Source organism: Acetobacter sp. AC2005, assembly GCF_037901235.1.
Classification (GTDB): Bacteria; Pseudomonadota; Alphaproteobacteria; order Acetobacterales; family Acetobacteraceae; genus Acetobacter; species Acetobacter oryzoeni.
The window spans coordinates 858,983-968,466 of record NZ_CP149625.1; the positions used below are offsets into that span (position 1 = coordinate 858,983).

129 protein-coding genes, 1 tRNA gene and 3 pseudogenes (2 of these 133 running past the window's edge) are annotated in these 109,484 nt (G+C 52.5%); 46 read left to right on the forward strand and 87 right to left on the reverse strand.

From position 1 onward, the window contains the following. Positions 1–232 carry the start of an acetolactate decarboxylase gene (gene budA, locus QQM41_RS04105; RefSeq protein WP_003624984.1) on the reverse strand. 575 nt of this gene lie to the left of the window's left edge, so 232 of the gene's 807 nt are visible here — the first part of the coding sequence; its start codon is at positions 230–232; its stop codon lies beyond the left edge, outside the window. 96 nt (positions 233–328) lie between these two features. Here budA and QQM41_RS04110 point away from each other — a divergent pair, with 96 nt between their 5' ends. Further along, positions 329–1,270, forward strand: coding sequence for a LysR family transcriptional regulator (locus QQM41_RS04110; RefSeq protein WP_035365910.1), 942 nt, complete (start codon positions 329–331; stop codon positions 1,268–1,270). A 5-nt stretch (positions 1,271–1,275) separates the two neighbouring features. Here the strand turns inward: QQM41_RS04110 and QQM41_RS04115 are convergent, their stop codons facing one another. From QQM41_RS04115 to QQM41_RS04150, 8 genes are all read right to left on the reverse strand, one after another. Beyond that, positions 1,276–2,154: a sulfurtransferase gene (locus QQM41_RS04115; RefSeq protein WP_339077782.1), complete on the reverse strand. Its 879-nt coding sequence runs from the start codon at positions 2,152–2,154 to the stop codon at positions 1,276–1,278. A 111-nt stretch (positions 2,155–2,265) separates the two neighbouring features. Continuing rightward, positions 2,266–2,721 carry a 23S rRNA (pseudouridine(1915)-N(3))-methyltransferase RlmH gene (locus tag QQM41_RS04120; protein WP_128104892.1) on the reverse strand — a complete coding sequence of 152 codons (456 nt, stop codon included), beginning with the start codon at positions 2,719–2,721 and terminating at the stop codon, positions 2,266–2,268. A gap of 55 nt (positions 2,722–2,776) precedes the next feature. Further along, the gene (gene rsfS, locus QQM41_RS04125; protein ID WP_042787045.1) at positions 2,777–3,199 is read right to left on the reverse strand and encodes a ribosome silencing factor; all 423 of its coding nucleotides are present in this window, start codon (positions 3,197–3,199) and stop codon (positions 2,777–2,779) included. Positions 3,200–3,333: 134 nt separating this feature from the next. Then, positions 3,334–4,026: a nicotinate-nucleotide adenylyltransferase gene (locus QQM41_RS04130; RefSeq protein ID WP_339077783.1), complete on the reverse strand. Its 693-nt coding sequence runs from the start codon at positions 4,024–4,026 to the stop codon at positions 3,334–3,336. Between the two features lie 40 nt (positions 4,027–4,066). Next, entirely contained in the window at positions 4,067–5,392 is a 1,326-nt protein-coding gene (locus tag QQM41_RS04135; protein WP_050819186.1) for a glutamate-5-semialdehyde dehydrogenase, read from the reverse strand. Positions 5,393–5,476: 84 nt separating this feature from the next. Further along, positions 5,477–6,571 (reverse strand): redox-regulated ATPase YchF, encoded by a 1,095-nt coding sequence (gene ychF, locus QQM41_RS04140; protein ID WP_339077784.1) that lies wholly within the window; start codon positions 6,569–6,571, stop codon positions 5,477–5,479. Beyond that, positions 6,571–7,152, reverse strand: coding sequence for an aminoacyl-tRNA hydrolase (pth, locus tag QQM41_RS04145; RefSeq protein ID WP_003625001.1), 582 nt, complete (start codon positions 7,150–7,152; stop codon positions 6,571–6,573). Before pth ends, ychF begins: the two co-directional genes overlap by 1 nt. A 96-nt stretch (positions 7,153–7,248) precedes the next feature. Beyond that, the gene (locus QQM41_RS04150) at positions 7,249–7,863 is read right to left on the reverse strand and encodes a 50S ribosomal protein L25/general stress protein Ctc (RefSeq protein WP_050819184.1); all 615 of its coding nucleotides are present in this window, start codon (positions 7,861–7,863) and stop codon (positions 7,249–7,251) included. 160 nt (positions 7,864–8,023) lie between these two features. Between QQM41_RS04150 and QQM41_RS04155 the strand changes: the two genes are divergently transcribed. The 3 genes from QQM41_RS04155 (at position 8,024) to QQM41_RS04165 (ending at position 12,111) form a co-directional block, all read left to right on the forward strand. Further along, on the forward strand, positions 8,024–9,091 hold the full coding sequence (locus QQM41_RS04155) for a low specificity L-threonine aldolase (RefSeq protein WP_339078056.1): 1,068 nt from the start codon (positions 8,024–8,026) through the stop codon (positions 9,089–9,091). A gap of 122 nt (positions 9,092–9,213) precedes the next feature. Further along, positions 9,214–11,001: an aspartate--tRNA ligase gene (gene aspS / locus QQM41_RS04160; RefSeq protein ID WP_050819183.1), complete on the forward strand. Its 1,788-nt coding sequence runs from the start codon at positions 9,214–9,216 to the stop codon at positions 10,999–11,001. Between the two features lie 96 nt (positions 11,002–11,097). Further along, positions 11,098–12,111 carry a cell envelope integrity EipB family protein gene (locus QQM41_RS04165; protein ID WP_339077785.1) on the forward strand — a complete coding sequence of 338 codons (1,014 nt, stop codon included), beginning with the start codon at positions 11,098–11,100 and terminating at the stop codon, positions 12,109–12,111. A 68-nt stretch (positions 12,112–12,179) separates the two neighbouring features. Here the strand turns inward: QQM41_RS04165 and QQM41_RS04170 are convergent, their stop codons facing one another. The 9 genes from QQM41_RS04170 to QQM41_RS04210 all read right to left on the reverse strand — a co-directional run bounded on the left by QQM41_RS04170 (position 12,180) and on the right by QQM41_RS04210 (position 23,242). Further along, positions 12,180–12,728, reverse strand: coding sequence for a hypothetical protein (locus QQM41_RS04170; protein ID WP_339077786.1), 549 nt, complete (start codon positions 12,726–12,728; stop codon positions 12,180–12,182). Beyond that, positions 12,725–14,017, reverse strand: coding sequence for an aminopeptidase (locus QQM41_RS04175; RefSeq protein ID WP_339078057.1), 1,293 nt, complete (start codon positions 14,015–14,017; stop codon positions 12,725–12,727). The genes QQM41_RS04170 and QQM41_RS04175 overlap by 4 nt, the downstream gene beginning before the upstream one ends. A gap of 150 nt (positions 14,018–14,167) precedes the next feature. Further along, positions 14,168–14,734: a DUF1643 domain-containing protein gene (locus QQM41_RS04180; protein ID WP_087651749.1), complete on the reverse strand. Its 567-nt coding sequence runs from the start codon at positions 14,732–14,734 to the stop codon at positions 14,168–14,170. 96 nt (positions 14,735–14,830) lie between these two features. Then, positions 14,831–15,949, reverse strand: coding sequence for a thylakoid lumen protein (locus tag QQM41_RS04185; RefSeq protein WP_128106175.1), 1,119 nt, complete (start codon positions 15,947–15,949; stop codon positions 14,831–14,833). 70 nt (positions 15,950–16,019) lie between these two features. Continuing rightward, positions 16,020–17,282, reverse strand: coding sequence for an MFS transporter (locus tag QQM41_RS04190; protein WP_339077787.1), 1,263 nt, complete (start codon positions 17,280–17,282; stop codon positions 16,020–16,022). A gap of 225 nt (positions 17,283–17,507) precedes the next feature. Then, entirely contained in the window at positions 17,508–19,496 is a 1,989-nt protein-coding gene (acs, locus tag QQM41_RS04195; protein ID WP_339077788.1) for an acetate--CoA ligase, read from the reverse strand. Between the two features lie 55 nt (positions 19,497–19,551). After that, a complete protein-coding gene (gene prpB, locus QQM41_RS04200) occupies positions 19,552–20,484 on the reverse strand; it encodes a methylisocitrate lyase (protein ID WP_339077789.1) in 933 nt (310 codons plus the stop codon). Continuing rightward, positions 20,481–21,647 (reverse strand): 2-methylcitrate synthase, encoded by a 1,167-nt coding sequence (gene prpC / locus QQM41_RS04205; RefSeq protein ID WP_050819175.1) that lies wholly within the window; start codon positions 21,645–21,647, stop codon positions 20,481–20,483. Before prpC ends, prpB begins: the two co-directional genes overlap by 4 nt. Positions 21,648–21,679: 32 nt before the next feature. After that, positions 21,680–23,242, reverse strand: coding sequence for an MmgE/PrpD family protein (locus QQM41_RS04210; protein WP_339077790.1), 1,563 nt, complete (start codon positions 23,240–23,242; stop codon positions 21,680–21,682). 131 nt (positions 23,243–23,373) lie between these two features. Here QQM41_RS04210 and QQM41_RS04215 point away from each other — a divergent pair, with 131 nt between their 5' ends. Next, positions 23,374–24,789 carry a short-chain fatty acyl-CoA regulator family protein gene (locus QQM41_RS04215; protein ID WP_087651747.1) on the forward strand — a complete coding sequence of 472 codons (1,416 nt, stop codon included), beginning with the start codon at positions 23,374–23,376 and terminating at the stop codon, positions 24,787–24,789. Between the two features lie 288 nt (positions 24,790–25,077). Here the strand turns inward: QQM41_RS04215 and QQM41_RS04220 are convergent, their stop codons facing one another. Then, on the reverse strand, positions 25,078–25,758 hold the full coding sequence (locus tag QQM41_RS04220) for a YfdX family protein (RefSeq protein ID WP_339077791.1): 681 nt from the start codon (positions 25,756–25,758) through the stop codon (positions 25,078–25,080). Positions 25,759–25,907: 149 nt separating this feature from the next. Here QQM41_RS04220 and QQM41_RS04225 point away from each other — a divergent pair, with 149 nt between their 5' ends. Beyond that, entirely contained in the window at positions 25,908–26,255 is a 348-nt protein-coding gene (locus tag QQM41_RS04225; protein ID WP_339077792.1) for a DUF3147 family protein, read from the forward strand. A gap of 114 nt (positions 26,256–26,369) precedes the next feature. On the opposite strand, the gene QQM41_RS04230 is transcribed toward QQM41_RS04225, so the two are convergent. Further along, on the reverse strand, positions 26,370–27,155 hold the full coding sequence (locus QQM41_RS04230; protein ID WP_339077793.1) for a DNA/RNA non-specific endonuclease: 786 nt from the start codon (positions 27,153–27,155) through the stop codon (positions 26,370–26,372). Positions 27,156–27,299: 144 nt separating this feature from the next. Here QQM41_RS04230 and QQM41_RS04235 point away from each other — a divergent pair, with 144 nt between their 5' ends. Beyond that, positions 27,300–27,692: a hypothetical protein gene (locus QQM41_RS04235; protein WP_339077794.1), complete on the forward strand. Its 393-nt coding sequence runs from the start codon at positions 27,300–27,302 to the stop codon at positions 27,690–27,692. 326 nt (positions 27,693–28,018) lie between these two features. On the opposite strand, the gene QQM41_RS04240 is transcribed toward QQM41_RS04235, so the two are convergent. After that, positions 28,019–28,231, reverse strand: coding sequence for a hypothetical protein (locus QQM41_RS04240; protein WP_339077795.1), 213 nt, complete (start codon positions 28,229–28,231; stop codon positions 28,019–28,021). 153 nt (positions 28,232–28,384) lie between these two features. Further along, complete coding sequence (locus QQM41_RS04245) at positions 28,385–29,149, reverse strand: glycosyltransferase (protein WP_339077796.1); 765 nt, start codon at positions 29,147–29,149, stop codon at positions 28,385–28,387. 272 nt (positions 29,150–29,421) lie between these two features. Here QQM41_RS04245 and QQM41_RS04250 point away from each other — a divergent pair, with 272 nt between their 5' ends. Beyond that, complete coding sequence (locus QQM41_RS04250) at positions 29,422–30,150, forward strand: DUF1796 family putative cysteine peptidase (RefSeq protein ID WP_339077797.1); 729 nt, start codon at positions 29,422–29,424, stop codon at positions 30,148–30,150. Positions 30,151–30,236: 86 nt separating this feature from the next. On the opposite strand, the gene QQM41_RS04255 is transcribed toward QQM41_RS04250, so the two are convergent. The 10 genes from QQM41_RS04255 to QQM41_RS04300 form a co-directional block, all read right to left on the reverse strand. Next, positions 30,237–30,359: a hypothetical protein gene (locus QQM41_RS04255; protein WP_339077798.1), complete on the reverse strand. Its 123-nt coding sequence runs from the start codon at positions 30,357–30,359 to the stop codon at positions 30,237–30,239. After that, on the reverse strand, positions 30,356–30,556 hold the full coding sequence (locus tag QQM41_RS04260; RefSeq protein ID WP_339077799.1) for a hypothetical protein: 201 nt from the start codon (positions 30,554–30,556) through the stop codon (positions 30,356–30,358). Before QQM41_RS04260 ends, QQM41_RS04255 begins: the two co-directional genes overlap by 4 nt. A 1-nt stretch (position 30,557) precedes the next feature. Further along, complete coding sequence (locus tag QQM41_RS04265; RefSeq protein ID WP_339077800.1) at positions 30,558–30,938, reverse strand: hypothetical protein; 381 nt, start codon at positions 30,936–30,938, stop codon at positions 30,558–30,560. Further along, positions 30,935–31,285, reverse strand: coding sequence for a hypothetical protein (locus QQM41_RS04270; RefSeq protein WP_339077801.1), 351 nt, complete (start codon positions 31,283–31,285; stop codon positions 30,935–30,937). The genes QQM41_RS04265 and QQM41_RS04270 overlap by 4 nt, the downstream gene beginning before the upstream one ends. Positions 31,286–31,347: 62 nt before the next feature. Then, positions 31,348–31,821 carry a hypothetical protein gene (locus tag QQM41_RS04275; RefSeq protein WP_339077802.1) on the reverse strand — a complete coding sequence of 158 codons (474 nt, stop codon included), beginning with the start codon at positions 31,819–31,821 and terminating at the stop codon, positions 31,348–31,350. After that, positions 31,818–32,324 carry a hypothetical protein gene (locus tag QQM41_RS04280; protein WP_339077803.1) on the reverse strand — a complete coding sequence of 169 codons (507 nt, stop codon included), beginning with the start codon at positions 32,322–32,324 and terminating at the stop codon, positions 31,818–31,820. Before QQM41_RS04280 ends, QQM41_RS04275 begins: the two co-directional genes overlap by 4 nt. Positions 32,325–32,372: 48 nt before the next feature. Next, on the reverse strand, positions 32,373–33,758 hold the full coding sequence (locus tag QQM41_RS04285; protein WP_339077804.1) for a CotH kinase family protein: 1,386 nt from the start codon (positions 33,756–33,758) through the stop codon (positions 32,373–32,375). After that, positions 33,751–34,161 carry a hypothetical protein gene (locus tag QQM41_RS04290; protein WP_339077805.1) on the reverse strand — a complete coding sequence of 137 codons (411 nt, stop codon included), beginning with the start codon at positions 34,159–34,161 and terminating at the stop codon, positions 33,751–33,753. Before QQM41_RS04290 ends, QQM41_RS04285 begins: the two co-directional genes overlap by 8 nt. Continuing rightward, positions 34,161–35,237, reverse strand: coding sequence for a tail fiber domain-containing protein (locus QQM41_RS04295; RefSeq protein WP_339077806.1), 1,077 nt, complete (start codon positions 35,235–35,237; stop codon positions 34,161–34,163). The genes QQM41_RS04290 and QQM41_RS04295 overlap by 1 nt, the downstream gene beginning before the upstream one ends. A 7-nt stretch (positions 35,238–35,244) precedes the next feature. Then, positions 35,245–35,970, reverse strand: a complete 726-nt coding sequence (locus QQM41_RS04300) for a hypothetical protein (RefSeq protein WP_339077807.1) — start codon at positions 35,968–35,970, stop codon at positions 35,245–35,247. A 369-nt stretch (positions 35,971–36,339) separates the two neighbouring features. Here QQM41_RS04300 and QQM41_RS04305 point away from each other — a divergent pair, with 369 nt between their 5' ends. Both QQM41_RS04305 and QQM41_RS04310 read left to right on the forward strand, forming a co-directional pair. After that, the gene (locus tag QQM41_RS04305) at positions 36,340–36,747 is read left to right on the forward strand and encodes a hypothetical protein (protein WP_339077808.1); all 408 of its coding nucleotides are present in this window, start codon (positions 36,340–36,342) and stop codon (positions 36,745–36,747) included. A gap of 39 nt (positions 36,748–36,786) precedes the next feature. Then, positions 36,787–37,338, forward strand: a complete 552-nt coding sequence (locus QQM41_RS04310; protein WP_408874574.1) for a peptidoglycan-binding domain-containing protein — start codon at positions 36,787–36,789, stop codon at positions 37,336–37,338. A 387-nt stretch (positions 37,339–37,725) separates the two neighbouring features. Here QQM41_RS04310 and QQM41_RS04315 read toward each other — a convergent pair whose 3' ends face one another. Then, complete coding sequence (locus QQM41_RS04315) at positions 37,726–37,863, reverse strand: hypothetical protein (protein ID WP_339077809.1); 138 nt, start codon at positions 37,861–37,863, stop codon at positions 37,726–37,728. Between the two features lie 477 nt (positions 37,864–38,340). Between QQM41_RS04315 and QQM41_RS04320 the strand changes: the two are divergent. Continuing rightward, positions 38,341–38,451 (forward strand): annotated as a pseudogene (locus QQM41_RS04320) (IS5/IS1182 family transposase); the annotation flags it as partial. A gap of 6 nt (positions 38,452–38,457) precedes the next feature. Here the strand turns inward: QQM41_RS04320 and QQM41_RS04325 are convergent. Together QQM41_RS04325 and QQM41_RS04330 are read right to left on the reverse strand one after the other, a co-directional pair. Next, positions 38,458–38,628, reverse strand: a pseudogene (locus QQM41_RS04325) (transposase); the annotation flags it as partial. A gap of 320 nt (positions 38,629–38,948) precedes the next feature. After that, positions 38,949–40,994: an HAD-IIIC family phosphatase gene (locus QQM41_RS04330; RefSeq protein ID WP_339077810.1), complete on the reverse strand. Its 2,046-nt coding sequence runs from the start codon at positions 40,992–40,994 to the stop codon at positions 38,949–38,951. 73 nt (positions 40,995–41,067) lie between these two features. On the opposite strand from QQM41_RS04330, the gene QQM41_RS15695 reads away from it, so the two are divergent. The 3 genes and pseudogenes from QQM41_RS15695 to QQM41_RS04340 form a co-directional block, all read left to right on the forward strand. Next, positions 41,068–41,268 (forward strand): transposase, encoded by a 201-nt coding sequence (locus tag QQM41_RS15695; protein ID WP_408874580.1) that lies wholly within the window; start codon positions 41,068–41,070, stop codon positions 41,266–41,268. A gap of 157 nt (positions 41,269–41,425) precedes the next feature. Then, complete coding sequence (locus QQM41_RS15700; RefSeq protein WP_408874581.1) at positions 41,426–41,539, forward strand: hypothetical protein; 114 nt, start codon at positions 41,426–41,428, stop codon at positions 41,537–41,539. Further along, positions 41,493–41,717 (forward strand): annotated as a pseudogene (locus QQM41_RS04340) (transposase); the annotation flags it as partial. The gene QQM41_RS15700 and the pseudogene QQM41_RS04340, both read left to right, overlap by 47 nt. Before the next feature lie 144 nt (positions 41,718–41,861). Here QQM41_RS04340 and QQM41_RS04345 read toward each other — a convergent pair. The 4 genes from QQM41_RS04345 to QQM41_RS04365 form a co-directional block, all read right to left on the reverse strand. Continuing rightward, positions 41,862–42,113: a hypothetical protein gene (locus tag QQM41_RS04345; protein WP_339077811.1), complete on the reverse strand. Its 252-nt coding sequence runs from the start codon at positions 42,111–42,113 to the stop codon at positions 41,862–41,864. A gap of 65 nt (positions 42,114–42,178) precedes the next feature. Then, positions 42,179–43,159 carry a hypothetical protein gene (locus QQM41_RS04350; protein ID WP_339077812.1) on the reverse strand — a complete coding sequence of 327 codons (981 nt, stop codon included), beginning with the start codon at positions 43,157–43,159 and terminating at the stop codon, positions 42,179–42,181. A 1,198-nt stretch (positions 43,160–44,357) separates the two neighbouring features. After that, a complete protein-coding gene (locus tag QQM41_RS04360; protein WP_339077814.1) occupies positions 44,358–45,170 on the reverse strand; it encodes a KilA-N domain-containing protein in 813 nt (270 codons plus the stop codon). Beyond that, complete coding sequence (locus QQM41_RS04365; RefSeq protein ID WP_339077815.1) at positions 45,157–45,429, reverse strand: hypothetical protein; 273 nt, start codon at positions 45,427–45,429, stop codon at positions 45,157–45,159. Before QQM41_RS04365 ends, QQM41_RS04360 begins: the two co-directional genes overlap by 14 nt. Positions 45,430–45,561: 132 nt before the next feature. On the opposite strand from QQM41_RS04365, the gene QQM41_RS04370 reads away from it, so the two are divergent. Continuing rightward, entirely contained in the window at positions 45,562–46,098 is a 537-nt protein-coding gene (locus QQM41_RS04370) for a hypothetical protein (protein WP_339077816.1), read from the forward strand. Between the two features lie 52 nt (positions 46,099–46,150). On the opposite strand, the gene QQM41_RS04375 is transcribed toward QQM41_RS04370, so the two are convergent. The 8 genes from QQM41_RS04375 to QQM41_RS04410 are packed head-to-tail and all read right to left on the reverse strand — an operon-like array spanning position 46,151 to position 49,249. Beyond that, positions 46,151–46,282 carry a hypothetical protein gene (locus tag QQM41_RS04375; protein ID WP_339077817.1) on the reverse strand — a complete coding sequence of 44 codons (132 nt, stop codon included), beginning with the start codon at positions 46,280–46,282 and terminating at the stop codon, positions 46,151–46,153. After that, positions 46,279–46,479, reverse strand: a complete 201-nt coding sequence (locus tag QQM41_RS04380) for a hypothetical protein (protein ID WP_339077818.1) — start codon at positions 46,477–46,479, stop codon at positions 46,279–46,281. The genes QQM41_RS04375 and QQM41_RS04380 overlap by 4 nt, the downstream gene beginning before the upstream one ends. A 1-nt stretch (position 46,480) precedes the next feature. Further along, positions 46,481–46,861, reverse strand: a complete 381-nt coding sequence (locus tag QQM41_RS04385; protein WP_339077819.1) for a hypothetical protein — start codon at positions 46,859–46,861, stop codon at positions 46,481–46,483. Then, entirely contained in the window at positions 46,858–47,208 is a 351-nt protein-coding gene (locus QQM41_RS04390) for a hypothetical protein (RefSeq protein ID WP_339077820.1), read from the reverse strand. Before QQM41_RS04390 ends, QQM41_RS04385 begins: the two co-directional genes overlap by 4 nt. Before the next feature lie 4 nt (positions 47,209–47,212). Beyond that, positions 47,213–47,644: a cell wall hydrolase gene (locus QQM41_RS04395; protein ID WP_339077821.1), complete on the reverse strand. Its 432-nt coding sequence runs from the start codon at positions 47,642–47,644 to the stop codon at positions 47,213–47,215. Next, positions 47,641–48,138: a hypothetical protein gene (locus QQM41_RS04400; protein ID WP_339077822.1), complete on the reverse strand. Its 498-nt coding sequence runs from the start codon at positions 48,136–48,138 to the stop codon at positions 47,641–47,643. Before QQM41_RS04400 ends, QQM41_RS04395 begins: the two co-directional genes overlap by 4 nt. Next, complete coding sequence (locus QQM41_RS04405; RefSeq protein WP_339077823.1) at positions 48,138–48,788, reverse strand: hypothetical protein; 651 nt, start codon at positions 48,786–48,788, stop codon at positions 48,138–48,140. The genes QQM41_RS04400 and QQM41_RS04405 overlap by 1 nt, the downstream gene beginning before the upstream one ends. Before the next feature lie 2 nt (positions 48,789–48,790). Beyond that, positions 48,791–49,249, reverse strand: a complete 459-nt coding sequence (locus QQM41_RS04410; protein WP_339077824.1) for a hypothetical protein — start codon at positions 49,247–49,249, stop codon at positions 48,791–48,793. A gap of 275 nt (positions 49,250–49,524) precedes the next feature. On the opposite strand from QQM41_RS04410, the gene QQM41_RS04415 reads away from it, so the two are divergent. After that, on the forward strand, positions 49,525–49,809 hold the full coding sequence (locus QQM41_RS04415; protein WP_339077825.1) for a hypothetical protein: 285 nt from the start codon (positions 49,525–49,527) through the stop codon (positions 49,807–49,809). Here QQM41_RS04415 and QQM41_RS04420 read toward each other — a convergent pair. The 24 genes from QQM41_RS04420 to QQM41_RS04535 form a co-directional block, all read right to left on the reverse strand. Beyond that, complete coding sequence (locus tag QQM41_RS04420) at positions 49,796–52,183, reverse strand: lytic transglycosylase domain-containing protein (RefSeq protein WP_339077826.1); 2,388 nt, start codon at positions 52,181–52,183, stop codon at positions 49,796–49,798. The genes QQM41_RS04415 and QQM41_RS04420 overlap by 14 nt on opposite strands. Continuing rightward, positions 52,173–53,717, reverse strand: coding sequence for a hypothetical protein (locus QQM41_RS04425; protein ID WP_339077827.1), 1,545 nt, complete (start codon positions 53,715–53,717; stop codon positions 52,173–52,175). Before QQM41_RS04425 ends, QQM41_RS04420 begins: the two co-directional genes overlap by 11 nt. After that, positions 53,717–54,547 (reverse strand): hypothetical protein, encoded by an 831-nt coding sequence (locus QQM41_RS04430; RefSeq protein ID WP_339077828.1) that lies wholly within the window; start codon positions 54,545–54,547, stop codon positions 53,717–53,719. Before QQM41_RS04430 ends, QQM41_RS04425 begins: the two co-directional genes overlap by 1 nt. Then, entirely contained in the window at positions 54,544–54,975 is a 432-nt protein-coding gene (locus QQM41_RS04435; RefSeq protein WP_339077829.1) for a hypothetical protein, read from the reverse strand. Before QQM41_RS04435 ends, QQM41_RS04430 begins: the two co-directional genes overlap by 4 nt. Beyond that, on the reverse strand, positions 54,972–55,289 hold the full coding sequence (locus tag QQM41_RS04440; RefSeq protein ID WP_339077830.1) for a hypothetical protein: 318 nt from the start codon (positions 55,287–55,289) through the stop codon (positions 54,972–54,974). Before QQM41_RS04440 ends, QQM41_RS04435 begins: the two co-directional genes overlap by 4 nt. Next, positions 55,253–55,744 carry a hypothetical protein gene (locus QQM41_RS04445; protein ID WP_339077831.1) on the reverse strand — a complete coding sequence of 164 codons (492 nt, stop codon included), beginning with the start codon at positions 55,742–55,744 and terminating at the stop codon, positions 55,253–55,255. Before QQM41_RS04445 ends, QQM41_RS04440 begins: the two co-directional genes overlap by 37 nt. Next, positions 55,741–57,069: a packaged DNA stabilization protein gene (locus QQM41_RS04450; RefSeq protein WP_339077832.1), complete on the reverse strand. Its 1,329-nt coding sequence runs from the start codon at positions 57,067–57,069 to the stop codon at positions 55,741–55,743. Before QQM41_RS04450 ends, QQM41_RS04445 begins: the two co-directional genes overlap by 4 nt. Before the next feature lie 113 nt (positions 57,070–57,182). After that, complete coding sequence (locus QQM41_RS04455; protein WP_339077833.1) at positions 57,183–58,778, reverse strand: glycosyl hydrolase family 28-related protein; 1,596 nt, start codon at positions 58,776–58,778, stop codon at positions 57,183–57,185. Continuing rightward, entirely contained in the window at positions 58,775–59,626 is an 852-nt protein-coding gene (locus QQM41_RS04460) for a hypothetical protein (RefSeq protein WP_339077834.1), read from the reverse strand. Before QQM41_RS04460 ends, QQM41_RS04455 begins: the two co-directional genes overlap by 4 nt. A 168-nt stretch (positions 59,627–59,794) precedes the next feature. Then, positions 59,795–61,084, reverse strand: a complete 1,290-nt coding sequence (locus QQM41_RS04465) for a P22 phage major capsid protein family protein (RefSeq protein ID WP_339077835.1) — start codon at positions 61,082–61,084, stop codon at positions 59,795–59,797. Positions 61,085–61,227: 143 nt separating this feature from the next. Beyond that, positions 61,228–62,055: a hypothetical protein gene (locus tag QQM41_RS04470; protein WP_339077836.1), complete on the reverse strand. Its 828-nt coding sequence runs from the start codon at positions 62,053–62,055 to the stop codon at positions 61,228–61,230. Then, entirely contained in the window at positions 62,052–64,274 is a 2,223-nt protein-coding gene (locus QQM41_RS04475; protein WP_339077837.1) for a portal protein, read from the reverse strand. Before QQM41_RS04475 ends, QQM41_RS04470 begins: the two co-directional genes overlap by 4 nt. A gap of 55 nt (positions 64,275–64,329) precedes the next feature. Then, the gene (locus QQM41_RS04480; protein ID WP_339077838.1) at positions 64,330–65,604 is read right to left on the reverse strand and encodes a PBSX family phage terminase large subunit; all 1,275 of its coding nucleotides are present in this window, start codon (positions 65,602–65,604) and stop codon (positions 64,330–64,332) included. Beyond that, entirely contained in the window at positions 65,597–65,905 is a 309-nt protein-coding gene (locus QQM41_RS04485) for a DUF5681 domain-containing protein (protein ID WP_339077839.1), read from the reverse strand. The genes QQM41_RS04480 and QQM41_RS04485 overlap by 8 nt, the downstream gene beginning before the upstream one ends. A gap of 182 nt (positions 65,906–66,087) precedes the next feature. Further along, positions 66,088–66,291: a hypothetical protein gene (locus tag QQM41_RS04490; protein ID WP_339077840.1), complete on the reverse strand. Its 204-nt coding sequence runs from the start codon at positions 66,289–66,291 to the stop codon at positions 66,088–66,090. A gap of 398 nt (positions 66,292–66,689) precedes the next feature. Further along, entirely contained in the window at positions 66,690–66,875 is a 186-nt protein-coding gene (locus QQM41_RS04495; protein WP_339077225.1) for a hypothetical protein, read from the reverse strand. A gap of 108 nt (positions 66,876–66,983) precedes the next feature. Continuing rightward, positions 66,984–68,483 carry a replicative DNA helicase gene (locus QQM41_RS04500; RefSeq protein WP_339077841.1) on the reverse strand — a complete coding sequence of 500 codons (1,500 nt, stop codon included), beginning with the start codon at positions 68,481–68,483 and terminating at the stop codon, positions 66,984–66,986. Further along, positions 68,480–69,307, reverse strand: a complete 828-nt coding sequence (locus QQM41_RS04505) for a hypothetical protein (RefSeq protein ID WP_339077842.1) — start codon at positions 69,305–69,307, stop codon at positions 68,480–68,482. Before QQM41_RS04505 ends, QQM41_RS04500 begins: the two co-directional genes overlap by 4 nt. A 110-nt stretch (positions 69,308–69,417) precedes the next feature. Continuing rightward, complete coding sequence (locus QQM41_RS04510; RefSeq protein WP_339077843.1) at positions 69,418–69,645, reverse strand: hypothetical protein; 228 nt, start codon at positions 69,643–69,645, stop codon at positions 69,418–69,420. 123 nt (positions 69,646–69,768) lie between these two features. Beyond that, entirely contained in the window at positions 69,769–70,191 is a 423-nt protein-coding gene (locus QQM41_RS04515) for a hypothetical protein (protein ID WP_070323762.1), read from the reverse strand. Further along, the gene (locus QQM41_RS04520; RefSeq protein ID WP_088364744.1) at positions 70,188–70,391 is read right to left on the reverse strand and encodes a hypothetical protein; all 204 of its coding nucleotides are present in this window, start codon (positions 70,389–70,391) and stop codon (positions 70,188–70,190) included. Before QQM41_RS04520 ends, QQM41_RS04515 begins: the two co-directional genes overlap by 4 nt. A gap of 3 nt (positions 70,392–70,394) precedes the next feature. Beyond that, the gene (locus QQM41_RS04525) at positions 70,395–70,673 is read right to left on the reverse strand and encodes a DUF2312 domain-containing protein (protein WP_339077844.1); all 279 of its coding nucleotides are present in this window, start codon (positions 70,671–70,673) and stop codon (positions 70,395–70,397) included. Further along, on the reverse strand, positions 70,670–70,888 hold the full coding sequence (locus QQM41_RS04530; RefSeq protein WP_339077845.1) for a hypothetical protein: 219 nt from the start codon (positions 70,886–70,888) through the stop codon (positions 70,670–70,672). Before QQM41_RS04530 ends, QQM41_RS04525 begins: the two co-directional genes overlap by 4 nt. An 88-nt stretch (positions 70,889–70,976) precedes the next feature. Beyond that, entirely contained in the window at positions 70,977–71,267 is a 291-nt protein-coding gene (locus tag QQM41_RS04535; RefSeq protein ID WP_157668576.1) for a hypothetical protein, read from the reverse strand. A 156-nt stretch (positions 71,268–71,423) separates the two neighbouring features. Between QQM41_RS04535 and QQM41_RS04540 the strand changes: the two genes are divergently transcribed. Continuing rightward, on the forward strand, positions 71,424–71,663 hold the full coding sequence (locus tag QQM41_RS04540) for a hypothetical protein (protein ID WP_128105844.1): 240 nt from the start codon (positions 71,424–71,426) through the stop codon (positions 71,661–71,663). A 2-nt stretch (positions 71,664–71,665) separates the two neighbouring features. On the opposite strand, the gene ssb is transcribed toward QQM41_RS04540, so the two are convergent. After that, on the reverse strand, positions 71,666–72,130 hold the full coding sequence (gene ssb, locus QQM41_RS04545) for a single-stranded DNA-binding protein (protein ID WP_339077846.1): 465 nt from the start codon (positions 72,128–72,130) through the stop codon (positions 71,666–71,668). Between the two features lie 519 nt (positions 72,131–72,649). On the opposite strand from ssb, the gene QQM41_RS04550 reads away from it, so the two are divergent. Further along, positions 72,650–72,925 (forward strand): hypothetical protein, encoded by a 276-nt coding sequence (locus QQM41_RS04550; protein WP_339077847.1) that lies wholly within the window; start codon positions 72,650–72,652, stop codon positions 72,923–72,925. 63 nt (positions 72,926–72,988) lie between these two features. Here the strand turns inward: QQM41_RS04550 and QQM41_RS04555 are convergent, their stop codons facing one another. Further along, a complete protein-coding gene (locus QQM41_RS04555) occupies positions 72,989–73,159 on the reverse strand; it encodes a hypothetical protein (RefSeq protein ID WP_339077848.1) in 171 nt (56 codons plus the stop codon). Positions 73,160–73,475: 316 nt separating this feature from the next. On the opposite strand from QQM41_RS04555, the gene QQM41_RS04560 reads away from it, so the two are divergent. From QQM41_RS04560 to QQM41_RS04630, 15 genes are all read left to right on the forward strand, one after another. Continuing rightward, positions 73,476–74,228, forward strand: coding sequence for a S24 family peptidase (locus QQM41_RS04560; protein WP_019089161.1), 753 nt, complete (start codon positions 73,476–73,478; stop codon positions 74,226–74,228). Between the two features lie 109 nt (positions 74,229–74,337). After that, positions 74,338–75,054, forward strand: coding sequence for a KilA-N domain-containing protein (locus QQM41_RS04565; RefSeq protein ID WP_339077849.1), 717 nt, complete (start codon positions 74,338–74,340; stop codon positions 75,052–75,054). 11 nt (positions 75,055–75,065) lie between these two features. Then, positions 75,066–75,377: a hypothetical protein gene (locus QQM41_RS04570; protein WP_339077850.1), complete on the forward strand. Its 312-nt coding sequence runs from the start codon at positions 75,066–75,068 to the stop codon at positions 75,375–75,377. Continuing rightward, complete coding sequence (locus QQM41_RS04575; RefSeq protein ID WP_339077851.1) at positions 75,374–75,664, forward strand: hypothetical protein; 291 nt, start codon at positions 75,374–75,376, stop codon at positions 75,662–75,664. The genes QQM41_RS04570 and QQM41_RS04575 overlap by 4 nt, the downstream gene beginning before the upstream one ends. Beyond that, positions 75,664–75,900, forward strand: a complete 237-nt coding sequence (locus QQM41_RS04580) for a hypothetical protein (RefSeq protein ID WP_339077852.1) — start codon at positions 75,664–75,666, stop codon at positions 75,898–75,900. The genes QQM41_RS04575 and QQM41_RS04580 overlap by 1 nt, the downstream gene beginning before the upstream one ends. A gap of 77 nt (positions 75,901–75,977) precedes the next feature. Beyond that, positions 75,978–76,298 carry a hypothetical protein gene (locus QQM41_RS04585; RefSeq protein ID WP_339077853.1) on the forward strand — a complete coding sequence of 107 codons (321 nt, stop codon included), beginning with the start codon at positions 75,978–75,980 and terminating at the stop codon, positions 76,296–76,298. Next, on the forward strand, positions 76,295–76,489 hold the full coding sequence (locus QQM41_RS04590) for a hypothetical protein (protein WP_339077854.1): 195 nt from the start codon (positions 76,295–76,297) through the stop codon (positions 76,487–76,489). The genes QQM41_RS04585 and QQM41_RS04590 overlap by 4 nt, the downstream gene beginning before the upstream one ends. Beyond that, positions 76,489–76,947 carry a hypothetical protein gene (locus QQM41_RS04595; RefSeq protein ID WP_339077855.1) on the forward strand — a complete coding sequence of 153 codons (459 nt, stop codon included), beginning with the start codon at positions 76,489–76,491 and terminating at the stop codon, positions 76,945–76,947. The genes QQM41_RS04590 and QQM41_RS04595 overlap by 1 nt, the downstream gene beginning before the upstream one ends. A 1-nt stretch (position 76,948) precedes the next feature. Beyond that, positions 76,949–77,830: a phage recombination protein Bet gene (gene bet, locus QQM41_RS04600; RefSeq protein ID WP_339077856.1), complete on the forward strand. Its 882-nt coding sequence runs from the start codon at positions 76,949–76,951 to the stop codon at positions 77,828–77,830. Next, positions 77,827–78,123: a hypothetical protein gene (locus tag QQM41_RS04605; RefSeq protein WP_339077857.1), complete on the forward strand. Its 297-nt coding sequence runs from the start codon at positions 77,827–77,829 to the stop codon at positions 78,121–78,123. The genes bet and QQM41_RS04605 overlap by 4 nt, the downstream gene beginning before the upstream one ends. Before the next feature lie 229 nt (positions 78,124–78,352). Then, positions 78,353–78,643, forward strand: a complete 291-nt coding sequence (locus QQM41_RS04610) for a hypothetical protein (protein WP_339077858.1) — start codon at positions 78,353–78,355, stop codon at positions 78,641–78,643. Next, complete coding sequence (locus tag QQM41_RS04615; protein WP_339077859.1) at positions 78,640–78,822, forward strand: Lar family restriction alleviation protein; 183 nt, start codon at positions 78,640–78,642, stop codon at positions 78,820–78,822. The genes QQM41_RS04610 and QQM41_RS04615 overlap by 4 nt, the downstream gene beginning before the upstream one ends. Further along, positions 78,819–79,121: a hypothetical protein gene (locus QQM41_RS04620; RefSeq protein WP_339077860.1), complete on the forward strand. Its 303-nt coding sequence runs from the start codon at positions 78,819–78,821 to the stop codon at positions 79,119–79,121. Before QQM41_RS04615 ends, QQM41_RS04620 begins: the two co-directional genes overlap by 4 nt. Beyond that, positions 79,118–79,435, forward strand: coding sequence for a DUF551 domain-containing protein (locus QQM41_RS04625; protein WP_339077861.1), 318 nt, complete (start codon positions 79,118–79,120; stop codon positions 79,433–79,435). Before QQM41_RS04620 ends, QQM41_RS04625 begins: the two co-directional genes overlap by 4 nt. After that, positions 79,432–79,878 (forward strand): DUF3310 domain-containing protein, encoded by a 447-nt coding sequence (locus tag QQM41_RS04630; RefSeq protein ID WP_339077862.1) that lies wholly within the window; start codon positions 79,432–79,434, stop codon positions 79,876–79,878. The genes QQM41_RS04625 and QQM41_RS04630 overlap by 4 nt, the downstream gene beginning before the upstream one ends. A gap of 159 nt (positions 79,879–80,037) precedes the next feature. Here QQM41_RS04630 and QQM41_RS04635 read toward each other — a convergent pair whose 3' ends face one another. Next, entirely contained in the window at positions 80,038–80,331 is a 294-nt protein-coding gene (locus QQM41_RS04635; protein WP_339078149.1) for a hypothetical protein, read from the reverse strand. A gap of 240 nt (positions 80,332–80,571) precedes the next feature. Here QQM41_RS04635 and QQM41_RS04640 point away from each other — a divergent pair, with 240 nt between their 5' ends. Beyond that, positions 80,572–81,174, forward strand: a complete 603-nt coding sequence (locus QQM41_RS04640; RefSeq protein ID WP_408874582.1) for a tyrosine-type recombinase/integrase — start codon at positions 80,572–80,574, stop codon at positions 81,172–81,174. Between the two features lie 130 nt (positions 81,175–81,304). Here QQM41_RS04640 and QQM41_RS04645 read toward each other — a convergent pair. Beyond that, positions 81,305–81,379: transfer RNA gene (locus tag QQM41_RS04645), tRNA-Val, on the reverse strand. A 68-nt stretch (positions 81,380–81,447) separates the two neighbouring features. Here QQM41_RS04645 and QQM41_RS04650 point away from each other — a divergent pair. The 3 genes from QQM41_RS04650 (at position 81,448) to QQM41_RS04660 (ending at position 85,142) form a co-directional block, all read left to right on the forward strand. Next, positions 81,448–82,374 carry an N-formylglutamate amidohydrolase gene (locus QQM41_RS04650; protein WP_339077863.1) on the forward strand — a complete coding sequence of 309 codons (927 nt, stop codon included), beginning with the start codon at positions 81,448–81,450 and terminating at the stop codon, positions 82,372–82,374. A 105-nt stretch (positions 82,375–82,479) separates the two neighbouring features. Continuing rightward, positions 82,480–84,357, forward strand: coding sequence for a molecular chaperone HtpG (htpG, locus tag QQM41_RS04655; protein ID WP_339077864.1), 1,878 nt, complete (start codon positions 82,480–82,482; stop codon positions 84,355–84,357). A 257-nt stretch (positions 84,358–84,614) separates the two neighbouring features. After that, positions 84,615–85,142 (forward strand): DUF2501 domain-containing protein, encoded by a 528-nt coding sequence (locus QQM41_RS04660; protein ID WP_339077865.1) that lies wholly within the window; start codon positions 84,615–84,617, stop codon positions 85,140–85,142. A 73-nt stretch (positions 85,143–85,215) separates the two neighbouring features. Here QQM41_RS04660 and mazG read toward each other — a convergent pair whose 3' ends face one another. Beyond that, on the reverse strand, positions 85,216–86,193 hold the full coding sequence (mazG, locus tag QQM41_RS04665; RefSeq protein ID WP_339077866.1) for a nucleoside triphosphate pyrophosphohydrolase: 978 nt from the start codon (positions 86,191–86,193) through the stop codon (positions 85,216–85,218). A 72-nt stretch (positions 86,194–86,265) separates the two neighbouring features. Here mazG and argC point away from each other — a divergent pair, with 72 nt between their 5' ends. Beyond that, entirely contained in the window at positions 86,266–87,186 is a 921-nt protein-coding gene (argC, locus tag QQM41_RS04670; protein ID WP_339077867.1) for an N-acetyl-gamma-glutamyl-phosphate reductase, read from the forward strand. Positions 87,187–87,228: 42 nt separating this feature from the next. Continuing rightward, positions 87,229–87,960 carry an SDR family NAD(P)-dependent oxidoreductase gene (locus QQM41_RS04675; protein WP_301824035.1) on the forward strand — a complete coding sequence of 244 codons (732 nt, stop codon included), beginning with the start codon at positions 87,229–87,231 and terminating at the stop codon, positions 87,958–87,960. Positions 87,961–88,057: 97 nt separating this feature from the next. Here QQM41_RS04675 and QQM41_RS04680 read toward each other — a convergent pair whose 3' ends face one another. Then, complete coding sequence (locus QQM41_RS04680; RefSeq protein WP_339078060.1) at positions 88,058–89,482, reverse strand: Hint domain-containing protein; 1,425 nt, start codon at positions 89,480–89,482, stop codon at positions 88,058–88,060. A gap of 257 nt (positions 89,483–89,739) precedes the next feature. Between QQM41_RS04680 and QQM41_RS04685 the strand changes: the two genes are divergently transcribed. From QQM41_RS04685 to QQM41_RS04700, 4 genes are all read left to right on the forward strand, one after another. Next, positions 89,740–90,000 carry a hypothetical protein gene (locus QQM41_RS04685; protein ID WP_339077868.1) on the forward strand — a complete coding sequence of 87 codons (261 nt, stop codon included), beginning with the start codon at positions 89,740–89,742 and terminating at the stop codon, positions 89,998–90,000. 157 nt (positions 90,001–90,157) lie between these two features. Beyond that, positions 90,158–90,912, forward strand: a protein-coding gene (locus QQM41_RS04690) for an IS5 family transposase (RefSeq protein ID WP_088365012.1) whose coding sequence is annotated in 2 segments (ribosomal slippage) — positions 90,158–90,488 and positions 90,488–90,912 — 756 coding nt in all. Because the reading frame shifts where the segments join, the coding sequence is not laid out codon by codon here. Between the two features lie 48 nt (positions 90,913–90,960). Further along, the gene (locus QQM41_RS04695) at positions 90,961–92,265 is read left to right on the forward strand and encodes an HlyD family efflux transporter periplasmic adaptor subunit (RefSeq protein ID WP_339077869.1); all 1,305 of its coding nucleotides are present in this window, start codon (positions 90,961–90,963) and stop codon (positions 92,263–92,265) included. Further along, complete coding sequence (locus QQM41_RS04700; protein ID WP_339077870.1) at positions 92,265–94,421, forward strand: peptidase domain-containing ABC transporter; 2,157 nt, start codon at positions 92,265–92,267, stop codon at positions 94,419–94,421. The genes QQM41_RS04695 and QQM41_RS04700 overlap by 1 nt, the downstream gene beginning before the upstream one ends. A 9-nt stretch (positions 94,422–94,430) precedes the next feature. Here the strand turns inward: QQM41_RS04700 and QQM41_RS04705 are convergent, their stop codons facing one another. Then, positions 94,431–95,411: an MDR family oxidoreductase gene (locus QQM41_RS04705; protein WP_339077871.1), complete on the reverse strand. Its 981-nt coding sequence runs from the start codon at positions 95,409–95,411 to the stop codon at positions 94,431–94,433. 225 nt (positions 95,412–95,636) lie between these two features. Between QQM41_RS04705 and QQM41_RS04710 the strand changes: the two genes are divergently transcribed. Beyond that, positions 95,637–96,959 (forward strand): hemolysin family protein, encoded by a 1,323-nt coding sequence (locus QQM41_RS04710; RefSeq protein WP_050819136.1) that lies wholly within the window; start codon positions 95,637–95,639, stop codon positions 96,957–96,959. Next, positions 96,956–98,251 carry a histidine-type phosphatase gene (locus QQM41_RS04715; protein WP_339077872.1) on the forward strand — a complete coding sequence of 432 codons (1,296 nt, stop codon included), beginning with the start codon at positions 96,956–96,958 and terminating at the stop codon, positions 98,249–98,251. The genes QQM41_RS04710 and QQM41_RS04715 overlap by 4 nt, the downstream gene beginning before the upstream one ends. A gap of 48 nt (positions 98,252–98,299) precedes the next feature. Here QQM41_RS04715 and QQM41_RS04720 read toward each other — a convergent pair whose 3' ends face one another. Next, positions 98,300–99,166 (reverse strand): glycosyl transferase, encoded by an 867-nt coding sequence (locus tag QQM41_RS04720; RefSeq protein ID WP_339077873.1) that lies wholly within the window; start codon positions 99,164–99,166, stop codon positions 98,300–98,302. Positions 99,167–99,385: 219 nt separating this feature from the next. Here QQM41_RS04720 and QQM41_RS04725 point away from each other — a divergent pair, with 219 nt between their 5' ends. Further along, positions 99,386–99,829, forward strand: coding sequence for a glycine zipper family protein (locus QQM41_RS04725; protein ID WP_339077874.1), 444 nt, complete (start codon positions 99,386–99,388; stop codon positions 99,827–99,829). 102 nt (positions 99,830–99,931) lie between these two features. On the opposite strand, the gene QQM41_RS04730 is transcribed toward QQM41_RS04725, so the two are convergent. The 8 genes from QQM41_RS04730 to QQM41_RS04765 form a co-directional block, all read right to left on the reverse strand. Next, positions 99,932–101,599: an OprO/OprP family phosphate-selective porin gene (locus QQM41_RS04730; RefSeq protein ID WP_050819133.1), complete on the reverse strand. Its 1,668-nt coding sequence runs from the start codon at positions 101,597–101,599 to the stop codon at positions 99,932–99,934. A gap of 164 nt (positions 101,600–101,763) precedes the next feature. Beyond that, positions 101,764–102,798, reverse strand: a complete 1,035-nt coding sequence (pstS, locus tag QQM41_RS04735; protein WP_003623764.1) for a phosphate ABC transporter substrate-binding protein PstS — start codon at positions 102,796–102,798, stop codon at positions 101,764–101,766. 73 nt (positions 102,799–102,871) lie between these two features. Then, positions 102,872–104,179 (reverse strand): ATP-binding protein, encoded by a 1,308-nt coding sequence (locus QQM41_RS04740; protein WP_339077875.1) that lies wholly within the window; start codon positions 104,177–104,179, stop codon positions 102,872–102,874. A gap of 19 nt (positions 104,180–104,198) precedes the next feature. After that, positions 104,199–104,888: a phosphate regulon transcriptional regulator PhoB gene (gene phoB / locus QQM41_RS04745; RefSeq protein ID WP_019088766.1), complete on the reverse strand. Its 690-nt coding sequence runs from the start codon at positions 104,886–104,888 to the stop codon at positions 104,199–104,201. A gap of 222 nt (positions 104,889–105,110) precedes the next feature. Next, the gene (locus QQM41_RS04750) at positions 105,111–106,400 is read right to left on the reverse strand and encodes an adenylosuccinate synthase (protein ID WP_339077876.1); all 1,290 of its coding nucleotides are present in this window, start codon (positions 106,398–106,400) and stop codon (positions 105,111–105,113) included. 64 nt (positions 106,401–106,464) lie between these two features. Next, positions 106,465–107,649 carry an ATP phosphoribosyltransferase regulatory subunit gene (locus QQM41_RS04755; RefSeq protein ID WP_339077877.1) on the reverse strand — a complete coding sequence of 395 codons (1,185 nt, stop codon included), beginning with the start codon at positions 107,647–107,649 and terminating at the stop codon, positions 106,465–106,467. A gap of 52 nt (positions 107,650–107,701) precedes the next feature. Further along, a complete protein-coding gene (locus QQM41_RS04760) occupies positions 107,702–109,180 on the reverse strand; it encodes an ATP-binding protein (RefSeq protein WP_339077878.1) in 1,479 nt (492 codons plus the stop codon). Beyond that, positions 109,177–109,484: the final stretch of a TIGR03862 family flavoprotein gene (locus tag QQM41_RS04765; RefSeq protein WP_339077879.1), read on the reverse strand. Its footprint extends 946 nt past the window's final position; 308 of the gene's 1,254 nt are visible here — the last part of the coding sequence; its start codon lies off the right edge, out of view; the stop codon is at positions 109,177–109,179. Before QQM41_RS04765 ends, QQM41_RS04760 begins: the two co-directional genes overlap by 4 nt.

Consider the following 109,484-nt stretch of genomic DNA (forward strand, 5'->3'; position numbering starts at 1 on the left):
TTTCGCCATCAAGGGCGTTGAATGTGCCTAGGCCGAAGTTACCGTGCTGGAGCAGTTCATCCAGCGTGGTTTCACCATCGTACACCGCATCCAGCAGGGCAGCCATGGTGGAGGTCTGGTACAAACGGTTTGCAACAGGCTTTTTCAGCACGCCGTTGCCAAGGGCAGAAGAGCGGACATCCATGTCCATCACCGACTGTTTTTTCATGCTGCAATACTCCCACAAACGCATGGTGGTTTAAGTTCGTTTCGCCCGCACGTTATAACAGTGGAAGCCAGTCTTCCAATATATATTGAACACGTTATCCATATGTATTACATATACCATATGGATATCAGGCACCTGCGCTACTTCGTAACCGTTGCCGAGCATGGCAGCATTACCCATGCCGCAGAGGCACTGGGTATTGAGCAACCCCCACTCAGCCAGCAAATCCGCCAGCTTGAGCGCAATCTGGGCGTAACGCTGTTTGAACGGCAGACTCGGGGCATGAAGCTGACAGAAATTGGCGAAGTGCTTTTGCCCCGCGCCCGCACCATTCTGGATTTGCAGGCGCAATTCCTTTCCACGGCAGAAGGTCTGGCGCGGGGGGAAAGAGGGCATATTCGCGTAGGGTTGGCCGGGGCTGTGCCGCTGTTGCCGGTTATTCCGCTTACCATTCGCCGGTTTCGGGAAATGGCGCCCGATGTCACGCTCTCTTTGGAAGAAAGCAACACCCCTGCCCTGTGTGCGGCATTGCACGAACCCAGCGTGGATATTGCCATTATCCGCCCGCCGTTTACCGATCCCTCACGCCTCTCGGTTTTTCACCTGCTGGATGAACCCACGGTTATCGCCCTGCCCCGTGGCCACAGGCTGGCCAAGGAACCGGTGATCAGTTTGGATATGGTGGCAGATGACCCGCTGATTATCTTCCCGCGTGAGTTGGGCCCGGGCTTTCATGATGCCATTCTGTCGGCCTATCAGCTTGCGGGCGTTACCCCTACAATGGGCCAGCAGGCCCCGCAAATTGCGGGCACCGTGCCTTTGGTGGCGGCGGGGCTTGGGGTTTCTGTTGTGCCGCGTTCACTCAGCCAGATTCATGCTGGCGGGGTCACGTTTCATGCCATTAGTGAACCCGCACCCCGCGCCACATTGGCTGTTGCCATCCGCACCGGGCAGAACATGCCGCTGGTTACGCGGTTTGTAACGGTGTTGCGCACCGCCTGCCGCAAGTGGGAGCAGCGCCAGCATGACACCGCCCCCTTTGCAGATTCGGAAAACCTCTAACTGCCTCAGCCCCGCTGCGGGCGATACGGCACAGAAGCCCGTGGCACGCCATCTTCTATGGGCATATCCGCATGGCGAGACCACTCGTTCCATGATCCCATATAGATGCGCAGCTTGGTAAACCCGGCAGAAGCCAGCGCCACATAGGTGTTGGCTGCACGTGCGCCCTTGAAGCAGTAGATAATGATATCATCATCCGGGCACAGGTTGCGCGTGGCGGCCAGAGCCCGAATTTCTTCCGGTGTTTTAAAGCGTGCTTCCTGATCCTGCGTATGCATGAAGCTATACCACTCAATCCACACAGCACCGGGAATACGCCCTTTGCGCGGCGCAAAATCCACCCCGTAAGGTGATGAGCTTTCACCCAGCCATTCCACCTTGTCGCGGTTATCCAGCAGCTTGATGGACGGGTTGGTAAGGGCCGCAAACACATCTTCCCGCGTGGCCATCAGCGCGTGGTTGATAGAAAGCGGAAACTGCGTGGGTGCTGGGTGCGTGACATCCTGCGTCAACGTACCACCAGAGGCCTGCCACGCCCGCAACCCGCCATCCAGAATACCCACCTTGGGGTAACCCAGATACTGCAATATCCAGTATCCACGGCAGGACGCGCCATAACGTGTATGCAGGGCATCTTCATACACAACCGCTGTTTTGCTGCCATCCAGACCGTATTGCGCAAACAGCGATGAAAACTTCTGTTGCAAGCTGGCCAGCCCGCTTTCTGATGTTTCTGCCAGATAGGTAAAAATATCCGGCATGTTCACGGCACCGGGAATATGCCCTTTGGCAAAATCTTCTTCCGAACGCACATCTATCAGAACGGCGTTGCCTGTGTACTGCAACTGCCGCAGGGCATCCGGAGTGTAGAGAACGTCTGTCATGTATCTTCAGTCCGGTCTGTTCAGGAAAGGCCGGACGCTATCAGGTCTGCCCCCATGCAGGCAGACCCCGTGGTTCACTGCCGCCATGCCATAAAAGCAGCCAGCAGCCCCTTATGGCCGCCCGGAACGATGATACGGATGCCCCGCCGCAATAGCCTGCGCGCGGTAAATTTGTTCCACCAGCATAATCCGCACCAACATATGCGGCCATGTAAGTGTGCCAAAGGACATGGACGCATCGGCCCGCTGGATAACCGAGGCATCCAGCCCCTCCGCCCCGCCAATAACAAAGCAGGGGGTACGGCCAGCCGTTAGCCAGCCTTGCACGGCATTGGAAAAATCCGGGCTGCTGAAATTGCGCCCGGCTTCATCCAGCACCACAACGTGGCTTTGCGCGGGGCAAGCGGCCAGAATGGCCTGTGCCTCGCGCCGTTTGATTTCATCCGGGCTGCCGCGCCCATCTGGCAGTTCTATAATCTCCAGCTTGGGGCGCAGGCGCTTAAGGTACCGTTCCACCAGCGCCCGCTCGGATTTATCCTTCATACGCCCAATGGCCACCAGCCTCATGCCGGTGCACCCATACGCACTGAAAAATCAGAGAACAACATCATGAACTAGGCGATTACAGGCGGGTCACGTTGCCTTCTGCGCCTTCATCCAGTTCCTTGCCCCACATTTTTTCCAGCCCATACAGGGTGCGTGCTTCTGGCTTGAACAGATGCACCACAATATCGCCCGTATCCAGCAGCACCCAGTCAGACCCGTTGGCGCCTTCCACCATCACGCGCTTGATGCCGATATCACGCAGCTTGCGTTCAATATGCTGCGCCATGGCGGAAATCTGACGGTCTGCCAGACCTGTGGCAATCACCATCCGGTCTGCAAAGGAGGCACGGCCTGCAAGGTCGATCACCACAATATCTTCGGCCTTGTCATCTTCAAGGCTGGCGGTGATGAGCGCCAGAGATTGCTCCAGCATATCCGGGGCCACGGCTTCGCGCTTGGTGGTGGCCTTGGGGCCAGCCGCAGCGGCTTTTTTACGCACGGAACCGGGCGCAGCAGCGCCAGCTGTGGTGGCACGTGCAGGTGCGGCACGCCCTTTGGCGGACGTGGTGGCCGTGCGGGAACGAGCTGATGTTTCGGCGGGGGGCTTGGTAGGAATGACCGTTCTCCTGATCTTTAAAGCGTATCGGGGGTATGGGGTTGGCCTGCAGCGACATTGAATCCGCCCTGCTGACGAATAGCTGTTGCAGATATACTGTTTTGTGCCCCCGGAAGAAAAGCCCACACGGGGGGAGAAAGTTCCGCAAGGGCATGTGCACGCCATGCAGGCACCCGCCAGCGGGCCAGATACCGCCCGGCAAGCCCATGCAAGGCCCGCGCATTTTGCCCCGGACGAGGGAAAACTGCCACTGGCACGCTATGCACAAGCTGCCGCCAGTTTTTCCAGCGCGGCAAGGTGGCCAGACCATCTGCGCCCATCAGCCACACAAACCGCGCACGCGGAAAGCGCGTTTGCAGCACCCGCACTGTATCCACCGTATAACGTGTGCCGATTCGGCTTTCGATATCCGTGGCAATAATGCGCCGCCCATCTGCCAGTTGGCGCGCCGTGGCCAAGCGTGCAGGCAAGGCCGCCATATCTGAGCGCCCGGCTTTAAGCGGGTTACCGGGTGAAACCATAAGCCACACCTGGTCTAACCCCAGCACCGCTAGCGCACGCCGCGCAATGGCCTGATGCCCTTTGTGGCCGGGATTGAAAGACCCACCCAAAAGCCCAATACGCAGGCATCTGTTATCCCCCCAAGTGGGAATAACAGTGCCACGTGCACAAGGCTTTGCAGCCGGATGTGGTTGGAAAGTTACCGGCACCTGTGCGCGCCCCGTGCAGTTGGCCGCATGGCCGAAAAAATCAGGGGCGCACCTGCCCGGTGCCAATCACTTCGTAACGGAAGGTTGTCAGCTGCTCCACACCCACCGGGCCACGGGCATGGAAGCGGCCAGTGGCAATGCCAATTTCCGCACCAAAGCCAAACTCACCCCCATCACAGAACTGGGTGGAGGCATTCCACATCACCACAGCGCTGGAAACACCGTTCATGAACCGTATGGCCATGTTTTCATCCGCTGTCACAATGGCTTCTGTGTGGGAAGATCCATACTGCGCAATATGGTCCAGCGCTTCATCCACACCATCCACCACGGCAATGTTCAGAACCGCATCCAGCCATTCTGTTGCAAAGTCTTTTTCCGTTGCAGCGGGCAGATCGGGCATAATGGCGCGGGCTTCGGCATCCGCCTTAAAGGTGCAGCCTTTTTCTGCCAGATCTGCCACAATCTGCGGCAACAACGCTGGCGCAATGGCCGCATCTATCAACAGGGTTTCTGTTGAGCCACAAATGCCGGTGCGACGCATTTTGGCGTTGAGCACAATGCGGCGCGCCATGGCAAAATCTGCAGCAGAATGAATATAGGTGTGGCACAGCCCTTCAGCATGGGCCAGCACAGGCACGCGGGCCTCACGCTGCACACGTTCGACCAATGAACGTCCACCACGCGGAATAATCAGGTCAATCAGGCCAGAAGCCGTGAGCATTTCCGCCACATGGGCGCGGTTGGCATCTGGGGCAATCAGCACGGCATCTTCCGGCAAACCGGCGGAGCGTAACCCGGCCTGCATGGCGGCATGAATGGCGCGTGCGCTGTTCAGGCTTTCCGATCCCCCACGCAGCAGCACGGCATTGCCGGATTTAATGCACAGCCCAGAGGCATCTGCCCCCACATTGGGCCGGCTTTCATAAATCATGCCAATCACACCCACAGGGGTGGCAACGCGGCGGATGCGCAGGCCGTTGGGGCGTGTCCATTCCTCCAGCACACGGCCTACGGGGTCTGGCAGATCTGCAATTTCTTCCAGACCACGGGCCATGGCTTCCACCCGTTCGGGCGTGAGGGTAAGCCGATCACGAAACGCATCATTAGCGGTGGAAGCGGCAAGATCCTGCGCGTTGGCTTCCAGAATGGCGGGAGCAGCCTCACGCAAAGCCGCCGCAGCGGCCCACAGGGCTTTATCCCGCGTGGCGGAAGAACTTTGCGCCAGTGTGCGGGCCGCCAGCCGAGCACGATGGGCCAAGGCAGCCATTGGCCCCAGCCCTTGTGCCTGCGCTGGAACATCCTGCACGGGATTGGCCGCAGCCGTTGTAACCCCTTGCAGCTTACTCTCACCCTCCGCGTTCATAACGGCGTTCCTATCTCCATCTTTCTATCTGGCCTGCCGGTGGTGGCAGGCCATCAAGCTGTCATTTGTAGTTGTGCGTGGCTGTTAAACGTTAAAGCGGAACAGCAGCACATCGCCATCCTGCACCACGTAATCTCGCCCTTCAATACGCAGGCGTCCGGCTTCCTTTGCGCCAGCTTCCCCACCATACTGAACGTAATCATCATACGCGACAGTTTCACATGCAATGAAGCCGCGTTCAAAATCATTGTGAATAACGGCGGCAGCCTGCGGGGCCTTGGTGCCTGCGGTAATTGTCCAGGCACGGGCTTCCTTGGGGCCTACGGTAAAGTAGGTGCACAGGCCCAGCAGCTTGTAGCCAGCGGCAATAACCCTATCCAGCCCGCTATCCTGAAGGCCCAGACCTTCCAGAAACTCGCGCCGTTCTTCATTTTCAAGCTGGCTGACTTCGGCTTCAATCGCGGCAGACACAATAACGGCAGCAGCACCTTCCGCCGCAGCCTTGGCCTGCACCTGTTCTGAGAACTTGTTGCCAGTTGCAGCCGAGTCTTCATCCACGTTGCACACATACAGCACCGGCTTGGTGGTGAGCAGCTGCAGGCGGCGCACGGCTTCTTCTTCCCCTGCCGGAATGGCGGTGCGGGCCGGGCGGCCTTCACGCAGCGCTTCCATCAGCGGTGCCATGACGGCAAGCTGGGCTGTGGCTTCGGTATCCCGGTTGCGGGCGCGCTTTTCCAGATTGGGCAGACGTTTTTCCAGCGAATCCAGATCCGCCAGCATCAGCTCCGTTTCAATAATGTCGGCATCACGCACGGGGTCCACGCCGCCTTCAACGTGGGTGATGTCATCATCTTCAAAGCAGCGCAGCACATGGATAATGGCGTCTACTTCACGGATGTTGGCCAAAAACTGGTTGCCCAGCCCTTCACCCTTGGAGGCGCCGCGCACAAGGCCGGCAATATCTACAAACTCAAGGCTGGTGGGCACTTCGCGCTGTGATTTGCCAATTTCCACCAGCTTGTCCAGCCGGGGGTCTGGCACAGCCACGCGGCCTGTATTGGGCTCGATCGTGCAGAAAGGATAATTGGCTGCCTGCGCCGTGGCCGTGGCCGTAAGCGCGTTGAACAGCGTGGATTTACCCACATTGGGTAGCCCGACAATACCGCAGTTAAAACCCATCAGCCCTTGCTCCCTTCCGGCAGTGCAACCTTTGTCATGAACTGGTCTGCCCGCCCATCTGCCAACAGGGGGGCGGCATCGGCCATGCGATCAAGCAGCCGTTCCAGCCATTCCTGCCGGTCTGTTTCCGTAAAATTGCCCAGCACCCAGCCGTGCACCCGTTCCTTGGCGCCGGGGTGGCCAATGCCTATGCGCACACGCCAATATTCTGGCGTGCCCAACATTTTATCTGTAGAGCGCAAACCGTTATGCCCCGCAGCCCCTCCCCCACGCTTTATGCGCAGGCGGCCCGGTGCCAGATCCAGCTCATCATGAAAAACGGTAATATTTTCGGGTGCAATTTTGTAAAAAGCGGCGGCTTCCTGCACGCTTTCACCCGATTTGTTCATGTAGGTCATGGGCAGCAGCAGCAGAACTTTCTGCCCGCCTATGCGGCCTTCTGCAACCTCGCCCTTAAAGCGGTTGCGCCATGGCGTGAACCCGTACTTACGGGCAATGGCTTCCACCGCCATAAAGCCAACATTATGCCGGTGCCGACGCATGGAGGATTCGGGATTGCCCAACCCGACCCAGAGCAGCATTGCTGATTCCACCTAACGTTATGAACAGCACAGGGGGCACGCGCATCTGCACGCACCCCCATGCCTAATAAACAACCCGAATAAACCGGCTTCCGATCAGGAAGCGGCTTCTTCCGTAGCAGCTTCTGCACCTTCGGTGGTGTCCACGCTCGGAGCGGCAATGGAAGCCACAACAAAGTTTTCTTCGTGGGTCAGCGGGGTTACGCCTTCGGTGCCCTGCACATCTTCCCAACGCACGTTGTCCGCAATGTCCAGCTTGGACAGGTCAACCGTGAAGAATTCGGGAATGTTGTCTGCCGGCACGTCCACTTCAATGGTGTGGCGCACAACGTTCAGCACACCGCCGCGCTTGATGCCGGGGCATGCTTCTTCGTTTTCGAAGTGAACAGACACTTCAACATGCACGCGAGAACCAGCGGCCAGACGCAGGAAGTCAACGTGAACAGGGGAATCCTTCACCGGGTGCAGCTGCACGTCACGCACCAGAGCGCGTTCTGCCTTGCCATCAACCTTGATTTCATACACGCGAGAGCGCCAGCCAGATGCCTGAATGCCCTTGATGATAATGCGTGGGTCGATAGCAATAAGGGTGGGTTCCTGCTTGCCGCCGTAGATAACGCCGGGAACAAGCCCTGCACGCCTCGTTGCCCGCGCTGCCCCCTTACCAGCCTTCGCGCGCGCCGAAGCTTCGATAGATGTAATCTTGGACACGTTGACTTCTCCATAAAAAACTTAATCACGCAGGCCTCCAGGGGTGCCCACGCAGTGGCAGCGCCTTACAGCAAAAGCTGTGCAGGAGCAAGGTATAGCTTGTGCTATAGGGCAGGCTTTGGCACCTGTTGCCCCACAGCCCTTGCCGGAGAAGCCGCTTATGCCCCTGCCGCAAACCACCACGCCCCCACAACAGTTTGGCAGTGATAATTATGCAGGCCTGTGCCCACAGGCGCTGGAAGCCATAAGCCGCGCGGCCAAGGGCTCCACCCCCGCATATGGGGATGATGCCTGGACACGCCTTGCCGCCAAAGCGGTGGCGGATGTGTTTGAAGCGCCTGAAGCCGCAGTGTTTTTTGTGCTCACCGGCACGGCAGCCAATGCGCTGGCACTGGCAACATTGTGCCCGCCCTATTGCAGCATTATTGCCTCGGAAGTGGCACATGCCGAAACCTCCGAACGCGGTGCGCCAGAGTTTTTTACCGGTGGCGCCAAACTGATAACGCCCCCCACCCCAGACGGTAAGCTGACACCTGAAGCCATAAAACTGGCCGCCCGCCGCGCCAGCGATCCGCACTCTTCCACCCCCGCAGTGGTAACCATTACGCAACCCACAGAAAACGGGCTTGTGTATTCGGTGGATGAGATTCGGGCCATTGCCAATGCCTGCCATGATCACGGCTTGCGGCTGCACATGGATGGTGCGCGTTTTGCCAATGCCGTTGCCATGCTGGGCTGCACACCTGCGGCCATGACATGGCAATCCGGCGTGGATGCCCTAAGCTTTGGTGGCACCAAAAACGGCATGGCCATGGGGGAAGCCGTAGTGTTTTTTAAACGCAGCATGGCCCATGGCTTTGCCGAGCGCGCCAAGCAGAGCGGGCAAACAGCCTCTAAAATGCGCTTTCTGTCTGCCCCGTGGCTGGCCATGATCCATAGTGGCGCATGGCTGGATAACGCACGCCACGCCAATGCCAGCGCACGCCAGTTTGCACAGGCGGTAGAGGATATTCCCTCCATCAAACTGGCATGGCCCGTGCAATCCAACGCCGTATTTTTGCTGATGCCCGAACCTGTGATGAACGAACTGCGGGCCCGTGGCTGGCGCTTTTACACGTTTTTTGGGGGCATCTGCCGCTTTATGTTTGCGTGGGACGCACGGCCAGAAGCCATTGCCGCGCTGGCAGCAGATTTACGCAGCTGCGTGCGCGGGCAAGGTGCCTTATAAGACGCAAGATATACAGTGCGGCCTTGACATAAGCGCTGCTCCACTGCTTCCTCCGGGCACAACGGAATCATTGCCAAAAACCACCCCTGCTGCAACGCCGGGCCAGATTTCAGGACAAGACCATGCATCCTTACCGTTCCCACAGCTGTTCGGCCCTTCGCGCCAGCGATGCCGGCACCACCGCGCGCCTGTCCGGCTGGGTGCATAGCAAGCGGGACCACGGCGGGCTGCTGTTTATTGACCTGCGCGATGAAACAGGCCTGACGCAGATTGTTATTCCCGCTGGTTCCCCCGTTATGGAAACGGCCGAGCACCTGCGCGTGGAAAGCGTGATAACCGTAACGGGTGACGTGGTGCTGCGTGATGAAACCACCCGCAACCCAGACCTTGCCACGGGTGATATTGAGCTGCGTGCGCGTGAGCTGATTGTACAGTCCTCCGCCGCTGTGCTGCCGCTACAGGTTGCCGGGCAGGAACATTATTCTGACGAGTTGCGCCTGCGTTACCGCTATATTGATCTGCGGCGCGAGCAGGTGCACGCCAACATCCGCCTACGTTCCGCCATTATTGCCAGCATGCGCCGCCGCATGACGGATCTGGGCTTTACCGAGTTCCAGACCCCCATCCTAACAGCATCCTCCCCCGAAGGTGCGCGTGACTTTTTGGTGCCCTCCCGCACCCATGCCGGCAAGTTTTACGCCCTGCCGCAGGCCCCGCAGCAGTTCAAGCAGCTTGCAATGGTGGCCGGGTTTGACCGCTACTTCCAGATTGCTCCGTGCTTCCGTGATGAAGCCTCCCGCGCGGATCGCTCCCCCGGTGAGTTTTACCAGCTCGACTTTGAAATGGCCTTTGCCACGCAGGACGAAATCTTTGCCGTTCTGGAAGAAGTGATGTCTGGCCTGTTTACAGAGTTCGGCAAGGGCCGCGCCGTAAGCACCGCACCGTTTGAGCGTATTCCCTACGCCCGCGCCATGAAGGTGTATGGTTCTGATAAGCCAGACCTGCGCAACCCGCTGCTGATTACCGATGTAACGGAAGATTTTGCCGGTTCCGGCTTTGGCCTGTTTGCCCGCATTGCAGCCGATGGTGGTGAAGTGCGCGCCATTCCGGCCCCCGGCGCTGGTGGCCGCCCCCGCTCCTTCTATGACAAGCTGAACGCCTGGGCGCGTGAAAACGGGGCTGGCGGCCTAGGTTACATCACCTTTGCAGAAGAAGGCGGCCAGGGCCCGATTGCCAAGAACCTTGAAGCCGACCGCGTAGAAGCCATTCGCACCAAGCTGGGGCTGAACCCCGGTGATGCCGTGTTCTTTGCAGCTGGCAAGGGGCATGATGTGGCCAAGTTCTCTGGCCTTGTGCGCACACGCATTGCTGAAGAACTGGATCTGATTGAAAAGGATGCCTTCCGTTTCTGCTGGATCACGGACTTCCCGATGTATGAGCTGAATGAAGAAACGGGGCTGATTGACTTCTCGCACAACCCGTTCTCCATGCCGCAGGGTGGTCTGGAAGCACTGAACACCAAAGACCCGCTGGATATTCTGGCTTACCAGTATGACATTGTGTGTAACGGCATTGAGCTTTCCTCCGGCGCTATCCGTAACCACCTGCCGGATGTGATGATCCGCGCCTTTGAAATTGCTGGTTACCCGGAAAGCGAAGTAGAAGCCCGCTTTGGCGGTATGCTCAATGCCTTCCGCTACGGTGCGCCGCCGCATGGTGGGTCTGCCCCCGGTGTGGACCGTATTGTGATGCTGCTGGCTGATGAGCCGAACATCCGTGAAGTCATTCTGTTCCCGCTGAACCAGCAGGGCGAAGACCTGATGATGGGTGCTCCGGCCCCCGTTCCGCCGGAACGCCTGAAGGAACTCTCCCTCGCGTTGAACCTGAAGCCCGCTGTCAAGAAAGACTGATCGGGCTTTCACATATGCATGTAAAAGGGCCACACCCCGGCCCTTTTGGCATCCGGGTGGTTGCAAGACCGCGCCGGATGTTTTTTTGTACCGGGTATGAGACGTTCACGCCGCCTGCCACTTCCCCTACCCCTTGCCCAAGGTTTTTGCTTTACGCCGGGGCATAATGCCCGTGCGGTACGCAAGGCCGTTGCATCTGTGCTGCTGGGTGGCGTGGTCGCCCTGCCTTTGCACATGGCGCATGCACAAACAGCCGGTGCTGTGGTGCCTTCGGGCACTGTTTCACAAAATGCCCCACCGGCTGAAGCACGCCCCAGTACTACGCCCAACACTGCACATTCTTTTTCCGATTCAGATATCAACCAGATTGCCTCGCAACGCGCGGTGTATGATCTCACACTCACAGAAGCCTCTGGCGGCAAAACATTATCGGCCACGGGCACCATGCTTTACAGCGTGCGGCATGGGTGCAGCGGATGGTCCACCCAACAGCGGCTGGATATTCAAAGCGTAACCCGCCAGAACGGCGTAGAGCATCTGGTATCTGACTATTCCACGTTTGAAAGTGCAGATGGGCGCAACCTGATCTTTCGCACCATGGAAACATCTAACGGCAAATTGCTGCAAAACCTGCGGGGGGAAGCCACACTGCACCCGGATGGTTCTGGCACAGCGCATTACGAAAAACCTTTAGCCAAAACACTCCCGCTTCCGGCTGGCACGTTGTTCCCCATCCAGCATACCGTTTCCATTCTGGATGCCGCCCGAAGCGGAAAAACCGAGATTTCAGCCCCTATCTTTGATGGCACATCACCAGATGGCGCGGCAGATACGTACATAACCCTTTTAGGCTGGGCCAATACAACACCCCCCACGGATTTTACTGCCCTGAACGCCTTGCAATCTGGCCGTGTGCATGTGGCCTTTTTTTCACGCACGCCACCAAACATGATGCCGGAATATGAAATTGGCATGCGGTATTTTGCCAATGGTGTTTCTGACAATTTGACGCTGGATTTTGGAGATTTCCGTATGAAGGGTACATTGCATGTGCTGGATTTACCCAAGCCGGAAACATGCCATGCCAAGCCACATCAGAAGAAAAACTAAACCATCACACATAAAAAATGGCAGGAAAAACCTGCCATTTTCTTACACACCAATATGTATGTGTGAAATTAGTGCGAAAGCGCACCACCAGACTGATGGGCCGAACGCAGAACCGTAACCAGATTTTGCAAATCCTGCGGGTTGGATTTGAGAATAGCCACATTAGCAGGTTCAGGCTGCGGCATCTTGGTGTTGCTGGGGTTGGCAGGCACGTTCATCAGGCTGCCCGTTAGGCCCACACAGGTAAGGCTCATAACAAAATCATGTGCTGAAAAGCCATTTTTTTGCAAAATCGGATCCAAACCCGGCACCTGCTGCACAAGGGCAATCTGCTGGTCCAGAGACATGCCAAAGCGTGAGGGCGGCTGAATACCGGCGGCCTGAATTTCCTTCAGCGTTGTGGTCAGGCGCGGCAGCACGTTTGGGGCCAGATGGTAATGCAGCGCGGTATCCATATCATGCTGCAAAGTGGCAACCTGCTCTGGCGTTAAATTGGGCGCGCCATTGCCACCGGTAGAAACCGTTTGCGCCTGTGCCGCTGTGCCAACCACAAGCGCTGCAGCGCCCATAACGCCCAGCAGAGCAGAGCGGAAGGAAAGTTTTAGAGTATGTCTCATGCTTCTATCACCCATTCACCTTTGCGCATCAATGCCACGCGTTCACCTTTGGCATATATGCCGTCCACATCAATGTCCCCAGAACCAATCATCCAGTCTATATGGATCATGCTGCTATTAGCCCCGCGGGCGGCCAATGCGGCCTCATCCTGCCCAGCCGTATCGCGCATACATTTGGTGTAAGATTGCCCCAATGCGATATGGCTGGCGGCGTTTTCATCAAACAATGTGTTCTGGAACAAAATACCGCTGCGCGAAATGGGGGAGGAATTGGGCACAAGCGCCACTTCCCCCAAACGGCGTGCGCCTTCATCCGTATCCAGCACGCGGGCCAGCACATCTTCGCCTTTGCTGGCGTGCATTTCCACAATGCGTCCGCCTTCAAACCTTACGCGAATATCCTCAATCAACGTGCCTTGATGAGAAAGCGGCTTGGTGGCTGCCACCGTGCCATCTACCTTGAGGCGATGCGGTGTTGTAAACACTTCCTCGGTTGGAATGTTGGGGTTGCACACAATGCCGTTTCCGGCTTTTTCCGCACCGGCTGCCCATTCGTGCCCATCTGCCAGCCCTACCATCAGGTCTGTGCCGGGGCCTTTAAAATGTAGCGCGCTGTAACGGGCATCATTCAAAAATGCGGCGCGGCGATGCAGAACGGCATTATGGGCCTCCCAATCCGCTACCGGGTTTTCACCCGTAATGCGCGAGACAGAAAAAATGGCCTGCCACAGTTTTTCTACCGCCTGATCAACCGGCAGATCAGGAAACACCTGTGCTGCCCAAGCTGGGGAAGCGGCCGCCACGATGCACCAGTTCACATCAAAATTGGTGATAATTTCCATGGCAGGCCGGTTCACGCGGGAATTGGCCCTGCTGGCGCGGGAAATACGTTCCGGGTTCTGCCCCGCCAGCAATGCCGGGTTAGAGCCCGTAATGGCCATACGCGCGGCACCGTTACGGAAGGCTTCCGTCATCCCTCCGGCAAGCCAGCCTGCTGCGGTATCAAACGTATCTTCCGCCGCGTATTTGTAACGGGCCAGCGTGGTTTCCTCATCCGAATAAAACGTGCTGACGAGTGAGGCCCCGGCCTTGTACGCGTGCTCCGTAATGCGGCGCACCAGCGGCACGGCGTGGAGGGGTGCCGTAATAATGACCTGCTGGCCGTGGGCCACGTTCAGGCCCGTACGTGCTGCCACTTCACCCAGCCTGTCCAGCATGGTGGCAAATTCGGCAGATGCCAGATAACCGCCTGCGGCACCCTGCGTGTTCTGTAAGGCCATAATATGCATATTTCCCTTAACTTTGCTGCACAGCACGCCTTATTTTGCAATGTGGCAGGCATGATGTGCAGAACTCAAACACCTTTATGTGTATCGGATACCGAACGGGGCTTGGCGTCAATACACATGGGCAGAAAGCTGCTTTCCGTTATGTGCCTGTTAGCTTTGCACCAGGTTGGTTGGCAAAGGCTCGGGCAGCAGACTTGCTGGCAAATAGAGCGGATGGCACGGGCGGCCTGTTTTGCTTAACCGCAACGCATCCACCGTAATACCGTGTTGCTGGAGCATATGCACCACATCCGGCCCACGGGCCAGCAGGGCCTTGTGGTGTGGCGTGCCATAGGCTGCAATCACCTTATTGGCTTCCTGCGCCATTTCCAGCAGGGCTTTATCATTTTCCGGCCCTATCGGATCTGGCGTTTCCAGCAACCGAAGCTGATCTGTGCACCGATACGCAAATGTATTGCCCACCAGAATACCACCATACCCCCATGCACGGGCATAGCGCTGGCATTTGGCCACGGTGCGGTCATCCCCATATTCTGTGGCGACGGATGGGTTCATCATCAGCCACATCACCAGTGGGCGTGATGGGTCCCACACCCGTTTCAGCTTATAACGGTAGCATTTGTCTGGGCCGCCATAGGTGGCGGTGCTCACAACATCTTCTGAAAGTTTCAGAGGGCGGGCGGTGCCCACATTATGCCCTTCAAACAGATCTTCCATTACACTCCCGCTGGCAGAACATGGCAAAACAAGCCCAAGTTTTAGGCTGTGTTGTGTTCTGGCACAAATCTGCCTGCCAGCAGGGCTGTAATCTGCCTAATGTGCAGCACGCCATGCCTTGGTAGTGGTGGCAATAACCTGCTGCTGGTTCTGCTTTATTTTCTCTACATCATAGCCAAGAGCAGCACTCTGCTGGGGTGTGATGTACCCCCACTGCACCAGAGATTGCGCCAGAGTTTGCGGAAACGGCACGGTTTTTACAAACTGCTTGGGGCAGGATGCACCATCCTTGTTCTGGGGCCATGCGGCTTTATCCAGCGCGCACCATGTTTCTGCAAAATCAGAGTGCGTATCATACCGCGCCATCATGTAGCGCCAGCCTGCGTTCAGTTCCCCAATATTTGCGCTGGTGGCCACATACGCGGCCAGATAGCCGTTTACCTCCGTTACCCCCGTTTTGCGCCACTGTGCGGAATCCTGCGCAAGCTGGTTGCGCAAATAGGCTGCAAACCGCGGCTGCGCCGTAACATTCTGCAACTGGCCATCCTGATACTGATACAGCACCACCGGCATGGCCGACCCTGCGTGAGAGGCAAAGGCGTAATCAAACCGCTCATCCGTATATACAAGCTGGCGGGTGCCATCTCGCGCAATATCCTGCACAACGGGTTCCCCTCCGCCATTTTGTGCGGGAAGAGAGAGCACACGCCACTGGCCTTGCGGGGCGGCCTCTACAATAGCGGCGGCCTGGCAACAATGCGCCCCACCTGTGTAGCCCGAAACCATAACCTGCGGCAGAGCATTCTTCTGCCCGTTTGGCGCAAGCTGGTACAGGGAAATATGCAAATCCATCAGCCCGGGACTATCTTCCGCCATCAGGCTGCCTAGGGTCTGGATAAATACGGGGTGTTCTGGTGCGTTCACTTCCAAAGTGGCCACGCGGCATGTTTGCCCGGCTGTTGGGTTTTCATCTTTCCCCAAAAGCAGGCTGTTGGCAGGGCATGGCTGTTTGTCCGCCACTTTTACAGCCGCCTGCAGGCCCAAAGCAGATAGATTTACCGGTTGTGCCTTTGCGTGCAGATCATCCCCCTGCACCTGCGCGGTAGCCAGTGGGGGCACCGGGCGCGGCTGCGCATTGCGCGTGATAATCCGCTGTTCTGCCGGTGTTGCGGCGTGTGCCTGCGCATATGGCAGCCCAGTGCTCGCCAACACCATACATGCGCCCAGATACCTTATAAAAGCCAAACCGTTTTTCCTTCCTGCGTGTTGCCACCTACCTGCCGTTTTATATCCGTTGTGGATACAGCCGGGCATTCAGGAGTGTAAGCACCAGCACAACCACTGCACCACCCCCAACAGCCAACATAAGCGCAGGTGCCAGCCCCATACCCAATTGGGTGGCAAACCATGTTTGAAGCAAAGCGTTACTGGCGGCAATAAGGTTCCCGCACTGATAGGCAAGGCCGGGGAACGTGGCCCGCACAGAAGGTGGAGAAAGCTCGCTTAAATAAGCCGGCACCACACCCCATGCACCCTGAATGCAGAACTGGATACACACAGCCCCCAACCCCAGCCAAAGCAGAGAATGTGGAAGTGTCCATAACGGTAGCAAAGGCAACGTTAAGGCCGCAGCAAGAATAATGGCATATTGCCGCCCGATTTTTTGCGACAGAAACCCAAAGAACAACCCACCCGCAATGGCGGCCAGATTATACAGCACCACAACAGTTGTAATGGACGTAGGCGGCACATGCCGTTCCAGCGCCAGAAACACCTTGGGGTAGAGATCCTGAGAACCGTGGCTCATGAAATTGAAAGCCGCCATCAGCACCACAGCAAAAACACATAATGCCGCATTGCCTTTTATAATGGCCAACAAACCAAGCTGTTCTTCTGCTTTTCCGTGTTGTGTATCGGCCTTCTGCCGGGCCAGCCAATCTGGGCTTTCTGGCACACGCAGCCAGATATACAGGGCAGAAAAAATAGCGCCACTGCCCAGCACAAACAGCCCACGCCACCCCAAAACCGGCAATAGCAAAAATACCAGAGATGCCAGCAAATACCCTGCAGGATACCCCGCCTGCAAAATGCCAGAAGCCGTGCCGCGCCAGCTTTTGGGCACGCTTTCCATAATCAGGGATGTACCCACCCCCCACTCGCCCCCAAGGGCAATGCCAAACAGGGTGCGCAGTGCCAAAAATATAACAAGCGTTGGCGCAAAGGCTGATGCCAATTCTATAAGAGAATAAATAATAATTGTTAAAATCAGCACGGGCTTGCGGCCATATTTATCTGCCGCGCGCCCACATAAAAAGGCCCCTAGTGGCCGTGTCATCAACGTAAGGGTGGGGGCAAGCAGCACACTTTGCAGGGAAACGTTAAAACTTTTTGCCACATCATCAAGTGTAAACAACACAATAAAAAAATCACACGCATCCAACATCCAGGCCAGAAAGGATGCCAGCACAACATGGCGAGCTGTTGCTTTATCTACCGATTGATCGGGCAAAGCAGATGGCGTTATGGATGAAAAAGAAGGCTCGGTCATTCACAGCTCCGGTTCTACAACCTGTTTTTACCGTGATGGTGCCACGCAAGCCCCTTAACCAACCAGTGAATCTCAGATCACGACCCCGCCAGTGCGCCCATTTTTGCGTGATAAGCCAACATCAACCCGTTTGTTAGGAACAGAACACACAACAGGGCCGAGGGGTTCCCCCGGCCCTGAAGCATCTTGCCGCGCGAAGCAAACTTGTAACATCTCGTTGTCAGATCAGGCCCTTGCCTGTGTGCGAGGTGTTGCCCCCTCATCAAAAGCCATGTGGCTCCATACCCTGTCACACAGCATACGCACGATGGAAGGATCATTCAGAGATGAAAGATCTCCCAAATTATCCACTTCTCCACTGGCAATTTTGCGGAGCAGGCGGCGTACAATCTTGCCAGAACGCGTGCGAGGCAAATCTGGCACCAGATAAACGGCCTCTGGCGTGGCATAACGCCCCAGCATACCGGAGATAAGGCGGCTTATGCCTTTTTCCGTTAGTTCCGTAGCCACATTCTGACGCTGGATAACAAATACCGCCAGCGCCTGCCCCTTTACCGGGTGCGGGATGCCCACTGCAGCAGATTCCACAATACGATGATCTGCTGCCAACGCATCTTCCACTTCTGCTGTACCCAAACGGTGCCCTGCAATATTGATAACATCGTCCATGCGCCCCGTAATCCAGTAATAGCCATCGGCATCTCGCCGTGCGCCATCACCCGTGAAATAATGCCCCGGAACCATACCAAAATATGTCTGGCAGAAGCGAGCATGATCTTTCCAGATTGTGCGGGCCTGCCCCGGCCATGAACGCGCAATGCACAGGCTACCTTCTGCAGGCCCCTGCACCGGCCTGCCCTGTGTATCGGCTATGACCATTTCCAACCCCGGCAACGGCGTGCTGGCAGAGCCGGGTTTAAGCGGTTGCACACCCGGCACTGGCCCCAGCACAATGCCGGCGGTTTCTGTCTGCCACCATGTATCCACCACGGGGCAACGCTTTTTGCCCACGACATCGTGATACCATAGCCACGCATCCGGGCTTATGGGTTCCCCCGCAACACCCAGCAAACGCAGAGACTCCAGATTACGCGCATTCACCACATCATCACCATCGGCCATCATGGCGCGCACGGCTGTGGGGGCAGTAAACAGCATGGTCACCTTATGCTCATCCACCAGATCCAGCCATCTGCCCGGAGCAGGGTATGAAGGCAGGCTATCGGAAATCATGGTGGTGCCGCCATTGGCCAGCGGGCCATATACAACGGATGTATGCCCCGTTATCCATGCCACATCTGCCGTGCACCACAGCACATCGCCGGGTTGATGATGGTACACCATGCCCATGGTGTAAGCCGCCCACACCATGTACCCACCGGTGGCATGCACAACCGCTTTGGGCTTGCCCGTGCTGCCAGATGTGTAGAGCATAAACAGGGGTGCTTCTGCCCGCATGACAACGGGCACAAAATCTGCCTCAAACGAATCTACAAAATCATGAAAATCATAATCTCTCCCGGGCAGCATTGGCACGGGTGCATCAGACGTGCGCACAACCAGCACAGAACGCACGCCACTTTCTGCACCTGCCTTGCACAGGGCTTCATCCATAATCGCTTTAAACGGCACAATCTTGTTGCCGCGCATGCTTTCGCTGGCGGTAATAACCGCAACTGCACCGCTATCTATAATGCGTTCTGCAATACCTTCTGCCGAAAAACCACCAAACAATACCACATGCACAGCCCCAATGCGTGCACAGGCCAGCATGGCCACCACAGCTTCTGAAATCATGGGCAGGCAAATGGCAACGCGGTGCCCTTCTTCCACCCCCAAATGCACCAGCGCGTTAGACAGGCGGCAAACCCGTTCATGCAGCATGGCATATGTAATTTTTTCTGCCTCGGCCCGGCCTTCACGGTGGCTGATAAGGGCAACCTGATCGGCCTTGTCTGTCAGATGCTTATCAATACAGCACACGGATGCATTGATAAGGCCATCTTCAAACCAGCTTATGGATACATCACCCGTAAAGCTGCCCGTAAAACCATGTTTGGGTTTACGGTGCCAATATACGCGCTTGGCCTGTTGCAGCCAAAAACCATCCGGGTCTCGCCGTGCATAGCGCTGCATGGCGGCCAGTTCCGCAGGTGGCATCAGGGCCGGGTAATCTGCATACTGTGCAGGCGGGATAGTGATGTTTTCCGACATTGTTCCGTCTCCCTTACTTTTTTGTTTTTTGTTGTTCGGGAAAGAAAGAGAATGTTCAGGCGGCGTTGCGATCGGCCTGGCCGATGTGCGGCAGAACCGTGGCCACAATGCCTGCGTCCAATGATTCATAATCGTAATACCGGATTGTCTTGTACAATTCCTCTCGCGTTTGCATGCGGGGGAGCATCTCCTGCGTGCTGCCTGTGCGCGCAATGGTTTTGTACAAATCCTCCTGCGCCTTATTGGCCGCCCGCAAGGAACTGACAGGCCAGATAACCATACGGTATCCCATATCTTCAAACTGGGAAGCCGTGAAATAAGGCGAACGACCAAATTCCGTCATGTTGGCAAGCAGGGGCACATCGGGCATACGGCGCACAAACTCCCTGAACATTTCTTCAGAAATCAGTGCTTCAGGGAAAATGGCGTCTGCTCCGGCCTCGTAATACAAACGGGCGCGGGCCACGGCACCATCCAGCCCTTCTGAGCTGGCGGCATCTGTGCGGGCAATAATCACCATATCACGCCGGGCCTTGGCGGCGGCTGCCACCTTTTGGGCCATCTCCTGCGGGGTGGCCAGCTTTTTGTTATTCAGGTGGCCACATTTTTTGGGCAGGATCTGGTCTTCAATATGCACGGCGGCGGCTCCGGCATCTTCAAAAGCCCTGACCATGTGCATCACGTTCAGAACTTCACCATATCCGGTGTCCCCATCCACCAAAAGCGGCAGGCCAGAGGCCCGTGCAATCTGGCGGATGAAGAAACACGCATCCTCAATGGTGATAATGCCCAAATCCGGCAGCCCCATGCTGGCAGACATGGCCGCACCTGAAAGATAAAGAGCCTGAAAGCCATTATCCTTGGCCTGCAATGCCGCCTGCCCGTTATGCGCACCGGGAATTTGCATAATGCCCGGTTTGTTCAGCAAGGCGCGAAACCGCTGCCCGGCTGGTGTTTGCGGCAGATCCTTGCCAACCAGATATGTCATGCTGCATGCTCCAGACCATCGCGTTCACGCAGGGGTACAAAAGGCCGATTATCCGGCCCCACATAATTGGCAGACGGACGAATGATTTTTCCATCCTGCCGCTGTTCCATAATATGGGCGCACCACCCTGTTACGCGGGCAATTACAAAAATAGGTGTAAACATGGCCGTGGGAATACCCATGGCGTTGTAGGAAACCGCGCTAAACCAATCCAGATTAGGGAACATCTTTTTCTGTTCATCCATAATCCGCTCAATCCGCTCGGCCACATGATACAAACGCATATTGCCGTTACGGCGCGAAAGGTTGCGCGCTGTTTCCTTGATAATCTCGTTGCGCGGATCTGCTATTGTATAAACCGGATGCCCAAACCCGATGATAACTTCACGGTTTTCCAGACGCCTGAGAATATCCACCTCGGCTTCATCCGCTGTGCGGTAGCGCTGCTGAATATCCAGTGCAACTTCATTGGCGCCCCCATGCTTGGGCCCACGCAGGGCACCTATGGCAGCTGTTACGGCGGAATACATATCCGAACCCGTGCCCGCCACTACTCTGGCTGTAAATGTGGACGCATTGAATTCATGCTCCGCATACAGAATAAGGGAGGTGTGCATGGCCTGCACCCAGTCCTCTGCTGGCGCTTTGCCATGCAGAAGGTGCAAAAAGTGACCGCCTACACTTTCATCATCCGTATTGGTATCTATCCGCCGGCCGTGGTTGGAAAAATGATACCAATACAGCAGCATGGAGCCTAACGAGGCCACAAGCCTGTCTGCAATATCCCGCGCACCTGCGGTGGGGCAATCGCTCCGTTCTGGCAGCGCACAGCCCAGAACGGAAACGGCCGTGCGCAAAACATCCATAGGATGTGTGGCGGCTGGCAGACGTTCCAGAGCAGCACGCACAATGGCAGGAATATCCCGCATACTGGCCAGATGCCGCCTGTAGGCTTCCAGCTCCGCACTATTGGGCAGATAACCGTGGATAAGGAGATGCGCGACCTCCTCAAACGTGCTGGCGCGCGCAAGATCTTTGATATCATACCCACGATAATGCAGATCATTCCCGCTCTGCCCCACAGTGCTGAGCGCCGTGTTGCCCGCAACCGTGCCTGACAGCGCAACAGATTTTTTTGGTTTTCTGTGCAGATGCGTTGTCATTTTTCCATTCCTTCCTGTGCGTTATCGCCTGTTTAGGAAGCCAGAGCTGTAGAGGTAGCAGCCGTAACCGCAGCGGGCTTGGCCTGCCCGAAATTGAAAATACCTTCCGCAGTGTTCTGGCGAATATCACGCTCGGGAATGGCAATTTCCAACATATGCAGGTCTCCGGCTTTCAGATTGGGCAGGTTTTGCACAATCTCCAAAAACCTTTCGGCTTCCTGATGCGGCACAATGCCTTCTGAAAGTGTTTGGAACTTACGGATATAATCAGCACGCTGCCATGGTGTAGCCCCCAGTGTATGGGCATTGGCAACAGCCAGCTCATCCGCAATAACCGCACCATCTTTCATGCGGATAACAATACGGCCACCAAAAGCTTTTTTATCCGGGTCTGTTTCATGATACCGTTGTGTCCACTCAGGTTTTTCTATTGTGTGGATCTTGCGCCAGAGCCGTACGGTATCTGGCCTGCGGGCGCGTTCTGGCGCGTAGGAATGCACATGGTGCCAGCTACCATCCTGCAAAGCCACAGCCACAATATACATGATGGAATGATCCAGCGTTTCCCGCGAGGCTTGCGGATCAAACTTTTGCGGATCATTCGAGCCCGTGCCAATAACGTAATGCGTGTGATGGCTGGTTTCTATCAGCACATCTTCAACATCATCCCAGTTTTTGATTTTCTGGCCCATACGAAAGGCAAGATCAATAAGCGCCTGACTTTGATATTCTGCCGAATGCTCCTTGGTGAAGGAGGACAGAATGGCACGTTTTGGCTCACCCATTTCTGGTAATGGCACACGGTAATGCGCATTTTTACCATCCAGCATCCAGGCAATAACGCCATCTTCCCCCTCATAAATCGGGGTTGGAGATGTTTCGCCCATCATGGCGCGGTCAACGGCCTCTACCGCCATTTTGCTGGCATGGGCGGGGGCATAGGCTTTCCATGATGAAATCTCGCCCTTGCGGCTCTGGCGCGTGGCGGTGGTAACATGCAAGGCCTGCCCAATGGCCTGATAGATAACCGCTGGCGGCAGGCGCATAAGCGTGCCAATACCTGCGGCCACAGATGGGCCAAGATGCGCTACATGATCTATCTTGTGTTTGTGCAAACAAATGGCACGCGCAAGGTCTATCTGAATTTCATACCCCGTGGCGGCACCACGGATTAAATCTGCACCGCTGCGGCGGCACTGCTGGGCAACAGCCAGAATGCCGGGAATATTATCACCCGGATGAGAATATTCTGCTGCTAAAAATGTATCGTGAAAATCCAGCTCACGCACGGCTGTGCCATTGGCCCATGCAGCCCATTCTGCATGCACACGCACATTTGGCCCCATGCCAAACACCGTGGCGCCACCTTCCCGCCGATGCGCCAGAGCCTCGGCCCGCGCACTCATGACGGAATGACGGTTTACAGATGCCATGGCCACAGATGCGTTATCTATCAGCCGGTTGATAATCATATCCGTAACTGCGGCCTCCACCGGCACCGGATCTGCCGCCACCTGCGCAATTTTCCACGCAAGCTGTTCGGGCCGTGGCAGACGGTCGCTTTCTGGATGAACACGCACATCATGATACTGCATTGCTTTAACCTCATGATCGGAATTTGATCGTGAGGGGAGTGTTGCAGAGTGTTGTTTTGAGCGGCAGAGAGATAAGAGTAAAAAGAGGCGAAGGGAATGTTCCCGTTTGCGAAGTTTGCGAAGTTCGTACCATGCCACAAACCAGAACCAAGCTTTTTGCTGGCCCGCGCTTGCGGCAGTTGCGCCAACGCGAAACCCTAACCCAAGCCAACTTGGCAGACATGCTTGACATATCACCAAGTTATCTTAACCAGTTAGAACGTAACCACCGGCCTGTTCCGCACCATCTATTACAAAAGCTGTGTGAACGCTTTAATCTAACCCCCGCATGGTTCAGCAACACCAAAGAAGCCCATACCGTGCAGGCCATGCGCGAAACCATGGCTGACCCTGTATTTAAAAATGCATCCTTACCTTTGGCCAAAATGGCAGATGCCGTACATGCCAACCCGGATTTATGCGCTGCATTTTTAACCCTTTACCGCGCCTATAAATTTGAGCAGGAGCGTGAAAGCGATACTCTTTCCCCCTCTCCTCCTCTGGAGCCGTATGAAACGGTAGGAGACTGGGTGCAGCAACACCGAAACTATTTTCATGAACTCGATTGTGCTGCCGAAAAGTTTTACGAAAACCTTAACCTCCAAAACGGCTTGGCCGAAGCCTTAAAAACCTATCTGCTTGATCAGCATGGATTGCACACGCAACAAGACCCGGCGCTGGAAGAAGGCGGGTTGGTGTGGCGAATAGACCGGCACCGCCGCACCATTCTTTTACCTCCAGACCAACCGCCAGAAAGCACGCTGTTCTATCTGGCGCAGATTATTGGCCAACGAGACCATACCCGCCTGATAAGCAGCATTTTACGGCGTGAAGGCCCCAAAGAGAAAAATGCGCTGGAACTCGGCCGCGTTTATTTGGGCAACTACTTTGCCGGGGCCTTGCTGTTGCCCTATACGCGCTTCCTGCACGCAGCACAGACCATGCGCTATGATATCGAGCGCCTACGCCGCCATTTTGGCACCAGTTTTGAACAGATAAGCCACAGATTAAGCACGTTGCAGCGCCCCGGTATGGAGGGTATTCCCTTTTATTTTCTCAAATTGGATATTGCGGGCAATATTCTTAAAAGTTTTTCTGCCAACCGTTTTTCTCAGGCACGTTTTGGTGGCCCCTGCCCGTTGTGGAACATCTTTCGGGCTTTTGCCACACCGGGGCAGGTGCAGGTGCAGCTTTCTCAAACTACGGATGATTCCATTTATCTCAACGTTGCCCGCACAGTGGGGCATGAGGGTGTTACCTATACAGACCGCCCACGGCAGATTGCCATTGTGCTAGGCTGCACCATAAGCGATGCCGCAAAAACCGTTTATGCAGATGGTTTAAACCTGAATGACCACAGATTGGTGGTGCCCATTGGCCCCGGCTGCCGCGCCTGTGTGCGGGATAATTGCAGCCACAGGTCTTTGCCTGTTTCGGGCCGGATGCTGGATACGGGAAGTGATGCCAGAGGCGTTGTGCCCTACCGGGCACTACCTGAAAAACCCTGATATTTTATAGGGAAGAAGATAGTCTGGTGGGGCAAGGGGAACTTAAAAGACCTATCTGGAATGACTGGGGATGCAAAAACATTCCAGATAGGAACCGGGGATTGAACGGGATAAATCAAGACGAACCAAGAGTTGTCGCGACGATGCCCCTTGCCCCACCAGCAGAAACGCCTTCATCGCCGCGACAGGATTGATAATAAGAACCATTCTTAATAAACGCAACATAAAAAAGCAGGGGTGGAGAACTTTTTTGCTCCCCACCCCTGCCTTGCAACACAGCGTGTTGTTTTAGTTCGCTTTTTTAGCCGGTGTGGAGGGAGCCACTTTTTCCACCACATCGTCAGAAACAAAAACAATGCCATCCAGCAGCTGGTTAAGTGCTTCTACAGCCTGCTGCGGCTGGCGGCCTTCTGTAAACACTTTTGCGCGGTACAGGGCACCTTCGCTCTGTTCCAGCGGGGCAAGGGCCAGAATGAAGTCTGCATCTTCACCCACAACCTGCAGGCTCTGCTGTGCCTGCTGGGTTTGCCCGGCCTGGAACTGCTTGTTGGCGTTAGCTAGTGCTGCCTGTTTTTCTGGGGCCAGTGTTTCGCTTACAATAAACTCACCACCAACTGGCACCCATGTTGTGGGGTTGGCAACCGGCGTATGGGTTGCAGAAGCCGGATGCTGCGGAGCTGGCTGAAGCTGGCTTTCTGCCGCAAAGAACTTCTTGTTATCTGCACTGGCAGCCTTAAAACGCTTTTGCGCATCATACAGCGGCGGAATGGCGGCATCGGTTTTGCCCTGAGCCAGCAGATCACGCGCCTGAAACACATCCATCATGGCTTTCTGGCCATCAACGGAAAGACGATGCATGGCATGGCCAGCCTTGAACTTTTCCCACGTGGTGTGCACGGTGCCTGCCTGTGCCACAGAAAAACTGGTGAGCAATACAGCAGATGCTGCAAAAAGAGCTTTTAAACGCATAAAAACTAATCCAGACTGATTTAAATTTTCAAAAGATAACGGATGATATCCTGAAAATTAATTTAATGCGCCGGGTGGGGTGATACAATTCATCTATATTAAAAAATATATTATAGTCAGGCGTTTTTTATTTATTGTCTGATACCTGAATGTTTTTTCTTCTCAAAACTCTGCTTTCAGCTCTGATTATTGCTCTGGTTTCCACTTTGGCACGCCGTTACCCCGGATTTGGCGCGCTGGTTGCCGCCCTGCCCCTTGTTTCCGTATTTGGCATGATCTGGCTTTGGCTGGAAACGCATGATCCTGCACGGATGGAAGCCCATGTCAGCGCCACGTTCTGGTATGTGCTGCCTTCCCTGCCCATGTTTTTGTTCATGCCGTGGCTGATGCGGTGTGGCATGCATTTCTGGCCCGCACTGGCCAGTGGGTGCGGCTTAACCGTTGTTTTATACCTGCTGATGATCTGGGCTGGCCCGTGGCTTGGCATTAGCCAATAAACCACTTGCCAATAGAGTCGCCCACAGTTTCTGCGGATGCTCCGGTGGGTAAGCCTGTGGATAACGTGTACAACCGCCGTGAAAATTGTGGCTTGTACCGTTTCCGGTCCACGCTTACCGCCGTATTTTGCGTGGTGACGGCAAGCGCCAGAAACTCTGCTTAATGGTGTCCGCCACCGCCGGAAATGGATCTACCCCTGTATTGCGAATAAGGGTTGCCACAGTCACCTGATCGCAATGTGGAGAACGTTGCACGTTCTTGCAGACATACACCCCCGCAGCCTGACGACGTGTGGAATACACAGCCTTCCATGTAGAAGATGGCACAAACACGTGGTCGGGCCCAATGGTTGGAATGGGATGACCATGAAACGCAGGGCCGGTGACCACATATAAGTCCCCTTCCTGCACAGCCAGCTCCCGCACCGTGTATTCAATACGTGCCCAAATACCCTGATTAAGCGCAATGGATTGCGGCACCATGTTGGAATACGCAAAAGTTTCAAATTGTGCTGTTGGCGTTGGCTGATCCGCACTGGGGGCCATGTGCCCCCTGCTGTAACCGGATTTTTTGTAATCCTGATCTCGGCTGCCATCTGGCCACCGGGAATCTGCATAAAAAGTGCCTGCACGCATCAAACGTTCTGCAAGGCGCACATTATTGGCCTGCAAATGCTCCGCCGCCCACAAAGGTGTGTGCGTAACAGATGAAACCAGAGCAGCATAGCCCGTGTTACACAGCAGTTCTGTCTGCTTCAGCATGAAAGGCCGCGTTATTGCGGGTAATTTGTTTTCTGGCCCAAAAGCCTGACATGCTGCGTTTTCCTGCGCCCAAGCGGCCGAAACTGGCAGGCAGGCCACAACCATGCCCAAGCATATTTTTGCAACACGCACACTCATTGCACGAATACCAGCGTGAAGCCCTGTTTTGAATACACAATGCTGCCTTTGTTAAATGCCATACAATACGAAATGCCTTTATAGAAAAGATAACGCCCAAACAAAGGCACATAAAACCAAATCAGCCACAGTTATGGAGCAGAAATGGAGCAGCCCTCACCTTCCAGCACCACTACGCCAGAAACCCTGCGTGAACGCCGCACACAAATGATAACGGCACAACTGCCGGCCAAAATGCGCCGCGCCATACAATGGCTACGCAAGCCCAAGCAAAAATGGGTGCGCCTGCCTTCTGGGCTGCTGTTAATTTTGGGTGGACTGCTTTCCTTTTTACCCGTTTTGGGTGTGTGGATGCTGCCTTTGGGTATTTTGCTGCTGGCAGAGGATATTCCACTCTTTCAGAGCGTGAGCGGCAAGATGTTGGGGTGGATTGCCCGGCGCAAGCCCACATGGTTGGGCATTGCTGAAAACGAAACGGAAGAAGAAGCCTTCCTGCGCGTTCAAACCTTTCTGGAGCAGGATTTATACCATCCCTAAAGTTTTTATCCGCAGCTATCTTGACTGCCAAGCTTAGTGGCCTTGTCCACAGATTCTGCGGATGCTCCGGTGGGTAAGCCTGTGGATAACGGGCACAACCCATGTGAGTCACGCTGATGATTTACCCCATACCCTGTATAAATCCGGGCACCTGACTAAATGCTTTTGCCCCCAGCATAGCCATTATTTTTGCCATGCTTTCCCATTTCCTGATTGACCATTTTATAGAAAGAGGTGAGGCCTAAAACTCACTTTGAAATAACCACAAAAAAACCGCCAAAAGGCGGTTTTTTCTTACCCAATTTTTAGAATATATCTCTTAGGCTTCAAACAGATTCCGACATTTCATACGGTATGTTGGCTTTTGTCAGTTCTGCCAGAAAATCTCTATCTACTACAGCATCCTTATAGTTTTCATCTTCCACACATTCCTGCCAGGAAAGCTCGGATGCAGAGGGTTTGGCTGCTTTCCAGGTTTGATGCAAAGCGGATGCCTTGGAAACAAACTCTTTCAGAACAGAAATTGTAACAGTGGTCATAGCGTAAACTTTCTCTTCAATCTTACATACTTGTTTCTATGTGGCCTTAGCAGATAAGCACTGCAAGGTATTCATTCACACTTTCCACAAGGTTGTACACAGGCAGAAAAACCCTACACCAAACCCTGTGGAAAGAGACACAGATATGGCGCTTTATTTCTGACGGTGAGGTGGCCTTGCCTTGCGCCAATTGCCTTCAGCCGATGCCTTGTAAGCAAGCTCATCATGCCAATAGCTCGCGCCAGCACGGCTATGGTGCCCAAGCAAAAAACCACTTCCATTGGCATGGGGTGCTGATTGCGGGGTGACATCAAAAAGGTACTTTATAGCCCCAATTGTTGTTGTACCCGGCCCCGTATTCACCCAGATGTTCTCAAAGCTATTGGGGTTATTTTTATAACGGGTCAGAGAATCACAAAGGGCATGAATAATGGCTTCAATAACAGGGTGCTTTTTTCTGGAGATGATCAACCCGTTTTCAATGCACCATGGGCTGCCAACGGCGTACAGGAGGAAGCATTCATAAGACGCATGACCGGTGATGTGAACGAGTGGAGCATGCATGGAAATATCGACGTCAACGTAAATACCACCATGCACATACATGTCACACATACGCCACAGATCAGACCGCATGGCAGGGTGGAAACACACATCAAAAAGCGCCACCATATCTGGCCCGAAATGCGTATGCAGAAAAGCCCGCGCAGATTCATCATGCGTGAGAGCCATCTCAAAATCCGGGTTGTTGTTTTTTACTTTTTCAATAGAACACGCTACGTCATCCGGCAGTGTTTCACTATGCCAGTATTGAGAAATTCTTTTCGGGATAGTTGGTGGCAGAACGCTGTTATCTGGTGGATCAACATCCGCCTGACCAAGCGTTGGAAGCCAGCCACTTTCCACGCCTTTTTCCAAACAACGAAAAAAATCCATTTTGACATGGGGCGGATTGGGGCGCCTAGATTGCGTGCTCATATTTCTCGTCATAAATATTATTTTTCATAACCACAAAATATTAACATGAAAAAATATATAAACAAAAAGGTCCCTTACCTATGGGGGCGGACATAATACTATCACACAGACCCGTCCTGAGAACGGTGTTGAAAGAAAAGTTAAAATATTCCAATATCAGAATATACATACATCCATATAAGTATCAGTTACACCCATTTCCGAGAGCGCTTATGGACAGTCTGAAAAAAGCCAAACAGTCTGTAAAAGACCTGCTCTCTTTACTCGTATATTACCGTCATTTCAGACGTATTGCGCAGGCTGTTCAGGATATAGAAATTGTATCTGTAGGAGACCATTGCCTTACAGCCTCAGTGCTCAAAAATTTGGGACTTAAAAAGAAATCTTATCCGTTTGATTGGATATTTAGTGATATCCGTATGGTAAATCATTGTATTCAGGATAATTTTTTAACATTCCTGGATAGATCACAACATATGAAAATTTCTGAAGATGAAAAACTTTCACCAGATACTAATTTTTGTGATCACATATATTACAAAACACACTATGGCGTTCTCTTTACATTCAATCACTATGATATATCGGATGATAAGATTTACAGATACTACGAGCGCTGTGTTGAAAGATTTATAAATCTATTACACTCAGATAAAAAGGTTATATTTTTATGTATTTCTCAAAGAATCAATCAAAACGACTTTTATGAACTTTCAAAAACCTTATCACTTTATAACAATAAATACCTTCTCGCTCTAAACTTCATACAGCGCAAAGATCAACTTTATACATGCAGCATCTCCCTAGAAACAGAGAATGCGCTTTTATATTCCATTTCACGCAAAGAAAGTATTGACGGCACGGATTTTCAAACCACACAGGATTTCATGAGCTTTATGACCGTTTTCTCTGCGTTTCTTGCCTCCCAGAAAGGGCAATAGAAACACAAGGCATCAAATTTTTGCCTTATATCAGTGGCATAAAACAACCAGCCAAGAGCCTGTCCGCTACCTATGGCGGCTCTTGGTCAATTTCCACGCCAAAAATCCGACCGCACCACCAGCAACCGCCAGCCTACAGCCAAGATGATGGTGGCAAAAAACACTCCCCCACCACCAACAATCATCCCGCACTCAAAATCCGGCGTCATGCAGACTGGATGGCCGTATTATCCACCTGGCATTTGGCAAAGATGGCCTGAATATCCGCTACACTCGGCCCAGTCTTGCTCTTGGATTGTTCCAGAGCTTCCTTGACCGTTTCATAAACTTCCGGCCCGTATTTTTCGGCCAGACCGGCCACTGTGCCCACTACGCCAAGAATGGCGCTGATTTCTGCTGCGTTCATGTTACTTGCTCCCGCCAAGTGCTGCACAGGCATCTGGCGTGGTACCGGTTTTCAGGCCTGCCCAGCAGGTTTGAAAAGATGCGAAGTCTGTTTGCAAAGCGGATACTGCCGTTTCAGTAATACTGTTGCCAGCCTCGATAGAGGTTTCCAGAGATTGGATCTCATTGAACACAGACTGGCTGGCACGTTTGGCAATATCTTTCTGCGTATCGGTCAACGCTACGCCGGGCATCTTGCCTGCCATTACATCCGGCATCGGGTTGGCCAACGCATGGTAGGCGCTGTCCGCATCAAAAACCGCCTGACGTAGTTTTCCCTGCGCGGTATCGGCACAGGCAGCAAAAAGGGGCAGCAACCCCAAAGCAAGAAATACTTTCTTCATTTCGTATCGTCTTTCGGAATAGCCACAACAGAACCGGGGCCAGCTTGGGGCAGTTCGGCTTGTGATGAAGCTGCACCACGCAAAAGAAGCGCAGCGTTAGCGGCCTGTTTCCAGTTGAGAGCAAGAAAGTTGATAATCCGGTACAGAAGCCATAGCTTGCCGGACTGATTAGCCGGAAGCGGAATCTGGGTTGCCGCTGCCCCTGCTGCTGCAAACACAACACAGGCATAAAGCACCCATGTTGCTTCTGGCTGCGGCAGTGCAGCTACCATGGCAGGTAGAGACAAACCAGCTGTAATGGCTTTTGCTGTTTGGGCAATGTTGGTTTTTGTAGGTGCATCAGCCATGAGGAAATACCCTTTCTGAGTAAATACAACTCCAACTGGCATAAGCGATAAACGCGCGCGCCTTATGCATGAATGGCCTGTTGAAAAAGAGATATGTTCGCGCTGGCAACAGCTTGCCCCAAAGAAGTATTGTAGTGCTGCTTGTGATACATACTGAGGGCTTCAGAATCTGTAGATTCTGGCAGCGGATCTGGAGCACGCAGATACTTGATCCTGGCCATAAGAATGGCATAACGCAGGTTCCAAACCATAAGACTTGCATCAGGCTGACCTGAGATTCCACAAGATTCACATATCTTGTTTGCCAAATCTAATTTATATTTCAGAAAATTTATCCAACAGTCATCATGCGTTGCAGGCTCCATTTGTGCGATACCAAGAGCAGGCCCGTGTATCTGTTTCAACCAAGTGAGCTGACTTTCCACCAACGTTGTGCCGGTAAGCAGGTTAACCGCAGCATCACTTCCCAAATCCACATATTTTAAAACAGGCTGTACAATAAGGTATTTTACCTGAACAATATTTAACCCACTCATGCTGCTTCCATTAAACACGGGCGCAAAACATAAGGTATATATTGTAGCTGCGGCACCGGGTGTGGTGGCGCATCCCACGGTTCGCGCCAGTGCAGCCATTTTACCCAGATTGTGCTGGCCACTTCCTGATCAGAAAGCAATGTAGAACCAACTGCCGCACCAAGCGTGCAAAATAGCCCGACAATAACCGCCAGCTTTTTCCAACGCCTCAAACTATCCTCCGCCAAGCGGTTCCGTTCTTCTTGGGCGCCGGTATGGGCAGCCAGTTGGCGCGTGAGATCAGAAAGCTGAATACCAATTCTGTCCATCCCGGCATTGGTGGCCTGCTGCCTGGCATTCCCTTCAGCCCGCACTGCGGCAATATCACGGCTGATGCTGTCCAGTTTGCCATCTGTCACATCCTGCCGCCGCTCTACAGCAGCAAGGCGTTCCTCATGATCATTCAGACGTGCATGCACGCCATCAGCTACGCAGGGGGTGCCCGCGCTCTGTTCGTCTGTCATTCTTTTGTCCGAGAGAAACGGGCTGCCCGCTTAAAGGCAGCCCAGCGGTTATGCGCCGCTATAACCAAATTGCCCGTCAATCCACGCCATTCGGCGGCTTGCTATATCGGAAAGATAGCTGACAGAATGGGCAATCTTAACAATGCCCTTCTGGTTTCCCGTGTATGCACTAGTGGGCCAATTGGCAATGTCCTGTGCCATCATGTCGGGGTTAATCATGGCACCGTATGTATTGATGAAGTCTGCAACAGCGCCATCAGAAATTACCCCAGCATCGCGCAACTGCGCCCAACGGGCACGCAATTCAGGACGCATCTGCTCACGTATAACCTGAAAAATACCCGGCGGCTGATTGCTGAGTGTATTGACGCTTGTTACCCAACCAAAGGTCGGATCAACAGAACCATTTGCAGACAAGAACCATGATATACCGAAGGTTTCATCCTCATCATACGGCCAGAAATACCATACGCCGGATGTAGGGGTGGCATTCCAACTTCCGAGCATGAAGTTGTTGTTCAGGCTATCAAACGAGAGAGCCCATTCCGTGATGATGATGTAATCAAGTGCGCTCGTGAGGTCTAAGTAGCTCTTGTACGTAGAACGAAAATCGATGGTTCCTTTACAGCAAGCCACCATCCAATTCACGACCCGTGCCGCTGCATTGTTCACGGTAGCATTCAACGCTGACATATCATCGCCAGTATCGTACCCTTTAATATCTGGCGAAGGGAAATCCCATTCTGTGCTATTAAATAACCCTGACCACATATTGCCTGCATGTTGCGGCTGAATGAGAATGTGTTGCTTGTTGCTATCATCCATCAGATAGGCTGGCGGATCGTTGTCTGCCCGCATGACATACAAGCCCAAAAACGCCCCATTCTGCCAGATTTCAACAGGCACGCCAGCCGTAGAGAACAAAGCAGACTGATGAACCCCAAAATCTGTATTGTCAAAATACTGGTAGGCAGACAGAGGAGCCAGATAACCTGATGGATATTTATGCAGGTTACGCCATAGTTCTGTTGTCAGGCTATCACGCATCAGTGTGCGGTCGGCACCATACCCCTTGCAGGTAATGCTGGTCATGGCAGGCCAGCCGCCTACCTTAACAGCCAGCTTATTGCCGGTTGCCGCATTGCCTAATTTGAACTTCCAATTCTTTTTATTGGCTGTTTCAGACGATTGGCCCTGCGTTTGCCATGTGCCAGAGGCAGAAAATAGCGGTGTTGTGCCTTCAAAAAATGACACAGACATTGTCGGTGTTGTGCTATTGGTAGGTAGGTCGCCTTCCACCATGATGCGCAACGGCTGTGTAGGCATCGGGATTGTTACGTAATCCCATTGGTCAGACGTATTGTTCTGGCCAAGCTGGACAAGACCGCCGTTATCAATAACGCCGGTTGTCGGTGTCGCGTAGGATTTAGCCAAAGATCAGCCTCCCATAGTAACGGGATGCACCATCCCACATGATTTCCACACAGCAGATGGCCCCGATACGGCTATCCACAAATGCAGCCCCATCAGGCCAGATCACGTTGTCAGGCCATGTGATTTCGCAATTTCCGCCATAAGGCTGCTGGATGAGCACACGCATGCTCTGCAATTCGCCAACATTGCCACCAGATACAGATAGGATGCAGTTCTGATCAGGCAGGATGCGATAGCCAATGTTGCCACGATTTGCGAAAGGCAGGTCACAAGAAGCACCGGGGTTTGCTTTGGTCAGCATCGGGATGCCGCTTGTCATGGCATCCACAATCTGACCGCCGGAGAAGGTGCTGCCACCCGCCCCGGTTGCAACTCCTGCTGAAAAATCAAGCAGGGTTGGCATTATGCACCTGCCTTGGCTTCAAGTGCCGCAACGCGCGTTGTCAGAGCAGACAGGGCGCTTTCCTGTGCAGAAATCTTGGCTTTTGCAGCCTCAAACAGAACACACAGGATCTGCTCATAACGCAGCATCTGCATATAGACCTGCTTGCCTTCGCCATCCAGAACAGGGCTTTGGACGACAGAACCATCAACAACTTCGTCCTTGTAAACAGGGGAGTTTGTCCACAAGGCGTATTTTGCGGGGTCAAGTCCTGCCGCCATAATGGCTGCTTGCACCTTCTGGGCAATGAAACCGGCATGAAGCCGCGCTGCATCAGCGCCTTTCTCAGCAATGGAAGCATTAAGCTGGAACATGCAGGTATCCAGCCCAAACAGTGCTGCGGCTAGTTTCTGCCCATCTTCATAAGACACATCAGCCAGAGAACCAATTACGGTTTTCTGCGTGGCGTCAGAAGTCACCTGCACGGCAGTTTTGGAGTAAATATTCCCATAAGCAAAACCGGCGCTGCCCAAATCAGAGATGCCGTTATTAGCAGGCCGCACACGATCCACACCAGACAGCGTGAGGGCAGACTTGTTATCAGAGTCAACAATACCCCAAACCATAGCATTGATAACCGTAGTGCCGTTTGACAGCTTCCTTTGCGTCCAAGACTGGATTGTTTTAGAGGTATCAGCACCATCGCCATAGATTACGGTGGCATTGTTATTTGATCCGACCGGGACAGAAACATAGCCATTCGCATTGATCGCAGCATAACCATTCGCCACGCCAGCCTGTGATGTCTGCACAGCGTTGGCTGCTGCTGCCTGTGCAGCTGTTGCTGTGGACTGTGCTGTTGCCGCAGCCGCACTTGCAGATGAAGCTGCAGTCAGAGCATTAGCGGCATCCTGTCCTGCCTGAGTGGCAACGGTGTTCGCGCTAGAGGCATCGCTGCTTGCTGTAGCAACAGCCGTAGCATTATCCGCAACAGCCTTACCCAGATCCGCCAATGTCTGAACGGTACTCCCGCCTGTAGCGGTTACAGAACAGGCAGAAAGATCAAGTCCGTTAGGTGCACCGTAAGTTGTAGCCATTGTAAAATTACTCCGAAACGGCGCACAGAACGCCGATATTGTTAATTGTATTGGGGAAGAAAACACTGCCGTCTGTCAGGACAATTCCGGTATCGGTATCAACAGACAGGCCAGCAGGAAGCGCAGAGGGATTGCTGACGTAAGACGCGGGCGCGACATACACATTCCCATTCACGGTGAAGTCTGATGGAATAGTGCCCGTGGTGCTAGGCCGCGCCACTACAGCCCCCCCCAGAACAGTCAGATAATCACCATCTTGCATAGCTGTTGCTATGTTAGAAAGTGCAACATCACCTGATGCAGTCCGCACCTTTGCGCTTTCATCCAGTGTCAAAATCGGCTTTAGGGCTGCTGACTGCGTTTGCGTAGCAGGTACAACGGTCAGCACAGATTGCAGGGCTGTACCATCAGTCAATGCCAGATTGCCATTGGCATCCAAGGCCGCAACGCCATTCGCTTTACCACGAGCTGCATTTACACCGTTGGCTACATTCTCGGTTGCCTGTTCTGCCTGGGCCGTGGCTGTTGCTGCGGCTGTCTGAGCAGCCGTTACCGCATCAGACAAACCGATAGTTTCAGAAATACCCTGAGCCAAAACAGAAACCGGAACCTGTTCGGCCTGCGTTGTGCCTGATGATGTAACGACACCCATAAGTGTATCCGTACCAGATACGGCACTCGCCTGCGGCAAAGACGAGATAGGGGTGCCAGAGGACGTAGTTGCCCCCGACATTATTTACGTTCGTCCAAAAGAACGCCTCCATTTTTTGGAATGAGATTCCGAAAAAATTCTAGATTTATTTCGGAAACATCCTTTATTTTACACCTAGGATTATATTTTTATTCCTGAGATGATGAGACAGGAATAACAGTGACCACGCAAAACTGTTAAGAACACAATAAGAACAAATGTTCGCATTATTGAAAGGATGCATTCTCTAAAGGCATAAAGGGTATGGAAAGTAGCGCGTGCAACTTACCTCATCTTTACTTATCGCCTATCTGCCGTGTGCAGAATTGACAGGTAAAAAGCATTCGATACCTCGCCAATGATGAGGTACTTTGCTAAATAAAAATAATTGGAAAATGCACTGGTCGATTGATGAAACGATTTCTTTTATTCGCTGCCTTCTTTTTCCCTAAGTTGGCATGCGCTCAAACATATCATCCTGATTTTTCGTGCCAAAACCTCCCCCCGAAAAATGGGGTTGCGGTCATGCTTTGCCAGAATAGCGACGCAGCAAAACATGAACTACAGTTCGACCAAACTTATTATGCTCTCCGTCAAATAGTAGGAAAGCCCGGCTGGAAGGCATTAAAGCAGGAAGTTATTTTAGATGAAAACGCCACAAACCAGATGTGTGGCCTGCCAATTCCCGGGGATGACAATCAACTTGTTCCTCCTGATGGAGCAAACTGTTATATAGCTGGCATGGATCGGCTAACGGCTAAATATAAAGCTCGCTTATCAGGTTCTGCACTCGAAGAAGCGAATAGAGCCATTGATTAGCATATTGCGCTTCAGCAAAAGCTTATCGACCTTGGTTATATGCCGGATGGCTCTGTAGCTGATGGCGTTTACGGCGAAAGCACCCGCGCCGCCATTCAAACGTGGCAGAGGGTAAACCATAGGCCATCGGATGATGGATTCATTTCTGATGCTGATGCGGCCACCCTTTCCGGGCTGATATCCACCCCGAAAGCAGCGGTTCCAGTATATCAGAATACTCAACCTTCAATACCCGCGCCGCCATCTTCACCAAGCCAATCTGAAATTGGCGTAAGCCAGTATGACCCCTGCGGTGGAAACATCATTCCAATTCCACCAGCAAGTTATTACAATGGAAATATTGATCCGTATGGAGCAGAGGGAAAATGTTTTGCTATTAGCACAGCTCAACCAGCTGGTAACATTCAGTGGTTAACAGCAAACGCGCTGCTTATTTTAGGTTACCCCGTGTTAATAGTTTCTGACCAGCATATACAACTCAACCAGACAGTTATCGGAATTGCTATCGAACCTATTCAATATAACAGCGCGATAGGTTCAATGAATACGCCGTTAACCCTGAGGTTTTTGCGTTATAGCGGATCTTTTTGAAATATCATCATTAAAACAAACTGCAATCTGCAGGCAACCTTGGCTGCACATAGTCCCTCACACGTAAAGCATGCTAGTGGTGAGGGGCGTTTGTTAGTCCCGATGGATCAATATGACAGAGAGCCCAGCGCAAAAAATGGTCTCTTATTTAGAGTTACACTCAACCATAGCGCGAGATAGTAATGAAGACAGAAAGGCGCGCAGGCATTAGTGCTTATAAAAAAGCCAAGAACTATTGCGGATGCCCCAAAAGGGTCTCCCGTTGAATTTGACAAGATCAGCAGAGAACTACAAGCTTTGGGGTACTTCCATAAATATGGAGACTTGAGGCCCGCTCTGGACTTTTTGAAAGAACGTAAAAAAGCGCTCCAATAAAGCCGCCTTTCCTCACGCCAAAGCCTTCCACCCCACGCCAACTTGATCTTCTTCCTCAAGATGGGGCCAGAGTTGAGTGATGGCGTAAGCTGCTTTCTTGAGAGATTTTTTGCCTTTCTCGATATTTACCGTTTGCACGTTATTGTCCATTTTTGCCCTAATGACGTCTTTGCTTTGCCATCCTCACACCAGCGTTGCCCAGCCGAAAGGATAGCTGGCCGTTACGGCGCTTACGCTAGTGGATCTGCAAAAGGACGTAGGAACTCAATAGCTGATAATTTCCACTTGAGTTGCTACTGAGAACCTTTGCCACCCCTCCGGGTGCCGTCGAATATCTTCCCGAAAGTAAGGCCCTTCTCGATCATGCTCCAGTCACTTCCAGAAGACGAGATCGGGGTATGCACTTGCAGGTGGGCTGCCTCACAAAGGATCTGATTTACACGCCGGCCCGATAAACCAACCTGACAACCAATATCTGTTGGTATCATATAGTTATCTTGCATTGCGGCAGGGATAGCAGTGTATCCTATCCCTCCCTAAAGGATTGATGCCGCAAAGCACATGTGTCCCACGGGTAGCATAAGCAGCTTCTGGTTTTCATCAACATTCGGCAGGAGAACGGGACGTCCCCCCTCCACGGATCTGGCCATCCCGTTCTTTGGCTACAAGTCGCATATTTCTATCGACCGTAAGTTTCGGCTGATCCACAAATGGAAGACGACAGATGCCGCCGCCAGTGTCACGGACCAATGTCTGACAATTCGCTTTCCTGCCCAGGGTCGAAGCATATTGGGGCGCCACGCCAACAGAATGTTCTCCTTTTTTGGAAAGGGAGGTATCATCGATGATCAACCATGAACGCTTGCCGCCCACTAGATAGTCAGCATGACGCCACAGAGCAGCCTCAAGTGGCGCAAGCCATGCTTCCAGATCCGATTGCCAGTCGGTGTTCATCGCCAGCTTCCACTACAGCTGGTCTTCCATGAAACACCGATCGCACCCGTTGGGAATCCTTAACTCCAAATTTTCTGCCAAAGTAGTGCTAGGCGGCATCCTACCCGATGCTTACACGAAGTGCTCCAGAAGGCGTTTTTGAATGCTGACAGGCAGCCAGCTGCGATGACGTACTTTCATGCGCCATATCAAGCTTTTATTGACTTACCTATGCCAAGCCCTATCATTTTTTATGTCACGCAGTCGCGATGATTCATAGTACAATGATGCATGACCTACATTTATATATCACGTGATTTTTGCCAGATTGTCTGTTTATTATCATCTGAAATAAGATCGTACCCATTGTTTTCGTACACGTTCCTGCAAGGAAGATTTTTTGGTGTATTGATTATAATCGCCTTTGATATATCATAATTACTAAATATATGCTGATTTGTCATTTCAATAACGGTGCGCTCTACCCCAATACCCATGACGCGACAACTCATCACATACTGAATGATAGTATCATTATGCACGATCAACACCGCAACTAGACCATACTGTGTGAATTTATCAGATACAACAAACGAGTATAATTTCATACCAGAAGAAAATCCGGTTTCAATTTCCTCGCGTGTCCATCGTTTACCCGTTGTATTAAACTGATTGGTTTTGTTAATTAATTCTAATGACCTTATGAACCTTTCATGTGACGTATCTTCAATTATAAACTCATCGACAGTTACATTAAGGGATGCAATAAAATCTTCTTGTGAAAAGTTTTTACGCATGGTTTCACGCGTCACCTGAGCACGTACCATTTTCGTACGTTGTGAAGATTCCTCGGTAATATGTGCAACCTGCGTTTCCGGTGCATTCAGCAGGATGTGACGCCAATGAATGGGATTTCCACCCATTACCCGAATACCGGGGAAAGCTTTTTTGATATCCGCGCGCTGGGCCGGATTATCGTCAATATAAATCACATTCTGCGGCAATAAATTAACATAGCTAAGAATTTCAGACATATTTTCCGATTTTTGCTTCCAATTTATGCGGAAAATAGAAAAATCTTCCAAGGACAGAATGTTACCAACAATATGACCCCATGCATTTTTTACGGTTTCTTCCTCATTTTTGCTAATAATCGCAAGAATGATTCCACGACGCTTTAGAAACAGTAATGTCTCCCAGAATGCTTTGGGCCACCCTTCACTTGTTGGCATGTTCTGTGGATCAGATTCGCCAATGATGCCACGCCACAGCGTATCATCAAGGTCTATCACAACCATTTTAACAGAATCTTCTTGTTTTATAATGCGGTACATTGATATAATATCATTCCACCCTGATATTATAGTTTTTTGTATATTTGAATTATAAATTTGCATCGCATTAATACTTACATCAATGCGATTTATATCATATGGATAATCAAAATCTCCTATGAAAGAGCCATGATTGAAAGAAGAGATGATATCTTCATGATTATATCTCAATCCAACATTCGCCATAACATCATTAACGTCATAAAAGTATGTATTTTTATATTCCTTTAACTTTTCAGATAAAAAAATATTCAATTCCCGAACAAAGTATTTTGGATTTAATATGCTATAATTATCCATTAATATTCCAACATAGTTCTTCTGCGGCTCAATAAAAGAGAATGTAAAAGTCAATATACCACTTTCTTTATTCCATTTCATGGAATTTAGAAGCATATTTTCAATCATACTTTTACTGTATTCAAGAAGATTAGCATGTCCTTCTATGTCGTTTTCTGCAAGCCTCGCAAATGCTGCATCGGGAATGATCGCACGAAGAGGCAATTGCAGAATCTGAAAATTGTATTCCGCCAGTGGTTTTTGCGGTAAATTTGGAAGGTCATTACCTACAAAATATATTTCGGCATTAAATTTTTCTTCCATACTGTTGATATATTTTACCCACTCCGCAGAAAGACAGCTTCCTACAATAAGAACATTATCTATTTTCACATTATTTACGGAAAGATTCTTTGGATTTCTGTAATTATTACCGATAAAATTTTTAACATACTCATCATAATTATCTTCATTATTAATTAAATTATTTATATTTGATTTATATTCTGCAGATTCAAGAAGATCTCCTATTAATTCAATGACTGTTTTTCCTGATTTGATAAGTTCTATTTTATATTCTTCGTCGCCAACATTTCTCTTTAGAATTTTTTGAAATAGAGATTCTATTTCTTCTGAATACACTATTTTTTCTAAAAAGTTTTTACTATTATCCAACTTTATTCTCCGTTTTTCAAAATTTTTTACTTGTGCAATATATGTATCATATAATTTCATTCCTATAAATACTCTTAATTTAGGGCGTGTCGTCAGTTAGCATCTGGCTGCCGATCGCGACAACGAATACATGATGATCGACAGCACGATTGTCCGGGCTCACCAGCACAGTGCGGGTGCCCGTAAAAAGGGGCGCGGATCAGGCCATCGGGCGGCTCCGTGCGGACTGACCACGAAAATCCACGCCATTATCGATGCCGCAGGAAAGGCAGTCGCCCTGTCCCTGACGCCCGGGCAAAGAGCAGACATCACGGAAACAGCCCCTGCTGGATGAAATCGACCCTGCGACCTTTATCGCCGACAAGGCTTATGATGCTGATCCGCTTATCAAAAAGATCGAAGATCAGCAGATCATAGCGGTTATCCCTTCAAGAAAAAACTGACGCAATCTACGGAAAATCAGCTTTCAACTCTACAAAAACAGAAACATTATTGAACGCTTCTTCGCCAAGATGAAGCAGTTCAGAGGCATTGCAACACGCTACGACAAGCTGAAGTCATCAGAGCCCCAGGAGCAAACCGGAGATGGCGATCGAAGAGATTGATCGCCTCTGTGCCGCAGGTGTCCGTTTTGGCTGTGTTCTTACGGATGCCGGTTATGGCCTGTCTGCCCCGTTCCGTCAGGCTCTGAGCACGCGAAACCTGCGCTGGGCAGTCGGAATACCACGTCATCAGAAAGTCTATTCCACCGATGTGGAGCTGGTGTTTCCGGCCAGAAAGCGCTGCCCAGTCTACCAACAATACGACAGGCCATCCTTGATCGTATCCTGCGACTACCCACCAAGCAATATCCGCACTGTGGAAACCTTCCATTCCAGCCCCCAAACGTATTCTGCCATAGTAGTGCTAACATGAACTGATCATTATTTATGGTGAAGCTTGTGGAATTTTAAGTGGTAATATATCCTTTAGATATTCAGGATTATGAATTGCTTTCGTTGTAGATTTTGCCAATTGAAGATACCAATCACTTGGTAAATATGGACACTCTTTCTCATCTAATACTATGAATTTGTTTTCAGGTGGGATATTATATATTGGCAACGAGGATTTATTAGCCAACATTTTAAACATTGCCGTTCCTTCATTCACCTCATCAAACATTGCGACATATATCATTCTTGCTCCAGAATGAACTGTATTATATATCTGATGCCAATAGAATTGTCCGCATTTTCTGGGTATTACCTGATCCGAAGTTGTAGAAAATGGATTATCAGCATGATAACCATTGGCATGTGAATATCCAGGAAATACAACTGGGAAATAATCAATATTTTTTTATGTGTGAAATTTATGTCAGGTTTTAATAATTCATCTTTATATTTATCTGATTCCTGAATATTTTTGTATCTTCCTACAGTCCATGGACTAATAACAGACAACATTGACCATACTTTTTTCCAATCAGGATTATTGTCTGCATCGTTTATTCCTTCATTCCAGTAGGCAGGAACTCCACCAATAAATGTCACACCCCCAAAATCATTACTAATGTCTTTTAAAGATTTCAGTAAGTTGACTGCATGTTGTGGCGTAAGAGAGCGACCACTAAAACCCAATCCCCATATAGCCAACACTGGTTTCCCATGATGTCTCAGATAAGATGGACTTTTAGTAATTCCTGATTTTATAATATTTTCCCAGTCATTTACAACTAGGTTAAGTTTTTCATCTGGAAATCCTGAAAGATCATACATAACATAAAATACTCTTCCATTTCTTTCTGAGCTATTTTTTATATATTTTAATTCTATATTTGATGAATTGTAGGAATTATCATCAAGAATAATATTGGCAAACCTCTGTACTGCAACCCCATCTATTCCATACTTTTTCATCCAATAAAAATGTTTTTCTATAGTTTTTGGGTCTGAATTTGTGAAAAGATTTATTGTATTGTTATTTTTGTCTCTCATTAATGTTTTGCATTTTTCGCCATCAGAAAAATCGGCCATATCAGGCAACATATCTACCGCCATATTTTCGCCATTTTTCCAATGTCCCCATCCAAGATATGCATCATCTGTTGGACAATGAAACCATCCTTGATATCCCATAATTAATTTTCCATTTAGGGTATTAGAATCAACCATATCAGAGCAAACAGCATTTTTTGATAAAAACAAAAAAATAATCCACAAAAAAAATTTAGCTAATTTCATTTATTTCACGTCTATTTGATATTAGTGCATTGTTGTAATAATTATATTGTAAAATGTAAATGGTGTAAAGTATGTTATCTTATGATGTGGTTTTTGTATTATAGCGTTAGGCATAAATTATATGTAGAAAAAAGTCCGTCCGAAAGGCAGTATCCTGCCGAAGAACCTTCGGACAGACATGATATCTGCGATTTACTATGCCAACAGAATCGTGCGGAGTGACTTACCGCCTGGATTGAGCCGTGGTGGATTAGGGCCCGTTAGACCTTGATGTAGTTTGCTGTAGCGGCAATGAGGGTGCTTGCCATCGAGCTGGTTTGTCTGGACGAATTCGGGAGTGGGTTCCAAAAGGGAAAAAGAAGGCAAAGCAGGCGTTCGTGCCAGGGTTCACACCACATGACCTGCGCCATACATGGGCATCATGGCATTACTGCGTACACAAGGATCTTCTTTTACTGAAATCAGATGGAGACTGGAGCAGCATCAATACCGTGACAGTGTATCGAGAGGATATTATTAAATGATGGAGTTCAGGCCCGCGCATTGTCCCGAAAGCCTAAAAAACAGTAACCAGTCCATAACCAACAACCATGAAATAAGGAGTGGAAAAACGGTTTACCGTGTACCGATTTGTATCGGAACATTTGGCATAGCACTTAAAAAGTGGGAGAAAACTGCCGGTTATGGATGGTGGGCGCAACAGGGATTGAACCTGTGACCCCTACCATGTCAAAAACCAAGTCAGGGTATAGATATTTGCAGTTTTCCTTGGGTTGTAAATATCAATAACGCAAACTCCTCAAAATTTCCTCACATTTCTTTTTCCCTTGTACCCCTTCCCAATCCGTACTATGCTCATGGGGCTGCGGCGGGTTTGTCTGTTGGTAGCGGTGAGACGCCGCAGCACTCTATTCCGGTGCTAGGCGCAATGGTTAGTAGGCACTTTGGGTCATAGGCCCGGTAAAAGCGCGGCGAACCCCTGAACAGGTGAAGCATATTCACCGACCGGAACCATTTCCTATTTGGAAACAGTTCAGTCCCCGTTATAACACCGCAAGCCAAGAGCCTGTCCGATACCTATGTCGGCTCTTGGTCTTGCTCGTTCCTTTACGCCAAAGCTTTCCGCCCCACGCCAGCCCGCTCTTCTTCCTCACACCAGCGTTGCCACCCCCGAAAGGGTGGCTGGCCTTTATGGCGCTTACGCTGGTGGATTTGCAAAAGGGCGCAAGAACTCAATAGCTGATGGTTTCCACTTGAGTTGTTGCTGAGAACCTTTGCCGCCCTTCCGGGTGCTGTCGAACATCTTCCCGAAAGCAAGACCCTTCTCAGTCATGCTCCAGTCGCTTCCAGAAGATGAACCAGGAGTATGCACTTGCAGATGGGCTTCCTCACAAAGGATCTGGTTTACGCGCCGACCCGATAAACCAACCTGACGGCCCAGCTCCGTTGGCGTCAAATAGTTATCCTGGGTTGCGGCGGGAATGGCTGTGTATCCCATCACCTCAAGCGGATTGATGCCGCAAAGCGCATGTGTCCCGCGGGCCGCCATAAGTAGCTTCTGGTTTTCATCAACATTCGGCAGCAGTGCCACCACGTTCATGCAGCGCGTGAAGGCGGTATCAAACGCTGGCTTGCGGATGCGTTTGGGTTTTGGGGCAGGGTTGGGGATCTGGCCTGTAATCAACGCATCGAATGCCCGGATCACTTGAAGATGGAACGCTGGGCTGATCCACATTGCATAGGCGTAGACCAGTTCTTTGCAGGCGTAGGTTCCGGGATTGATTCCGCCATTTTTGGACTTAAGTGGCTGAAATCCGTCAGTCGGGAAATTTCCCGACTGCTTTAATTCTTCAGCCAACGCCTTCGTCTGCTTGTTCTTTACCCATTCAGAAGGAGCCTTGTTGGGATCCCCACCAGATGCCTTCCAGCAATCATTCAGGCAATACCGCCCTTCCGCATCTTGCCGGATAGTTGTGGAAAGAATGGTCAGTTCTGTGTTATGCGGCGTCATGGCCGTTTTCCTTTTCGGCTGAAGCAGCAGGCGTCTGATTGGCGTTAGGGCCTGCTGCTTTCTTTTGTTCGAGTGCAAACTTGATCAAATAACGAATGGTAGCTGTTCTGCTTTCCATTCCATTTGGCACCCCCCATTCATCAATGGCCTCTACCTCTGCCGTGGGGAGAACCGTGACTAGGCGTGTCTTCGGCTCTTTCTGCCTCGCCTCTTTGTAAATATCGAAGGCCCTCTCTCGTGAGAGTACGTAGTTAGACATTTTTGCACCTGCGTTAATGTTCATGCACATATTGTGCAGTGCTTTTATTCCACGATTCTCATTCTTGGTGCAAGCGTAATTTGCAATGATTTTTCAGTGCGTGTAATTTTTAATCAGTATCGGAGATTCGGAATGACCACTGAGCGCAAACGTAAACGACCACAGAAGTCAGAGAGCCTAACTATCAGGCTTGATCCCAAGATGCGCTTTGCTTTGGAGTTTATCGCCAGAATTAAAGGGCAAACGATAACCAAAGTAATTGAGCGCGCAGTGATGGAGGCCGCCGACAGAGCCGATATCCACGATGATAATGGCTACGACAAATTAAGCTGGCTTAGTTATTGGGATGTGAATGAAGGCATTAGGGCAATAAACCTCGCCCTAGACAACAGGACGCACCCCTCATTTGAAGAAGAGGAAATGCTTGATTTTATCAAAGCCCATTGGCGTTTCTTTTCACGTGATAGTTTTTTGCGCGCTTTGAACCGTGAAAAAATTGAGGTTCTTTGGCCTCATATGTCCGAAATTATGAAAGTCTGGAGAGAGACAAAAGGCTCTAACCGCGGTGAGGCGTCCCGCATTATGACTAACCTTCTTGCTGATGCGGGGATTAAAGAGAAAGAAACACCCGGGCTTCCGCCAGAACTAAACAAAGAAATCCCCTTCTAGCCCCTGATTCCCCGCTCACCCCCATTAGTCAATGGCGTAAAGCGGGCAGAGGCTATTCGCCGCCTGCTTTCCAAGGCGCTTGAGACCGAGAGGCAAGCAACCGCCAGCCTACAGCAAAGATGATGGTGGCGAGGAAAACTCCCCCGCCACCAACAATCATCCCGCACTCAAAATCTGGCGTCATGCGTCCTGAATAGCCGCGTTGTCGGCCTTGCACTTGGCAAAGATGGCTTCAATATCTGCCACAGAAGGGCCGGTTTTGCTCTTGGACTGCTCAATGGCCTGCTTCACCGTTTCATACACTTCCGGCCCATATTTCTCGGCCAGACCTGCAACGGTGGTCACTACGCCAAGGATGGCGCTGATTTCTGCTGCGTTCATGTTATTTGCTCCCGCCAATAGCTGCGCAGGTGTCCGGCGTGGTACCGGTTTTCAGGCCTGCCCAGCAGGTTTCGAATGATGCGAAGTCTGCCTGCAATGCGGACACGGCTGTTTGCGTGATGCTGTCTCCGCCCTCAATGGAGGTTTCCAGCGACTGGATTTCATTGAACACGGTCTGGCTGGCGCGCTTGGCAATGGCCTTCTGTGTGTCGGTCAGCGTTACGCCCGGTACGTTGCCTGCCATCACATCCGGCATCGGGTTAGCCAGCACATGGTAGGCGCTGCCCACATCGTAAACAGCTTGGCGCAATTTACCCTGTGAGGTATCGGCACAGGCAGCCAGAAGAGGCAGCAGCCCCAGAGCGAGAAATACTTTCTTCATTTTGTATCGTCTTTCGGAATGGTCACAACAGAACCGGGCCCAACCTTGGGCGGTTCAGATTTGGAGGACGCCGCACCTCGCAGCATGACGGCTGCGTTGGCTGCGTACTTCCAGTTGAGAGCAAGGAAGTTGATGAACCGGTAAACCAGCCAGAGCTTGCCAGACTGATTGGCTGGAAGCGGAATCAGAGTTGCCGCAAATCCTGCCGAGGCAAATACAGCGCAGGCGTACAGCACCCATGTTGCTTCTGGCTGTGGGAGCGCAGCAATAAGCGTGGGCATGGATAAGCCCGCAGCAACGGCCTTTGCTGTCTGGGTAAGGTTGGTTTTTGTGGGTGTGTCAGCCATAAGGCTATCCCTCTCCAAAAGGCCCCACGCGGTAAAACGCATGATGACCAATCGTGCAGCAGTAGAATTGCGAAGAAGCCCAAGCAGGGCGCGGGGAGCGCGTGTCATAGTAATGATCCGCCCCTTTCGTCATGTCGGTGAGGTGGCCGCCTACAAGAGCTTGCGCCAAGGAGATAGCTTCACGAAACTGCGTGTCCATGTCAGTGACGGTTAGAAGCTTGGGAAGATTCACATCTGCTGCATTCCAGCACGAAAACTGCCACGGATGCAGGAACACGCTGCACAGATCATGCCCCCACCATGCAGGGTGGATGGCGCGGTTACGGCCAACGCACAGAACTGCGGCCATCCCGTTGCTGCCTTCACCCCTTGCTTCGCCCCATGCGGTGCGTGCACCAACTTGCACGGGGTCTGACATCCATGCTGCGGGTATCATACTGACTCCATGTCGCGCGGGGGCAGTATGAACTGCGTTGTCTGAGGTTGTGGTACGGGCTGTGTGGGCACGTCCCATGGCTCACGTAGGTGAAGCCACTTCACCCAGATCGTGCTGGCTACTTCCTGATCTGAAAGCAATGTAGAGCCAATGGCTGCACCAAGTGTGCAGAACAGCCCGACAATAACCGCCAGTTTTTTCCAGCGGCGCAAACTGTCCTCTGCCAGTCTGTTGCGTTCCTCTTGTGCGCCGGTATGGGCAGCCAGTTGGCGCGTGAGATCAGAAAGCTGAATGCCAATCCTGTCCATTCCGGCATTGGTGGCCTGCTGCCGTGCATTACCTTCGGCTCGCACTGCGGCAATATCACGGCTGATGCTGTCCAGTTTGCCGTCTGTCACGTCCTGCCGCCGCTCTACAGCAGCAAGACGTTCTTCGTGATCATCTAGGCGGGCATGTAGGGTTTCCGATACTGGGACTCCTGTGATGGCATCCATCAGTCAGCGCCCCGCGTCTGGCCGTAGGGCATCCAGCTTGTCGGGTTCCCGTCCGAGGTCAGAGCCTCATTTTGGAAACATGCCATCACGGCATCGCCGTTACGGGGAATAAAAACCGGGGACCATATGGTTGAGTGGTTAGGTCCTCCTTGGAGCCAGACACGCAAGGCTGTGCCTACATCCTCACAGGAAATATGCCATTCTGCACTCGTTCCAGCTACCACCCTATTAGTTAGATCGACATATACTCCGTCCGGACTGCCACCTGCCCACCACATATCCAACCTGTTGGCAGTTGTTTCAGGATGAGTGAGCAAAACATATACGCTTCCTATCATCACCTGAGTGTCACTCGGCGCATCAACGGACGTAATGTTCGGTATGGCGTCCTTAGTGATAAGATAGCTTTCAGGGAAAGCGCCATACGCCCCCATGTTCGTATTTCCGCATTGCATGCAGTTCTGTGATGCCCCTTCCCGCAGCCAACCATCCTGCACCCATACGCCATTCCGATAGACGTAGTTCGGACGCAGTTCACCGGGCTGCGCAGTGCGCATGATGCCTTGATAGTCAAAATAGGTCGCGGTGGTGTTTCGCGCCGACTGTCCCGCTGCAATGCCAGGCGCTCGCGGCTGATACTGACCCTGCATGCTTAATACTCGCAGCGGGCGTTGACAGTGACCGCAGTTGCTGTGCCGTCTGCGCGCTCAACAGCGAGAGCCGATGCGTCTGTCAGGCCGTAGAAAACGTAATACGTGCCGGGAAATACAGGCTGAGCAGCGCCAGAGCCGCCTTGCTGCACCTGCACGGTGACGCCCGTGTTATTGGCAATCGTAAGCTGCTTGCATGTCTGCGCAGGGAATGGCGTGTAGCTGGCGGCAGTGGAGATGGACAGGTTTGCGCCACCGGAGAAGGTTGGGGAAACCGGAGAAATGGCAGATGCGCCACCACTCCCACCAGATCCAGACCCGCCAAGCGTCACGACAAGGGGGTTACCATTCGTGCCAGTGCGGACGCCATATTTGAACAGTTCAACAGGCGCGGCAGCCTGTGTCTGGGCAAGCGCAGGAGTGGCGATGAAAAGAGAGGCGGCAAGAAGAAATAAGCGCATAACGGCGGCATTCGTAATATCGAATTGTGCCGCCAGTGCGAGACATGCCGTGAGGTGATTCTAGTACAGATAGCAGGATGCGGGCAAGTAGTTATATATCGAATGAAAGATATGGACCGGTGCGCAGGGGATACAGCGCGAAACTTTGACAGAAAGGTCAGGGAACTTCACGCTGTATGGTAGGATAATTATTGCTACCTTAATCGGTATCGCAAAAGGGCTTAGCTGTCCCTAAAATATTATCCCTACCGCAGTCTTCCATGCTATGGATGGGTATGATTCTGCTCTATGTCGTTGCGGCGTTCGTGTTCTTTATGTGGTGGGTGCGGGGGAACTTTATCCCGGCGGCCTTTCTGGCGTTCTGCTCGGGTGGGTTCATGCTGTTGATGACAATACTTTTCGGCACGTCTATACATGATCTTACTGAAGGTGCGACCCCGTTTATTATTGCCGTTTTCTTTCTGTCTTTCGCGCCCTGGTACATCCGACAACAGATAGATCGCCGCCGTGCTGAGGCTCAAGATCGCGCCCTAAATGGTATTCGGTTCAACGACGATTAACGCGCTTAGGAAGAAGGCGGTTAATCACCTCCTGATCAACGCGCTGCATGTTTGTTAGCCTACGGTTTGCAAGCGCGTGGGTGAGCAGATTATTCCCCACATTAAGCGCAGTACCCAAGGCCCCGCCGCCAAGAACACCAAGTTCGTGCCCACCTAATGCGCCTCCTACTGCACCCAACATTCCACCAGCGTTGCCGCCGCGCACCTCTTTTTCGCGCTGCATCATTCCTGCCTTAAATGTTTTTGATGCACCGTTAGAGCGGCCAGCCGCCTGCATTTCACGCTCCGCCAGCATGTCCCGATAGAGCATCCGGAGCCGCTTTTCCTGCTCCGGCATTACTGCATCTGTTCCTTTTGTGGAAACAGCTACTTCATTTTTATCAATTTGGTTGATCAGTCTCTTGAGGGCAGTAAAATTCACGTTTTCACCAGTCGCGGCATCATTGGCTGCTTGCGTTAATCCGCGCGACTGCAAAAACCTCAAGCTATCAATGGCTCCCGATCTATCTGAATACCCTTCAAGATAATCATGAAACCCCGGAGCGCCCTCATCTATATGGTGGGCAAGATCATCCATAAAAGGCGTAAGCCGAGAAGCGGCTGCACGCATATGGCTGCTTTCACTGGCAGCAGCTTGCTGCAATCCGTATCCGATAGCCTTGCGGACATTCCATAGATTGGATGGCAGTGCAGTCCCATCTTCTTCTGATGCATCAGCCAGCGCATCCTTGGCCCGGGTAAGTGCCTGCTTTACCGCAGCATTGCCGCGATTATCAGCTATATGCCTATCAAGGGTATCATGCAGAGCTTGAGTGGGAACCGGCTGTTCATTTTCAAACGCCGCCTCACGCTGCGCTTGCTCAAATGCAGAACGCTCCCCTTCCAGTTTGGAAATATGTTCAGGGGTGCCGATGGTATCCCGCAGGTACCGCGTATATGCATCATTGTTGGAGAGATCCAGCGTGCGGAATGCATCCGGGTATAGATCCCGCATATTGTCTTCCAATGCCGCCATTTTGGGATCACGTAGCCGCGTAGCCGTTGTATGGAATACACCGGGAACCTGGGCCTCATAAAGGCGCGTGCCACCCTTCCCTGTAAAGGCATTTATAATGGCATCAGCTGCCTTCTTGGGGTCAGAAAAAGCGCCAATTCTTGATACCGCTTTCTGTTGGGCTTTCTGCTCCGCTTTTTGTTCGGCAGCAGTCGCAACAGGCTCAACAGTACCATCGGACATTTTCATGGCCTGCACTTCTGGGCCTTTTGCTTTGGCTCCTTCGGGGTCCAGATAGTCAAGCGCTCCAGTCAGGGCGTTTTTAACCTTTCCACTTCCAGCGGCAACAACCTTCCCTGCCTCATGGCCAAGTGCGCTTAAGCCCAGAGTAAGAGCGGCTTGATCTTTCCAGTCTCCATCCGCCAGAGCAGTTTGTACGCCAGCTGCCAGGGCATTGTTCCCCCATCGCATGGCGGTAGGTCCTTCCCCGGTCAGGAGATTTGCGGCTATTCTGCCCGCTCTTGTGCCTTCCAACATGCTGGCAGCAGGCCGAATAAGACGACCGCCAACTCCAGCCGAAAGCCCAGCTCCGAGCATTGTTCCTGCTGCATCGGAAAAGCTGCGGCCATAGTCATCTTTACGCAACGCTGCATCTTCGGCCTCTTTTTGCTCAACCCAATCCCCAACATCATGCGCAGCATTGGATACCGGATTATCAAAATGATGCCCGGCAGATGTTAGCCAGCTTAAAAGGTGTGGAACGCCAGCGCCGAATGTTTTGGCAATTTCGCTACCTGCCGAATTCACCGTATCATTGGTAAGCGTCCACGCCTTCCCTAGCGCTGATTGCTCAGGCTCTGGCGCTGAAGGTTGAGCTGCTTTCTCTGGTGCCCACCCATATATACTGTCATCCAGAACGGGGCCAGTATCTTTTGCAGGAGCGTCATCCCATCCATACACGCTATCATCAAGCGCGTCTGGCTTTTGAGTAGAGTTTTGCTTCTTTTGAATGGTGGCCATATTCGCCATAACCTTGCCGGGGTAAGACCGCGTTTCATCGTTACCCCACTTGGAGGTATCGGTTCCGCCATTATAGGCACGCATTGCATCAATCGGGTTGCCATACCGCTTTAGATTTTCATCAAGCAGACGGGCCGTGCCATGGATTGATTGCACAGGATCGCGCGGATCAACGCCCAGCCTCTTGGCAGTATCCGGCATAATCTGCATCAAGCCGATTGCACCAGCAGGGCTGCGCGCATCAAGCCTGCCCTCACTTTCGGTTTGCGCTATGGCCCGCAGCCAGTTTTCATCAATATTGTGCTTCTGGGATGCTTCACGGAATGCCTGGTCAACATTCCGTTGCAAATCATCTACCATTTTGCAGCCCGAGAATACGGTCAACTTGCTGGGGTGTCAGGCCGTAATCATACCCCTTCTCACGCTGCGCGCGCGCCATACGTCGAACAGCATCGGCATACTCCCGCTGATCGGAAATATGAGACTTCGCATATTCCCGCCCCTCTTCTGGCCCAAGCCTCTGAATGGTGGCAAAACGCGGGTCAAAATTCCGGTCATAGTCCGCCAAGGTAGAAAGAACCTTAGTTGGGTCTTTCTCACCAGCCGCAATTTTCTGTCGGCCTTGCTGATAAAGTGCAGCCGTCAGCATTTCATTCGTCAGGGCGCGAGCTGCTGTTGGCGTCATCTCCATTCCAGGAGTTATATGTTCAAGATCAGACAGGCCTGCGTTGGTATGCGGTCCGCCCCCGCTATCCATCATCTGCTTGCGGAGTGTGGTTCCTGCCTTGTCGATTTCCTGAGCAATGGTTGCATATCCCTTGCTACCACCCCAATCTATGCCGAATTTGCTCGCATTATTGGCAATATCTTTCAAAGTCCGGGAGCGTACATTTTGCAATTCAGGAGATGAAAGAAGTGCATCCAAATTCCGCAACGTAGCAATATTCTGCGTCACATCGCTTTGCTGATTTGCAAGCGAGTTCTGCACATCCTGACCGGTTTTATACTGCTCATTATAACCTGCTGGAGCACCAGCCATGGGCTCAGAACTTCCGCCTCCAGATGTGTCTATCCGCCGCCCAGTAAAGTTGCCTCCACCAGACGTCTGACGCAGTTTCCCTGCCGTACGGTAAACATTAATCATCTGCCCTGTTTCAGGGTCTTTTATGGTAACCGGTGTAAGGGTTGCGTTGCTATCAGGAGAAACCTGCTTTTCAACGCCTGCGCCTACCTGCACGCCCCCCTGACCGCTGGCAGGAGAGCCAACATTTTCCCAGCGCAGCACGCCGCCATCGTCCACCAGCCGCATTTCCCCATAAGCATCATCGTAGGAATGTTCTGGGCCAATGGAGGCATCCATCAAGCCGCGCACCTGCTGCTTGATGCCATCGCTATCATTAGGAAGCGCAGAATAGGCAGACTGCGCCTGATCCATTGTAATCAGGCCATGCGCAACACCAACGCCAAGCTGCCGCGCTACATCGCCTTTGGTTACATTGGGTTTGCTCATCAAGGGGGCTGCCAAGCCAGCAAGCATTCCGGTGCGGCGCTGGTTAAGGCCAAGCTGTGCGCCCTGATTGCCGATATTCTGCGCCTGCTGGCTATTGTTTTGCGTTACAGCATCCGGCAGGCCATAGGCAGCATCCGGGTTTTGTGCAGCGTCAGAAATGGCCGCTCCATAATCAATACTGCCATCCCTGCGCACATGGCGAGATAGCGCATTACCTATGGCCTGCTTGGATTTATAGTTGGTCAGCTCATTTTGGTATGCTAGCGCCTGATTTTTAATACCCTGCGCCGCCGCAATATTTTGCAGTAAGTTCGTTTGTGGCTGAACAGTATTCTGGCCGATGCCAAGGAGTGCATTCGCGCCTGTATCAAACATTCCCGGCATCAGAATGATTCTCCGTTCAGCAGGTTTTTGTAGGCCAGATAATTCGTTCCGTAATTGGATGCCTGATTACCAAGGCTGTTAAGACCGTTTGTCAGGCTATTGGCCATGGATGTTGTGCCGGACATTGTGGCCCCTGTTCCAGCCAATGCTGCCTGAGCAGAAAGGCTGGCAGTGTCGGTAGCATTTGTCGCGCTGGCAGCCGATGCGTTTGCCCCATACCCCAGCAACTGGTTTTCCCGGTTCCATGTATTGGTGATGTTGCCCTGGTTGGCATCGTTGACTGCATTGTAGCCATTGGCAGCGTTCAACAGATTGCCGTTAGTGCTCAACTGATCATTATACAGGTTCTGGTATGTCTGATCCGCCATTGTCGTGGCGTAATCAGCCGCACCCTTTTCTGCCGCACCGCTGTTCGCCAGCCCTCGCGCTGCCGCACTATTGGTAACAGCCTGCTGCCCAAGGTTGTTGATGGCAGACCAGCCGGGCGTATTCTCAATGGACTGCTGCGTAATGCCATTGGTCAGCAGGTTCTTGAGAGACGAACTGGCTGTATCGACATTGCTGTTGGCTGCATCCGTGTAGGAATTATTGATATTCCCCCACAGAGACATATTGTTGTCGATGTTGCTGAGCATGTTCTGCCCCTCAGCAACATACGGGTTTAGGTAATTCTGCGCTGTCTCCCCAGACGCAGAAATGGCCCGCGCCTGACCGGCTCCAGTCTTGGCTGCCTTATCCATGGCAGACTTTTCCATCGCCATCTGGGCAGCAGTTGCAGCCGCAGTAGTAGCTGCCTGCGTGGCCTGACCAACCCCGAACGCATCACTCATTGAGGACGCTCCATTTTGTAAATTACGTGATGGCGCGTCACTCCGTCAGAGCACGGCGCTTCCAGTTCCTGCCAGCGGGAAAACCCAAGGGCATGCATAACAAACCGGGCCTTACGCGCATTATCTGGCACGGGCCCAATCATCAGGTCAGAGGGTTGTGTTTTCCACCACCAGTCCCGTATCTGTCTCATGGCCGCGACAGCTTCCTTGCCACGCATTTTTGGTAGAACAGCCTGATGGCATTCATGCACGCGGGGAGCGACTTCACGAAAGCCCACGACAATTCCGGGGAGCGTCACCACAAGCCGGTCCTGCACATCCGCAATACGCCCCGCCTCACCATAAATGGCAGGATGCGTAATGATGGCATTGATTGCGTCAATATCATTGACTGCCGCACCGGGAATATCGGGAACGGTAAATATCACGACACGATAAACCCGTTCAGGATAAGGGAAAGTCCATTTCCCTCTGCTGTTAGGGTATCTCCATCAGCTAGTGAAAAGGCTGCCAGTTCTGGGGGAATGGTGCTGCTGTTTGCAGGCACAGACCGGCTTACAATAACCGGGAATGTCCCGCCTGCCTTGCGCGTCACACTGACTGAAAGGGAAATTGCTGCCGCAGTGCTATTGGCGACAACGGCAGTTGTAATTGTAGTGCTGGAACCAGATCCCGTGGCAACTGTCTGCGCTGCTGCGGTAAGATTTATGCCGGGCTGGATTGCAAGAGAAGTGACGGCCATATCTGACTCTGCGCGGCCATAAGCGCCGCATCGTCTAAAGATTGTGCCGCCTTTGCCCATTGGGCGCTCGACGTGAGCATGGTGAATATTAGTACGTCCTGCGCTGCCAGTAAAGCGGATTGTGCATCATCTTCGGCTTTATTGGCACTATCCTTGGCATCTAACGCATCTGTTTCAGCTTGCGCCGATTGAGAAAGGGCAGAACTTGCTACGCCCTGCGCTGCAGCGGCCTGCGCCAGGGCAGATTGCGCGTCCGTTTCGGCCCTTTTTGCGGTATTGAGCGCCAGCGTAATTTGCTCAACATTATACGTTGCATCTGTCCCCAGCTCTTTCCCTGTCCGATTAAAAAGAGCGAGCTGGAAACGTGTAAATCCAGTTGTCGGGTTGCCATTTCCGTCCGTCACCGGCCCAGAGTAATACGGCATATAGTAGCTGGCTGCAGTGCTGTTGCTCATGTTGCCACCGTATCAGCATCCAAGAATACGCCCATTAAAGCCGCATCCTGTCCGCCTGCCCATGTCAGTCTGTACACGCGATCCCGAGCTATTCCAAGCCTCCAGATAGTCGGCCAGACATTACCGGACGCGCCAATCTGTAGCGCGACTGGAGCGCAAAATGTTTGCCCGCGATCATCAGACCAATCAACATTTACCGCTATCCCGCTACCGTTTTGCATATCCAGCATTAACTTGCGATGAATCATCCTGCGTCCATCGCCGATAGCATGAGGAAACGATCTTTGCCGCTTTATGGGGATACCTGCATCTGTATCAAGATCGAGTGACACTTCATAGATAGTTCCGTTCTCAGGGTCTCCGCAAAATACTTTTCCATAAGCGCAAGCCCATGCGTTTGCTCGTAAGCAAACTTCCGTCTTACCATCAGATGCCAACGAGCAGCGTTCATGCCATAGGCCGGTTGAAAGGTCATACACCCATGTTTTGCCAGTTTGTGGGAATGTCAGAACATAGAACGTGTGACCTTCCTGCTGGTAGATGTTGCCAATTGCATCAACACAATCAACATATCCCTGAATGAAATTTTCAATTGCAAATGTGCTGATAGGCTGCGCTGTTTGCTCCGCTCCCAGATAGACACGTGGGAGACCCGCCTTATCTTTTCCTAGCCACAATACAACATCGCTATTGGCGGCAATGGAATACGGCGCAACACATCCGGCCCCGATACTCAGAGAGGGTAATCTCTGAAATGGAAAATCAGCAGATCCAGACGTATACCAAAGTTCTGTCTCCTGCGATCCAAATAGCCAGATTGTCTGTCCCACAGCAACTATCCCAACAATCGCATCTGGATAGCTGGTCTTGCTAGCTACATACGTGCTGTCAAATGGTGTTGTAGATTCATCAGAAAATTCAGACGTCCCAACATACCAGTTTGTCGTATCAGGATTGGTATAAAGGAAAAACGTATCCAGAATGGATATTGTTCTGGATCCATAAAATGCACTGTCTGCAATTTGAGTGAGCGCACCATAAAGACCTTGCTGAGGCTTTATGGGAAGGGAACAATACCAACCACCCTTCGGGGTTCCGTCTACAATGAACAACGTAATTCCGTTATCCTGCATACGAACCTGACCGCTGCCGGGAGATATAGTTCCGATCTTGGTTGTGTTGCCATTCGCCTGTACGACATAGACACCGCTACCAACAACAGCAATCAGATCACCTTGGGTCGAATTATAAAGGCAACGCACAACACCTACTTCTGGGGTAGCGAAAGCCTTGCTACCCGGAGTAGGATAATGCGTATATTCCACTGGCTCCTGCTCCTGTGCAGGAAGAGGTTCAGGAATAAGGTTTAGGCAACGTTGAACGGCTGCAGCCAGGGATCTGGCCTGATAAGAGCCGCCCGTCAGATTGATACGCTCCATTACCCAGACACATTCCCACTAACGGTTTTATTCGTTCCGGTTGTTTGATCGTTTATAATTCCAGATACATTACCGAAACCGCGATTATTTGTTACGACAAAACCCTGCCCCGACAATTTATCAATATTTATTCCCCACTTCTGGTGAATAATAGAAGGCGAGCCACCATTCAGATTGAAAAATCCGCCGTTACCAATCTGATTATCCGTAATGGAGTATGAGGCAGGAGAAGTTTTTCCTGTCTGCACTCCTACTGCGATTCCATTAAAACTTCCATTTGATGACATGGAATTATTAAGTATGCGGGACGAAGATACAGAGATATTAACGCCACCATTTATAGTTATGCCGTTTTGGGCATTACTATCTACAGTGCTTCCAGAAATTGTGAATCCGTCTGTATTTGTATTATTTATCACAATTCCTGATGCGGTATTTGATGTAGACGCCCACACATTAGTTAATGTGACATCTGCGATAAATCCATCTCCATCCAGCAGCAAATTCTCATCGGTGCTATCATCCATCAAAAAGCGTGAAAGCATAACAGCATTAACATCTGATCCTGCATTCGGCTTGATATGCATGGCATTGATAAAATGGCTGTCGCCATTGCTCGTTATATCAACCCCAGATGCATAAAATCCTCCTGCACCATAAAGGCAAACTCCACAGATTGCCGAGCTTCCTGCAGGTAGAATCATGCTGTCTGACAGAAAAACATCTGTAACAACCTGCTGCTGCGTCTGCGCTAGAGCGCCAATAATAATCCCCTTGTCCAAAATAGACGCCAGCCACAGATGATGTATCATGACGCCGTAAGTAGATCTTATGCTATTCTCTACCTCTAACCCATCGAAAATGTTCTCTCCTATGCGAACATTATCGATCTTCAGATTATATACCCCATCGGCATATATAGCGGCTCCAGAAGTCATTGGATTTTGGGAAATGATATTCAGACCAAAAATCTGATCATTTTGATTGTTATTTAGATTATCAGGAGACTGGCCTATTTGTATAATATTTCCCGATGTGACTGTCGATTGAATGGTTGCTGCCCTTGGGCTTGTGCCAATCAAAGAAAATCCTGATCCTGTCAGGATGATCGTAGAACTAACATTATAAACCCCATCTGGGAAAAAGATGCGCCCGCCCTTATTGTTTGTTGTGTGCGCATAAGAAATTGCAGCATTAATAGCCGCAGTATCATCCGTGACACCATCACCTTTTGCGCCAAAATCCCTAACGCTAATAATATCCAGCAATTTAGAATTTAGATACCTCGATACGCTGGCACCCAAAACCTTCCCAAGTGCGGAGCTGACATCAAGACCGATCGCTGTGCCATCTGATATTGTTGGCTGATTAATTTCCTGCTTTGCGGATGTTCCTCCTGATATTGAGGAATTTGATATATCTCCCCCTGAAATTTCAGGAGAATTCAAAGTGCCATTGAGTGTATCTACTTTAGTGGACAGAGCCCAATTCAGACCCGTTGGCCCCTCCAAGGTAACTCTCCGATCCATTTGCGGCACAGACTGCGCAAAGCATATAGACGGCAAAAAAGCTGCAAGGAGTATATATTTTCTCATATCTTCTGGATCTCCAGTCCGGGCCAGTAAAACGGATTTCCTATAGGCGTTAGTACTGCAGGCATGCCGAGAATTGGAATCTGCTGGTTCGCGCTTCTAATTGTGCTCAAAGCTGCTTTTGCCGCACTTAAAACAGTAGGGCTAGCTTCCTGCCCATATGATGGCGCCATCCGGGCAGCGAGAGACCACATGATGGCGTCCCAATATTCAGGAGGCAGATCAATAGGAATATCGCTCGTCAGGCAAGATTGAAGCGGTTGCGCATAGAGAATATGAAATTCCCATGTTTCCGCTTGTGGTATTGGCCAAGGGCGAAATTCACCTAGCGGGAATGCTGGGTTGTAATGATAATAGCTTGGCCATGTTTTCAGCGCCTTAAGTCCTAGCGCCGCATAATCCTCATACGAAGAAATTGGTGTCAGCGAGTAATCAATAGGATATCCGGGACCATCTATACCGGTATTCTGCGTAGAAAAATCTGTCCCTGCAAAATCTGAACTGGCGAAATCACCGTCAGATTGCTGTGGAGCACCATTGAGGAGGCGAGCATATGCGGAAACAACTTGCGCTGGTCGTGTAGATACATCAACCGCGCCGCCCGGACCAATATAGTAAACACTCGCGCCTGTTGAGAGAAACGCCTCATCAACAAGATTTGGCACCAGCCATCGTTTGCGTTGCCATTGCGCCAACATCATGTTCAGATGCATTACTCCATCTGCAATGTCGGGTGCACTGGCAGTCGTGCCCATTGCGCCAATCCCAATTTGGCGAAGCGCCATATTGACCAGATCAGATACGGTGTAGCCTGTGGTTTTATCGGGTGTGCCGTCAGTTACTCCGGCCATTGGCTGGGCGTCCCTTTCGCCGCATTACGGGCTTGGGTGGCGCGTCCCGGCGCTCAGGCACAGGGCGGCCTATCATGCGAGCTCTCACCCGCGCTTCTTCCGCTGCATCCCGAACAGTCACAGTCTCGTAACCGTTCGGGTGGTGCAGGCATTTTGGATACGGACGCATCAGCCTGCGTCAATGATATCCGGAACGATGCACATCCATTCGGGGCGCAGAACGCCAATTCCGAACAACACATCAAGGCGCGTGCCCAGCGTATCGTCTGTGCCGGTGTAGTAGGTCAGCGTACGCATGGAGATGCCATCGAGATTGGCGCGTCCGCAGTCCACAACGCCCTTGCTGACCTCCATCAGGTCAACAGTCACCATTGTCATGGCCTGTTTGTTGAACAGCAGGTTGCGGCGGATGGTTTCGCCCTGCTTGCCGACAAGGTTGATGGCGGCATCAGCCTGCGGGGCTTTGTCCACGGTCTGATACTGCGCCTGAGAGCCATCGGCAGACGGGCCGACAAGAGCAGGAGACACCACGATAGACGTGGCACCAGACGCAGCAGCCTGCGTAACTACAAACTGCATCGGCGTGCCGTAGGACTGCTTTGTCACACGGTTCACCTGATTAACGCCAGCAATGGTGATCACGTCACCAACGTTCAGGCCACCATTCAGTGCAGAACAGCCTATAACCGAGTTCTGCGGGTATGCGGTCGGGCTGATCTGCCCAGGAATGGCGTTGCCAGTGTTGGTGATGTTGGTCACACTGCCGGTGGCCGTCGCCTTCCCGTCATAGGAGCCAGTGGTGGTGACCAAGCACGTCTGATCGCTGATCCACTCCTTCACGCCCAGCAGCGGAGCCTGCATGGAGCCGGTTGTGGTCTGGTCGCCAATCTTGGCCTGTGGGTTGAACAGACCCATCAGGCCAGACACTGTGTTGGCATCTGTGTCAGGATCAAGAACAGCAAAGCGGTCCATGGTCGGCGCATGCTGCTTGGTGAGCTTGGCCTTTGCTTTCAGCCATGTGTCAGAGGACGGCGCAATGGTGGCGCCAGTCTCATCCGTGTTGCGCACCATGTTGGCCGCACCCAGAGCAAGCTGCATGGCGATATTGGCAACGGTACCGGTCAGGTTATTGACTGACGGCTCAATGTAGCGACCACTGAAATCATCGATATTCAGGGTGCGTTCCTGCGTATCAAACGACAGAGAGACGTGCTTGCGGTAAGCAATCGTCAGCGGAATGGAGCGCTCGGTAATGGACTGCGGGCTGACAACAGCGCCATCACCCACCACTGGATCGTTCGGCAGGCGGACGTTAACGGATGCGCCAATCTTCGCGCCGGACTTGCCGAAATAGCTGTCATAGGAACGGTCCACGTTCCGGATGAAACCGTTGGTATCACGGAAAAGCGGCAGAGCACGCTTCGTGATGATCATGTCGTTAATAAGTTGGTTTGCCACGGGTTCTTCGGCTCACTACATGGCGCCCTTGCGCCTATCGTGCCGCTCTCGTCAAAGACAGAACGTGTGCCGGTTAGTGCACCGGAAACAGCCGGGTTAGCGCCCCCGTGGCGTTTTTTTGCGGGGTTACTGCCCCGCGCAGGTTATGACCGAACCCCGGCCTTCCAGAGACGATCAAATTCAGCAGGGGAAAGATTGGGGTCATAAATCGACCTCTTCCCCTTTGTAGCCGCTCCGGACGGAGCAGAAACGGGAGGCGGCGCTTTGGAAATTCCAGGGGATGCTGGCGTTGCCCCCTGCCCTGCCGGTTTTCCTACCTTCTCCGCGAACTGCGACAGCAATGCAAACTGACGGCGCGGTGACGCATCAATGATGCTGCTTGCTGTGTCCGGGTCGTGAGCCAGAGCATAGTACACATCGCCTGCATTCGGCAACTCTGATATGTCAGAAATCAACTCACGGTGCGCAGGATTGTTGAAATCAAGACCAGCCTGATCGACTAGCAGCCGCGATGCCTGCGCAACAGCAGCTTCACCATGAGTAGAAGCAACCGCCTTCGCAATCTGGTTGGACTGATCATTGAATTTCTGCGCAGCCGCGGCTTCTCCGGCCAGCCGTTCGTAACGTTGGCGTTCCTGCTGCCGGATCTGATCAGGCGTAAGCTGATCTTCCTGCGGCTCATCACCACGGGCAGAAGCAAGCGCACGCCTGAGATTTTCCGCCTCCTCCCGCTCCTTCTGGTATTGACGCTCAGCTTCCCGGCGCTCAAACGTCAGCTTGTCAATTTTGCGCTGCATCCATGCGGGCACAGGCTTTTTATCATCCTGTGCTGCCGGTTGGCTGGAAGATTGCTCACCACCTTCGCCAGATACCTGCTCACCCTGCTCTCCTGTATTCAGTGCGCTGGGCGCAGTGTCGGTTGCGATATCTGGCGTCACTTCTGTTGCGGGGGCTTCGATGGTTTCGCTCATGCGTCAACGGCTCCTGTTACGGGATTGGGCGCGTGTATTTCACCGCCGGGAGGATTGGAGGATGGCAGGCGCGGAAGCGGTGCCGGTGGACCATCCTGTATAGGCGCTGACATCGGCGAGGACTGGCTGCCCTGCAACGCCTCAGCTACCAGCTGATGCACCAGAACGCGCAACGCATCAGGATCAGTCGAGCCAATGGCCGCCATCCTGTCCGTCTCAGCTTTGTAGCGGGCAGTGTCTTCTGCCATCGCATCCTTGACTTGCGTATGCTTCTGCGCGTCAGCCTTAATCTGAATATCAGCCTGCTTGTCTTTAATCTGCTGCTGCAACTGCCCGACTTGCCCCTGCAACTGCTGAATAAGCTGCTGAGCCTGCCCAAGGCGCGGATCATCAGACGCTGGCTTGAGCCGGTCGGCAATTTCATCAGCCAGCGGGAAATCTGCGCTCAGGAAAACAAGGTCTCCAATCTGCCCCATAAGTTGTGGGTCAGCCTGAATGATCTGCACCAAGGAATTGAAGGCATCCTGCTTACGTGTGGCAAAAGCCGGGCCAACGTCTGCCTCAACATCATAGCGACCAATGGTCGGGTTAATCGCGAGGATCGCCCCTTCAATCTGGCGCTGCTTCTGCAGAGGCATACCCTGCGGCAGTTGCTGAGGCTGACCATCTGCACCGGGTGGTAATGCGACCTGCGCTGCCTGCTGCAATGCTGGATCAACCACAACACCCGTCTGTGCGCCATCCATGCCGAGAGACTGCACAGCCCGCTGCGTGTCATACACCTTCGGGATGGCATCAATCAGCAGACGGCCAATGTAACGAAGCGCCATGCCCTGATTGTCGGTGTAGTGGTAGTTTGCCGTGTCAGACTGGCGCTGGCGCTGCTGAATAGCCACGCCAGACTTTTCGTTGCCCGGTGCGCCCATCTCCGCCTGATACTGGCCTGTAACCATCTGCATCCACTGGTCAGCAGACTGCATTCCCTGAAAATGACCGGTAGAACCTGATGGCGGCTCAATGCGCGTGGGAACGGGCAGCGGCGTGGATGTATCATGATCAACCGCATTATATGGCAGATAAGCTGCATTGCTTGTATTGGCAGCAGCCCACTGCTCCTCGTATCCCTCGATGGCCTCAGACGAGGCAAGCCATGGCGCTTTAGTCTGAAGCGCAACACTCTCCACATAGGCGCTGGCCGTGTAGTTGAACATGCGTTGCGGATCGATAAGGGCGCGCACCAACCCTGCATAATCCGCATCATTCCCATCAGTGGCGCGGGTCTCAATTCCGATAAACGGAACCAGAGGGATAAGAGAGAACACTGTATCGCCCTGAGCAATAACAGTATTGCCCGCAATGATGATCTTCTCGACTGCATGCGAAGTCACAGGGCGGGATGGCGCATTCATGGCGCGGCACATCTTCACCATTTCTTCGGGCATAGTGCTTTCACGCATGGGGCGCACAGAACCATCCGGCATCATGCAGGCCCACAGCGTGTCTTTCTTCTCGCTGCGCCGGTAATACGTGGCAACGCGTACGGTGTTGTCAGTCACCCACCCGCTGTCTGATTCCAATCCAGATATCGGGTCGCGGGAAATGTCTTCGTGTCCCGGATACATGCGGTCAAACTCAGACCGATCCATCTCCTCGACTATCATTGCCCAGTTCTGGTCCGAGTGATCTGGCTCTTGGGCGGCTGGGTCGAAATATACGTTCAACGAATTGGGCACGGACTTTATGAAAAAGTCCTGATCGAACGTGTCCACGCCGGGCACGTAATCTGTGACAACATGCACCCAACCCAAACCAGTCCGCACCTGCCCTTGAATAGCGCAGGCATACGCGTTCTGCTGAGCGTTGGACTGATATTCGATATGGCGGATAATGCCCTCAATCGCATCAGCTGCCTCAGACATGGAGCCAAAGCCGGTCGCATTGACCTTGACGCCCATCTGAGACTGCCGGGCCTCATTCTCAACCTGAAAGACGTGCTGGGCAGTTTTGTTGATCGTCAGGCATGGGCGAGGTGAGCCCCCAAATGTTCCAGCGCGGGCCTGATAAACAGCATCATCCCACTGAGCATGATTGTAAGCATCGGCATGGAAGAAGCGCAGATCATCACGCGCCCGGCTCCGCCACTGGCTCGTATGCGCCTGAGATTCATCATATCGCCTCTGAACCTCAGATATCAGATCATCGTCTGTGTTTTCTGCCATGTTTACCGAATATCACATTCAATCCGCGCCTGTACAGTAAAATAGGATTTTATTCCTATGCGCTCATCCAGCCTGTTCCAACCCCAGCCAAAGGTAGGCGCTTGGGTTTCTTTTTCTGCTCCTTGGGGCGAGGATCATTGATCGCAACGGCCAGCTGCCGGAAAGCATCTGCGCCATGGGAGGCATCATCATGCAAAGGCTTTGACGAATACTGACCAGTTTGCTGATCCACATCGTACCTATATCTGCGCAGGCAATCGAGACCATCGGCACAATTAACCTCGTCAAACCAGACGCGAGGGAACAGCGTTCTCGCTGCGCTGATACCAGACTTAATCGGCAACATGGGCAGCACTGTCACCGGCATACCCCGCGCACGCAACTGGCTGGCTATAGTTTTCCCTGCTGCACTCAACTGCCCCTGATTGGCATCGTGCGGGAGAAAATGGCGCTCATACGTGTATCCCTGCCGCTCCAGCCACGCGACATAGTGGTCGAGGCCTTCCATGCGGTTTTGGTAAAAGCCGATAACGCGAATATCGAAGCCGACTTTTTGCCACAGCCATATTGAGGTCATGTCAGACCAACCCAAATCCCATGCGGAAAACACTGGGTATTTCGGGTCATACGGTACAGTGGTTATGCGCAGCTCTTCTGTTGCCTGCCGCATCTCATTGGCATAAATGGCGCCCTCAAGGGATTGGCGCGGATGCCCTTCCCAGACATGCAGCCATTCATCCTCGTTCTTGGCCTTCAACTCCTCCATTTCTTCGCGCAGGACATCTGGGAAAAATGGGTTCTGCTGCCAATTAATCTTGCGAACAATGGCATTGCGCGGTGGATTGGCTATGAAGCGTTGATAGGTCTCGTCCGTCTGAAGATCCGGGTTCATGCTGATCCAGATTTCAGAGCCGGGGGCGCGGATGGTCGGGATTAGAATATCCCATGAACCTTTAGAAATAGACTGAGCCTCTTCAACCCACGCGATGTTTGCACCCTCGAAGGACTTGATTCCCGCAATGTTATGTCGCAGGCCGGCGAAAAAGAACTGCGTCCCGTTGCGCCCGATGATCGTGGTTTTCTGAACCTCATAAAAAGCATGCAGGTCATAGGCATCGATCAGCTCTGCCAGCAGCTTATGCACGCTCTCGCTGATCTTGTTCTGGAACTCACGGCAGCACAGAACCGTAAGATTCTGCTGCATGCCCTTAACGAGGAGCGCCCGCCCAATCGAATGAGACTTGGCTGATCCTCGACCGCCATACAGAACCTTGTAGCGGCTCGCCTCAAAAAGGAACTCAAATGCAGACGGTATCTGGATCTCAGGCATTCTTGCTGATGAACACCACCGTTGCATTTAGGTCTGTGGTCTCTCCGTCCTTATCGACTGCCTGAAACTGCGCCGGGATAAGTGAAGCGACCACCTTCACATATTCGTTTGGCTTTTCCACGCGCATGTTCTGGATGGCGGTGATGCCATGCTCCTGAAAGTCATCGAACAGGGCAGAGATAAAAGATTCCGAAAGCTTATTACGGCTCCCCTTCACGCGCCCTTTCGGGTTCCCGGATTGCCCCGGCTTGAACGGCTTTCCCCGCTGCTTTGCCGCTGTAGAAGCAGCAGATTTACTCACCCAACCCTCCAACCATTATCTGCACACATCGCCGCTCTGGGCGCTTACTGCGTGGAAATAGAAAACTACCAATATGCCAACCACCACACTCACGGCACGCATATGGCTCCAGAGCTTTCTCAAAAACGCGCCGCATTTGACGAGCCCTCTGTTCAGCACGCTTGCGACCGATGAAACGCTGCTTACCGTTGCACTTCTTGGAGGCCATTTCCTCGCTCCTGCAACATAGCTTTCTGCGCCTCAGTCAACGGCACACCAGCCCGCACATTCTGCAACGCACAGGCCACATTCCAATCAACTGGCGCTGTGTATGTTCCCACGTTACCGGGCTTCAGAAAGTCTGGTAGGTTTTCGCGCCATTTCATGCTCATGACAGGATTTTCCATGTGAAATATCCGAGAACGGCGAACAATAATACGCAGCCGATACCAGTCGTAGCGTTATACGCTACATCAGCCCATGTATGGTGGATTTCCTGCATTACGCTATGCCCTTCGGAGCCTCAGCCAGCGCAAACTTCCCCATTACAGCTTTTGCACCGTGCTCTTTTACGCCTCGCCAAAATGCCCATATGCCAGCAGGTGTAATTTTCCATAGAAGCTCTGTTTCCGTCTCTCTCGCCAATTTCAGCCATGAGCCGTCAATAGAGAGATTTGAGAAAGGCCCATGCTCTGGTATAGGCTTCTCGCTCAACGCGATGTAGCGTTTTAGAAACTGCGTTTGCTGCAATGAGGGTGTCATACGCTGATGGAATCACAAATCTCCCAGAAAGTACAGGGAAAACTTACCCTTTCGGCCCCTTCATCCAATCATCCCGAAGCGGCAGGATTTCCTCATCCAGCAACCCCGGCTCTGGCTCGTGTATGGGCGGCAGATTGGTGTGTGGCTCTTGCGCTGTTTCACGCCGGTTTGTCGGCCATTCGTGCCAGCCTATTAGGTCGGCACCCACAAAATCTCCGATTATCAACATACCCCTAAAATCCCCATATCTTCCCGCAGAGTGCGCCATATCCGCTTCTGCTGTCATTTATCGTTCTCATGCTCTAACCACGCTCTCCGTGAAACCTCGTGGCTGTTTTTACCATGCTGGGCTTTCTTCACCCTCGGACATGTCGCGGAACCACGTCTGCGGCCCATTGAACAGCATCGGGATATCGCCGGTACTGCCTTGGCGGTTCTTGTCCACAATCCATGTGGCCTTACCCCGTGACGCATCCAGCTTGCGGTAGTAGTCGTCCTGCCGCTGCATGAATTTATCCATCGTCTCGCCCGGCTTTTGCTCCGGCAGCCCCTCTTTCGCGAGATAGTATTCCTCTCGGTAAAGCAGCACGATCATGGAGGCGTCCTGCTCCAAGTTGCCGCTATCTCGCAGGTCAGCCCCTGTTGGCCGCTTGTTGTCCCGTTTCTCCACGTCTCGGTTCAACTGCTGCAACGCGATCACTGGCACGTTTAGGGATTTTGCCATGGCCAGCAGATCAGCAGAGATTTCGGAAACTTCTGCATAGCGTCCTTGCTTTCGCGCTGTTTGGGAGCCACGCATCAGCGCCAGATAATCCACCACAACCATGGCTAGCCCCTTCTTGGAGCGCGCCATACGCCGCGCAACGCTGTAGAGCTTTGCGACCGTGATTGCCGGAGTATCGTTGATCACCAGCGGGATCTTAGCAGCGTCTAGCTGGGCTGATACAATCCGATCCCATTGCTCCTGATGCAGCGGCGTTCCGGGGGCATATTCACCCTGCGCAATTTCTTCGCCGCGGTTCTTGCCGGAGCGAATGCACTGAACGGGAATGTTGGTTTTTGCTGCAAGGAGACGCTGGGAAATCTGCCGGTCACTCACTTCGCCAGACCAGTAGAGAACCTGCTTGCCCGTTGCTTTGGCCGCCCGGATGGCAATGCCAACCCCTGCTGCAGTTTTCCCCATTGCTGGACGACCTGCCAGAATGGTCAGCGTGCCATTTTCCAGACCGCCGGATATGGCATCGAACCGAGCATATCCCGTTGGTGTTCCGATTACGCCATCGATCTGCGAAGCCCTTTGCGCCGCCTCTAGCACGGACGCCATGGAATCACTCACGCCAACCGTCCGAATGTCCGAACGATCACGGCTGATGGTCAGCATAGCTTCCTCAACGTGATCGACAACATCCTGCGCCGTCCGACCATCTGGGCGCGTCACCATCTCCCGCATATCACCCGACAGTTCGAGCATCTGCCTACGCACCCACAGATCCCGAACCGTTTCCGCGTAACGCCGGTTTCCCATCACGCCCACAAGGCTTCCAGTGATGATCGGAGCAATCTTCTCCCATCCACCGGCAGCCTCCACTTCCGGACTACCGACCAAGACCTGCCGGAGCATGATCGGGTTTGGCTCTGTCCCAGCGATGATTAGGCGCTCGGATGTTTCGTAAATCAGCCGATTGAGCGGTGAGTAGAAATACCTCGGCTCCAGCACATCGCAAACATCGTCGTAAACGCGGGAATTGGTCATGAGGCCGCCAAGGATGGCCTGCTCGGCTTGCAGATCGAACGGCATTTCAGCCCCGAGTTCTGCCCGGTCAAATGTGCCGCTCATGCCGCATCTCCCTGCGGGATGTTGTGCTGCGCCATCCATGCGGTTTGAAACTCACGCATCGAGATGGGGCGCTCCTGACGACCGATCGCATTGCGAGCGTAGAGCGTGTAATCCTTGCCCATCTGGCGCGTCCATTCCGGCTCTGCTGCGGCGGCAGTTGCTTCGGACGCAGCGATGGCTCCAGAGGCCAAGGCTTCCTGAACGGGGGTATTAAACCACCTTGGGAGCTTGCCTTTCCCGCTCCCCCGTTCGCAACGGGTGCGGATTACGTCCAAGATCACCTCACGGGCCTGCTCAGCGGAATACCCTCGGTCATGGGCATCAGCCAGCCATTGGCGCACAATGCCAAAATCCACCCGCTCACGAGAGGGGTCTTTCCCGACGATCTCCAAAATCTCATTCCCAAGCGGAATGAATTTCTCAACCCAGTCTGGGCGCGTGTGTTTGCCAGCGCCTAAGCTGTTGGTTTTTTCTTTCTTATTTATTCTTTCTTCTGCTTCTGCTTCTGCTTCTGCTTTTATCCGCGTGGGGTTTAACCCCTTGGTTAAGCCGGGGGTTAAACCCCGATCGCCATTTTGGGTTAAGGCAGGATTGCCACCTTTCTTGCCATTTTCGGCAGATTTCCGCGAAATTCCAGCATCTCGAACCATGCGGCGAGAGAATATAAAACCGTTTTCATCGCGAGAAAAAACGCCATTATTTTCGAGTTCTTCGACAAGTTTTTTGCATTTCTTTTCAGAAATTCTGGAAAGTTGCGCGAGTTCTTTTGAAGAAACTTTCGTTTTTCCGATGATTAAAAAGCCTTTTTTCTCCGCATCAGCCATGATGCAAAGCATATCCATCCACAGGCCACGCGCTTCTAACGAGCACAAATTGAGTGCTGGATCACGCTGCCAATCCTGCCACCAAAACTTAGACCAATTGCGAGAAGCCATTACAGCGCCTCCCATTCACGCATATTCTTGAAAACGGATGCCTCTGTCTCATACAGTTCATCTATCTCGGCATCTGAATAGCCATAGTTGATGGCATCTTTCAGCGCAGACATAAGCGCATGCCGGCAGGCCAATATTCGGCGCATGCCTTCTACCCTGATGATATTTTCAGGGGTGGAAATCAGCTTTAAATCATTGTACACTGGTGTTACAGCGTGATTAGCCATCGTCTTGTTACTCCAAGATTGTGGTCAGAAGGCCGCTGGTTCGGGGGAGCCGGGCGGCCTTCGTCATGTTAGCAGGGTTGCGCCCCGTTGGGTACGGGGTCGCAGGTGAAAAATTACTGATAATCACGGCAATATCTCCGTAATCGTCACCACTGTTTTTTGGTCGCATAAACGGCTTTTGACAGCGCGAATATCGAACGTGGCATATTCCGGCCCATCGTCCACAATGAAGCCCAGACCGCGTTTATTCCGCACACGCTGGCGCGCTCCCGGCTTCCTTACATTGAGCAACTTTGGTGTGGTTAGGCTATCAATCAGGAACTTGGCCCCACCCTGTACGCCGTCATGATCCGGCGTGCCACAGGAATGACGCTCAATAGATACATGCGCTTTCTGAAATGGCTCAGGAACGCGCATGTTAACAGTCGCGCAGGCAACAGCGCGGGCCATCTTCTGGCGCATCCGTGTAAGCGCAAAACGGCTTTGGCCTATGCTGTGGTTTAGCAATGGATAGGGTTCAGGAAGCTCAAAGCGAATTACCCTCATGCGAACCGTCCTGCGCCATCACGGCGGCGGCCAAGGCGTAGCGCATTGTTCTGCAAACGGAGCTGCCGGTTTTCTTCGCGCAATCTGATGTTTTCAGCATTCCGGCGCGTGACAGCCTCCAGAAAGCGGGCATTTTCTGCCCGCAGTTGAGTGTTCTCACGCTGGAGTTTAGCGTCTGGGGATAGGAGCGTTTTCAACATGGCTTACATCCCAAGCGCACGGCGATAAACGTCAAGCAAGGTTTCCTGTTCTTCCACTTCGGCAGGCTCCTGCTTACGAATACGGATGATCTGACGCAGCACTTTCACATCGAAGCCAGCGGATTTCGCTTCGGTGAATACGTCCTTAATGTCTCCTGCCAGAGCCTTGCGTTCTTCTTCCAGGCGCTCAACGCGTTCAATTATGCTTCTCAGCCGATCAGCGGCAATGCCGCCCACTTCCGGATCATTGCTGTTGTGGCCTGCCATTTCTGTTGTGTTCATCGGTTCATTCCTCTTTTTGCAGGCACACACATCGGCACAACGATGTAGCCAAGGGCGTTGATAATGCTTTCTGGTATGTCGCGTTTGTGCGACAGGACTTCCGAAACAACCGAGCGGGAAACGCCAGTTTTACGTGACCACGCACTTTGACCGCCGGCCAGTTCAACCGCATCGGCTAAACGGCTACGGATTTCGGATACTGGGAATGAGGTCATTTCTTTAGTTCTTCCCTCGCAGCCTTCAACGCGCGGTCCATTTTGTCTGCCCACGTATCCCAATCAAACCATGACACATGAACCCATGTTACGTGGACGGATGGAGGCGGTCCGCTGTGTGCTCGGAACCATGCGAAACGGCAGAGCCTGAGTTTAATCCACGGCATTTCTCTCCTTCGCGCTCTTTGCGGCGCTGCTGAACGAGTGCATTCACTTCGTCAGCGATAGAGTCACAGGAGGCCATCAGCTCAATAAGCGCCTCAGCATCGGGTGCATTGGTTCCTGATAGCCAGTTACGCGCGGCCCGCGGCGTTTTCATCGCAGAACGGGCCAGCATTTCTGCCGCAAATCGGAAAGGCTCAAACTCGCGTTTGATCATATTCAAGAGCCTGTCACGGACAGGCGTGTGTACGGCGCCCATCATTTGCGGAAACTTTCGGTCATTTTTTGACTGTTTAAGGGCGTGAATTGCCCGATCATTCCACATCGTTTTCCTCCATTCTCCGTTTTGTGAGAACGGGAGATCGGAGAAACGATGAAGAAGGAGACTGAATTCGGAACTGTAGAGTTCGGGGGCACATACTCCCCCGATTTGCTGAACGCCTGCGATGCCGCGCCAGATATCCCGCACGGCACGCCGTTCCTCTGGAACGCCATTGTGCGCAACGCGATCATCTGGGCGCAGCTCAACCCCCACGCCACCATCAGGCAGCGCGTGCTTTTGCTACAGGACGTAGCCGACAAGCTGGGGGTTGATGCGGCGTGCATTGGATAGGCTCAGAACGGGATTTCATCGTCCAGATCGGGATTGCCTTGGGGGATATCCCATCCACCGGACCGCTGATTGTTCTGGCTACGACCTTGCTGTTGGCGCGGGGCATCGCCTGCGTCTTTATTATCCAGCAACACCAACTCGCCACGATAAGCCGCAATCACGACTTCCGTTGTATAGCGTTCCTGCCCACCCTGATCTGTCCATTTACGGGTTTGCAGAGAGCCTTCCAGATATACCTTGCGGCCCTTACGCAGGAAGCGCTCGGCTACATCTGCAAGACGTTCATTGAAAATAGAGACTCTGTGCCACTCGGTGCGCTCGCGTTTTTCGCCAGATGCGCGGTCATTCCATGTGTCACTGGTGGCCAGCGAGAAAGACACGATCTTCGCGCCGCCCTGCGTGGTACGCACATCCGGATCTTTGCCCAGATTGCCAACAAGCGTGACCTTGTTTACGGAGCCGGCCATTAGAACCAACCCATGCTGGAAGCATATGAATTGCAGCTATCACAAAGGAAGCGGCATTTATGGCGCGTTGTAAAAACCTTATGGCATCTGCTGCATGGGCGCGTGCGAAAATTGGGATTTTCAGAAGGCACATGAGTATTACCAATGGAGGTCATTTTCTCCTTCAGTTTAGTAACCGCGCTACGCTGCGCTTCCCCGCGCCGTTTCAAGCTGTCTTCCAAACGCTTTTTCTTGACTTCATCAGAAATCACAAATGCCGTACTCGCCTTCCACTGGCAGCTACGCACAGTGCGGTTGAGAGTGGCGCAGATCGCTGCCCAACTTTTCCCCGCATTCACCATGCGTTCGAGTGATTTCACTTCTGCCGCAGTCCACGCCTTCATCGCGCCGCCTCCCCGTCCGTACGGGCATGCGTACAAGACTGCATGACCGGCTGGGTGTCTGGGGCTACCGTTTCAGTGCGTGAGGGAGTCGTAACCTCCCCCATGCTTTCACCATCTTTTGGAGAGGATGAATTCGATGTCTCAATCTCAGCCAGCCATGACATTAAAACTTCTGTCTTTACGTCGAGAAGGCGAATGCCTTTCAGCCGGGAAAGCAGAAGTGACGATAGGTCTGACTTCACACTACGGCACGCTTCCGGTCGCAGGAACTCTGACAGTAACGATTCCAGAGGGGGCATTGCTTGAACAAATGCCTCACGGCGTGAACTCAATTCCTCAGCAAGTCTTGAGGTCAATTGTTCTCGCTTATTACAAGGCACAAGAAGAAGATGGCGGCCCTGTTCTGGCGTGATCAGAAACCCGCTCGCCTCAAAAGCGATGGCACAGGCTCGTGAAAGTTTTTCGTTGTCGCTCATTACGCTTTCCCACCATCTTTGGAGGAAGCTGGTGCAGAAAGAAGCCAATTAAGGAGTTCTTCGGCCTCGGCAATGCGATCTACCATAAGGCCGGGGCCAGTTTGCATAAGGGCCCATGCACGCTGATCCTCTTTCGTCATATTATGGATTGATTCAGCAACGTAACCCATCGCGTAGCCTCCTGTGCTGGGGTGCCAACAGACGAAGCCGATAAGAAGTCGTTGGCTGTCACTTCCCCATTAGTAGCCTCTTCAATTTTCTTGAGAATGCGAGCAGACGGAAACCGAATGCCCTGCATATACCGGTAGATTGTGGCCGGCCCTTTGACGCCAATTTTGCTGCCAAAAGCACGGGCAGTCTCATTATTCTGAGAAAGATATTCTGAAAGCTGCATAGGTTAAGTATCCACTATGGACACTCAATGTCAATGCAAAAATATCCACAACGGATACCGACACCCAGAGAGAGGAAACTTATAATCAGCGCATGACTCAAGATTCCATCCCAAGTGGCAATATCGCTAAATATTTGCGCGCCTATCTCGACTTCCACGGCAAGAAGCAGGTGGAATTAACGGATGTCATTAATAAGCAAAAGGCCGGGATTAGTAAGATTGTAAACTGCGAACGCGGCCTCAAGGCGGAAGATGCCATGAAGATATGGTCGTGGCTTGGGTATAAAGACGATCAGTGGCGCCGCCTATATGTTGAACCCCCAAAATCTATGGAAGCCATCTATCCTGTAAATGCTTCTCCAATAGAAGTGCGGGGAGATGTCGAAGCTGGTGTTTGGCGAGAGGCTATGGAATGGCCGCCTTTTGATCGGTATAAAATCACTGTTCCCGTTGATTCCTCATATGGAAATATACCCAGATACGGCCTCTTAGTGCGTGGCGACAGTATGAATAAGGTGTTCCCTGATGGCACAGTTGTGATTGTAATAAATTATGCTGATCTTGGCAGGAGCCCGAGAACTGGCGACTATGCCGTCGCTCTGCGACGGTCCCGGTGCGGTAGTGAATTTGAGGCTACCGTGAAAGCAGTCCAGGTGTCAGAAAACGGCGATATGATATTATGGCCGCAAAGCTTCAGCCCTGACTTCAAGCCTGTGATACTTCATGCAGACAGAAGTGGAGACTATGGAAATGGTATGGATGGGCACTCTAATGGGGCCCCAGACGTTCAGATTTTAGCCGTTGTTGTGGGAGCTTACCAAAGCATCCCCCGCGCCTCTTTTTAATGTCGCCAATTTAAAAATATGAGAAAGTATCCAAAAAGGATATTTTCTTATTGACGGCATGGTATCCGTTGTGGATACTAACCCCATCACGAACGAAAGGTGATGGGCGATGAACGCTTCTCTCTCAATTCTCGGAACGAAGATACGGCAAGATGCGGAAGGCCGGTTCTGCCTGAATGACTGCCATAAGGCTTCTGGCGGTGAAAATAAGAACCGTCCTTCAATCTGGGTGTATAACTCCCAGACAAAAGCATTGATCGCTGAAATTCAGGCCGAAGCAGGAATTCCTGCTTTGACATCAATCAAGGGCGGCAATGCCTCTGGAACCTACGCTTGCAAAGAACTGGTCTACGCTTACGCCATGTGGATCAGCCCAGCTTTCCACTTGCAGGTCATTCGCGCTTTTGACGCACTGGTAACGGGCCAGATCGCTGCACCCGCACTAAGCGAACAGGAAATTGTCGCGCAGGCGCTACAGATCACTGTCCGGCAGGTCGAAGAACTGAAGGCAGAGAATGCTATCCTCGCCCCCAAGGCAGAAGTAGCTGAAAAGATCGCAGGCAGTGATGGCCTCTACACGCTGAACCTGTCAGCCAAGGCCGCGCAGATGCCCTTGAGCCAGTTCACACGCGCAGCACATGCAAACGGCTTCATCTTTAAGCAGAACGGAAAATGGAACGCCTACTCCGACAAGGTGAAGGCTGGATATTGCTACGTAAAGTTTCACCCATACCGCGACCGTGACGGCGATGAGCGCTTTAGCCCTCAGGTGTTTTTCACACCAAAAGGCATTACGCGCCTCGTCAAAATAACTGGCCAGCACTGAGGGTAAAGAAAATGGAACAGACACAGACGGTCGAGCAGAAGGCTCCCGACATTTACACGCACAATGCCGCGAAAGATAAAAACGCACGCGATCTGATTGATGGTGCGCTGAAGCCTTATGGCGCTCGCATAACCAATGATGGACGCATCCAGAAAGGCAACAAAGAGCCATCTGGGGTTTATGTGACTTCTAGCAAAGGTCGTATCCGCTTTCGCTATGAGAACGGCCAATTAGCCATGAGCGGCCCTCTAGAAGCTAAAACCGTAAAGGATTTCGTAGAGAAGTATTGGTTTTGGGCCCCGGTAAAAGGGCGCGCAAAATGAAAATGCAAAAGGCAGATTGGCGCGTTCTGGAAAAGGCCAGTAAGCGCGAAATAAGCATTATCGGGGCGTTTGGTGATGGTAAATCTGTCGATATAAAATTCGATGGCTTTGATCGTCGCGGCATCATTGAACGCAATATTGCACGCGGATTCATCATGCCCGGTGAATACTTCAACAAATACAAAATAACTAAATCTGGATCTGATGAATTGGATAGGCATTTCCGCGCAATCCAAGAACGAAAGAAATCACGCGAAGAAAAACGCAAAAAGAAAGGCGCTGCATAATGTCCGGCACAATCCACAAAGGCGGCATCCCCGAACGCATCGGTAGCGGTGCGCGGGATGTATACGACTGGTTGCAGTTTACGGCGCTGGGGAAGTTGGTGTGTCTGGCTGTGTTTTTCTACGGCCTGTTTGCAATCATTGTTCTCACGGAACCGGGCCGCAAAATAGCTGAATACCTGATCGAGCTGGTCGTCATGATCGGCTGCAATCTGTTCGGCGCTCCCTACCCCTACTGATGCCGCAATGTTTCCCGCTGTCCGCAGCGGGTTGCATGGCCGCATTGGCCGAATGTTTCTCCACAAAGGAGTAGAAAATGGCTTACACAAACAAGGCGTACGCAAACGCCGTGCGTGATGGCATGTTTAATACAGACGATGTGCCAGCGCATGTAGCGCGTGAAATCCGCGGATATGAAGCGGCAATAGACCATCACTACCAGATCATCACGCGCATGCAGTGGGATGAATTTTCAGACCGTGGTTTTGCAGACACGATGATCGAATACTCAGAAGAAGCTATCAATAATATGGTCTGCGCAGTACGTGAACTGCGCGAAAAGCAGAAGGAAAGCATTAAGTCTGCTGCCCTGTCGCATAATGATGACATGCGCAAAGTTGCGGAGTGCGAGGCATGAGCGCGTGGAATGAACACGAAGCGGTCGTGCATTCTCTCATCCTGCAGCACGTCCCAGATGATAAACGCGACATGGCAATGAAGGCACTTTCCAATCTGACACGCGAATACGTGCGGCTGGAGTTGCAGAACCGGGACGCCATGGAAGCCGTGCGACGCGTGCATCCATTTCGTGCGCTGGAGGCTGCGTGATGGATGCCGTTCTCGCAGTCCTCAATAGAGCGCACGCTGATTACATGCGTGAGGCTATGCAGGCATGGAACAATCAGATCATCGCTTCCAGAGCAGATGGGGCCAATACAGATGCATGCGCCCTTGAGGCTATTGGGGCGGCCGAGGATCTGGTGCGCAAGGCAAAGATGGCAGCAGAGCTTCTGCGGTCAGAACTCGCAAAGACGATGCAGCAGGACGGCGTAACAGGTTTTCAGTCTGACAACTGGAAGGCCAGCCTGCGCGAACGGTTGCCGGAGCCAATGGTCACGGATGAAAAGGCGCTTCAAACCGCCCATCCCGAACTTTGGAAGCCGCAGCCGGATAAGTTCCAAACCACAGAAATGAAGAAACTGGCCTGGAAGCAGGATTTGCCCGGCGCCACAATGAGCAATGGCGGCGCTCCCGTTCTGGTTGTTGGCGCCCGGAAGGATGGTTGAAATGAGTAATGCTATCGAATTGCATCAGGAAAAAGAGCGCGAACTGATCCATATTTTGAAGGACAGCCTATATCCGGGCGCCGCAGATGACAGCGTTAGAATGGTCATTGGATACTGCCGCGCCGCATCTTTAGATGTCATGAAAAAGCCGGTCCATATCGTGCCGATGTGGGACAACAAAGCAAAGGCAATGCGCGATGTTGTCATGCCGGGTATCGCTCTTTACCGCATAGAAGCATCCAGAACCGGCGAATACATCGGAAAGAGTGAGCCTGAATTTGGCCCGCTCATCACCACAGAACTTGGAGGGGTGCGTGTAAGGTTCCCAGAATGGTGCCGCATGACAGTGCGCCGTCTTGTTCATGGCCTGGAATGCGAGTTTACAGCCAAGGAATACTGGCTGGAGAACTATGCAACTGCCAAAAAGGATACAGACGCACCTAACGCAATGTGGAAAAAGCGGGCTTTCGGCCAGTTGGCAAAATGTGCTGAAGCGCAGGCCTTGCGCATGGCGTTCCCAGAGCAGACAGGCGGGACGAATACAGATGATGAAATGGAAGGGAAGGTCCTTGGCCCAGTTGTCGATGTTATGCAAGAAGCCCGATCTATTCCAGCACCCCCAGCACAACGCGAACTGACAGAAGAAGAGCGTCACGAGCGATATGTCACGCTATACACAAACCGGGCCAACGCATGCGAGAACGTGGAATGCTGTGACGGTCTGTGGAAAGCATGGGACGAAAAGATAGACCAGGCGCGCGAGATGGGAAAACCGATCCCATCGAAAACAGTCGATGCCGTGCGCAGCATCATCTCAGAACGGACTGAGGCTTTTCGTGAGCGGGCCTATACTAACGCCCCTGTTGATGGAGTGCCGGCATGACCCACCTCCTCCCCATAGTTGGCTACATCAACCCACTGGTGGCAGACGCCCTACGCGACCCAACCAGTGGCATCAACACAACGCAGTTACGCGCAGAGCCGAACGGCTGCGTGTCTAGTGCCGTGGTTATGAAGGCCGATGCGGATGCGGTGATTGCGCGGTTGCGGGAAGCCCTAACCCTATTTTCCGAGTATGAAAAACTGATGGATGGCGGTGAAGATGTGGCGGCAATGATGGTTTATGCAGATTTTCAGCAGAGGGCGCGTGCAGCCCTGAAAGGCCCGGAAGCATGAGCGTATCATTTCCGCTGTCTGCTGGCCGTACAGACGAACATTATACGCCCCCAGAGGTATTTAAGGCATTGGGTTGCACATTTGATCTTGACCCATGCCAGCCGGAAACGGGACGTGCATATCTTAGCGTACCAACAGAACGCTTTTACACCAAACAAGAGAATGGTCTTTTGCAGCCGTGGCATGGGCTTGTCTGGCTAAATCCCCCCCCTTTGGCGGGAGAAATGGCGTGGTGCCTTGGTTGGAACGTTTTGTTTCTCATGGGAATGGAATTGCTCTTGTTAATGCATTGACTTCATGCGGCTGGCTCCATGATTACGCGCCTAAAATGGATGCACTGTTTTTCTCAAGAGGAAAGACGCAGTTCATCAAACCAGATGGAGAGCGCGGCAAGTCTCCACAAAATGGTATCGTATTAATGGCTTTAGGTGGGCGTGGCTTCCGTGCTCTTAAGCAAGCGCAAGAAGTTGGTTTTGGTTTGACGGTTATTCCGTACAATAAAAAAGAGATAGAAGCATGAGCGAGGAATTGAAGCCGTGCCCGTTCTGTGGAGCAACAAATAGCCACCTGCAACTCAGTTATATAGGCGGTGAAGTATTCTTTGTTACCCGTAACGAATGCATCACCGAAGGGCCTGCTCGTAAAATACAATCAGAAGCTATCACAGCATGGAACACCCGCGCAGGAGAGAAGTCGTGAGGACGAGAGAGGAACAAATTGCGGATTTAGAAAATAAGTTTGGTGAGGAGGGCGTGTTTACATTTGAGGATGATAGAGATGCAGCCACCAAACACATACTCGAAGCAGAGCAACGTGGCTACGAACGCGCACGGGCAGAATGTGCGGCTGATACGCGGCGGTTGGATTGGTTGGAGAGGCAGTCGAGAGCAACAGCAACCGATGGGGAAAGCTCGCGGGTGTTATTCCATTCTCTTGCAATAGGCCCTTGGGATGATCTTCGCGCCGCCATTGATGCAGCTATGGAGGGCGGGAAATGACTGACGCACGCATTGAGGCGGCTGCACGTGGACTGAGACGGCTATTTTCGGAGAGTGAGCTGGCCAATGACGCTATGTGGCTCTCATGCGCAAAATGCATTCTGGATGCAGCAGACGCGGCGGCTTGGATAAAAATCAGCGACAAGACGCCAGATGATAATCAGGACGTATTGGTTGCAACCTATGATCGCATCGTAACGGCTGACACGTTCAATATGGACGATGAAGGCGGATACTTTGACATCACAGACGATGGCGATGTTACCCACTGGCAACCCCTACCAGCACCACCAACCAAAAAGGCGGCCACATGAACGACATAACCCCCGACCACTACAAAACAAAAAGCGGCCTGCAAGTATGGGATGTAACCCGTTACATGTCCGGCAACATGGCGCAGGCGTTCCAGTATGTTTATCGCGCTGGGCATAAGGGGAGTGAGATTGAAGATCTTCGGAAGGCCGTGGCGTTCTTGGAGGATTGGGTAGCTCATCCTGATGTCCCGCGCTCTATTCTGCCGGGAGGCGTTGAACCCACAGATGGTCCAAGCGTCACGCTCAGCGTGCTGCTGGGAATATATAACCAAAAGGAATGGGACTTTAAGAGCGTTATTCTAACTGAGATCGTGCGGGCCGATAGCTATGAAGGTGAAACCGTTAGCGGTGATGATTTCTGTGGCCGAAAACTGATCTCCTTAAAGACGCTTCCGCAGATTAAAGCCCGCATCACAGCACTAGAAGGAGGCGGGAATGGGTGAGACGCTGCCTGATCTTATGACCATCAAAGACGTCTTATCTCGCCTCAAGGGTAGAATAGGTCGATCAAAGCTGGTCAAGCACCTAAATGAAACGCCCGAATACAATGGTGGCCCCACGCATAGAAAGTGGGGCGCCAAGTATCTTTTTTCTGCGCAGGATTATGAAAGGCTCATTGAGAGCATAGAATGCCCCTCAAGCTCGTCAAAACACCAAAATCGAAAAACCTGTATATCCGCGGCACTGTCTCCGGCAAAAGCATATTCGAAAGCACTGGCACGTCTGACAGAAAACTCGCAGAGGAAATCAGGCGCAAGCGCGAGGCCGAACTCTGGAATGAAACGATTTATGGAAAACGCGCAGTCATAACATTTGCAGAGGCTGTAACGGCTTATATCGATGATAAACCCAGATCGCCCGCCACCAACCGTTACCTTCTGCGCCTCCTGAAGCATTTCGGAACCTGCAAGCTTACAGACATTAATCAGCAATCCCTAAAGGATGCGTACAAAGCAGTTCTGAAAGATGGCGAGAACGCCAGTCCATCTACTAAAAAGCGGGCGGTGCGCACGCCATTACAGGCGGTTTTGGAGTTTGGGGCAACACAAGGCTGGTGCGATAGGCCAGCCTTTGCGCCCATTTCTATAAAGGTGAAACCCAAGAAGTTCTTGAGGCCAGAAGAAGCAACGCGCTTAGTGGAAAATGCAGCGCCACATCTTCGGCCCCTATTCGTTTTCCTTCTGGGAACCGGATGCCGTATGTCCGAAGCACTGGATTTGGAATGGAAGGATGTTGATCTTTGGGGGAAACGGGCTGTCGTCTGGCAAAAGCAGGGGCGCCAACGCCATGTGGATTTGCCGCCAGTGGTTATAAAATGGCTCAAAACCATTGGATGGCGCGATGGTCATGTATTCCGGCCAGTAAAGATTACCCGCAAAGGCCCTGATGTCGGGGAGCGTTACCATGATTCCGGTCGGCAATACGGTGGCCAAATTAAAAGCGGGTGGTCTGGAGCTTGCCGCCGTGCGGGACTGCCAGGGCGCATCAGGGAATGGATACCTAAAGGGGAAAAGAATCCGAAAGAATGGTTCGTGCCCGATTATACTCCGCACGCTCTACGTCACACTTGGGCTTCGTGGCACTACTGCGTTCATAGAGATATCATCAAGCTTCAAACCGAAGGCGATTGGAGCGACATCAAGACCGTACTGATCTACGCCAAGTTGATGCCGGAAGCCTATAAAGAGCAGATCGAAGAGTGGTGGAGAATCGGACCAGCCATAGGAAATTGTCCCTAAAAAGCTCCACAGATTTTCCACGGAAACGTGTAGAAATAGGTGAGAAAATATAGGAATTTATGGGAGTTTATAATGGTTTGAAATTTGGGAGAGTAATGCTCAAAATCCGCAGAAAACTGCTGGTTAGGGATGGTGGGCGCAACAGGGATTGAACCTGTGACCCCTACCATGTCAAGGTAGTGCTCTACCGCTGAGCTATGCGCCCATCCGTAACCGTGGGCCGCCTTTTATCCTTCTTGCGTGGCAAACGCAACCCCTTAGAATACCAGCAACATGAAAAATCTTGCCCATTCCCTGCTGCCTCGCCATCTGGCACGTTTGCTGGAAAACACATCAGAGGCAGACTTGCCAGATCAGGCAAGCCGGGCCATTGCGCCGGCTCCGTTTGAGGTGCTGGGGGCTGTGGGTGCACCTATTGTGCTGGCATCTCCGCATTCCGGGCAATTTTACCCAGAAGCCTTTGTGCAAAACTCCCGCCAGCCTCTTTCCGTTTTACGCAGTGGGGAGGATAGCCATATTCACCTTTTGGCAGAGCAGGCACATGCCTTAGGGCCAGCATTGCTACATGCCACCTTCCCCCGCGTGTTTTGCGATGTAAACCGTGGTGCGTGGGATCTGGATACACGCATGTTCCAAGGCCCCATTCCTGCTTTTGTACGTCCCACAGAGCGTGGCCTCGCTGGACTGGGCTCCATTCCACGTATTGTAGGCAACAGAAAGCCCATTTACTGGCATCGCCTACCTTTTATGGAAGCCGCCCTACGCATTCGCCATTACTGGATGCCTTACCATGCCATGCTGGCCGATATGCTGGATAAAACACGTAAGACGCACGGCTTCTGCCTGCTGCTGGACTTACACTCCATGCCCGATGTGCCAGAAGCGGCAAGCCCAGACTTTGTGCTGGGCGATGCGCACGGCACCACATGCCACCCAGATATTATCAGCACAGCCGAACAGACCTTGCAGAGCCTAGGCTTCCGCACCACGCGCAACCAGCCTTATGCTGGCGGGTATATCACCCGCCATTACGGCAGACCGCAGCACAACCTACATGCCCTGCAAATTGAAATGCGCAGAAGCTTATATATGGATGAAGAAACCCATATCTGCCACGCAGGCTTTGCACCGCTATCTAGCGCGCTGGCAACGCTTACAGAAAAGCTTTTGAAACTCTTTCCCGCTTCCCACGGTTTATAGAAAAGAAGCATGCGTATTATCTAAAGGGGTGGATATTGAAAACGCGGCGCAACCACCACATCTGATAATCACATAAAAGCAAACAATGCATTACAGGACGTGAACATGACAGAAACAACCCAGAACACCACACCCAATGCCGAAACGCGGGAGTTTAGTGCAGAAGTTGGGCGGATGCTGGATCTGGTTGTCCACTCTCTCTATTCTGAAAGAGAAATTTTCCTGCGCGAACTCGTGGCCAACGCGGCAGACGCCACAGACCGCAGACGCTTTGAAGCCCTGACAGATGGTGCCCGCGCCCTGCCAGAAGATGCCAAAATTCATATTAACCCGGATAAAGACGCACGCCTGCTGACCATTACCGATGATGGTTCGGGCATGACCAAGGAAGAACTTATTAACAACCTTGGCACCATTGCACGCTCTGGCACCCGTGCCTTTGGCCAGCAGCTTGAAAATGCCAAACCGGAAGATCGCCCCAGCCTGATTGGCCAGTTTGGTGTAGGCTTTTACGCGGCCTTCATGGTGGCAGATAAAGTGGATGTTGTGTCCCGCCGCGCTGGATCAGATGAAGCATGGCGCTGGACTTCCGATGGGCGTGGATCTTACACACTAGAACCTGCCACGCGTGATAAACCGGGCACGGATATTACCCTGCACATCAAATCTGATGCTGAGGAGTTTCTGGACCCTACCCGCCTGCAAACCATTATTCGCAAATGGTCGGACAACATTGCATGGCCTGTCACGATCCTGCATGACGGTAAGGAAGAAACAGCCAATGAAGGTAAAGCACTTTGGCTAAAACCCAAAAGTGAAATTACAGAAGAACAGCTTGAAGAATTCTACCGCCATCTAACCCACAACTTCGATAAACCGTGGGATACGCTGCACTGGCGCGCAGAAGGCACCATTGAATTTGCAGCCCTGCTGTTTATCCCTTCCATGCGGCCTTTTGAATTTGCGGAACAAACACGTGAAAGCAAGCTGCGCCTGCATGTGCGCCGCATGTTTATTACTGATGAAGCCGAAATCCTGCCGCCGTGGCTGCGCTTTGTGCAGGGCGTTGTAGATACGGAAGATCTGCCGCTTAACGTCTCGCGAGAAATGTTGCAGGCTACCCCCGTGCTGGCCCGTATTCGCAAGGCTGTTACCAGCAAGGTGATGGGTGAGTTAAAAACCCGCGCCAAGGATGCCGAAAGCTACGCTGCATTTTGGGAAAACTTTGGCCCGGTGCTGAAAGAAGGCATGTGGGATGACCCCGCGCACCGCACGGAGGTTGCCGCACTCAGCCGTTTCCGCTCCAGCGCGGTAGATGGTCTGACATCTCTGGATGACTATATCAGCCGCATGAAGCCGGAACAGGATGCCATTTACTACGTAACCGGTGATAGCGCAGAAGTGCTGGCGGCATCTCCGCAGATTGAAGGCTTCAAGGCACGCGGTGTGGAAGTGCTGCTGTTGTCTGACCCGGTTGATTCCTTCTGGCCAGAGCGTCTGGGCACGTATGAGGGCAAAGCCCTGCGCAACGTGGCTCAAGGCATGACTGATCTGGAAAAATTTGGCGCACCAGAAGAAACATCTGCCGAAAAGGCAGACATGGAAGCCCTGATTCCTGCCCTGAAAGAAGCATTGGGCGAAGATGTTTCAGACGTATGCGCAACAGACCGTCTGGTTTCCAGCGCAATGGTGTTGAGTGCTCCAGAAGGTGGGCCGGATCTGCAACTGCGCAAACTGCTGCAGCGTAGCGGACAGAACATGCCAGAAGCTGCACCTATTCTGGAACTTAACCCGGCACATCCTATCGTGCATACGCTGGCACAAAAGGTAAAAGCTGGTGAAAAAGTGGATGCCTTGGCCCATATTCTGCTGGATGTTGCCAGCATCCAGAATGGCGATACACCCAAGGATGTAAATGCCTTTTCTCGCCGCCTGATGGAATATCTGGCGCAGGGTACACAGCCAGAAGCCCCCAAGGCCTAAAGCATCGCTTCACAAAATATTTATATGTTTCAAAAAGGCCCGGTTCTGCCGGGCCTTTCCTTTTTATAAAACAAGCTTTTCAAAAACTGTTTTACAACAACATCCCGGCAAGATCTGACCGATTACAGTAGAACAGAACTTTTCCCGCTCTGGCGCATTCTAGTAGGCAGAACCCGCTATTGCGTTTTTATTACAAAAAATAGCGGCACTTTTTGAATAAGACCTGTTGTATGGAAAATTTTGAAAGGGCCATCTAAATGTTCTCCACCAAAAAAACAATAATGGCGGCAAGCTGTATTCTGGGGCTAAGTGCCGCAGGTATGGCACACGCACAGGACATGCCTTCCCACCTTCCAGCAGGCACCACATTCCCGACCGCTCCTGCAGATGCCCTTCCGGTAACAGATCCGGCCCATCCGGCTTCTGCCCCTACTAATGGCGCACAAGTTGTGGGGAATGTTTCTGGCACCTCTACCACAGCTACCCCCGGCGTTTTGGGAGAGGGCGGCCTGCCATCAATAGAAAACACAAGCACCGGCAATGTGGCTGGGCTGCTTTCCTATTGCGTGCATAAAAATTATGCCTCTGGCACAACACCACGCAGTGTAGCTCGCAATCTTTCCAAGCGCCCCGATGTGCGGAACGATCAGGGATATTCTTTAGGGGGGCAAGGGTTGCTGCAAAACAGCACATCCAAACCCTTTGATATTGCCACTCTTGAGCTTTCCAAACGCGTAAAACTGTGCAGCGATCTTACAAAAAAAGGCCAAAGCCTAGCAGACTAATTATCCTTCATACATGGGCAGGCCATAACAGCCTGCCCTATTTTATAAATAGGCCCAGACTTTGCGGCTGGCGTTACTTTTTGCTTTCTGATTTTTTGACATCCTTCCAAATACCATCAAGCATTTCCACGCTTTGGTCAGACATGGAAAGTCCCTGTTCTGCCAAAACAGCTTCTACCCCTTCAAACCTGCGGGTGAATTTGTCACACGCCTGGCGCAAGCAGGCTTCTGGGTCCAGCTTCAGCCGCCGTGCCAAACTGGCAATAGAAAACAGAACATCACCCAGCTCATCCTGCATGCGCTCACGGTTACCGGCCTCCAGTTCAACAGAAAACTCTTCAATCTCTTCATGAACCTTGGCCACCACGCCAGAAATATCTGGCCAGTCAAACCCCACACGTGCAGCCCGCGCCGCCAGTTTGGAAGCACGCAATAATGCAGGCAATGCTGGTGGCACTCCCGCCAAGGCACCCGGTATTGCTGCCCCTTTACCAGTTTGCCTGGCACTACGTTGCCGTTCCTGCTCCTTCAACGTCTCCCATTGGCTGGCAATATCCTGCTTTGGTTGCCGCGTATCCGCTACGGCATGGTCTTCCAGCACATCGGCACCAAACACTACATGGGGGTGGCGGCGGATCATCTTTTCCGTAATCATGCGGGCTACGGTTGCAAAATCAAACCGCCCTTCTTCCTGCGCAAGCTGGGCTTGATATACAACCTGTAGCAGCAGGTCTCCCAATTCATCGGGAAACGCATTCCAATCCTTTTTCTGAATGGCATCCAGCACTTCATACGCTTCTTCAATAGCGTAGGGCGCTATGGTTTCGTGCGTTTGCTCTCTGTCCCACGGGCAGCCTTCCTTGGGGTCTCGTAAACGGGCCATAAGGGCCAGCAGACGTTGCAGTTCGTACGCTGCCTGCTGGCTGTTGCCCTGTTGTACGCTTTTTGTTGGTTGGCTGGATGCGGGAGAAGTGGTCATGCTTGTTTCTGCCTTTGGTTTGCATACATACACCGCTACCCGGTGCAAAAAGATATGGTGGCATTTTGCCATAAACAGCCGCGCCGTCTATGCGGCAGCACCCAGAAAGCCTAATCTGCCGCCAGAACCAGAATGAGGTAAGGCATGACACAGAAACCCGTAGTCTTTATTGATGGTGAAGCTGGCACAACAGGGCTTGAAATTCGCGAACGCCTTGCCCCTTTGCCTGTTACGCTCCATTCCGTAGATCATGCACACCGCAAGGACCCCGCTGCCCGTAAGGAAGCCATGCAGGCGGCCGATCTGGTTGTGCTGTGCCTACCTGATGATGCCTCCCGCGAAGCTGTTGAAATGGCCGCAGATCTAGGCGATGCCGCCCCTCGCATTCTGGATGCCAGCACGGCTTTCCGCACGGCACCCGGCTGGGTTTATGGCTTTCCCGAACTGGAAGCGGGACAGGCTGAAGCCATTGCCATTGCCCCCCGCGTAGCCAACCCCGGCTGTTACCCCACAGGCGCCATTGCCCTGTTGCGCCCGCTGGTAGATGCCGGTGTGATGGATGCGCGCTACCCGGTGTGTATTAACGCCATTAGCGGATACTCAGGCGGTGGCCGCAGCATGATAGAAGCGCATGAGCGGGATGGTGGCCCTGCATTTGAACTGTATGGCCTGAAGCTTGAGCACAAGCATGTGCCCGAAATCCATCAACACGCGGGCCTTAAGCGCAGGCCGGTTTTTGTACCTTCTGTTGGGCACTTTGCGCGCGGCATGATTGTGTCCATCCCACTGCATCTGGATGATCTGAACGGAAACGTGAGCGGGGAAGACCTGCACAACATTCTGGAAAAACGCTACGCAGGGCAAGACCATGTGCGTGTGCTGGCCGCAGAGCCAAAACTTTCTGCCGAAGCCCTTGCGGGAAGCGACAGAATGGAACTGCGCGTGCATGCCAATACCCAGAACCGGCAGGCACTGCTTACGGCCCGTTTGGATAATCTGGGCAAAGGGGCATCTGGTGCTGCGTTGCAGAACATCCGGCTGATGCTGGACCTGAACGCCGCCTAAACGCCGCCCTGCCCACGCAAAATAGAAGAAAGGTTAAACACTATGAGCAACCGTGTTGCGCTTGTAACCGGCGGAAGCCGAGGCATTGGTGCCGCTATTGTTGAGGCACTGGCAAAAGATGGCTACGACATTGCCCTTTCTTACGCCAACAGCGCAGATGCAGCCGAAAAGGTTGCCCAGAAAGTGCGCGCACTGGGCCGCAAGGCCGTTACAATCAAAGCCAATGGCGCTACGGTAGAAGGCAACAAGGCTGTTATTGCCAAAACCATTGCAGATTTTGGCCGGATTGATGCACTGGTGTGCAATGCGGGCATGTTTCCTTATGGCCCGATTAACGAAACCAGCGTTGAAGAGATTGAAAAAGTTCTCAACCTGAATGTGCGCGCTGTTATGATTGAAACAGCAGAAGCCACAAAGCACATGCAAAAAGGCGGCCGCCTTATCTTTATCGGTTCTGCTTTTGGTGCGCGTGCGCCCTTCCCCGGCATTTCCCTTTACGCCACCACCAAAGCGGCACTACGCGGCTTTGCCAAAGGCGTTGCGCGTGATCTGGGGCCAAAAGGCATTACAGCCAATGTGGTGGAACCAGGCCCGATTGATACGGACATGAACCCGGCAGAAGGTGAAGTTGCAAAACTGATCAGCAGCTTTGTAGCAACCGGTGCTTACGGCACAGTGGCAGACATTGCCTCTACTGTTGCTTTCCTTGCCAGCCCACAGGCTGAATACATTACGGGTGCGGCCATTCCGGTAGATGGTGGTCTGGAAGCTTAAAGAGCTGCCTATTTTCTAACGAGATTTTATTATGAGCCTCAACGTCTTTTTACAGATGTTGGGGCTTTTTCTATTCCGTAGCCCCCGGAAGCAAAAACTATGCTGACAGCGCGACATATTCCTGTTGGTCGGCCTGCGCAACATAGGGGCCGGCTGCCCGGATTTCTAGGCTGAGAATACCCATTTTGCTTGTTACGATGTTATGCAGTGGCAAAAAGGCATTGCCATCTGTCCATGCGCAATCTTGCCAGCCCATATCATGCCACCCTTCTGGCTTGGAGGGCGCCAGATGTTCCTGAACCTGCTGTGACACCCGGATAGAGCCAAAATGGATTTTGCCAACAGCAACACCCATTTGGCGACGGTCATCCACAAATGGTCCGATAATGTCACATGGGCGGCTGGAGCGAGATACCACGCGCACACTTTCCACCCCTGCGGGAAGCATGAAGCTGTAAATGTTCTCGGATTTCTTGAATGGATAAATAGTTGCCCCACTGTTTGTAATCAACTTGAGGTCTGGGTCTTCAATAAGAGTTTTTGGTGCTGTGCGCTTCTCGATTCCCAGATCTTTTGCTCTTTCTTTAATTTTTTGAAAAATTGGTTCAACAAAATCACGCTGAACACCCAACGGTGCAGCGGCATCTTTCTGCCAGTTTTTCTGTTTTCCACCAATTTTGATAACTTTGCCAACCTGCCGGAAGTTACGACGGTTTCCTGTATCCAGATAACTTTCAGTCAGCATACCATCTGCCATAATAACTGAATGTTTTTCCGCTTCAATATGGTAGTAATCATAAGATGTTATGGTGGTATCATAATAAATGGAACGACCATTTACCAACATACGTGCGGGAACAAACTTTCCTTCTACAAATAGACAGTGTTCGGGCGTTATCAACATATCCTTAAAAGGTACGTTTTTTGAAATAGCATTTTTTAAAATACGCACAGGAAATCCGGCCTGATCTTCCGGAAAATTGGCATTGACAACAACATGCGCTGTTCCTGCCCATACAACTTCTTTTTGTTCTTCTTTATCATCAATAAAAACGGAAACCATTTCACCAGGAGCAATATCCTGCACCGGCATATATCCATTTTTTGTTTTTATTAAAGAATCTTTTAAAAAACATGAAAATGTATCGCTGTACGTTCCATCTGTTGAAATAGTTGTAACCAAGTCCTTACCAAGGAAAGTGGTATTGAGATTTAACGGATTAGAAACCTTTGCTGTATCCGGAATCACAACGTAGAGGTTCTGGTTTGCATAACCCATGTCTCCTTCAAGATCTGTGCTAATAATTGTTTCTTTCTTTGCTGAATCATATGTTGCATATAGATCTGATGTGGAAATAGAAAGATCTAATGTGAAAGGATGATCATCTGGATTGCTGATTTCATAATAATACGAATCTGAAAAATTGGAAGAATCAGGACCAGAAAGAGATACATCCTGATTGGGTGAGGTAATTTCTATAGTTTTTGGATCTGACATTTGAGAATCACCATATAATTTTATGAAAACATGCAAAAACGTAAGAGCTTTTGAAGTGCGCCCATGAATGCAAAAATTACATACCTGATTTGATTATTTATTTTTGATAAGCATTAATGAACAAAATAAATACACGCCATGTAATATAAATTATTTTATTTAAACGTTTAGTTGTGTATTCTTTTGTTTGTTACTTTACTATACTGTTGTCAGAAAATATATTTTGCCAGAATATAGGCCTGCCGCAATGGCACAACTTTCTTAGTCAAAGGTGAAAACCTATGAAAACTCTGAACGATTCCGAAATCGCTATGGTTGCTGGCGGCACGCTGGGCGATGCTCTGGGCACCACACTGACAGACACACTGGCTGGTCTGGATATGGGTCTGGCCACCATCCTTGGCGGCGTGAACAGCACGGTTAATGCTCTGGTTCCTGCTGTAACAAGCGGCGTAACCACGGTTGCCGATGGCCTGCTGACGGGTCTGGACGCCACGACCAATGGCGTAACCTCCCTGCTGGGTGACGTTCTGAAAGTTTAATTTCAGGAATTTCCAGGCGGTTTTTAAAAATCCGCCTGGTTATTTTGCAAAAATACTACGGCGTGTCGTCAGTTAAGCCCTGAGTGTGGCACGTGAGGGTTGTAGTTTGTGTCTGCGTGTGCTGACTGTTTTCCCGTTTTTTGGAGGAGACAGAGAGATGCGGCGCTATAGTTTACGCGATGACCAGTGGGAGCGGATAAAGGATCTTCTTCCCGGTCGAGAAGGCTATGTCGGCGGCACTGCGGCGGACAACCGTCTGTTCGTGGAGGCGGTGCTGTATCGCTATCGCGCGGGCATTCCATGGCGCGACCTTCCTGCCCGTTTCGGGGACTGGAAAAACGTGCACCGGCGTCTGCGCCGCTGGTGTGAAAGCGGCGTCATCGAACGGATATTTCGTTATCTGGCCGCTGATCACGACAACGAATACATGATGATCGACAGCACAATTGTCCGGGCGCATCAGCATAGTGCAGGAGCTCTCAAAAAAGGGGTACGGATCAGGCCATCGGACGATCACGAGGCGGGTTGACTACAAAGATCCATGCCATCTGCGACGCTCTGGGCAATCCGGTGGAACTCGGCATCACACCGGGACAGGATGCCGATATCACCCAGGCGGAACCGCTTCTGGAAAACATCGACCCGGAGGCTTTCCTTGCTGACAAGGCGTATGACGCGGACAGGTTGATCGATCGGCTGATACAGCGCGGGATTACCCCGGTCATCCCGCCAAAACGCAGCAGAACGACACGACGGAAAACCGATTTTTCTCTCTACCGCGAACGGAACCTTGTTGAGAGGTTCTTCAATAAACTCAAGCAGTTTCGCGCTATCGCAACCCGCTACGATAAACTGAAATCGACCTTCCTCGCAGCCGTGCAGTTCGCCTCAATCATCATCCTGCTTAACTGACGACACGCTGTAAAGTGGTAAAACCTTGCTCTCTTCAAAAAAGCCTGCATGAGTTCGGACCTTTTTAGACGTGAGGTTCTGGAAGCGCGACGCCAATCATGGCTTGGGCAAGTTCAGGCCTCTCAACCGCTTTCTATCCGAATTGCGGCATGGTTCACGCTCGCCCTTGTGGTACTGGCCATTCTCTACACTATCTGGGGTGTTTATACCCGGCGTGTGCACGCTACCGGCTTAATGGTTCCTCCTTCAGGCCTTATTACCGTTAATGCCAATACAACTGGTACTATTGCGCAGCAAAACGCCATAGAAGGCCATCACGTTAAAAAAGGTGATGTGCTGTTCACCATAGATCTGGAGGCAACATCTTCATCTGGTCCCACGCAGGAGCACATCCTCTCCCAACTGCGCCATCAGCGCGACCTGTTGCAGCAGCAAAAGAATATTCGCACGCAGGATGCTCCCGTGGAAAAACAATCCATGGTGACCCAGATCCGTTACCTCAACCAGCAACATCAACATATCGGGCACCAGCTTGATAACGATGCCCATGTGCTGCCTGTGGTGGAAGCTGCGGTACGCCGTATGCAAACGGCACAATCCGCACATCTGGTGACAGAAACACAATTCCAGAGCCAGCTTTATACCTATGCCCAGTTGCTAAGCAGTCATGCACAGTTTTTGCAAAGCTATACGGACACAGAAGGAAAGATTGCGGACCTGACCACAAAGCTCATTCGCTATGATGGCCAACTGGCGCATGATCTGAATGATCTGGACAAGCAGATTGCCCAGATTGACCAACAGATTGCAGAAAGTGAAGGTCACCGCAGCAGTATTATCCTTGCTCCGGATGATGGCACCCTCACCGCCATTCGTGTTAACCCTGGCCAGCAGGTTTCGTCTGGCACGCCCCTACTCACGTTATTGCCCACAGGTCATGCCCTGGAAGCTGAATTGTATGTCAGCTCTGCCTCTATAGGGTTTTTGCATGAGGGCGAGCCCGTGTTGCTACGCTATGCCGCCTTTCCCTATCAGCGTTTTGGTTTGTATCGTGGCCATGTCAGCGAGATTACGCGTGCGCCTGTTACCGCAACAGATGGCACAGGCCAGAAAGCTGCTCCTTCAGATAAAGACAAAACGCAATCTCAAAATCCGGGGCAGGATATTTATCGCATTCGCGTGCGCCCCGATCAGCAGTTTGTTGATGCCTATGGCCAACACAAGCCCCTTGAAGCCGGCATGGAAGTTGAAGCCGATATCGCTATTGATACCCGCAGACTTTACCAGTGGATTTTTGATCCCGTTATCAGCATGCGTGATGATTTTTACGCCGTAAGCGGAGGATTGAGGTAATGGGCGTAACCCTCAAATCCCTTGAATTCGGGTGGCGTTCGCGCACGCCTGTTATTTTACAGGTAGAAGCCGCAGAATGTGGTTTGGCATGTCTGGCCATGATTATGGGCCATTATGGCAACCAGATTGATCTGGCCACATTGCGCAGGCGTTATTCCATATCTGTTAAAGGCGTTACGCTGCGCGATCTTATCGCTACGGCTGATACAGTGGGGCTCTCCACCCGTGCCGTGCGGCTGGAACTGGAAGACCTGCCCAATCTGCGCATGCCCTGTATTTTGCACTGGAGCATGAACCACTTTGTGGTACTTACGCAGGTTAAGGCCAACAAAGTTACTATTCATGACCCAGCAGTGGGCCGCCGTACGCTTAGTATGGGCGAAGTCTCGCGCGAGTTCACGGGTATTGCCCTGGAAGCCACGCCAAACGATAGTTTCCGCCGCGAAGATGACCGAGAAACCCTGCGCCTGCGCGATCTGTTTCGCCATGTCGCTGGGCTGCGCCCTGCCCTGATGGTGCTGGGTGCGCTTTCTCTTGGGTTGGAAGTCATTGCGCTGATCATGCCCATGGTCTCGCAAGTCGTGATTGATGAAGTGGTGGTAACGGCAGATCACGAACTGCTCATTACCATTGCTTGTGGCATGGCCCTGCTTTTGCTTTTGCAAATGCTTATTGGCTGTGTGCGCCAATGGGCCGTGCTGCTGCTGAGCACGCGCGTGGGCCTGCAATGGAACACCAGCCTGTTTGACCACCTCTCTCGCTTGCCGCTGGATTATTTTTCCAAACGCCATGTGGGCGATGTGCTTTCACGCTTTAACTCTCTGGGCACCATCCAAAAAACCATCACCACCGATATGGTGCAAACGGTTATGGATGGGGTGATGGCTGTGGGCATGGCCATCATGCTGTTCATTTATGGTGGCTGGCTGGGCATGGTGGCTATGGTGGCCACGGGGCTGGATGTGCTGTTGCGGCTGATTACCTACCGTATCTACCGTGAGGCATCTGAAGAACAGATTGTAATTGATGCCCGCCAGCAAAGCCATTTTATAGAAACCCTGCGCGGCATGGCCAGCGTAAAACTTTTGGGCCTGCGTGAACGCCGCCGCACCACATGGCTAAACTTGCTGATAGACAGCATTAACATCCGCCTGCGCCTGCAACGGTATGATCTGATTTATGGCCGCATGGGCGATCTGATTTTTGGCGCTGACCGCCTGATCATGATGGTTCTGGGTGCAGGTGCTGTTATGAGCGGCCACATGACTGTGGGTATGCTGGTGGCTTTCCTGTCCTACAAAGATCAGTTTGCCACACGCATTGGCAACCTCATCAGCAGTGGCTTTCAGATACGTATGCTGAATGTGCAGACAGACCGTTTATCTGACATTGTGATGACAGACCCGGAAGCCACGAACACCACGGCTGCTGTGCCGCCACCCCGCTTGGATGAACAACGGGCCAGTGGCACGCTCAGTTGTTCTGGCCTGTCTGCCCGCTACGGCTCACAAGATCCGTGGATTTTCCGCAATATTTCACTAGAGGTACCTGCGGGCAGTAGTGTTGCCATTGTCGGCCCTTCGGGCTGTGGCAAAACCACATTCCTTAAGGCCCTGATGGGGCTGATGGAAACGCAGGAAGGCAGCATCCGGCTGGATGGTGCAGATTTGGAAAGCCTGACGCTTGAAGGCTATCGCAACCGCATTGCCGGAGTGTTGCAGGATGATGGCCTGTTCTCTGGCTCTATTGCGGATAATATCAGTGGTTTTTCTGAACAGGTGGATGAGGCATGGCTGGTGGAATGCGCCACCCGTGCTGCCATTATTGACGATATCAAGCGCATGCCTATGGGGTTTGAAACCTTGGTGGGTGATATGGGGAGTGGACTTTCTGGTGGGCAAAAGCAGCGTGTTATTCTGGCACGTGCGCTCTATCGCAAACCCGAAATCCTGTTTCTGGATGAAGCCACGAGCCATCTGGACGAACTGACCGAACACAAGGTGGCCGAGGCCCTGCGCGATATGAACATTACCCGCATTATGGTTGCCCATCGCCCGGCAACCATTGCACATGCAGATACCATTTATATCTTCCAGCCCGGCGGCGTGCTGACCCAGTATCAACCACCCCATAAGCAAAACAGGGCGGCATCTTAATTTTTGGGGTTAAGGAATACGTACAACCAGCCGCCCCCGCACATGGCCTGCCAGAAGCATATCCGCAGCCTGCGGGGCTTCTACCAGATCAATCTCACGCACCATGTCATCAAGCTGACTAGGGTTTATCAGTTCAGCAAGGCGCGCCCATGCTTCCTGCCGCTCTCGCCGGGGGCATTGCACGCTATCAATACCCACCAATGTTACGCCACGCAAAATAAATGGGGCCACCGTTGCGGGAAAATCCATCCCTCCGGCCAACCCGCATGCTGTAACCACCCCTTGAGGGCGCATACTAGCACACACAGAGGCCAGAACCTGCCCCCCCACAACATCAACCGCACCAGCCCAACGCGCTTTTTCCAACGGGCGGGATGGCGTGGTAAAATGCGCGCGCGGCAATACGTCTGCAGCCCCCAAACTGTGCAGGTAAGGTTGCTCTTCCAACCGCCCGGTTACTGCCACAACCTGATACCCCAACCGCGATAGCAGCATGATAGCCACGCTACCCACTCCGCCACTGGCACCGGTAACCAGTACCGGCCCGCTTGCAGGTTCCACCCCTTCACGCTGAAGGGCCTGCACGCACAGCATAGCCGTAAAGCCCGCCGTGCCGAGCGCCATAACCTGCCGCCCATTCAACCCCAAAGGTTGTGGCAAAGCCCATAAACCCGGCACACGCGCCAGTTGGGCAAACCCACCCCAGCGGCTTTCCCCCAAGCCATGCCCGGTCACAATAACATCCTGCCCAACAGGAACCGCCGGATGTGTAGAGGCCTCAACTTTACCTGCCAGATCAATACCCGGCACCATGGGCCAGTTACGTATGATCGGGCCCTTACCTGTAAGAGCGAGCGCATCCTTGTAATTAAGGGATGACCACTGCACCCGGATTGTTACATCCCCTTCTGGCAGGTCTGCCTCTGCCAGTTCACGCAGCGTAACCTGCTGGCCAGTTTCTGTTTTTTCTACATACAGGGCTTTAAACATGTTTTTTCACCGCTGGTTTAAGCTTTTGCCACCCATCAACCGGCCAAAATCTCGGGCACGGTACGCAGTACATCAACGCATGCAAAGCCCATCTGTGCCTGCATGACAGTATTTTGAAGTTTCCTCCCATTCCGGTTGGGAACAAAAATTAAACTAGGTATCTGTTCGGCCTGCGGGTATAGATGAAGCCACCATTACAGGTTTCACTTTATTTCGGACGTTCTCTTGTTCCTGTTTATTATGGGTCTGCTGACCCTTGTCCTGCTGATTGCTGTCAGCATTCTGATTTCACTTTCCGAGATATCCTTCGCAGCTGCGCGGGAAGTCAGGCTTCGCAGTCGTGCAGAAGCAGGAGACAAGCGCGCCCAAGCCTTTCTGGCCCTGCGCCGCAACAGCGGACAGGTGATGACCGCCATCCAGATCTGCCTGAACGGCGTAGGTATTCTGGGCGGTATTGCCAGTTCCGAAATGTTCACCCCGCCTGTAACCGAATTTCTAAGCCGCTGGGGCATGTCAGACTGGTGGGCGCAGAATCTGGCCTCCACTTTCAGTTTTATTTTTGTAACCGGCGCCTTTGTTCTGTTTGCTGACCTGCTGCCCAAGCGCGTAGCCATGAACAACCCGGACAAAGTGGCCATGGCCGTGGGGTGGTTCCCCCGCGTGGCACTGCGGGTGCTGTATCCGTTTGTGTGGATTTTCTCCAAGATTTCCGATGCCATTTTGCATGCGCTGAAAATCCCGGCAGCTTCTGCGGTGGAACCCATCACGCCGGAAGACCTGCATGCCATTCTGGCTGCTGGCACGGCATCCGGTGTGTTGCTACAGCAGGAACACCAGATGATTGAGAACGTGCTGGCCCTACAGGCACGTTCCGTCACCTCCGCCATGACCCCGCGTGATGAAATCATCTTTCTGGATATTCAGGACACGCCTGAACATAACCACGAAAAGGTACGCACCAACCCTTATTCCCGCTATCCGCTGTGCAATGGTGGGCTGGATAGAGTTATCGGCTCCATCCGTGCGGAAGACGTGCTGGCATCTGTGGTGGATCCTTCCATTGCACCCTCTGGCCGCCCCCACAGCAACCCCATTGCCCGGATGCGGCGTGAAGTTCTCTCTGTTCCCGAAACACTGAACCTTTGGGATACACTGGCCCAGTTTGATACGCACGGCACCGGCTTTGCCCTGATTGTCAATGAATACGGGCTGGTTGTGGGGCTGATTACCTTTAAAGACATTATGGGCGTGCTGATGGATGGGCTGGCCAGCCCGTTTGAAGAACAAGCCATTGTAAAGCGTGATGAGAACTCATGGCTTGTAGATGGCGCCGCACCGATTGGTGATGTTATCCGCGAACTGCATGTCGTGGATCTGCCCGATAGCGAGCAGTTTGACACAATTGGTGGCTTTATTATGCACCGTCTGCGCCGTATGGCCCGTAAGGCAGACCGGGTAGATGCCGCTGGTTTCCGCTTTGAAGTGGTGGATGTGGAAGGATTCCGTATCAATCAGCTACTTGTGACACGTATGACCGAGACCCCATGAATTTTCCCCACTCCCGTTCCTCCGCTTTCCTTCTTACCTGCTTTCTGGGCACCACCTTTTCTCTTTTTCCGCCCGCAATCACTATTCCAGAGGCATCTGCTGCGCAGGCAGATGTCTCTGATGCCACATTGGAACGGGTTGTGCTGGTTTCTCGCCACGGAATCCGTAGCCCAACCAAACCTTTGGACAAGCTAGAAAAAAAGACCCGCCATACGTGGACACCCTGGCCCGTTCCCCCCGGTGAGATGACGGCGCATGGCCAGTTTGATCTGGGCCTGATGGGGCAGTTTTTAAAAAGCTATTACCACATTGCCAGCAGGGATGGTTCTGCCCGCTGTCTGCCAGAGCAGCCAGCTTTTATCTGGGCAGATTCCGCCAGCAGCCGCACACAACACAGCGGCGATATTCTGGCTGCCGCGTTAAGCGATGGTTGCCAGACGCAAGCGCGCTCCATGCCTGCTAAAACACATGATCCGCTGTTTAACGCCTTGGCTGCCCAAAGCACGGCGCTAAATACAGATGACGTTGAAAAAAACCTTAATCCAGATCTCACGCCGGGCACGGAACTGCCACCGCCAGTGCAATCGGGCGTTCAAACCCTGCAAGCTCTCTTTGCCCCCAACGCATGTACAACTGGCACAACGCCATGTTTTTCCAAGCATGCGCCCCTTTCATGGAAAAAGGGTGCACCCCACGCAGAAAACGGGCTGGCGTTAGGTTCTACTGTTTCAGAAGCTCTGCTGCTGGAATATGTGCAGGGGTTACCTTCCTCCGTAACCGCAGCCCATACGAATACTGTAAATACGCTTAATAGCGTTTTACCTGTGCATAATTATCAAAGTGCACGTATGCGCCGCACCCCAGCCATTGCCATTCCTCGTGGTAGCAAACTGGCCCAAGCTATTTTAACACTCTTGAATGAACAGCCCCTTCCCCTACCGGATGGAAGCGTACTGCCTGCGCAGGCCCGCGTGGTGATGTTTGCCGGGCATGATACCACACTGGATATGCTCACCACTCTGTTCGGGTTGGACTGGAGCTTTACAGACCAACCGGACCCTACCGCCCCCGATACAACTCTGGCTTTTGAAACATGGAAACACTCTGATGGACGCAAAGAAATCCGCTTTGCCGTTTTCCATCAATCTCTCGCCCAACTGCGAGATGGCCTGAAACTGGACAATGTTGCCGGGCAAGGTGCGCCCCTGCCGTTAACCAGCACACTGTGTAACCAGCCTAAAAATGAAACCTGTTGGCTGGAAAACTTAAGCCAGAATGTGCCGCAACATTAAGGCGCACGGCCTATGCATTGAAACCGCATTGCATAGGCCAGCATATTTTTACCTAAATGGTTTAAGAAACCGAAACGCCGAGCGTGTAATCTTGTTACCTTTGTAACGCACCTGCGTTTTTTTAGGTAAAACGCCAAAATGTTCTTTAACCCGGTAAGTATCTAGGCTGAACCCAGCTTCCAGCGCTTCCTTGTAAAGCTCGTCAAATTTCTGTTGCAGATCTGGGCGCGGATGGTTGTAAATTGTGCCATCAAACCAGTGCTTGCGCTCTTCCCCCTTCAGCCGCTCCAAGGAATATTTGTGGGAAAACTGCGTACCCATATCCGAATAATGCAGAAATTTTAACGCTTCCAGCGGCATACCGTCACCATCCAGATTGCTGAAGGCGGGATCTAGCGGCTCGATATATTCGGGGTGCTTTTCAAAAAACGTTTTCAGCTTTTTGTGGGCCGAAGCGTCTTTCTTAATTTCCGCCAACGGAGGCAAAAGCTTCATGGCGGCTTCACAATCCCACATCAGGGTCCCCAACCGCAAATCTCGGCCCTGACCAGATGCCAGCATCACCTTGCCTTGTGGGATAGGCAGGTTCCATAGCTCTGCAATATCTGAAAGGGCAAAAATATCAGCATCCATATACAGCGCACGGCCCTTGCCACCACAATAGGCAGGAATGCCCCAACGGAAACCAGAAAAAGGCGTTGGCCATTCCGTTGTATTCCAGCCTTCCTCTGGTTTCAGGCCAGAATACCAGAAACTGGAAGGATCACGCGTAAGCTGCATGAAAGTAATATCAACCGGCAAACTACTATATTTTACAATACTATAGTGTAACACCATTAACTGTTCGAGGTCACAATCATTTGGATCACAGCCAATAAACAGTTTCACTACGGCATTCATTCGTAGGTCTTTCATATTGATTTTTTGTTATTAGAATAAACGTTTGCATAACAGAAAGAGCCAACACTTCAAACAGAAGTCAGGCTAGTTTATTTTTTAATTACTGCATGGCCGTTTATCTTGTAAGAAAGCTTTTCCTGGTCATATTTTCATTCTTTCTTTTCCTTAAAAATGGCATGATTACCTACCATATATACGTATGTATCATGGCTTATATACAGAGGACAAATATACATGAAACTTCATAAAGCAGCGTTTGCCTTTCTGCCGGCGCTTTTGCTGGCCGCTTGTGCTGAAACGCCCATGGGCCCGACTGCACAGGTACTGCCCGGCCCCGGAAAGGATTATGGCACCTTCCTGCAGGAACAGAATTTCTGCCGTTCTCAGGCTGCTGCTGCTGTGCATGGTCAGGCCGGTAGCCAGAATCGCAAGGCTCTGTATGGCGGGTTGGCAACCACTGCGCTTGGCGCTGGCCTGGGTGCTGCTGTTGGTGATGGCACGGGTGCTGGCATTGGTGCCGCAGCTGGTGCGTTGGGTGGTGGCCTTGGTGGCAGTGCATATTCCAACAGCCAGCAAGGCGGCATCCAGACCCAGTACAACAATGCTTATGTAGCCTGCATGGTGGCCTACAAAAACGTGCTGCCTGCCCCCAATGCTGGTTATATGCCCCAGCAGTAAAAGCTACGCTTTACCAGCCCCCACATATTACGTGGGCTGATAATAGCAAAAAGGGATCGCTCCTTACGGAACGATCCCTTTTTTAATGGCAGAATATCTCGTTTAGAATGCAGCCTGCACACGGGCGGCAACAGAGTTCCCATCGCGGCCAAGAATGTTATAGGCTTGGCTATTACGCGTTACGATAAAGTGGTTGAAGTCCAGCATCACACGGAAGTGGCGGTTGGGATACCAGTTCACCCCACCGGACCATACTGTCTGGCGGCCACCGCGCACACTGTTTGCCGTATCATCAAAATCAGCCACACTGTAACGGCCAGAAAGTTCCAGCGCACCCCAGTAGCCATGTGCGGGGTCAAATTCGTGCTCTACACCCGGAGCAGAAAACGCACCTTCTTTTTCATTATACATACGGGGCTTGCCAAACAGCGTATAGTTGGCCGCGCCATAGTAACCCTCAAACGACAGAGACGGCAGAGACTGCCCACCCTGCTGCTGATTACGGGTTACGCCGATGTGGTAATATTCACCCTTCAGCACCAGCTTTTTCCAGCGGAAACCCAGTTCCGGGCCAGCAGACCATACGGAACCGATGTTGCGCAGGGCACCCGTGTTCAACAGCGCAGTGGTTGTCAGGTTAACTTCCGGTGCTTCCTTAAAGGTATAGGTGCGACCGTTGGTGCCATCATTCACCTTGAATGCGCTAATGGCAGAAAGACCCAGATGCACGTCTATGTCTTTAGAAACATAAGGGCGCCCGGCAACACGGAAGGTGCCACCTGTCTGGCTATCGCCAATGTTGGCATCCTTGGCGCGGTTACCAAATGTCTGTCCGGTGAAATACCCTGCAATCCACCAGCGTTTTTCATAATGCAAGCCACCGACACTAAAGCGGGCATCGCCTGCAGCAATGTTACGCACGATATCCGTGATGGCGGGACGTTCCATCATTTCGAAATCGTTGGAGCTTTCGGAATCTTCTTCCGTCACACGCGGCTGGAAGTAACCTACTGTCAGGATAGTGTTGTGCAGGCCAGTGTAGTTCAGGTTGGCTTCATACAGACCATCCGACCCATCCGCGCTGCCAGACCCGAAATCAGGCGTTACGTTTGCCACCCAGTCTTTATACCGGAAGGTGAACGGAATACGCAGGCGGCGGGCGTTTTCTGTAAAGCTGGAGAAATCACCCTTGGTTTCACCCCGGCGGGGAGACATGCCCATAAAGCCACCGAAGTCTTCATGGAATGCCAGACCGATGGACAGGCCATAAGCGCCATCTTCAGATGCAACCGTAAAGCGCCCTTTGGGGAAACCGATGGTCATGCCACCAACGTGCACATTTTCATCCTGCTGCGTCGCTGCCTTGAAATCCTTCCATGATGTCGTCATGCCGCGATCAGAGGGAGGCGTGCCAACACCGTTGTTCAGCAGAATATTTTTGTGCGGAACTTGTTCACCAAACTTTACGTTGGGATCTACATCGTTATCAGCATATTTTTCCGGGAACTTATACCCGTTCTGTGCCGTTGTACGTGCAGTCCGGCGGGAAACAGGGCCTTTCTGCCGTGTTTCGTTCTGAGCGATCTGAGATTTAAGATGTGTGATCTGCCCCATCATTTCACGCCGCATTTCAGCCATTTCGGCTTTCAGGGCGCGGATCTGGGCATCATCTGAGCTGGAAGCCTCGGCCACTGGGGCGATTCCAGACATTAAAATAGAAGCAAATGCAAAAGATGGAAGAAGCGGTGAACAACGACGCATCATGGCCATTCCAAAAGAGAAGAGGAGCGATGCGTGGTGAATAACTTTATTCCAACTTTTTGTGCGTGACGCTTAGATGATGGTTTCATGACAGTTTCATGAAAAAAGCGGCCCACAAAGGGGCCGCTTTCCATAATAAAATATATTATTGAAATAAGGGTATTAAAAACTGCTTATTTACCTGCCTGCCATGCAGATTGAATGCTATCTTTAACAGCCTTGGGCAGTGGCACGTAATCCAGCTTTGCTGCAATGGAATCGCCCTTAGCAAAATCCCAGATAAAGAAGCGCTTTACGGCTTCATCACGCGCAGGGTTACGTGCTGGCAGCGGCACCAGAACATAGGTGGCAGAAACAATAGGCCATGCCTGTGCGCCAGAAGTGTTCAGCAAATTCACAGAGAAATGCGAAGCATTTTTCCAATCTGCGGCTTCTGCTGCCTGAGAGAAGCTGGCCTGAGAGGCTGCAACAGCCTGACCAGAACTGTTCTTGAGGCGAATGGTAGTCAGATGGTTACGGCTGGCATAAGCGTATTCCACATACCCTACGCCACCTTCGGTGTTCTGCACGGTGGCAGATACGCCATCGTTCCCACGTGCGCCCAAACCACCGGGCCAGCTGATGGACGTGCCTGCGCCGTACTGATCATGCCAATTTTTGGAAGACTGATCGAGGTAGGACGTAAACACAAATGTTGTGCCAGACCCATCTGCACGATGGATAGGTGCCACTGCGGTATCTGGCAGGGAAACACCTGGGTTAAGTGCGGCAATTTTCGGGTCATTCCAGCTGGTGATATCGCCGGAATAAATAGAAGCCAGCACATCACCGCTCAGCACCAGCACATCTGCCTTAATGCCCGGAATGTTCACAACCGGCACAATCCCGCCCATAACGGTGGGGAACTGAAAAAGATGTGCGCTTTCCAGCTTTTTGGCATCCATAGGTGCATCAGATGCCCCAAAATCCACCGTGCCTGCCAGAATCTGGTTCTGCCCGGCGCTGGACCCTACGGTCTGATAATTTACATTAACACCTGTATCTGCTTTGGCGGCAGAGGCCCATGCCTCATAAATCGGGGCAGCAAAACTGGATCCCGCACCAGTTACACTTTGTGCGTGAGAAAAGGAGGGCACCGCAGCCAGCAAGCAGGCAACCGCAGCAGCACAGGTTTCAGACCGAAAAGAAAAACGCATTTTGGGGAGCATCCCTAAGCATCAACACAAAACGGCACCAGTACATGCCGCCTCTGCTTCGTAAGGGAGGGAACGCAAAAATGGGTTACGTCTGCAAGACAGTTTGGTGACAGTTTAATGAATGATCCGCCACCAAAGGTAAAAGTGGGAGCCAGATATGGCAGGACGTGCCCTGCCCCACAGCACTTTCCACCACAAACCGTCCGCCATGCCGGCTGACAATATGCTGTACAATGGCAAGCCCCAACCCACTGCCCTGCACTGCGGCCGCAGTTTTGGCCACGCGGTAAAACCGTTCTGTTAAACGCGCCAGATGGCGGGCCGGAATACCGGGGCCATTATCTGTTACACTCAGCACAATACCTGGCGCAGATGGCCAACGTTGATCTGCCTCTGCCTGCTGGCAACTTATGGTAATAGATACAGGTTTACCGGCCTTTGTTTTTTCTGAAACAAGGCTGTATTTTATGGCATTTTCAACAAGATTAACCACAACCTGCAAAAGTTGGGTTTCATCCCCCGCAACCTGCCAGTTCTGATTTTCTGGCGGCTGCACATCAACCGTAACGGGTAAACCAGAGCTTAGAAGATCTCCTTCTGTCTGGCACTGATCCAACAGATCAACCAACCGCACCACGTCTCGCGGTTTCTGATGTTCCTGCATTTGCACGCGGGAAAGATAAAGCAGACTGTTCAGCAGGTTTTGCATCCGCTTGGCCTGCTGGGCCATAATTTCTAAAAACTCTTTTTGTGCTAATGGGTCATCCGCAGCAGGCCCCTGCAGGGTTTCTATAAATCCCAGCAAAGCTGCCAAAGGGGTGCGTAATTCGTGGCTGGCAAATGCCACAAAATCTGTATGCTGGCGCTCTGCAACAACGGCATCTGTTTCATCATGCAAATCAACAAAAACCAAAGTTGTTTGCGCATTGGGCGCTGTGTTTTCCCGGCGCATACTTATGGGCAACAATGCTGCTGGTAGGCTTTGTTTTTGCAAAACAGCCTGAACGACACGAAGGCGTGGAATATCCAGAATGACACGCACACGGCCAGGCTGTATGTTCCCTGCCTTTTGCGCAAGCACCACATCCAGTTTGGCCTGAAACGCCGGATGGCGCACTATACTGCCAAGGTCTCCATCAAACTGTTGTTCAGCCATTTTGGAAACCACGCATAACCCGCGAGTTTCGTTTATCACCAGCATGGCGGCGGGCAGGCAAGCCATAACCTGCTCCAAGCAAGGTTGTGAAACTTCCTTACTGGGGCTGCGCCGGGCAAGAACAGGCACACGGCTTGCAGAGGCACGCATGCGCCCAAGCACCATGCCACCCAAAGTTGCCACGGCTGCACCAGCTATGGCCCCTTCCCCCATTATCAGCCATGCCTGTGCAACCATGCCAAAAATTTACCCTGTTCTAGCCCTGCGGCAGATCCAGCGCATACCCTCTGGCGCGCACTGTGCGGATAAGATCCTGCTCATCACCTTCATTCAGGGTTTGCCGCAGGCGGCGGATATGCACATCCACCGTACGCAATTCTACAAAAGAACTACGTTCCCAAGCATGTTTCAAAAGTTCCTCGCGAGAGAAAACTTTACCCGGATTGAGCATAAAGAATTCTAGCAGACGATATTCGGTTGGACCCAAAGCCAGCAAACGCCCACTCCGTTCTACCTTGTGGCTCACTCGGTCCATCACCAACGTATCAAACCGTAGGGTTTTATCTGCTGGAGGCAGGCGGCGCAGCATGGCTTTTACGCGCGCAAACAGCGCCTCCATGCTAAAGGGTTTGACAAGATAATCATCCGCCCCGGTATCTAAACCGCGGATCGTATCTGTTTCTTCCCCACGAGCGCTCAGCATTACAATCGGAAGCGTTGCCGTTTTGGGTTGTCCCCTTAGCTGGCGGCACACTTCCAAGCCAGAAATACCCGGCAGCATCCAATCCAACAACAACAGATCAGGGCGTTTTTGGCGCACTTCTTCAAGTGCTGCTTCACCATCCCCAACAACGCGGACTGCATATCCCTGCTTTTCAAGATTGTAGCCGATAAGCCGGGAGAGTGCCGGATCATCCTCAACCACCAGAAGATCTGCCTTATTCATGCTTTCCCTGCTTTTTGTAACATGATTGAAAGATAGGGGGTTCTCACAGCAAAAAACAACGTCCCGCCACCTTGCAAGAAAGAGATCATGTGTGAAAACCGCTTATATATCGGGCAAAAAGTACCCGTATGAAAGTTTTGTGAAACCCTCACAAAGTTGCAACAAAAAAAGGCCTTCCCGTATGGAGAAGGCCCTTTTGTTACAAACACATTGCCTGCCAGATCAATCTTCAAACGGGTCACGCATCAGAATGGTGTCATCCCGATCTGGGCTGGTGGAAAGCAGGGTAACAGGTGCGCCCACCAGTTCTTCAATCCGGCGCACGTATTTAATGGCCTGAGCTGGCAGGTCTGCCCAGCGGCGTGCACCGTGGGTGGTTTCCTTCCAGCCTTCCAGCGTTTCATAAACCGGGCGCACACGCTGCTGCGCTACCGGGGCGGACGGGAAGCGTTCAATCTTCTGCCCGTCCAGTTCATACCCCACGCAAATCCGGATTTCATCCAGACCATCCAGCACGTCCAACTTGGTAAGCGCCAAACCGTTTACACCACCAACGCGCACGGCATGACGCACCAGAACGGAATCAAACCAGCCGCAACGGCGCGGGCGGCCCGTGTTGGTGCCAAATTCATGCCCACGTTCGCCAAGGCGGCGGCCTGTTTCATCATGCAGTTCTGTAGGGAACGGGCCTTCACCCACACGGGTGCAATATGCCTTGGCAATACCCAGCACAAAACCCGCAGCCGTTGGGCCCATGCCAGACCCTGTGCCCGCATTGGCAGCAACTGTGTTGGAACTGGTCACAAACGGATAGGTGCCGTGGTCCACATCCAGCATTACAGCCTGCGCACCTTCAAACAGAATACGGCGGCCTGCACGGCGGGCATCATCCAGAATATCCCAAGTAGGAGCCATATAAGGCAGCACTTTAGGGGCAATATCTGTCAGGAATGTAAGAAGTTCTTCTTTGGTGAATACGGGTGCACCCAGCCCTGCCAGCAGGGTATTGTGGTGCAGCAGCAGTTCATCCAGCTTCCAGTCCAGCGTTTCTGGCTCGGCCAGATCACACAGGCGGATAGCGCGGCGGGCCACTTTATCTTCATACGCAGGGCCAATGCCACGGCCCGTGGTGCCAATTTTACGATCACCACGCGCAGCCTCACGCGCACGATCCAGCGCGCCGTGCACTGGCAGAATCAGGGGGGCGTTTTCTGCAATCTTGAGCGTATCAGGCGTAACTTCCAGACCCTGTTCCTGAATACGGCCAATTTCTGCCAACAGAGCCTGCGGGTCCACCACCACGCCATTGCCAATAATGCCCAGCTTGTTGTTCACAACGCCAGAAGGCAGCAGGGAAAGCTTGTAAACCTGATTGCCCACAACCAGCGTGTGCCCGGCATTGTGCCCACCCTGAAAGCGCACAACAATATCAGCCCGACTGGCAAGCCAATCTACGATTTTGCCTTTGCCTTCATCACCCCACTGGGCGCCAATCACGGTTACGTTGGACATGGATGGTGTGCTCCTGAAAGAATCTTGCCGCTAACTGAAAGAGAAAAAGCCCCTTACGGGGAAATTATGACAGGGCCGTACAAACGGTACCACGCAACACGTGGGTGCACCCTAAACGGCGCGCTTCAATCTCTGGCTCTGCGGTGAGAGAAGATGCCGCCAGCGTGGCATAACCCTGCGTGCGCAAGCGCGCAGCCTCCCGCTTATCTGCCCCCGGTGCCAGATAGACACGAGGGCGTGCAGGGGTTGGCGGAATCATGCGGAACAGCACATCTGGCCGCAATGTCAGCCCGCATGCGGGTTCATTATCATTACACAGGTACCGGCCACCGCGCCCCAGCTCTTCCGAACGGCCAACAGCAAACAGCGTTACGCACACACCTGTGTGGTATTTCCAGCCCCGGAACTCTACGGGGTCTACCGTCATACGCAGGTTGGGGCACTGCTCACGCAGGGCGGCCACTGTATCCACCAGGCGGTCCAGAACAGCGCGGGCTTTGGGGGGCAGGGTAATTTCCGTCAGCCGCGCTACGGCATGTTCTGCCAGCCCTGTGGCTTCCAGCAACGCAATAAGCGTGCTTGCCAGTGCCCCGCCCTGTTCAGCCACCGCTGCGGAGTCCTTACGGTCCAACGCACGCATAAGGGCGGCACGTTGTGCTTCGGGCACTTTGCTTTCTTCCAGCAGGGCCGGAATAAAGGGCGGCATGGTGAGATCGAAGGAAACATCCTTCACACCCAGACGCTCAAGAGCTTCCGCCCCAACAGACATGACCTCTGCATCCGCCTCTGGCGAATCCGGGCCTATCAGTTCGATACCCGTCTGCATAATCTGGCGGCTACTTTCTTCCGCAGCTACGGGAGAGACCACAACACACACACCGGCGTAAGAAACACGCAGCGGGCGCGGCGTGCTGGCCACGCGCGTTGCCGCCATACGGGCAACCTGCGGCGTAATATCCGGGCGCAGCACCATCATGCGGCGGGTATCCGGGTCCATCACCCGGAAACTCTGTTCCGCAAGGGCCGCACCGGCACCCGCCAGATACGTGTCCTCAAACTCTATAAGAGGAGGCCGCACGCGGTCGTATCCGTGGGATGCAAACACGTCCATAAGCGTGGCAACACCTTCTGCCTCGGTTCGGGCATCGGGCGTTAAAAAATCTACAAAGCCTGCGGGCAGCAGCGCCGGGCTGAAAGGCGGGTCTTCCGTCATGCTTCGGGCTATAGCACTGCATGGCGTGCCCGTCATGCCCGCAAAGGGGCACTTTTTGCGCTATATGCGTCTAACTGGTGTGGTTTTTTCAGCCATCTGCGTTGCCGGGCAAGGTTTCCCACCCTGTGCCAATAAAAGTCAGCACACGGCGGCCCATGCCATCTGCACGCAAGACAATCAGATTCTGGTCTTCCAACCAGCCAAGCAAACGGCGCGCACGCCCTTTTGAAACCGTGCCATACACCCGCGCAATAGCTGCATCAGATGGGCATGGCTGCCGCTCCAATGCGGCGCGGGCCAGAAAAAGCCCCACGGCCTGAAGGTCCTCCGGCAAAGTAGAGGCCAGCGCTTCAGCCTCCTGCCATTCAGGCTGAGTAGATGTTTCTTCATCCACCCCACTGCGAGCGGTAGCCAAGGCCCGGTTAAAGCGCCGCATATCCAGCGCATTCCGCCCAAGCCCAGCAATACGACACCGCACCAGAAAATCCTGATACAAAACCGGAGCTGGACGAAAAGCAGCTTCCTCATCCTCCATCATGTCACGCAGGATGGCACGCATGCGGGCTTCACGCTCGGCCTGGGTTTCGGATGTTTCTTCAGGGGCTTCCTGTTCAGCTTGGGCGGCCTGTGCCTCACCATGCGCAGCAAGTTGGGTGAGTAAATCAGGCGGGGGCGGTGCAGGTGCCTTACGCGGGCGTACCGGCATATCCTGCACAGGTACGGGAGCCAGAATAAGATCATGCACAGGCGCAGGCGGCGGCTCAAACGGTGTGAGAACTGGCCCGGCAGAACGGCTTTCTGTCTCTACCGTGCCAATACGCACCGGCATTGGCCTACGGTACAAGGCCGGGCCAAGCGCTACAAAGGTGCCACGCGCCAGATCGCGGAACGATTCGGCCTGCCTGCGCTCCATCCCCAGCAGATCTGCCGCACGGGACATATCAATATCCAGAAATGTCCGGCCCATTAAAAAGTTGGAAGCCTCTGCGGCCACGTTTTTGGCCAGCTTGGCCAAACGCTGTGTGGCAATAACCCCGGCCAAACCACGTTTACGACCACGGCACATCAGGTTTGTCATGGCCCCAAGGGATGCACGCCGGGCTTCGTCCGAAACCTCACCCGCTGCGGCTGGGGCAAAAAGCTGCGCTTCGTCCACCACCACCAATACCGGGTACCAGTATTGGCGCGGCACCTCGAACATACCGCCCAAAAATGCAGCCGCCCAGCGCATCTGCTGGTCTGCATCCAAGCCTTCCAGATTCAACACAACAGATGCACGGTGCATACGCATGCGCTCGCCCGCGGCATGCAGCGCCATTTCGGAATGGTCTGCGCCATCAATCACCAGATGGCCAAATTTTTCCGCAAGGCTGACAAAATCCCCCTCCGGGTCAATAATCGCCTGCTGCACCATGCGGGCAGATTGCTCCAGCAACCGCCGTAGCAAGTGTGATTTACCCGACCCCGAATTGCCCTGCACCAGCAGGCGCGTGGCCAGAAGTTCGGCCAAATCTAATTGCGCCGGGCCACCCCCCGGCACTTCACCCATTATAATCATGCTGCTCATGGCTGGAGGGGATACCGCTTAGCCCCTGTATCCTGCAACCATGCCTGCAGGCCCTTTGCTGCCGCACGCCCCGTGGCAAGGCAGGCATGCAGCAGATAGCCGCCGGTTGGGGCCTCCCAATCCAGCATTTCACCCGCCACAAATACGCCGGGCACTGCACGCAGCATAAAACCCTCTGTGCAGGAGTCGCGCGTAATGCCACCCGCGGTGGAAATGGCACGGGCAAGCGGTTGTGGAGTGCTCAATACAACTGGCACAGCTTTTAACCGCGCGGCCAAGGCTTGCGGTGCGGAAGGAATATCCT

Excerpts from the sequence above, each read along its gene's own strand:
- QQM41_RS04110 (WP_035365910.1), top strand. The coding sequence starts at position 329 with ATGGATATCAGGCACCTGCGCTACTTCGTAACCGTTGCCGAGCATGGC.
- QQM41_RS04115 (WP_339077782.1), bottom strand. The coding sequence starts at position 2,154 with ATGACAGACGTTCTCTACACTCCGGATGCCCTGCGGCAGTTGCAGTAC.
- QQM41_RS04120 (WP_128104892.1), bottom strand. The coding sequence starts at position 2,721 with ATGAGGCTGGTGGCCATTGGGCGTATGAAGGATAAATCCGAGCGGGCG.
- QQM41_RS04135 (WP_050819186.1), bottom strand. The coding sequence starts at position 5,392 with ATGAACGCGGAGGGTGAGAGTAAGCTGCAAGGGGTTACAACGGCTGCG.
- ychF (WP_339077784.1), bottom strand. The coding sequence starts at position 6,571 with ATGGGTTTTAACTGCGGTATTGTCGGGCTACCCAATGTGGGTAAATCC.
- pth (WP_003625001.1), bottom strand. The coding sequence starts at position 7,152 with ATGCTGCTCTGGGTCGGGTTGGGCAATCCCGAATCCTCCATGCGTCGG.
- QQM41_RS04155 (WP_339078056.1), top strand. The coding sequence starts at position 8,024 with ATGCCCCTGCCGCAAACCACCACGCCCCCACAACAGTTTGGCAGTGAT.
- aspS (WP_050819183.1), top strand. The coding sequence starts at position 9,214 with ATGCATCCTTACCGTTCCCACAGCTGTTCGGCCCTTCGCGCCAGCGAT.
- QQM41_RS04165 (WP_339077785.1), top strand. The coding sequence starts at position 11,098 with ATGAGACGTTCACGCCGCCTGCCACTTCCCCTACCCCTTGCCCAAGGT.
- QQM41_RS04170 (WP_339077786.1), bottom strand. The coding sequence starts at position 12,728 with ATGAGACATACTCTAAAACTTTCCTTCCGCTCTGCTCTGCTGGGCGTT.
- QQM41_RS04175 (WP_339078057.1), bottom strand. The coding sequence starts at position 14,017 with ATGCATATTATGGCCTTACAGAACACGCAGGGTGCCGCAGGCGGTTAT.
- QQM41_RS04180 (WP_087651749.1), bottom strand. The coding sequence starts at position 14,734 with ATGGAAGATCTGTTTGAAGGGCATAATGTGGGCACCGCCCGCCCTCTG.
- QQM41_RS04185 (WP_128106175.1), bottom strand. The coding sequence starts at position 15,949 with ATGGTGTTGGCGAGCACTGGGCTGCCATATGCGCAGGCACACGCCGCA.
- QQM41_RS04190 (WP_339077787.1), bottom strand. The coding sequence starts at position 17,282 with ATGACCGAGCCTTCTTTTTCATCCATAACGCCATCTGCTTTGCCCGAT.
- acs (WP_339077788.1), bottom strand. The coding sequence starts at position 19,496 with ATGTCGGAAAACATCACTATCCCGCCTGCACAGTATGCAGATTACCCG.
- prpB (WP_339077789.1), bottom strand. The coding sequence starts at position 20,484 with ATGACATATCTGGTTGGCAAGGATCTGCCGCAAACACCAGCCGGGCAG.
- prpC (WP_050819175.1), bottom strand. The coding sequence starts at position 21,647 with ATGACAACGCATCTGCACAGAAAACCAAAAAAATCTGTTGCGCTGTCA.
- QQM41_RS04210 (WP_339077790.1), bottom strand. The coding sequence starts at position 23,242 with ATGCAGTATCATGATGTGCGTGTTCATCCAGAAAGCGACCGTCTGCCA.
- QQM41_RS04215 (WP_087651747.1), top strand. The coding sequence starts at position 23,374 with ATGCCACAAACCAGAACCAAGCTTTTTGCTGGCCCGCGCTTGCGGCAG.
- QQM41_RS04220 (WP_339077791.1), bottom strand. The coding sequence starts at position 25,758 with ATGCGTTTAAAAGCTCTTTTTGCAGCATCTGCTGTATTGCTCACCAGT.
- QQM41_RS04225 (WP_339077792.1), top strand. The coding sequence starts at position 25,908 with ATGTTTTTTCTTCTCAAAACTCTGCTTTCAGCTCTGATTATTGCTCTG.
- QQM41_RS04230 (WP_339077793.1), bottom strand. The coding sequence starts at position 27,155 with ATGAGTGTGCGTGTTGCAAAAATATGCTTGGGCATGGTTGTGGCCTGC.
- QQM41_RS04235 (WP_339077794.1), top strand. The coding sequence starts at position 27,300 with ATGGAGCAGCCCTCACCTTCCAGCACCACTACGCCAGAAACCCTGCGT.
- QQM41_RS04240 (WP_339077795.1), bottom strand. The coding sequence starts at position 28,231 with ATGACCACTGTTACAATTTCTGTTCTGAAAGAGTTTGTTTCCAAGGCA.
- QQM41_RS04250 (WP_339077797.1), top strand. The coding sequence starts at position 29,422 with ATGGACAGTCTGAAAAAAGCCAAACAGTCTGTAAAAGACCTGCTCTCT.
- QQM41_RS04255 (WP_339077798.1), bottom strand. The coding sequence starts at position 30,359 with ATGACGCCGGATTTTGAGTGCGGGATGATTGTTGGTGGTGGGGGAGTG.
- QQM41_RS04260 (WP_339077799.1), bottom strand. The coding sequence starts at position 30,556 with ATGAACGCAGCAGAAATCAGCGCCATTCTTGGCGTAGTGGGCACAGTG.
- QQM41_RS04265 (WP_339077800.1), bottom strand. The coding sequence starts at position 30,938 with ATGAAGAAAGTATTTCTTGCTTTGGGGTTGCTGCCCCTTTTTGCTGCC.
- QQM41_RS04270 (WP_339077801.1), bottom strand. The coding sequence starts at position 31,285 with ATGGCTGATGCACCTACAAAAACCAACATTGCCCAAACAGCAAAAGCC.
- QQM41_RS04275 (WP_339077802.1), bottom strand. The coding sequence starts at position 31,821 with ATGAGTGGGTTAAATATTGTTCAGGTAAAATACCTTATTGTACAGCCT.
- QQM41_RS04280 (WP_339077803.1), bottom strand. The coding sequence starts at position 32,324 with ATGACAGACGAACAGAGCGCGGGCACCCCCTGCGTAGCTGATGGCGTG.
- QQM41_RS04290 (WP_339077805.1), bottom strand. The coding sequence starts at position 34,161 with ATGCCAACCCTGCTTGATTTTTCAGCAGGAGTTGCAACCGGGGCGGGT.
- QQM41_RS04295 (WP_339077806.1), bottom strand. The coding sequence starts at position 35,237 with ATGGCTACAACTTACGGTGCACCTAACGGACTTGATCTTTCTGCCTGT.
- QQM41_RS04300 (WP_339077807.1), bottom strand. The coding sequence starts at position 35,970 with ATGTCGGGGGCAACTACGTCCTCTGGCACCCCTATCTCGTCTTTGCCG.
- QQM41_RS04305 (WP_339077808.1), top strand. The coding sequence starts at position 36,340 with ATGAAACGATTTCTTTTATTCGCTGCCTTCTTTTTCCCTAAGTTGGCA.
- QQM41_RS04310 (WP_408874574.1), top strand. The coding sequence starts at position 36,787 with ATGCCGGATGGCTCTGTAGCTGATGGCGTTTACGGCGAAAGCACCCGC.
- QQM41_RS04315 (WP_339077809.1), bottom strand. The coding sequence starts at position 37,863 with ATGGACAATAACGTGCAAACGGTAAATATCGAGAAAGGCAAAAAATCT.
- QQM41_RS04330 (WP_339077810.1), bottom strand. The coding sequence starts at position 40,994 with ATGAAATTATATGATACATATATTGCACAAGTAAAAAATTTTGAAAAA.
- QQM41_RS15695 (WP_408874580.1), top strand. The coding sequence starts at position 41,068 with ATGATCGACAGCACGATTGTCCGGGCTCACCAGCACAGTGCGGGTGCC.
- QQM41_RS04345 (WP_339077811.1), bottom strand. The coding sequence starts at position 42,113 with ATGATATATGTCGCAATGTTTGATGAGGTGAATGAAGGAACGGCAATG.
- QQM41_RS04350 (WP_339077812.1), bottom strand. The coding sequence starts at position 43,159 with ATGAAATTAGCTAAATTTTTTTTGTGGATTATTTTTTTGTTTTTATCA.
- QQM41_RS04360 (WP_339077814.1), bottom strand. The coding sequence starts at position 45,170 with ATGACGCCGCATAACACAGAACTGACCATTCTTTCCACAACTATCCGG.
- QQM41_RS04365 (WP_339077815.1), bottom strand. The coding sequence starts at position 45,429 with ATGTCTAACTACGTACTCTCACGAGAGAGGGCCTTCGATATTTACAAA.
- QQM41_RS04370 (WP_339077816.1), top strand. The coding sequence starts at position 45,562 with ATGACCACTGAGCGCAAACGTAAACGACCACAGAAGTCAGAGAGCCTA.
- QQM41_RS04375 (WP_339077817.1), bottom strand. The coding sequence starts at position 46,282 with ATGACGCCAGATTTTGAGTGCGGGATGATTGTTGGTGGCGGGGGAGTT.
- QQM41_RS04380 (WP_339077818.1), bottom strand. The coding sequence starts at position 46,479 with ATGAACGCAGCAGAAATCAGCGCCATCCTTGGCGTAGTGACCACCGTT.
- QQM41_RS04385 (WP_339077819.1), bottom strand. The coding sequence starts at position 46,861 with ATGAAGAAAGTATTTCTCGCTCTGGGGCTGCTGCCTCTTCTGGCTGCC.
- QQM41_RS04390 (WP_339077820.1), bottom strand. The coding sequence starts at position 47,208 with ATGGCTGACACACCCACAAAAACCAACCTTACCCAGACAGCAAAGGCC.
- QQM41_RS04395 (WP_339077821.1), bottom strand. The coding sequence starts at position 47,644 with ATGATACCCGCAGCATGGATGTCAGACCCCGTGCAAGTTGGTGCACGC.
- QQM41_RS04400 (WP_339077822.1), bottom strand. The coding sequence starts at position 48,138 with ATGGATGCCATCACAGGAGTCCCAGTATCGGAAACCCTACATGCCCGC.
- QQM41_RS04405 (WP_339077823.1), bottom strand. The coding sequence starts at position 48,788 with ATGCAGGGTCAGTATCAGCCGCGAGCGCCTGGCATTGCAGCGGGACAG.
- QQM41_RS04410 (WP_339077824.1), bottom strand. The coding sequence starts at position 49,249 with ATGCGCTTATTTCTTCTTGCCGCCTCTCTTTTCATCGCCACTCCTGCG.
- QQM41_RS04415 (WP_339077825.1), top strand. The coding sequence starts at position 49,525 with ATGATTCTGCTCTATGTCGTTGCGGCGTTCGTGTTCTTTATGTGGTGG.
- QQM41_RS04420 (WP_339077826.1), bottom strand. The coding sequence starts at position 52,183 with ATGGTAGATGATTTGCAACGGAATGTTGACCAGGCATTCCGTGAAGCA.
- QQM41_RS04425 (WP_339077827.1), bottom strand. The coding sequence starts at position 53,717 with ATGCCGGGAATGTTTGATACAGGCGCGAATGCACTCCTTGGCATCGGC.
- QQM41_RS04430 (WP_339077828.1), bottom strand. The coding sequence starts at position 54,547 with ATGAGTGATGCGTTCGGGGTTGGTCAGGCCACGCAGGCAGCTACTACT.
- QQM41_RS04440 (WP_339077830.1), bottom strand. The coding sequence starts at position 55,289 with ATGGCCGTCACTTCTCTTGCAATCCAGCCCGGCATAAATCTTACCGCA.
- QQM41_RS04445 (WP_339077831.1), bottom strand. The coding sequence starts at position 55,744 with ATGAGCAACAGCACTGCAGCCAGCTACTATATGCCGTATTACTCTGGG.
- QQM41_RS04455 (WP_339077833.1), bottom strand. The coding sequence starts at position 58,778 with ATGAGAAAATATATACTCCTTGCAGCTTTTTTGCCGTCTATATGCTTT.
- QQM41_RS04460 (WP_339077834.1), bottom strand. The coding sequence starts at position 59,626 with ATGGCCGGAGTAACTGACGGCACACCCGATAAAACCACAGGCTACACC.
- QQM41_RS04470 (WP_339077836.1), bottom strand. The coding sequence starts at position 62,055 with ATGAGCGAAACCATCGAAGCCCCCGCAACAGAAGTGACGCCAGATATC.
- QQM41_RS04475 (WP_339077837.1), bottom strand. The coding sequence starts at position 64,274 with ATGGCAGAAAACACAGACGATGATCTGATATCTGAGGTTCAGAGGCGA.
- QQM41_RS04480 (WP_339077838.1), bottom strand. The coding sequence starts at position 65,604 with ATGCCTGAGATCCAGATACCGTCTGCATTTGAGTTCCTTTTTGAGGCG.
- QQM41_RS04490 (WP_339077840.1), bottom strand. The coding sequence starts at position 66,291 with ATGGAAAATCCTGTCATGAGCATGAAATGGCGCGAAAACCTACCAGAC.
- QQM41_RS04495 (WP_339077225.1), bottom strand. The coding sequence starts at position 66,875 with ATGTTGATAATCGGAGATTTTGTGGGTGCCGACCTAATAGGCTGGCAC.
- QQM41_RS04500 (WP_339077841.1), bottom strand. The coding sequence starts at position 68,483 with ATGAGCGGCACATTTGACCGGGCAGAACTCGGGGCTGAAATGCCGTTC.
- QQM41_RS04505 (WP_339077842.1), bottom strand. The coding sequence starts at position 69,307 with ATGGCTGATGCGGAGAAAAAAGGCTTTTTAATCATCGGAAAAACGAAA.
- QQM41_RS04510 (WP_339077843.1), bottom strand. The coding sequence starts at position 69,645 with ATGGCTAATCACGCTGTAACACCAGTGTACAATGATTTAAAGCTGATT.
- QQM41_RS04515 (WP_070323762.1), bottom strand. The coding sequence starts at position 70,191 with ATGAGGGTAATTCGCTTTGAGCTTCCTGAACCCTATCCATTGCTAAAC.
- QQM41_RS04520 (WP_088364744.1), bottom strand. The coding sequence starts at position 70,391 with ATGTTGAAAACGCTCCTATCCCCAGACGCTAAACTCCAGCGTGAGAAC.
- QQM41_RS04525 (WP_339077844.1), bottom strand. The coding sequence starts at position 70,673 with ATGAACACAACAGAAATGGCAGGCCACAACAGCAATGATCCGGAAGTG.
- QQM41_RS04530 (WP_339077845.1), bottom strand. The coding sequence starts at position 70,888 with ATGACCTCATTCCCAGTATCCGAAATCCGTAGCCGTTTAGCCGATGCG.
- QQM41_RS04535 (WP_157668576.1), bottom strand. The coding sequence starts at position 71,267 with ATGATCAAACGCGAGTTTGAGCCTTTCCGATTTGCGGCAGAAATGCTG.
- QQM41_RS04540 (WP_128105844.1), top strand. The coding sequence starts at position 71,424 with ATGAAGAAGGAGACTGAATTCGGAACTGTAGAGTTCGGGGGCACATAC.
- ssb (WP_339077846.1), bottom strand. The coding sequence starts at position 72,130 with ATGGCCGGCTCCGTAAACAAGGTCACGCTTGTTGGCAATCTGGGCAAA.
- QQM41_RS04550 (WP_339077847.1), top strand. The coding sequence starts at position 72,650 with ATGTCTCAATCTCAGCCAGCCATGACATTAAAACTTCTGTCTTTACGT.
- QQM41_RS04555 (WP_339077848.1), bottom strand. The coding sequence starts at position 73,159 with ATGGGTTACGTTGCTGAATCAATCCATAATATGACGAAAGAGGATCAG.
- QQM41_RS04560 (WP_019089161.1), top strand. The coding sequence starts at position 73,476 with ATGACTCAAGATTCCATCCCAAGTGGCAATATCGCTAAATATTTGCGC.
- QQM41_RS04565 (WP_339077849.1), top strand. The coding sequence starts at position 74,338 with ATGAACGCTTCTCTCTCAATTCTCGGAACGAAGATACGGCAAGATGCG.
- QQM41_RS04570 (WP_339077850.1), top strand. The coding sequence starts at position 75,066 with ATGGAACAGACACAGACGGTCGAGCAGAAGGCTCCCGACATTTACACG.
- QQM41_RS04575 (WP_339077851.1), top strand. The coding sequence starts at position 75,374 with ATGAAAATGCAAAAGGCAGATTGGCGCGTTCTGGAAAAGGCCAGTAAG.
- QQM41_RS04580 (WP_339077852.1), top strand. The coding sequence starts at position 75,664 with ATGTCCGGCACAATCCACAAAGGCGGCATCCCCGAACGCATCGGTAGC.
- QQM41_RS04585 (WP_339077853.1), top strand. The coding sequence starts at position 75,978 with ATGGCTTACACAAACAAGGCGTACGCAAACGCCGTGCGTGATGGCATG.
- QQM41_RS04590 (WP_339077854.1), top strand. The coding sequence starts at position 76,295 with ATGAGCGCGTGGAATGAACACGAAGCGGTCGTGCATTCTCTCATCCTG.
- QQM41_RS04595 (WP_339077855.1), top strand. The coding sequence starts at position 76,489 with ATGGATGCCGTTCTCGCAGTCCTCAATAGAGCGCACGCTGATTACATG.
- bet (WP_339077856.1), top strand. The coding sequence starts at position 76,949 with ATGAGTAATGCTATCGAATTGCATCAGGAAAAAGAGCGCGAACTGATC.
- QQM41_RS04605 (WP_339077857.1), top strand. The coding sequence starts at position 77,827 with ATGACCCACCTCCTCCCCATAGTTGGCTACATCAACCCACTGGTGGCA.
- QQM41_RS04615 (WP_339077859.1), top strand. The coding sequence starts at position 78,640 with ATGAGCGAGGAATTGAAGCCGTGCCCGTTCTGTGGAGCAACAAATAGC.
- QQM41_RS04625 (WP_339077861.1), top strand. The coding sequence starts at position 79,118 with ATGACTGACGCACGCATTGAGGCGGCTGCACGTGGACTGAGACGGCTA.
- QQM41_RS04630 (WP_339077862.1), top strand. The coding sequence starts at position 79,432 with ATGAACGACATAACCCCCGACCACTACAAAACAAAAAGCGGCCTGCAA.
- QQM41_RS04635 (WP_339078149.1), bottom strand. The coding sequence starts at position 80,331 with ATGCTTCAGGAGGCGCAGAAGGTAACGGTTGGTGGCGGGCGATCTGGG.
- QQM41_RS04650 (WP_339077863.1), top strand. The coding sequence starts at position 81,448 with ATGAAAAATCTTGCCCATTCCCTGCTGCCTCGCCATCTGGCACGTTTG.
- htpG (WP_339077864.1), top strand. The coding sequence starts at position 82,480 with ATGACAGAAACAACCCAGAACACCACACCCAATGCCGAAACGCGGGAG.
- QQM41_RS04660 (WP_339077865.1), top strand. The coding sequence starts at position 84,615 with ATGTTCTCCACCAAAAAAACAATAATGGCGGCAAGCTGTATTCTGGGG.
- mazG (WP_339077866.1), bottom strand. The coding sequence starts at position 86,193 with ATGGCAAAATGCCACCATATCTTTTTGCACCGGGTAGCGGTGTATGTA.
- argC (WP_339077867.1), top strand. The coding sequence starts at position 86,266 with ATGACACAGAAACCCGTAGTCTTTATTGATGGTGAAGCTGGCACAACA.
- QQM41_RS04675 (WP_301824035.1), top strand. The coding sequence starts at position 87,229 with ATGAGCAACCGTGTTGCGCTTGTAACCGGCGGAAGCCGAGGCATTGGT.
- QQM41_RS04685 (WP_339077868.1), top strand. The coding sequence starts at position 89,740 with ATGAAAACTCTGAACGATTCCGAAATCGCTATGGTTGCTGGCGGCACG.
- QQM41_RS04695 (WP_339077869.1), top strand. The coding sequence starts at position 90,961 with ATGAGTTCGGACCTTTTTAGACGTGAGGTTCTGGAAGCGCGACGCCAA.
- QQM41_RS04700 (WP_339077870.1), top strand. The coding sequence starts at position 92,265 with ATGGGCGTAACCCTCAAATCCCTTGAATTCGGGTGGCGTTCGCGCACG.
- QQM41_RS04705 (WP_339077871.1), bottom strand. The coding sequence starts at position 95,411 with ATGTTTAAAGCCCTGTATGTAGAAAAAACAGAAACTGGCCAGCAGGTT.
- QQM41_RS04715 (WP_339077872.1), top strand. The coding sequence starts at position 96,956 with ATGAATTTTCCCCACTCCCGTTCCTCCGCTTTCCTTCTTACCTGCTTT.
- QQM41_RS04720 (WP_339077873.1), bottom strand. The coding sequence starts at position 99,166 with ATGAAAGACCTACGAATGAATGCCGTAGTGAAACTGTTTATTGGCTGT.
- QQM41_RS04725 (WP_339077874.1), top strand. The coding sequence starts at position 99,386 with ATGAAACTTCATAAAGCAGCGTTTGCCTTTCTGCCGGCGCTTTTGCTG.
- QQM41_RS04730 (WP_050819133.1), bottom strand. The coding sequence starts at position 101,599 with ATGGCCATGATGCGTCGTTGTTCACCGCTTCTTCCATCTTTTGCATTT.
- pstS (WP_003623764.1), bottom strand. The coding sequence starts at position 102,798 with ATGCTCCCCAAAATGCGTTTTTCTTTTCGGTCTGAAACCTGTGCTGCT.
- QQM41_RS04740 (WP_339077875.1), bottom strand. The coding sequence starts at position 104,179 with ATGGTTGCACAGGCATGGCTGATAATGGGGGAAGGGGCCATAGCTGGT.
- phoB (WP_019088766.1), bottom strand. The coding sequence starts at position 104,888 with ATGAATAAGGCAGATCTTCTGGTGGTTGAGGATGATCCGGCACTCTCC.
- QQM41_RS04750 (WP_339077876.1), bottom strand. The coding sequence starts at position 106,400 with ATGTCCAACGTAACCGTGATTGGCGCCCAGTGGGGTGATGAAGGCAAA.
- QQM41_RS04755 (WP_339077877.1), bottom strand. The coding sequence starts at position 107,649 with ATGACGGGCACGCCATGCAGTGCTATAGCCCGAAGCATGACGGAAGAC.
- QQM41_RS04760 (WP_339077878.1), bottom strand. The coding sequence starts at position 109,180 with ATGAGCAGCATGATTATAATGGGTGAAGTGCCGGGGGGTGGCCCGGCG.